The following is a 115343-nucleotide window of genomic DNA, read 5'->3' on the forward strand; positions in this document are numbered from 1 at the left end:
TGGGGACTAGATCCCCTTGAAGGGTCGTTCGAGACCAGGACGTTGATAGGTCAGGTGTGTAAGCGCAGTAATGCGTTCAGCTAACTGATACTAATTGCCCGTAAGGCTTGATCCTATAACAAGTCTGCCTTGTAGATCGGCGCCGTGCGCAAGCACTGGCCGCGATCCAAAGCGACAAGTTGGATTCTCGTGTGTGATACACACAACTCAAAATTACTGCTTCTTCCAAGATTGGTTGCGCTGCGAAGCAACGCAACAACCCCCTTTGCCTGATGACCATAGCGAGTCGGTCCCACCCCTTCCCATCCCGAACAGGACCGTGAAACGACTCTACGCCGATGATAGTGCGGATTCCCGTGTGAAAGTAGGTAATCGTCAGGCTCCCTTAGCCAAGAACCCCCGCCCGACAAGGCGGGGGTTTTTGCATTTCAGCGTCCTAAAAAGCGCGCAGCGAAGCGTTACCGAGGCTACGTCCGTCGGCTTGCCCTGACGCAAGCCATCACAACATCAAACTCCCTCCCTCGCTTCCATCTCCGGCGATCCCGACGATTACTGCTCGTATCCTCGATCAAGACCGCACCTTTGCCTCCGCAACGTATCGACACGCGAAGGCGCGATCCGCTTCCGCTTCCTGGAGCCAGCCACTTTGCCCGTCTTCGATCAGATCATCCAAAATCGCCATGAAATGAACGCTTTATTCGGCGCGCCCACGTAAAATTTGCGAACCTCCATCCTCCCTGCATTCAAAACGATGAACGCCGCCACCCAGGTAGCCCGGGCCGTTTGCCCGCATGATTGTCCGGACACGTGCGCAATGCGGGTGACCGTCGAGAACGGCAAGGCAATCAAGGTCATCGGCGACCCCGACCATCCGCCGACGCAGGGTGTGTTGTGTACGAAAGTCAGCCGATACGCGGATCGTGTTCATCATCCCGATCGCCTCACCGTTCCGCTCAAGCGGGTCGGCGCGAAAGGGGAAGGGCGCTTCATGCCGATCAGCTGGGACGAGGCATTCGACGAGATCGGGCGTCGACTCGGTGAAATCGCCGAGCGCGCGCCGGAAGCAATCATGCCGTACAGCTATGCGGGAACGATGGGGCTCGTGCAAGGCGAGGGCATTGCCCAACGCTTCTTCCACAAGCTCGGCGCCTCGCGGCTCGAGCGCACGATTTGCTCGGCGGCCGGTGCAGCCGGGCTGCGCTACACGTACGGCGGTAGTGTCGGCATGCATCTCGAGTACTTCGAGGAAAGCGAACTGATCCTGATATGGGGCGCGAATCCGATTGCATCGAGCCTGCACTTCTGGACCCGCGCGCAGGAAGCGAAGCGCCGTGGCGCGCGTCTTGTCGCGATCGACCCGTATCGTTCGCTGACCGCGGAGAAATGCCATCAGCACATCGCACTGAAGCCCGGTACCGATGGCGCGTTTGCACTCGGCATGATGTACGTGCTGATTACCGAAAACCTGCTCGATCACGATTACATCGCGGACCATACGCTCGGCTTTGACGCGCTCAAGGCGCGCGCCTTGTCCTATCCGCCGGAACGCGTCGCGCAAATCTGCGGCATCGACGCATCGGAGCTGGTCGACCTTGCGCGTCGCTACGGTGCTACCCGCAAGGCGTCGATTCGCCTCAACTACGGCATGCAGCGCGTTCGCGGCGGCGGCAATGCCGTGCGCGCGATTGCAAGCCTGCCGGCGCTGACGGGGGCGTGGCGCGATCGGGCAGGGGGCCTGCTGCTCTCGTCGTCGGAATCCGCGCCCGTCAATCAGGCGGCGCTGCTGCGACCGGATCTGATGCCCGGTTGGCCGAACAAGCTGCCGCGCATCATCAACATGAACGCGATCGGCGACGCGCTGCTGCATCCGGGCGACGCGACGTTCGGGCCAAAGGTCGAAGCGGTGATCGTGTACAACTCGAATCCGGTGGCGGTTGCGCCGGACTCGTCGAAAGTTGCCGAGGGTTTCGCACGTGACGATTTGTTCACGGTCGTTCTCGAGCACTTCAAGACGGATACGGTCGATTTCGCCGACATTGTATTGCCGGCGACCACGCAGCTCGAACATCTGGATGTCCATAAGTCGTATGGTCATACCTACGTGATGGCGAATCTGCCGGCGATTCCGCCGGTGGGAGATGCGCGGCCGAACACGGAGATCTTTCGCGGCATTGCGCGCAGCATGGGGCTCGACGAGCCCGCGCTCTATCACAGCGACGAGGAGGTCGCGCGCGCGGCGCTTCGCTGGGACGATCCGGCGCTCGACAGCGACTGGGACACGTTGAAGCGCGCCGGCTGGCTGAAGCTCAAGCTGCCGGAAGCGCCGTTCGCGAACGGCGGTTTCCGCACACCCTCCGGCAAGTGCGAGTTCTACAGCCCGCGGCTCGAGCAGACGGGCATGGACCCCGTCCCCGACTACCTGCCGCCGTTCGAATCGGCCGAAGCCGCGCCCGAGCTTGCCGCACGCTATCCGCTGGCGATGATTTCGCCGCCGGCCCGGCACTTCCTGAACAGCACGTTCGTGAACGTCGACAGCCTGCGTTCGACGGAAGGCGAGCCGCACCTCGACATGCATCCGTCCGACGCCCGCGCGCGCGGGATCGCAGAGGGTGACGTCGTCCGGATCTTCAACGACCGCGGGTCGATGCAGGCGCACGCGCGCGTGACCGATCGCGCGCGTGCCGGGCTTGTCGTCGGGCTGTCGATCTGGTGGAAGAAGCTGTCGCCGGACGGCAGGAACGCGAACGAGGTGACAAGCCAGGCGCTGACGGACCTGGGCAATTCGGCGACGTTTTACGATTGTCTTGTGGAAGTTGAGCGGATTTGATCGAATATCGACGTATGATCAGACGAAATTGACATGCAAGTTCGAAGTGGACATCTAACCCTGTTGTCTCGGGGCGGGGGAGCCGTTACGATGCGTTTTAGCACGACCATTCGAAAATCTGTGAGGAGACGCGCGGTATGGATAAAATTTGGCTGAAATCGTACCCACCCGGCGTTCCAGCCGAAATTGACTCCTCTCCTTATCCGTCCGTTCCGGACCTGCTCGACGAGAGCTTCCGGCAATACCGCGACCGTACCGCGTTCGTCTGCATGGGCAAGGGCATCACGTACGGCGAGCTCGACAAGCTGTCGCGCGAATTCGGCGCGTGGCTGCAATCCCGCGGCCTGGCTCGCGGGGCGCGTGTCGCGATCATGATGCCGAACGTGCTGCAATACCCGGTCACGATTGCCGCGGTCCTGCGTGCCGGCTACACCGTCGTTAACGTCAACCCCCTCTATACGCCGCGCGAGCTCGAGCATCAGCTGAAGGACAGCGGTGCGGAGGCGATCGTCATCCTCGAGAATTTCGCGTCGACGCTGCAGGCCGTCATCGCCAATACGGCCGTCAAGCACGTGGTCGTCGCGTCGATGGGCGACTTGCTCGGCATCAAGGGCTGGCTCGTCAATTACGTCGTGCGCAACGTGAAGAAGATGGTGCCTGCGTGGCAACTGCCGTCGTTCACGCGCTTCAAGGCCGCGCTGTCGGACGGCGCGCGGCAGGGTTTCAAATCGCAGAAAATCGGTCCCGACGACGTCGCGTTCCTGCAGTACACGGGCGGGACGACCGGCGTGGCGAAGGGCGCGACGCTGCTGCACCGGAACATCGTGTCGAACGTGCTGCAGGCCGGCGCCTGGCATCAGCCGGCTCACGACAAGTACCCGGACGTGAAGCAGTTCGTGACGGTGGTCGCGCTGCCGCTGTATCACGTGTTCGCGCTGACCGTCTGCGGTTTCCTGACGATGCGTACGGGCGGCATGGGCGTCCTGATCCCGAATCCGCGCGATATCGCCGGCATGATCAAGGAACTGAAGGGCTACCAGATCTCGACGATTCCGGCCGTCAACACGCTGTACAACGCGTTGCTGAACCATCCCGAATTCGGTCAGCTGGACCTGTCGAAGCTCGTGATCGCCAACGGCGGCGGCATGGCGATCCAGGAAGGTGTCGCGAAGCGCTGGTATGAAAAGACCGGTACCGCGATCATCGAAGGATACGGGCTGTCCGAAACGTCGCCGGTGGCGACCTGCAACCCCGTGACGGCGACCGAATACAGCGGCACGATCGGTTTGCCGCTGCCGTCGACCGAAGTCGCGATCCGCGACGATGCCGGCAACGACGTCGCGCTCGGCGAGCCGGGCGAGATCTGCATCCGCGGGCCGCAGGTGATGGCCGGCTACTGGAACCGGCCGGACGAGACCGCGAAGGTCATGTTCGCGGACGGCTTCTTCAAGACGGGCGACGTCGGCGTGATGGATGCGCGCGGCTATGTGAAGATCGTCGATCGCAAGAAGGACATGATTCTCGTGTCCGGCTTCAACGTGTATCCGAACGAAGTCGAGGACGTGGTGGCGTCGCATCCGGGCGTGTTCGAGGTGGCGGCAGTCGGCGTGCCGGACGAGCATTCCGGCGAAGCCGTGAAGCTGTTCGTCGTCAAAAAGGATCCGGCGCTGACCGACAAGGACATCCTTGCCTACTGCAAGGAGCGGCTCACCGGATACAAGCGGCCGAAGCTCGTCGAGTTCCGCACGGAGTTGCCGAAGACGAACGTCGGCAAGATCCTGCGGCGCGAACTGCGAGACGGACGCGCGTAACGCACGCAACGACACGGTTGAACGAAAAGCCCGGCCTGTGCCGGGTTTTTCGTTTTCGGTTGCGGGTGAATGACCGGAAGCGCCTGTTTCGTGCGGGCGGCGGCGCAAGCCTCGCGCTTCGACCCGATGGCCGTGACGGCGCACCGCGATGCGCGTCTACCGCCCCCTGTGGACCGGTCGATTCACCAATCCGCCCCCACCGACATCCTCGCCGCGCCAGAAAAGAAAAAGGCGCCCGAAGGCGCCTTCAATATGCTGCGGCTTGTCAGGCAAGCTGATTAGAACTTGTGACGGATGCCGACGCGCGCCGCGACCTGGTTGCTCGTGCTCGAGCCGGCCAGACCGTTGATCGCTGCCGTTGCCTTCAGGACGTTCCCGTTCGAATCGAGCACGTTGCCCGATGCGTGCTGGTACACGCCGATCGCGTAGACGTCGGTGCGCTTCGACAGGAAGTAGTCGACGCCCAGCGAGCCCTGGTGGTACTTGGCTGCCGAGTTGCCGTCGATCTTGCTGCCTTGCGTGTAGTCGTACGCCGCGCCGAGGATCAACGCCGGGGTCAACTGGTACTTGAAGTTGATTTCGCCGTTGTTGAACGTCGCGGTCTGGTTCACGAACGGGCCTGCCGAGAAGCCCTTGAACTTCGTGTTCGAGTACGTCGCGCCGATCGTTGCCGCGCCGAACGTGTACGCGCCGCCTGCACCGATGACCTGGTACGTGTTCGCGTTGTTCGCGTACGCGCCGTAGACCGGCGACGAGACGGACGACGACGTGGAACCGTTGTTGAACATGCCGCCGAACTGGTTCGGCGTACGTGCGTTCAAGTAACCGACGCCGAGGACCAGCGGGCCGTTGTTGTAGCCTGCGCCGAGCGACCAGACCTGGTTCTTCGAGAACTGGCCTGCCTGGCCGCCGAAGCTGTACAGGCCGCCGAACGTGAGGCCGCCGTAGTTCTGGCTCGTGAACTTGACCGCGTTGTTCACGCGATACGCGTTGTTGAAGTTGTCGAGGTCGCCCGGGTGAGCGGCGATGTAGCCGCCCCACTGGTCGCCTGCCTCGAGCGGGCCGACGAAGTCGACGACGGAGTCGTACTGGCGACCCAGCGTGACCGTACCGTACGGGCTCGACAGGCCGACGTAAGCCTGGCGACCGAACATCAGGCTGCCCTGACCGAGCCTGCCGCTGTTCACGTCGAAACCGTTTTCGAGGGTGAAGATTGCCTTCAGGCCGCCACCGAGGTCTTCGGTGCCGCGCAGACCGAAGCGGCTGCCTTGCATCACGCCGCTGGCGAGGCCGTACAGGTGCTTGCCGCCTGCGTTGTTGTTGAAGAGGAAGCCTTCATCGATGATGCCGTAAAGCGTCACGCTGCTTTGCGCATGGGCAGCGCCAGCGAACGCGCCCAGCGCGACGAGCGCGAGAAGCGACTTTTTCATTAGCGGATCTCCAAGAATCACTGAATTTTTTTGGCGGGGCGGATAGTTATGTTCTGTCGACGAGCCCCATCAACTTCGCAAGAAGTCGCACGTAATGTAGCAAAGCCGGTTTTTGCCACAAAGCGAAATGCTGCAGCTCAACGCCACCATGTTTCCTTTATGCAACAATGGTTAAAATCACGGGTTAACCGCAATTTCCGCTGAATAATCAACTCGGTTACGCAGCGCACTCGTGCCCTTGCCGCGCGCAGCGGCACCTGCAGCCAGGAGAACAGGATGGTGTTGGATGAACTTATCAGCGAATTCGATCGCGGCCTGCGATCGCTGACCGGCATTAGCCGGATGAGTCGGCCGGTGCCCGTGCCGGCCGATACGACGGACGTCGAACTGACGCCCGCCGAGCGCACGCACGCGGCCGGCCTGATGCGCGTGAATCACGTCGGCGAGGTCTGCGCGCAGGCGCTCTACCAGGCGCAGAAGCTCACCGCGCGCACGGCGTCGGCGAAGGCAATGTTCGAGGAGGCCGCGCGCGAGGAGGAGGATCACCTCGCATGGACCGCGCACCGCCTGAAGGAACTCGATTCGCGCCCGAGCCTGCTGAACCCGCTGTGGTATGCCGGCGCGCTCGCGATCGGCGTGGCGGCCGGCACGCTCGGCGACAAGGTCAGCCTCGGCTTCATGGCCGAGACGGAGCGTCAGGTCGAGAGCCATCTCGAAGGTCATATGTCCGAGCTGCCGCCGACCGACACCGCGTCGCGCACGATCGTCGACCAGATGCGGATCGACGAGGTGAAGCACGGCAAGGCCGCGACCGACGCCGGCGGGATCGAGCTGCCGCTGCCCGCGCGGATGCTGATGCGCGCCGCATCGAAAGTCATGACGCGCACTGCGTACTATCTCTGAGATTAGCGCCGGGGTGGCGTGGGACGCCGCTCCGGTTCGCCGCCCCCATACCGCCCGCTCACTCCTCGTTTTCCCGCTCCCGAAAGCCCCATCCGCACGCCCGTCTGGCCCGTCTTTCTCACGTATCACCTTCACAAGTTGCACTAGCTCATTCATTTATAACGGTTTTTGGTATGAGGGGTCGCATGAGCATGTGCGCGTAAGTCCTTGTTCTAACTAACAAAATTCGTCAAAAAAGCGGGCCGCTCCCTTGACCGTGCCACACCCTTCCTCTAAAGTGGGAGACAGTGTGAGAAAGTGTATTTTTGTGTGATTTAGCGGGCTGTTCCGGCTAAATTCTCAGCATTGAGCGGGTGCTTCGGTGCCCTGAACGGGAGAGCGGAAAGTGTTCCAAGGGGCGTCGGCGCTGACGCTCGATGCGAAAGGGCGGATGTCGGTGCCGGCTCGCTATCGCGAAGCGCTGCAAGGACAGGCAGAAGGACGGGTGACTGTGACCAAGCACCCGGACGGCTGCCTGTTGCTGTTTCCGCGCCCCGAATGGGAAGTGTTCCGCGCCAAGATCGCCGCGCTGCCGATGGACGCGCACTGGTGGCGGCGAATTTTTCTCGGCAATGCGATGGATGTCGATCTCGACAGCGCGGGCCGGATTCTCGTATCGCCCGAGCTGCGCATGGCAGCCGGACTGGAAAAGGAAGTCATGTTGTTGGGAATGGGTAGTCACTTCGAGCTGTGGGATTCGCAGACCTACAACGCGAAGGAGCAGGCAGCGATGGCGCAGGGCATGCCCGACGCGCTGAAGAATTTCACGTTCTGATTGCGGTGACGGAGACGCCCGCGATGGGAAACGAATTGCAGCATCGGACCGTATTGCTGGACGAGGCGGTCGAGTCGCTCGTCACGCGGCCGGACGGCGTGTATGTCGACGGCACGTTCGGGCGTGGCGGCCATAGTCGCGCGGTGCTCGCGCGGCTGGCGCCGGCCGGGCGGCTGATCGCGTTCGACAAGGATCCGAGGGCGATCGAGACGGCGCAGGGCATCGAGGATGCGCGCTTCTCGATCGTGCATGACAGCTTTGCATCGATGCGCGACGCGCTTGCGGCGCGCGGCGTCGAGAATGTGTCGGGGGTGTTGCTGGACCTGGGCGTGTCCTCGCCGCAGGTGGACGATCCGGCGCGCGGCTTCAGTTTCCGCGCCGATGGTCCGCTGGACATGCGAATGGATCCGACGCGCGGCGAGTCGGCGGCCGAATGGCTCGCGCGGGCATCGGTGCAGGAATTGACGGAGGTGATACGGGATTATGGGGAAGAACGGTTTGCTTTTCAGATTGCAAAGGCGCTTGTTGCTCGCCGGGCAGAGTCCGACCGTCTTGGGCCTCTCGACACCACGGGCGAGCTTGCCCAAATCGTGGGTCACGTCGTCAAAACCCGTGAGAAGGGCAAGGATCCGGCAACCCGCACCTTTCAGGCTATACGGATTCACGTCAATCAAGAGCTTGCGGACCTGCAAGTCGTACTAGACGCGGCACTGTCGTTGCTGGAGCAAGGGGGGCGGCTGGTGGTCATCAGCTTTCATTCACTCGAGGACCGGATCGTCAAGCGATTCATGCAGGCGCACGCGAGTGCGCCTGCGGTCGATCGTCGCCTGCCGATCCGCGCCGTCGACCTCCCGAGCCCCCCGCTCAAGATCATCAGCCGCCAGTTTCCGAGCGAAGCGGAAGTCGCCGCGAATCCGCGCGCCCGCTCGGCCGTGATGCGCATTGCGGAGCGCGTCACGCCATGAGCCGTCTCAATATCTTCCTGCTGATCATCGTGATGGGTTGCGCGCTGTCGGTCGTCAACTCGACGAACCAGCAGCGCCAGATCTTCATCCAGTTGCAGCGCGCGCAGTCGCAGGAGCGTCAGCTTCAGCAGGACTACGCGCAGCTTCAATATCAGCAGAGCGCGCTGTCGAAGACGTCGCGCATCGAGCAGCTCGCGAACGATTCGCTGAAAATGCAGCCGATTTCGACCGGCCGCACGCAATACCTGACGCTGCCGCCGGGTGCGGCGAAGGCGATCGACGCGCCGGTCGCGGCATCGGCCGACACGGCCGGCAAGGGCAAGGGGGGGGCGCGATGAAGCCGTCCCCGAAGCGCCAGAACGTGAAGTTCTCGTCGAGCCCCGTGCTGGGCGTGCATTTGCCGATGTGGCGCTCGAAGCTCGTCGTGTTCCTGCTGTTCATGGCGTTCGTCGCGCTGGCCGCGCGGGCGTTCTGGATTCAGGGGCCCGGCAACGCGTTCTATCAGAAGCAGGGCGAAAGTCGCTACCAGCGCACGCTCGAGCTGCCGGCTACGCGCGGCAAGATCCTCGACCGTAACGGGCTCGTGCTCGCGACCAGCTTGCCGGTGCGCGCGATCTGGGCGATTCCGGACGCGGTGCCCGACGATCTCGACGCCGACAAGATCAACCAGCTCGGCAAGCTCCTCGGCATGACGTCGAAGGAACTGCGCGTGAAGCTGTCGGAAGACAAGGGTTTCGTCTACGTGAAGCGCCAGGTGCCGATCGACGTCGCGGACAAGGTCGCCGCGCTCGACATTCCCGGCATCTATCAGCGCAACGAATACAAGCGCTTCTACCCGGAAGGCGAGATCACCGCTCACCTGATCGGTTTCACGAACGTCGAGGACGAAGGGCAGGAAGGCGTCGAACTGGGCGACCAGAAGATGTTGGCCGGCACGTCGGGCATGCGTCGCGTGATCAAGGACCGGATGGGCCACATCGTCGAGGATGTCGCCGAACAGATCCCGCCGCACAACGGCACCGACGTCGACCTGTCGATCGACAGCAAGATCCAGTACATCGCGTACGCGAACCTGAAAGCCGCCGTCGAGAAGTTCAAGGCGAAGGCTGGCGCGGCGATGGTCGTCGACGTGCGTACCGGCGAAGTGCTCGCGCTCGTCAACTACCCGACGTACAACCCGAACGACCGTTCGCGCATGACGGGCGAGCAGTTGCGCAACCGGATCATGACCGACGTGTTCGAACCGGGCTCGATCATGAAGCCGTTCACCGTGTCGCTCGCGCTCGACCTGCACCGCGTGACGCCGAACACGCTCGTCGAGACGGGCAACGGGCATTTCGTGCTCGACGGCGCGCCGATTACCGACGATGCGGGTTTCGGCACGCTGACGGTCGGCGGCGTGATCCAGAAGTCGAGCAACATCGGCGCGACGAAGATCGCGATGACGATGCGGCCCGAGGAAATGTGGAATATGTATACGAGCATCGGCCTGGGCCAGGCGCCGAAGGTCGGGTTCCCGGGCGCGGTGGCCGGCCGCCTGCGTCCGTGGAAGAGCTGGCGCCGCATCGAGCAGGCGACGATGTCGTACGGCTACGGCTTGTCGGTGTCGCTGTTCCAGCTCGCACGGGCTTACACGGCGATCGCGCACGATGGCGAGCTGATGCCCGTGACCATTTTCAAGCACGACCCCAATCAGCCGGTCGTGGGCACGCAGGTATTCACCCCGACCACCGCTCGCGAAGTGCGCGCGATGCTCGAGACGGTGGTCGCGCCAGGCGGCACGTCGCCGGATGCGGCCGTGCCGGGCTATCGCGTCGGCGGCAAGAGCGGGACCGCATACAAGCACGAAGGTCACGGCTACACGCGCAAGTACCGCGCGTCGTTCGTCGGGATGGCGCCGATGCCGAATCCGCGCGTCGTGATCGCGGTGTCGGTCGACGAGCCGACCGCCGGCAGCCACTTCGGCGGCCAGGTGTCGGGCCCCGTATTCTCGGCGATCGCCGGTGACACGATGCGTGCGCTGAACGTCCCGCCGAACATGCCGATCAAGCAGCTCGTCGTGTCCGACGATTCGCCGGAATCCCCTGCCGCAAAGGGCCCGCAAAAGGGCCCGCAAAAGCTGGCCGCGGGCGGCGGCGCGAAGCATATGATCGTATCCAGCACGACACGTAATTCACCAGGAGTGGTTCGATGAGCGCCGCCCGCAGTTCCCATCCGGCGCATCAGCAGATCGCAGCCGCGCTCGCGTGGCTGCGTCAGTATGTGGCCCCCGCGGCGCAACTGCATGCCGACACGCGCAGCCTCGAGGCTGGCGACGTGTTCGTCGCGTATGCGGTCGACGGGGCAGATAACCGTGCTTTCATGGCCGACGCCGTCGCGCGCGGTGCGGCTGCCGTGCTGTATCAGCCGGAAGGGCTGACCGACGCACCGGGCGCGCCGGCCGTCCCCGTCGCGCTCGCAGTGCCGGCGCTCGATCAGCTCGCTGGCGAGATCGCCAGCGGCTGGTACGGCGATCCGAGCGACAGCCTGCTCGCGATCGGCGTCACCGGCACGAACGGCAAGACGTCGTGCACGCAATGGATCGCCACCGCGCTGACGGCGCTGCACCAACCGTGCGCGGTGATCGGCACGCTCGGCACCGGGATGCCCGGCCAGCTCGTGCCGACCGGCTTCACGACGCCCGACGCGCCGCAACTTCAGCGCAGCCTTGCGAAATTGCGCGACGCGGGCGCGCAGGCGGTGGCGATGGAGGTGTCGTCGCACGCGCTGCACCAGGGGCGCGTGAACGGGACGGCGTTCGACATCGCGGTGTTTACGAACCTCACCCAGGATCACCTCGACTATCACGGTACGTTCGATGCGTACGAAGCCGCGAAGGCGAAGCTGTTCGCGTGGCGCGGCTTGCGCGCGGCGGTGATCAACCGCGACGACGCAGCGGGCCGCCGCCTGCTCGAGAAGCTGGCCGGCCGCGTGCGCACGATCGCGTACGGGATCGGCGACGCACCGACGCCCGACGCCGATCGCGAGCTGATCGCGCTCGACGTGCGCGCGACCGCGACGGGCACTGCATTCCGCCTGCGTTCGTCGTGGGGCGACGCGGACGTCGAGGTCGGCACGCTCGGCACGTTCAACGTCAGCAACCTGCTCGCCGTACTCGGCTCGCTGCTCGCGGCCGACGTGCCGTTCGACGCAGCGCTCGCCGAGATCGAGCGGCTCGAGTCGGTCAACGGCCGGATGCAGCGGCTCGGCGGCCGGCTGCAGAACGACGAACCGCTCGTCGTGATCGACTACGCGCATACGCCCGACGCGCTCGAAAAGACGCTCGACGCGCTGCGGCCGATCGCCGCGGCGCGCGGCGGCCGGCTCGTCTGCATGTTCGGCTGCGGCGGCGATCGCGATGCGACGAAGCGTCCATTGATGGGCGCGATCGCCGAGCGGCTCGCCGATGAAACCGTCGTCACGAGCGACAACCCGCGCAGCGAGGATCCGCAGCACATCATCGACCAGGTCGTCGCGGGCATGACCGCGCCCGATCGCGCGCGCCGTATCGAGGATCGCGCGAGCGCGATCCTGCAGGCCGTGCGCGGCGCCGCACGCGAGGATGTCGTCGTGCTGGCCGGCAAGGGCCACGAGGCCACGCAGGAAATCATGGGCAAGAAGCGTACGTTCTCCGACCAGGATCACGCGCGGCTCGCGCTCGCCGCGCGTGCGACGCACGGCAAGGGAGGCGCCGAATGACGATGCTCGGTCTCGGCGAAGCCGCCCGTCTGATTCCCGGCGCCACCGTCCACGGCGACGCGGGCGTGACGTTCGACCGCGTGTCGACCGATAGCCGCACGGTCGGCCCGGGCGACCTGTTCGTCGCGCTGAAGGGCGAGCGCTTCGACGCGCACGACTTCCTCGGCGACGTCGCCGCGCGCGGCGCGGCCGCGGCGCTGGTCGCGCACGCGCCGGCGGGCGTCGCGATGCCGATGATCGAAGGCGGCGAAACACGTGCCGCGCTCGGTGCGCTCGCGCATGGCTGGCGGATGCGATTCCCGCTGCCGCTCGTCGCGGTGACGGGCAGCAACGGCAAGACGACCGTCAAGGAAATGATCGCGTCGATCTTCGCGGCGGCGGTCGGCGCCGACGCACGGCTCGCGACGGCCGGCAACCTGAACAACGATGTCGGCCTGCCGCTGACGCTGCTGCGCCTGTCGGCCGCGCATCGTCTCGCGGTCATCGAGATCGGCATGAACCATCCGGGCGAAACCGAAGTCCTCGCGCGCCTCACCGCGCCGACGGTCGCGCTCGTCAACAACGCGCAGCGCGAGCACCAGGAATTCATGGCGACGGTCGAAGCCGTCGCGCTCGAACATGCGGCCGTGATCCACGCGCTGCCGCCGGACGGCGTCGCGGTGTTTCCGGCCGACGACGCGTACGCGGGCATCTGGCGCGTCGCGGCGACCGGCAACCGGATCCTCGATTTCGCGCTGCACGACGCCGAACGGCAGAACGACGCGCAGGTCGTCGGTCGCATGCACGGCGGCGAACTCGCGATCGACACGCCGGCGGGCGCCGTCACGGTGCGGCTGCGTGCGCTCGGCGAGCACAACGCGCGCAACGCGCTGGCCGCGACGGCCGCGGCGCTCGGCGCCGGCGTCGCGCTGTCGGCGATCCGGCAGGGGCTCGAATCGTTCGAACCGGTCAAGGGCCGGCTGCAGGTGAAGCAGGCGAGCGTCGGCAGCCTCGCGGGCGCGACGGTCGTCGACGATACGTACAACGCGAACCCCGATTCGATGCGTGCGGCGATCGACGTGCTCGCCGCGCATCCGGCGCCGCGCGTGCTGGTGATCGGCGACATGGGCGAAGTCGGCGACGAAGGGCCGGCATTCCACCGCGAGATCGGCGCGTACGCGCGCGAACGCGGAATCGACGCGCTGTTCGCGCTCGGCGACGCATCGCGCGACGCGTGCACCGCATACGGCGACACGGCACGTCATTTCGGCGACGTCGGCGCGCTCGTGTCGGCGCTGCTCGCGGCCGGTTACGGCGCGCAGGCGACGGTGCTCGTGAAGGGCTCGCGGTACATGAAGATGGAGCGCGTGGTCGACGCGCTGACGAACCAACCCGCAGCGGGCGCCGTGCCCGCCGCACACTGAGTAGAAGGAAGGAAGCATGCTGCTGGCGCTGGCGCAATGGCTGCAAGGAGACGCAAGCTTTTTGCGCTTGTTCACGTACCTCACGTTCCGGGCGGTGATGGCTACCATCACGGCGCTCGGGATCGGGCTCGTGTGCGGACCGTGGGTGATCCGCAAGCTGACGCAAATGAAGGTCGGGCAGGCCGTGCGCAAGGACGGCCCGCAGACCCACCTCGTCAAGTCAGGCACGCCGACGATGGGCGGCGTGCTGATCCTGATCGGCATCGCGGTCGCGACGCTGCTGTGGGGCGACCTGACGAACCGGTTCATCTGGATCGTGATGCTCGTCACGTTCGGCTTCGGCGTGATCGGCTGGGTCGACGACTACCGCAAGGTCGTCCACAAGGACCCGCGCGGGATGTCGTCGCGCGAGAAGTATTTCTGGCAGTCGGTGATCGGACTGTTCGCGGCCGTCTATCTCGCGTTCAGCGTGTCCGAGGCGAACAACGTGCGCGTGTTCGACCTGTTCATGGCGTGGGTGCGGAGCGGCCTGTCGATGGGGCTGCCGGCGCGCGCCGACCTGATGCTGCCGTTCCTGAAGTCGATCAGCTACCCGCTCGGCGTGTGGGGCTTCATCGTGCTGACCTACTTCGTGATCGTCGGTGCGAGCAACGCGGTGAACCTGACCGACGGCCTCGACGGCCTCGTGATCATGCCGGTCGTGCTGGTCGGCGCGTCGCTCGGTGTGTTCGCGTACGTGATGGGCAGCGCGGTCTATTCGAAATACCTGCTGTTCCCGCACATCCCGGGCGCGGGAGAACTGCTGATCTTCTGTTCCGCGATGGGCGGGGCCGGGCTCGCGTTCCTCTGGTACAACACGCACCCCGCGCAGGTGTTCATGGGCGACGTCGGCGCGCTGGCGCTGGGCGGCGCGCTCGGCACGGTCGCGGTGATCGTGCGTCAGGAAATCGTGCTGTTCATCATGGGCGGCATCTTCGTCGCGGAAACGCTGTCGGTGATGTTGCAGGTGTCGTGGTTCAAGTACACGAAGAAGCGTTACGGCGAAGGGCGGCGCCTGCTGAAGATGGCGCCGCTGCATCACCATTTCGAATTGTCCGGCTGGAAGGAAACGCAGGTGGTCGTGCGTTTCTGGATCATCACGCTGATGCTGTGCCTGTTCGGTCTGACCACCCTCAAGCTGCGGTAAAGGAAAGGTAACAAGGATGTCTGGCGAGATGTTTGGAGATCGGCAACGGCCGATGGTGCTCGTACTGGGGCTCGGGGAATCGGGTCTCGCGATCGCGCGATGGTGCGCGAGGCACGGGTGCCGGCTGCGCATCGCCGATACCCGCGAGGCGCCGCCGAACCTTGCCGCGCTGCAGGCCGAAGGCATCGATGCGGAATTCGTCGGCGGGGCGTTCACGCCCGCGCTGCTCGACGGCGGCGTCGAGATCGTCGGGCTGAGCCCTGGCCTGTCGCCGCTGGAGCCGGCGCTCGCGGGCCTGGTCGCGGCCGCGAACGAGCGCGGCATCGCGGTGTGGGGCGAGCTGGAATTCTTCGCGCAGGCGCTGCGCGCGCTCGGCACGAGCGGCTACCAGCCGAAGGTGCTCGCGATTACCGGCACCAACGGCAAGACCACGACGACGAGCCTCACGGGCCTGCTGTGCCAGCGCTCGGGCAAGAAGGTCGCGGTCGCGGGCAACATCAGCCCGGCGATGCTCGACCGGCTCGCGAACGCGATCGACGAAACCGCGCTGCCCGACGTCTGGGTGCTCGAACTGTCGAGCTTCCAGCTCGAGACCGCGCGCACGTTCGCGCCCGATGCGGCCGCGATCCTCAACATCACGCAGGACCACCTCGACTGGCACGGCAGCTTCGACGCGTACGCGCAGGCAAAGGGCCGGATCTTCGGCGCGACGACGACGCGCGTGCTGAACCGCGACGACGCGGCCGTGATGAAGTTCGCGCCGGCAGCCGGCGCGGCCGACGCGCCGCGCACGGTCACGTTCGGCCTGAACGAACCGACGCAGGACGGCGACTACGGGCTGTCGCGCGACAACGGCATCGCATGGCTGGTGGAAGCCGTGGATCGCGACGCGCCGGATGAAGCGACGACGACCCGCCGGCGCAAGCGCGACGCGCATACGCCCGACATTGCGCAGAAGCGCCTGATGCCGGCCGACGCGCTGCGCATCCGCGGGCTGCACAACGCGGCGAACGCACTGGCCGCGTTCGCGCTCGCGCGTGCGATCGATCTGCCGGCCGCGCCGCTGCTGCACGCGCTGCGCGAATACCGCGGCGAAGCGCATCGCGTCGAAGTGATCGCGACGATCGACGACGTCGACTATGTGGACGACAGCAAGGGCACGAACGTCGGCGCGACGGTGGCCGCGCTCGACGGGCTCGCGCAGAAGATCGTGCTGATCGCGGGCGGCGACGGCAAGGGGCAGGATTTCGCGCCGCTGGTCGCGCCGGTCGCGCGCTGGTGCCGCGCGGTGATGCTGATCGGTCGCGACGCGCCGGCGATCCGCGACACGCTCGCCGAAACGGCCGTGCCGCTGGCCGACCACGCGACGCTCGAAGCAGCGGTGCACGCGGCAGCGGAACTCGCCGAGCCGGGCGACGCGGTGCTGCTGTCGCCCGCGTGCGCGAGCCTCGACATGTTCAGGAACTACGCCCATCGCGCGGAAGTGTTCCGCGCGGCGGTGGATGAAGTCGCCATCGACAAAGGAGCGACGTCATGAGCTGGTCCGATCGCCTCGTCTCCCGTTTCAACGACCGGCGCGACACCGGCGGCAATGCCGCTGGCGGCCGCGTCGCGTCGGCCACGCGCGCCGCGACGGGTGGCCTCGCGAGCGTCGTCAACGGCGTGCGGCCGAGCCGCTCGCGGATGCTCGATTTCGACTATTCGCTGCTGTGGGTCGCGATCGCGCTGCTCGGGCTCGGCGTCGTGATGGTGTATTCGGCGTCGATCGCGATGCCCGATTCGCCGAAATACGCGTCGTATCACGATTACGCGTTCCTGATGCGCCACTGCGTGTCGCTCGGCGTCGCGTTCGTCGCGGCGGTGATCGCGTTTCGCGTGCCGGTGTCGACCTGGGATAAATACGCGCCGCATCTGTTCCTGATCGCGCTCGTCGGTCTCGTGATCGTGCTGATCCCGCACGTCGGCAAGGGCGTGAACGGTGCGCGCCGCTGGATTCCGCTCGGCATCACGAACATGCAGCCGTCGGAAATCATGAAGCTCGCGGTGACGATCTACGCGGCGAACTATACGGTGCGCAAGCAGGAATACATGCAGAGCTTCGCGAAGGGCTTCCTGCCGATGGCGTTCGCGGTCGGCCTGGTCGGCGCGCTGCTGCTGCTCGAGCCCGACATGGGCGCGTTCATGGTGGTCGCCGCGATCGCGATGGGCGTGCTGTTCCTCGGCGGCGTGAACGGCAAGCTGTTCGGCGGCCTCGTCGCGACGGCGGTCGGCACGTTCTCGATGCTCGTGTGGCTGTCGCCGTGGCGTCGCGAGCGGATCTTCGCGTATCTCGATCCGTGGGACGAGCGCTACGCGCAGGGCAAGGCTTATCAGCTCACCCACTCGTTGATCGCATTCGGCCGCGGCGAGTGGTTCGGCGTCGGCCTCGGCGGCAGCGTCGAGAAGCTGAACTACCTGCCCGAAGCGCATACCGACTTCATCCTCGCGGTGATCGGCGAGGAACTCGGCTTCGTCGGCGTGCTGGTCGTGATCCTGCTGTTCTACTGGATCGTGCGCCGCGCGTTCGAGATCGGCCGCCAGGCGCTCGCGCTCGATCGCACGTTCGCGGGCCTGATGGCGAAGGGCATCGGCATCTGGTTCGGCGCGCAGACGTTCATCAACATGGGCGTGAACCTCGGGCTGCTGCCGACCAAGGGGCTGACGCTGCCGCTCGTGAGCTACGGCGGTTCGGGCATTTTGCTGAACTGCGTCGCGCTCGCGGTGCTGCTGCGTGTGGACTACGAGAACCGGGTGCTGATGCGCGGAGGGAAGGTATGACCGCGTCGCAACGCACGCTGATGGTGATGGCAGGCGGCACCGGGGGCCACGTGTTCCCGGGGCTCGCGGTCGCGCACCGGATGGAGGCGGCGGGCTGGCGCGTCGTATGGCTCGGCAATCCGGCCGGGATGGAAGCGACGCTCGTGCCGAAGCACGGCATTCCGATGGAATACGTGCGGTTCGGCGGGCTGCGGGGCAAGGGCCTGAAGACCAAGCTGACGCTGCCGGTCAACCTGCTGCGCGCATGCTGGCAGAGCCTCGGCGCGCTGCGCCGCGTGCGGCCTGACGTCGTGCTCGGGATGGGCGGCTACATCACGTTTCCGGCGGGCGTGATGACCGCGCTGTCGGGGCGGCCGCTCGTGCTGCACGAACAGAATTCGATCGCGGGCCTGACGAACAAGGTGCTCGCGAAACTCGCGAAGCGCGTGCTCGTCGCATTCCCCGGCGCGCTGCCGCACGCGGAATGGACGGGCAACCCGATTCGCGCGGAACTTGCGCACGCGGAACCGCCCCAAGCACGCTATGCGTCGCGCAGCGGCCCGCTGAACGTGCTGGTCGTCGGCGGCAGCCTGGGGGCGGCCGCGCTGAACGAAGTCGTGCCGCGCGCGCTGGCGCTGCTGGCGCCGGGCGAGCGCCCGCGCGTCGTGCACCAGGCCGGCGTGAAGCACATCGAAGCATTGAAGGCGAATTACGAAGCGGCCGGTTTCGCGGCCGGCGAAGACGTGCGGCTCGTGCCGTTCATCGACGACATGGCGGCCGCGTATGCGGCGGCGGATCTGGTGATTTGCCGGTCGGGCGCGATGACGGTGTCGGAGATCGCGGCGGTGGGCGTGGCGGCGCTGTTCGTGCCGTTCCCGTACGCGGTCGACGATCACCAGACGACCAACGCCGCGTTCCTCGCCGATGCGGGCGCGGCCGTGCTGGTGCAACAACGCGACCTGTCGGCGGAACTGCTCGCCGACTGGCTGCGCAGCCAGTCGCGGGCATCGCTCGCGGAGATGGCGGAACGTTCGCGCTCGCTCGCGAAGCCCGAGGCCACCGACGAAGTCGCGCGCATCTGCGCGAAGGCCGCCGGCGCGAACCTGGAAATAGTGCAATGAAACACATCGTCAAACACATTCATTTCGTCGGGATCGGCGGCGCGGGCATGAGCGGCATCGCCGAAGTGCTCGTCAACCTCGGCTACGAGGTCAGCGGGTCCGACCTGTCGCGCAATGCGGTGACCGATCGCCTCCAGGCGCTGGGCGCGCGGATCGCGATCGGCCACGACGCGGCGAACATCGAGGGCGCGAACGCGGTCGTCGTGTCGACGGCCGTGCGCTCGGACAACCCGGAAGTGCTGGCCGCGCGCGCGAAGCGCGTGCCGATCGTGCAGCGCGCGGTGATGCTGGCCGAACTGATGCGCCTGAAGCAGGGCATCGCGATCGCCGGCACGCACGGCAAGACCACGACGACGAGCCTCGTCGCGAGCGTGCTCGCGGCGGGCGGGCTGGACCCGACCTTCGTGATCGGCGGCCGGCTGATCAGCGCCGGCGCGAACGCGCGGCTCGGCACGGGCGACTTCATCGTCGCCGAGGCCGACGAGTCGGATGCGTCGTTCCTGAACCTGTATCCGGTGATCGAAGTCATCACGAACATCGACGCCGACCACATGGACACCTACGGCCACGATTTCGCGCGGCTCAAGCAGGCGTTCATCGAATTCACGCAGCGCCTGCCGTTCTACGGCAGCGCGGTGGTGTGCGTCGACGATCCGAACGTGCGGCAGATCATCCCGTTCATCTCGAAGCCGGTCGTGCGCTACGGCCTGTCGCCGGACGCGCAGGTGCGCGCGGAAGACATCGACGCGCGCGACGGCCGGATGCATTTCACGGTGATCCGCGAAGGGCGTGCGCCGCTCGCGGTGGTGCTGAACATGCCGGGCCTGCACAACGTGCAGAACGCGCTCGCGGCGATCGCGATCGCGACCGATCTCGGCGTGTCGGACGACGCGATTCAGCTCGCGCTGGCGGAATTCAACGGCGTCGGCCGGCGCTTCCAGCGCTACGGCGACGTGCCGAGCGCGGACGGCGGCCAGTACACGCTGATCGACGATTACGGTCATCACCCCGTCGAGATGGCGGCGACGATCGCGGCCGCGCGCGGCGCGTTCCCGGGCCGCCGCCTCGTGCTGGCGTTCCAGCCGCACCGCTACACGCGCACGCGCGACTGCTTCGACGATTTCGTCAACGTGCTGTCGACGGTCGATGCGCTGGTGCTGACGGAAGTCTACGCGGCCGGCGAGGCTGCGATCCCGACGGCCAGCGGCGACGCGCTGTCGCGTGCGTTGCGCGCGGTGGGCAAGGTCGACCCGGTGTTCGTCGCGACGGTCGACGACGTGCCGGACGCATTGGCGAAGGTCGCACGAAACGGCGACGTGGTGATCACGATGGGCGCGGGTTCGATCGGCGGCGTGCCGGCGAAGGTCGTGCAGAACACGCAACAGAAGGGATGACATGAGCGGGATCGATCCGAAACGTTTCGGCAAGGTGGCGGTGTTGTTCGGCGGCGAATCCGCCGAGCGCGAGGTGTCGCTCACCTCGGGCCGCCTCGTGCTGCAGGGCTTGCGCGACGCAGGCGTCGACGCGCATCCGTTCGACCCGGCCGAGCGGCCGCTGTCGGCGCTGAAGGACGAAGGCTTCGTGCGCGCGTTCAATGCGCTGCACGGCGGTTACGGCGAGAACGGCCAGATCCAGGGCGCGCTCGATTTCTACGGCATTCGCTACACGGGCAGCGGCGTGCTCGGCTCGGCGCTCGGCCTCGACAAGTTCCGCACGAAGCTCGTGTGGCAGCAGACGGGTGTGCCGACGCCGCCGTTCGAGACGGTGATGCGCGGCGACGACCTGGCCGCGCGCGCGACCGACATCGTCGCGAAGCTCGGGCTGCCGCTGTTCGTGAAGCCGGCGAGCGAAGGCTCGAGCGTCGCGGTGCTGAAGGTGAAGACGGCCGACGCGCTGCCGGCCGCGCTCGCGGAAGCCGCGACGCACGACAAGATCGTGATCGTCGAGAAGAGCATCGAAGGCGGCGGCGAATACACCGCGTGCATCGCCGGCGATCTCGACCTGCCGCTGATCAAGATCGTGCCGGCGGGCGAGTTCTACGACTACCACGCGAAGTACGTCGCCGACGATACGCAGTACCTGATCCCGTGCGGCCTGCCGGCGGCACAGGAGGCGGAACTGAAGCGCATCGCGCGTCGCGCGTTCGACGTGCTCGGCTGCACCGACTGGGGCCGCGCGGATTTCATGGTCGACGCGGCCGGCAATGCGTATTTCCTGGAAGTGAACACGGCCCCCGGGATGACCGACCACTCGCTGCCGCCGAAGGCCGCGCGCGCGGTCGGCATCGGCTATTCGGAGCTGGTCGTGAAGGTGCTGTCGCTCACGCTCAACGACTGACCCAGGAACGGAACGACGTATGTGGAACAACGTTCGCCAACTCAACCTTGCCGCCAGCGCGCTGTACGCGCTGCTGCTGCTCGTGTTGGCGGCGGCCGGCTGCTACTGGCTGATCCAGCGCCCGACGTTCGCGCTGCGGGAGATCCGGATCGACGGCGACACCGAGCACATCAACTCGCCGACGGTGCGCGCGGGCGTGGTCGGCCGGCTGAAGGGCAATTTCTTCACGGTCGATCTCGATACGGCGCGCGCGGCGTTCGAGCAGATGCCGTGGGTGCGTCACGCGAGCGTGCGCCGGGTGTGGCCGAATGCGCTGGCTGTCACGCTGGAGGAGTACAAACCGCTCGGGACCTGGGGCAGCGATCAGCTGGTGAGCGTCGACGGCGAGCTGTTCACCGCGAACCAAGGCGAGCTGGAACAGGAACTGCCGGCGTTCGACGGCCCGGAAGGCAGTGCGAAGGAAGTCGTCACGCGGTATCGCGACTTCGGGAAATGGTTTGCGCCGCTGAAGGCGGCGCCGGAAGAAGTGACGCTGTCGGCGCGGTACGCGTGGACGGTGAAGCTGTCGAACGGCATGCAGGTCGAGCTGGGCAAGGAACGCAACAGCGACACGCTGCATGACCGGAGCCAGCGCCTGGTCGCCGCGTGGCCGGCCGTCACGGAGCGTTGGGGCAACGACATCGAGTACGCGGACCTGCGCTATCCGAACGGATTCGCGATTCGCGCGGCAGGCATGCGGTTCCTGACCGATACCGACAAGCGCAAGAAGTAACGAGAGATCACACGCAAGAGCACTTTATGAGCAAAGACTACAAGGATCTGCTGGTTTCCCTCGACATCGGCACGTCGAAGGTGGTGGCCATCGTCGCCGAGCTGAAGGGCGAGGGTCACTACGAGGTGATCGGTCTCGGCCAGAGCGAGTCGAAGGGTCTGAAGAAAGGTGTGGTGGTCAACATCGAGGCCACCGTGCAGTCGATCCAGCGCGCGCTCGAGGAAGCCGAGCTGATGGCCGACTGCAAGATCACCAACGTGTTCACGGGGATCGCGGGCAGCCACATCCGCAGCTTCAACTCGAGCGGGATGGTCGCGATCAAGGACAAGGAAGTCACGCAGACGGACGTCGCGCGCGTGATCGAGACCGCGAAGGCGATCAACATCCCGACCGACCAGCAGGTGCTGCACATCCTCACGCAGGAATTCATCATCGACGGCCAGGAAGACGTGCGCGAGCCGATCGGGATGAGCGGCATCCGGCTCGAAGTGAAGGTGCACATCGTGACGGGCGCGGTGAGCGCCGCGCAGAACATCGTCAAGTGCGTGCGCCGTTGCGGGCTGGAAGTGAACGACCTGATCCTGCAGCCGCTCGCATCGTCGCTGGCGGTGCTGACCGAAGACGAGAAGGATCTCGGCGTGGTGCTGGTCGACATCGGCGGCGGCACGACGGACATCGCGATCTTCGCGGAAGGCGCGATCCGCCACACGGCGGTGATCCCGATCGCCGGCGACCAGATCACGAGCGACATCGCGATGGCGCTGCGCACGCCGACGCCGGATGCGGAAGACATCAAGGTCGGCTACGGGATCGCGAAGCAGGCGCTCGCCGATCCGGACGAAATGGTGGAAGTGCCGGGCCTCGGCGAACGCGGCCCGCGCACGCTGTCGCGCCAGGCGCTGGCGGCCGTGATCGAGCCGCGCGTCGAGGAACTGTTCTCGCTCGTGCAGCAGGTCGTGCGCGAGTCGGGTTACGAAGAACTCCTGAGCTCCGGCGTGGTCATTACCGGCGGCGCGTCGATGATGCCCGGCATGGTCGAGCTCGGCGAAGACATTTTCCTGAAACCGGTGCGCATCGGCGCGCCGGAATATGCAGGCGGCCTCTCCGACGTCGTGCGCAACCCGCGCTACTCGACGGCGATGGGGCTGCTCGTCGAAGGCAGTGCGCAGCGCATGCGCGGCCGCAAGGTCGCCGTGCAGTCCGGCAACGCGGGACAGGTGTTCTCGCGGATGAAGGAATGGTTCCTGAGCAACTTCTGACGAATCGTATCGAATCGAAATTCGCGCTGGTGCCGGCGGCTGGCGCGCGACAGGGGGTTGCCCGATCTCCTGCCGAATAACGGCCGAGTAGCAGTCATTCTCTTGACGGAGGCAACATGGAATTCGAAATGCTGGAAACCGAAACCAACGGCACCATCATCAAGGTGGTCGGCGTTGGCGGCGCTGGCGGCAATGCCGTCCAGCACATGATCAACCGCGGCGTGCAGGGCGTCGACTTCATCGTGATGAACACGGACGCCCAGGCGCTGTCGCGTTCGCGCGCATCGTCGGTGATCCAGCTCGGCAACACGGGTCTGGGCGCCGGTGCGAAGCCGGAAATGGGTCGTGCGGCAGCGGAAGAAGCGCGCGAGCGCATCGCCGACGCACTGCGCGGCGCGCACATGGTGTTCATCACGGCCGGCATGGGTGGTGGCACGGGCACGGGCGCGGCGCCGGTGGTCGCGCAGATCGCGAAGGAGATGGGCATTCTGACGGTCGGTGTCGTCAGCAAGCCGTTCGAGTTCGAGGGCGGCAAGCGCATGCGCGTCGCCGAAGCTGGCTCGCAGCAACTGGAGGATCACGTCGACTCGCTGATCGTCGTCCTGAACGACAAGCTGTTCGACGTGATGGGCGATGACGCCGAGATGGACAAGTGCTTCCAGTGCGCGGACGACGTGTTGAACAACGCGGTGGCAGGCATCGCGGAAATCATCAACGTCGACGGCCTCGTGAACGTCGACTTCGAAGACGTGAAGACGGTGATGGGCGAGCAGGGCAAGGCGATGATGGGCACGGCGACGGTCGCCGGCGTCGATCGCGCACGCCTCGCGGCGGAACAGGCCGTGGCGAGCCCGCTGCTCGAAGGCGTCGATCTGTCGGGCGCGCGCGGCGTGCTGGTCAACATCACGTCGAGCCGTTCGCTGCGCCTGTCGGAAACGCGCGAAGTGATGAACACGATCAAGAGCTACGCGGCGGAAGATGCGACGGTGATCTTCGGGGCGGTGTACGACGACGCGATGGGCGATGCACTGCGCGTGACGGTCGTGGCGACGGGTCTGGGCCGTGCGGCGAAGAAGCAGCAGTCGGCACCGATGACGCTGCTGCGCACCGGTACGGACAACCAGCCGGTCAGCGCGGTGTCGCACGGCTATGCGCAGCCGCATCACGTCAGCACGGCCGACTACGGCGCGCTCGATACGCCGGCGGTGTGGCGCAATTCGCGCGAAACCGCGGCATCGCACGTGCAGGCGCTGCAGGAGAAGGGTGTCGACACGTACGACATCCCGGCTTTCCTGCGCAAGCAGGCTGACTGACGACGCACACAGGCGAAGCCGCGGCGAAGTTGCCGCGGTAACGCCGGCGTGACGGATGCCACGGACCACGACAGGCCGCGTCGGATGCGACGCCGGGCCGGGAAACGTGCCCTCTTCGCGTGAGCGAAGCGGGATGGGCCGTGCTGTCCGCGACACGCTGAAAAACCGTATCGCTATGAGGGACCAGCCATGATTCAAGTGGGCGACGCGCTGCCCGACGCGCAATTGTTCGAGTTCGTCGACGACGCGCGCGAAGGGTGCACGCTGGGGCCGAACGCCTACAGCGTGCGCGATCAGGTTGCGGGAAAGCGGGTGGTGATCTTCGGATTGCCGGGCGCGTTCACGCCGACCTGCTCGGCGCAGCATGTGCCGGGCTACGTCGAACACGCCGAGCAATTGCGCGCGGCGGGTGTCGATGAGATCTGGTGCGTGTCCGTCAACGACGCATTCGTGATGGGCGCATGGGGACGTGATCTGCACACCGCGGGCAAGGTGCGCATGATGGCGGACGGCAGCGCGGCTTTCACTCATGCGCTGGGGCTGACGCAGGATTTGTCCGCGCGTGGCATGGGAATGCGTTCCCTGCGCTACGCGATGGTGATCGACGGCGGTGTGGTCAAGACGCTGGCCGTCGAGGCGCCGGGCAAATTCGAAGTGAGCGATGCGGCGAGTGTTCTCGCGACGTTGACGCTCTGATCGTGCGGTGCGCCGTTGCCTTCCGGCAACGTTGCTCACCGGCCTCGGGGCAGTTGTAACACGGGCCGATGACCGGAAACGCCTCCGTTCCGGGCATCGGCCCGTCCCGTATCGGCACGGGTAAACTGTCGAAACAGATTGATACGCAGTTTCAAACAGCGTTGAATTGGGAATTACGCTATAATACAGCCTATCGAATATAACTCCTGATTGATATCTTCAATCAAGACAAAGAAGACCATGTTGAAGCAGCGCACCATCAAATCCATCGTGAAGACCGTGGGTATCGGTCTCCACTCGGGCCGCAAGGTCGAACTGACGCTCCGTCCGGCTGCGCCGGGCACGGGTATCGTGTTCTCGCGCGTCGACTTGCCCACGCCCGTCGATATTCCGGCCTCCGCGATGTCGATCGGGGACACGCGGCTCGCGTCGGTGCTGCAGAAGGATGGCGCGCGCGTGTCGACGGTCGAGCACCTGATGTCGGCGTGCGCCGGCCTCGGCATCGACAACCTCTATGTCGACGTGACGGCCGAGGAAATCCCGATCATGGACGGCAGCGCGGCGTCCTTCGTGTTCCTGATCCAGTCCGCCGGCATCGAAGAGCAGAACGTGCCGAAGCGCTTCATCCAGGTGAAGAAGCCGGTCGAAATCCGCGAGGGCGACAAGTTCGCGCGTCTCGATCCGTATTTCGGCTTCAAGCTGAAGTTCACGATCGACTTCCGTCACCCGGCCGTCGACAAGACCGGCCAGGAATTGGAGGTCGACTTCGCGAATACGTCGTATGTGCGTGAGATCGCGCGCGCGCGCACGTTCGGTTTTGCCCATGAAGTCGAAATGATGCGCGAGCTGGGTCTCGCCCGCGGCGGCAGCATGGACAACGCGATCGTGCTCGACGAGTACCGGATCCTGAACAACGACGGCCTGCGCTACGACGACGAGTTCGTGAAGCACAAGATGCTCGACGCGATCGGCGACCTGTACGTGATCGGCCATCCGCTGCTGGCGTCGTACACTGCGTACAAGTCGGGTCACGGCCTGAACAACGCATTGCTGCGCGAGCTGCTCGCGCATGAAGACGCTTACGAGATCGTGACGTTCGACGATCCGCAGGCTGCGCCGAAGGGGTTCGCGTTCGACGCGCAGACCGCCTTCGCGTGATCGGCACTCGTTACCGCAAGTGATAAAAAGCGACCCTCGGGTCGCTTTTTTGTTGGCCGGCCGCCGGCGGCGACCTGTGCGGTCAGCGCGGCTTCGCGCCGTGCCGCGCCGCCATCCGTGCGAGCGCGGCCTGCAGCGGCGACGGTTCGAGATGGTCGGCGAGATCGCGCAGCGCGGCGGCGCCGACCGACGTCATCCGCGCCTGCTTCACGTGCGGCGGCTCCGGCGCGTCCTTCGGCCGCACGCGCACGCGCAGCGTCGTCACGGGCCAGCCGCGCTTCTGGAGATCGCCGAGCAGCCGCACTTCGACCTGTCGCAGCCGCGCGGCCAGCGCATTGTGCGCGGCAAAGAGGGTCAGGGTACCGTCCTTGACGAAGCCCGGTTCGACGTGATTCGCGAGATAGTCGGGCAGGCACTCGCCGAGGTCGCGCTGCAGTGACGCGATCTGCTCGACGCCGGCGCGCAGCGCCGCGAATGCGTCGGTACGACCGAGCACTTCGGACACGGGTTGCGGGCGATAGGCGGCGAGCGGGCCGAAACGCTTGGAAAATCGGTTCATCGAGGCTTTCTTCGAGCGCACACGCGCGCGGACGGTGCAGCCGATTGTACCCGCGCCGGCCCGTGCACGGGCGGCTTTCGGCTCGGTCCGCCCGGCTCCGGCGCGCGATGGCCGTCCGGCCGGGACGCAGGCGCGCGCGTTCCCGCGTGCTAAAATTCGACGTTTGAGTCCACTAATTCGCTAAGCCGCCGAGGCTCGGGCGCCGGGGCGCGCAACACGCGCCGGGCGCCGGTGCTGCGACGCAGGGTCCGATCCGATGACAACCGGTTTTCTCCAGAAAATTTTTGGCAGCCGCAACCAGCGGCTCGTCAAGCAATACCAAAAGACCGTCGCGACGATCAATGCGCTCGAAACGCAGATCGAGAAGCTGACGGACGACCAGTTGCGCGGCAAGACGGACGAATTCCGCCAGCGGGTCGCGGGCGGCGAGTCGCTCGACAAGCTGTTGCCCGAGGCCTTCGCGGTCTGTCGCGAAGCGAGCCGCCGCGTGTTGAAGATGCGGCACTTCGACGTGCAGATGATCGGCGGCATGGTGCTCCACTACGGCAAGATCGCGGAAATGCGCACCGGCGAGGGCAAGACGCTCGTCGCGACGCTGCCCGTGTACCTGAATGCGCTGGCCGGCCGCGGCGTGCACGTCGTGACCGTCAACGATTACCTCGCGCAGCGTGACGCCGAATGGATGGCGCGCCTCTACAACTTCCTCGGTCTGTCGGTCGGCATCAACCTGTCCGGCATGGAACACGACCAGAAGCAGCAGGCGTACGCGGCGGACATCACGTACGGCACGAACAACGAATTCGGCTTCGACTACCTGCGCGACAACATGGTCTACGAGACCGACGCGCGCGTGCAGCGGGCGCTGAACTTCGCGGTCGTCGACGAAGTGGACTCGATCCTGATCGACGAAGCGCGTACGCCGCTGATCATTTCGGGCCAGGCCGAGGATCACACCGAGCTGTACGTGCGGATGAACGCACTGCCGCCGCTGCTCGAGCGCCAGATCGGCGAAGAGAAGGCCGACGGTACGGGCGTCGAGAAGCCGGGCGACTACACGCTCGACGAGAAGGCGCGCCAGGTGTTCCTGACGGAATCGGGCCACGAGAAGGCCGAGCGCCTGCTCGCCGAATGGGGCCTGATCGGCGAGGGCGAAAGCCTGTACGCGCCGCAGAACATCACGCTGATGCACCACGTGTACGCGGCGCTGCGTGCCCACACGCTGTTCCACAAGGATCAGCACTACGTCGTGCAGAACGGCGAAGTGGTCATCGTCGACGAATTCACGGGCCGCCTGATGGCCGGCCGCCGCTGGTCCGACGGCTTGCACCAGGCGGTCGAGGCGAAGGAACACGTGAAGATCCAGAGCGAGAACCAGACGCTCGCGTCGATCACGTTCCAGAACTACTTCCGGATGTACGCGAAGCTGGCCGGCATGACCGGTACCGCGGACACGGAAGCGTACGAATTCAACGAGATCTATGGCCTCGAGACGGTCGTGATCCCGACCAACCGTCCGCCGAAGCGGATCGACAAGCAGGACCAGATCTACAAGACGGCCAAGGAGCGCTACGACGCGGTGATCCGCGACATCCGCGAGTGCTACGAGCGCGGTCAGCCGGTGCTGGTCGGCACGACGTCGATCGAGAACTCGGAACTGCTGTCGCACCTGCTGAAGCAGGCCGGGCTGCCGCACGAAGTGCTGAACGCGAAGCAGCACGAGCGTGAAGCGGCGATCGTCGCGGAAGCCGGCCGTCCGAAGCGCATCACGATCGCGACCAACATGGCCGGTCGCGGTACCGATATCGTGCTCGGCGGCAACGCCGAGAAGCAGGCCGCGTTCATCGACGCCGACGAAGCGATCCCGGCCGACGAAAAGGCACGCCGCATCAAGCAACTGCACGACGAGTGGGAAACGTTGCACGAGCAGGTGAAAGCCGCGGGCGGCCTGCACATCATCGGCACCGAGCGCCACGAATCGCGCCGGATCGACAATCAGCTGCGCGGCCGCGCGGGCCGCCAGGGCGATCCGGGTTCGTCGCGCTTCTACCTGTCGCTCGACGATCCGCTGCTGCGCATCTTCGCGGGCGACCGCGTGCGCTCGATCATGGACCGCCTGAAGATGCCGGAAGGCGAGGCGATCGAGGCGGGCATCGTCACGCGGTCGATCGAATCGGCGCAGCGCAAGGTCGAAGCGCGCAACTTCGACATCCGCAAGCAGCTGCTCGAATACGACGACGTGTCGAACGACCAGCGCAAGGTGATCTACCAGCAGCGCAACGAACTGCTCGAGGCGCACGACATCACCGAGACGATCACCGCGATGCGTCACGGCGTGATCACCGAAGTCGTCCGCCAGTTTGTGCCGGAAGGCAGCATCGAAGAGCAGTGGGACGTGCCCGAGCTCGAGGAAGCATTGCGCAACGACTGGCAGCTCGACCTCGCGATCCAGGAAATGGTGAACGAGTCGTCGTCGATCACGGCCGACGAGATCCTCGACGCGGTGACGACGGCCGCCGACGAGCAGTACGAGGCGAAGGTCGCGATGGTCGGCCGCGAATCGTTCAGCGCGTTCGAGCGTTCGGTGATGCTGCAGACGGTCGACCGCCTGTGGCGCGAGCACCTCGCGGCGCTCGACCATCTGCGTCAGGGCATCCACCTGCGCGGCTATGCGCAGAAGAATCCGAAGCAGGAGTACAAGCGCGAGGCGTTCGAGCTGTTCGCCGCGATGCTCGACGCGATCAAGCAGGAAGTCACGCGCATCGTGATGAACGTGCAGATCCAGTCGCCGGAGCAGCTGGAAGAAGCGGCCGAGCAGATCGAGGAGCGCGGCGGTCATCTCGAGAACGTCGAATACCAGCACGCCGATTACGCGGACGCCGGTGCGCCGGTGGCGAACGTCACGGCCGCCGCGGCGGCCACGGCGACGGCCGACATGGTCGGCAGCGCGATGACGCACAGCGGGCCCGGCGGCGAAATGCCGAAGGTCGGCCGCAACGATCCGTGCCCGTGCGGCAGCGGCAAGAAGTACAAGCAATGTCACGGGAAGCTGTCATGATCGGCGGCGGCGCGCGTCACGCGTGCCGCGTCGTTCGCAGTTTCGAGTCAGTGATGTGAGTTGTGGCGGCCCGCGTGGGGCCGCCGGTTCTTCCAATCGATGCCGGCGCGTGCCGGCATTTTCCATCCGGCAGGTGTGCCCCATGGCTGTCAATTTTCCGTCGATCGATCCCGCCCAACTGCATCCCGTCGCCGGCGTCACGCTGGGCTGGGCGGAAGCGAACATCCGCAAGCCGAATCGCAAGGACGTGCTGGTCATCTCCGTCGACGAAGGCGCGACGGTCGCGGGCGTATTCACCGAAAACCGTTTCTGCGCAGCGCCGGTCACCGTGTGCCGCGAGCATCTGGCGAAGGTGCGTGCGGGCGGCGCGGGCATCCGCGCGCTGGTCGTGAATACGGGCAATGCGAACGCGGGCACCGGCGAGCCGGGCCTCGTGAACGCTCGCGAGACCTGCACGGAGCTCGCGCGCCTCGCGGGCATCGAGCCGGCGCAGGTGCTGCCGTTCTCGACCGGCGTGATCCTCGAGCCGTTGCCGATCGAGCGCCTGAAGGCCGGCCTGCCGGCCGCGCTCGCGAACCGCAAGGCCGCGAACTGGTTCGACGCCGCACACGCGATCATGACGACCGACACGCTGCCGAAGGCGACGTCGCGGCAGGTGACGATCGACGGTCACACGGTCACGCTGACGGGCATCAGCAAGGGGGCGGGCATGATCAAGCCGAACATGGCGACGATGCTCGGCTTCCTCGCGTTCGATGCGAACGTCGCGCAGCCGGTGCTCGACACGCTCGTGAAGGAAGTCGCCGACCGCTCGTTCAACTGCATCACGATCGACGGCGACACGTCGACCAACGACTCGTTCATCCTGATCGCATCGGGCAAGAGCACGCTGCCGGCCATCACGTCGACCGATTCGCCGGCCTATGCGGCGCTGCGCGACGCGGTGACGGAAGTCGCGCAGGTGCTGTCCCAGCTGATCGTGCGCGATGGCGAAGGCGCGACGAAATTCATGACGGTGCAGGTCGAAGGCGGCAAGAGCGTCGCCGAATGCCGCCAGATCGCGTACGCGATCGGCCATTCGCCGCTGGTGAAGACGGCCTTCTACGCATCCGACCCCAACCTCGGCCGGATTCTCGCGGCGATCGGCTATGCCGGCGTCGCGGATCTCGACGTCGGCAAGATCGACCTCTATCTCGACGACGTGCTCGTCGCGAAGGCGGGTGGCCGCAACCCGGCCTACCAGGAAGAGGACGGCCAGCGCGTGATGAAGCAGAGCGAGATCACGATCCGCGTGCTGCTCGGCCGCGGCGACGCGCACGCCACCGTCTGGACGTGCGACCTGTCGCACGATTACGTGAGCATCAACGCGGATTACCGCTCCTGAGCGGAAGCACTCGAACGACATGGACAAGCTTGAACAGTTTCTGACGCGCGCGGAAGCGCTGCTCGGCCGTCTCGAAGGGATGCTGCCGCCCGCACCGGCGGCCATCGACTGGAACGCGGCCCACGCGTTCCGCTGGCGCAAGCGCCAGGGGCGCGGTTATCTGCAGCCGGTGCCGGCCGTGTCGTCGATCACGCTCGGCGACCTGCACAACATCGATCGCCAGAAAGCGCTGATCGACCAGAACACGCGGCAGTTCGTGCAGCGCAAGCCGGCCAACAACGTGCTGCTGACCGGCGCACGCGGTACCGGCAAGTCGTCGCTGATCAAGGCGTGCCTGAATGCGTACGCGAACGACGGGCTGCGCCTGATCGAAGTCGACAAGGACGACCTGCACGATCTCGGCGATATCGTCGATCTGATCTCGCAGCGTCCGGAGCGCTTCATCGTGTTTTGCGACGATCTGTCGTTCGAGGACGGCGAATCGGGCTACAAGGCGCTGAAGGTCGCGCTCGACGGGTCGATCGCCGCGCAGTCGGACAACGTGCTGATCTACGCGACGTCGAACCGCCGCCATCTGCTGCCCGAGTACATGAGCGACAACGAGTCGTACAAGCATCTGCCGGACGGCGAGATTCACCCCGGCGAAGTCGTCGAGGAGAAGATCTCGCTGTCGGAGCGCTTCGGCCTGTGGGTCAGCTTCTATCCGTTCAAGCAGGACGACTACCTCGACATCGTCGCGCACTGGCTGCGCCACTTCGGCTGCCCGGATGCGGAGATCGAGACCGCGCGCGGCGACGCGCTCGTATGGGCGCTCGAGCGCGGTTCGCGCTCGGGCCGCGTCGCGTGGCAGTTCGCGCGGGACTGGTCGGGCCGCAAGGAGCAGGTATGAGCGCGGATCAGGCACAGGGCGCCGCGCGGGCGCCGGACGGTCGCAAGGTGACGGAAGTCGCGGTTGGCGTGATGGTGCAGCCGGATGGCAGGTATCTGCTCGCGCAACGCCTGCAGGGCAAGCCGTACGAAGGTTACTGGGAGTTTCCCGGCGGCAAGCTGGAGGCCGGCGAAAGCGTCGAGGATGCGCTGGCGCGCGAACTGCACGAGGAGCTCGGCATCGAGGTCACGGCCAGCCACCGCTGGCACACGCTCGAGCACGATTATCCGCACGCGTACGTGCGGCTCTATTTCTGCAAGGTGACGGGCTGGACGGGCGAGCCGCACAGCAAGGAAGGGCAGGCGTTCGTGTGGCAGCAACTGCCGGTCGAGGTCGCGCCGCTGTTGCCGGCGGCGCTGCCGGTGCTTGAACTGCTCGAGCAGGAAGCGGCGTCGCAGTGACGCCGTGGCGGCCCGCCTGAAACGCGGGCCATATCGGCGGACGGTGGCGTCGCGCCGCTCAGCTGTCGCGGCGGTTGTCCGTGCCGTCCTCTTCCGACGACGGGCCCTCGTCGGCGGAACCGCCGATCCGATACTTCTCCGCGGCCCATGCGCCGAGGTCGAGCTGCTTGCAGCGGGCCGAACAGAAGGGACGGAACTTGTTTTCAGGCGTCCAGCGCACTTCCGCGCCGCACGAAGGGCATTTCACAACGGTAGTCATACGAAAGCATCGATCCGGCACGCGGCCGTTACAGATTACACAGTGTCAGATGGAACGGTACGTCGATGTCCACCGCACGCGGCCGTACATCGCCGTCCTGCATGGTGAACCGCACCCACAGCATGTATTTGTTGGCGCTCGCCTCGGGAATCACGCGCAGTTCCGGCGACACGCGCACCTGCATCAACTGGTAGCTGCGGCCGGACAGCATCTGCTGGTAACTGCCCTGCATCGCCATGACCTTCGACGCCTGACCCGATTCGCGCGCGAGCCGCAGCACGATCGCCGCCGCGTCGCGCAACGGCAGCAGCGGCAGGATCCACTTCGTGATGTCCTGGCGCCGCTGCTCGGCGGGCCATTGTTGCCACGCGTAGTACGACGGCAGGTCGAATTTGCACGTGCCGCCCGGAATCACCGCGCGGCTGCGGATGCTGGCGAGCCACTCGTTGTCGACGAGGTGCTGGCCGGTCTTGCCCTGCATCTGCGCGAGATTCGCGAGCGTCTGCTCGATTTCGCCGAGCACGGCCTCGAGCGCGTTCTGCTCGATGCCCGGATTGCCGCGAAAGGGGGCGAGCGTCTGCCGTTGACGTTCGAGCTCCTTCATCAGATCCGATTTCAGGTCCGCGCGGCCCGTTACCTCGGCGATTTCGAACAGCGTCGTCAGCGCGACGTGGTGTTCACGCGGGTCCTCCTGAGCCAAAAAGAACGCGAAGCGCTCGAATAGATCTTCGAGACGCAACAGCGTGCGAATTCGCTCGTTGAACGGATACTCGTAAAGAATCAAGCGCGCTCGCCTCTTGGGTAGGGATTGAAACAATGAAGGACATTCTAATGCCCCCTCTCTACCCTAGCAACGCGCCAATTTCGTACACCATCACGATGCGCGATGCTCAGCGCGCGGCGGCCGCGAATCCGACATAGCGTTGGTGCAGTGCATCGACCTGCGCGGCGAGCGCGGCGGGCGTGACCGCGTCGTTGACGATCACGTCGTCGGCCGCCGCGAGGCGGGCTTCGCGCGTCGCCTGTCTGGCGATGATCGCTTCAACCTGTTCGCGCGTGAAACCGTTGCGCCGCATCACGCGCGCGATCTGCGTTTCGACCGGGCAGTCGACGACGAGCACGCGATCGCTGCGCGCCTTCCAGGTGCCCGACTCGACGAGCAGCGGCACGACGAACATCACGTACGGGCCCCGTGCTTCGCGCGCCTCGCGATCGGTCTCCGCGCGGATCAGCGGATGCGTGATCGCTTCGAGGCGGCGGCGCGCATCGTCGTCGCTGAAGATCAGCGTGCGCATCTTCGCGCGATCGAGCGAGCCGTCGGAGGCCACGAAGTCGCGACCGAAGGCCTGTTCGATCGCCGGCATCGCGAGGCCGCCCGGCGCGGTGATGCGGTGGGCAATCAGGTCGGTATCGACGAGCGATGCGCCACGGGCGCCGAACAGATCGGCAACGGTCGTCTTGCCGCTGCCGATGCCGCCCGTGAGTCCTACGGAAAACATGTCAGCCTCCGAGCGCCACATAGAAAGGGGTGCCGAAAAACAGCGTGGCGGCGCCGCCGGCCGCGAGGAACGGGCCGAACGGAATCGGCTCCTCGAAGCGCATGCGGCCGCGCCAGGTCGCGACGAGCCCGACGATCGCGCCGGTCACCGCCGCGAACAGCACGACCTGCGGCAGGGCGGCCCAGCCCATCCACGCGCCGAGCGCGGCAAGCAGCTTCAGGTCGCCGAAACCGATGCCCTCGATGCCGCGCAGCCATTTGAACAGCCAGTAGATCGACCACAGGAACAGGTAGCCGGCCATCGCGCCGATCACGGCCGAGCGCAGCGACGTGAAGGTACCGCCAAGGTTCAGCACGAGCCCGGCCCACAGCAGCGGCAGCGTCATCGAGTCGGGCAGGTAGCCGGTCCGGATGTCGATCGCGCTCATCGCGAGCAATGCCGCGCACAGCGCGAACGCGGCAAGCGCGGCGACGGTCGGGCCGAACGCCGCGAGCGAGCCGGCGGCGAGCCCTGCGCACGCGATCTCGACGAGCACGTAGCGGACGCCGATCGCATGGCCGCAGCGCCGGCAGCGCCCGCGCAGCATCAGGTAGCTGACGACCGGGATGTTTTCCCACGCGCGCAGTACGTGGCCGCAATGCGGGCAGGCGCTGCGCGGGCGCCACAGATCGTAGCGCGGCGGATAACCGTCGTCGGGCGGGGCGCCCGCGGTGCCGGTCGCCTCGGCGATCTCGGCCTGCCACGCACGCTGCATCATCACGGGCAACCGGTGCACGACGACGTTCAGGAAGCTGCCGATGCAAAGGCCGACGACGATCGCGAACGCATACTGCAGCGCGGGCGGCAGCATCGCCAGCGCGAGCAGCGTGCTCTCGGGCGAATCGGGAACGGCGGGCAGGGGCGCTGGCGTCATGAGGCTCAAGGTTCGGACTTAAAAGGCGACAGAATCGGTTGCGATGCTACACCACGTTGCCGAGTTGAAGGATCGGCAGGTACATCGCGATCACGAGGCCGCCGACGAGTGCGCCCAGGACGATCACGATCAACGGTTCGCCGAGCGCCGCGAGCGCATCGAGGCGCGCATCCAGCTGGCGCTCGCACAACGCGGCGATGTCCGCGAGCATCGTGTCGAGCGCACCGGTTTCCTCGGCGACGGCGATCGGTTGCACGACGTCGTCCGGAAAGCAGCCGGCCGAATGCATCGCATCGGCCAGACGTACGCCGCGCAGCACACGTGCGGCGACGTGCGCGGTGGCGTGCGCGAACACCGGATGGCCGGCCGTGCGCTCGAGCGTCGCGAACGCATCGGCGAGCGGCACGCCGGCGCCGAGCAGGGTCGCCAGCGAGCGGCACCAGCGTGCGGCCGCGAATCGCTCCAGCGCGCTGCCGACGAGGGGGGCGCGCAGCAGGCGCCGCGCGAGCGCGTGACGCAGCGCGGCCGAGCGCCGCAGCGCGTGCTGCGCGGCAAGCCCGGTGGCGGCCGCGCCGGCCAGGAGCACACCGCCCCACGCCGACAGCGCGGCGGACAGCGCGAGCAGCGCGCGGGTCGGCGCGGGCAGGGCGGCGCCGAAACCGTCGAAGATCTGCCGGAAGGTCGGTACGACCCACACCATCAAGGCGGCCGAGATCGCGAGCGCGAACAGGATGACGGCGGCCGGATACGCGAGCGCGGCCCGCAGCTTGCGCCATTGCGCATCGGCGCGCTCGCGATGTTCCGCGACCCGCGTCAGCACGACGCCGAGCGAACCGGACGCCTCGCCGACCTCGATCAACTGACGATACAGCGTGCCGAATTGCGATGGATAGCGTGCGAGCGCATCGGCGAAGCGCCGGCCGCCGACGATTTCGCGGGCGAGCCCCGCGGCAATGCGCGGCACGCCGTCGCGCGTGCGGGTGCGCGCGAGCATCTCGAGCGACGGCGCGAGCGGCAGGCCGGCCTGCAGCAGGCTCGCGAGCTGGCGCGTGAAGCGCGTGATGTCACGCGCGGCCGCCGCAGGCGCACGGGCCGGCCCGCGGACGTCGAGCGACAGCACCGCGATGCCGTCGCGCGCGAGCGTGGCGCGCGCGGCCGCGGCGTCGAACGCGATGACGGTCCCGCGACGCGGCGAGCCGTCGCGATGGCGGCCGCGCCATGCAAAGCGGGTTTCGCGCGGTGGCGTGCGCACGTTCACGCCGCGGGGGTGGCGGCGACGGCTTCCGCGATGCTCGTCGTGCCGTCCATGACGCGCGCGAATGCCGCGTCGCGCAGCGTGCGCACGCCCTCGGCCGCCACGCACTGCGCGAGTTCGCCGACGCTCGCCCGCGCGACGATGCGCTCGGCCAGCCCGGGCGATACCGGCATCGTCTGATGCAGGCCGATGCGCCCGCGATAGCCGATCCCGTGACAGGCGGAACAGCCGCGGGCGACGAACGGCCGCCAGCCGGCCGCCAGTGCCGCCGGGTCGCAGCCGGCTTCCCGCAGCGCGCGCGCCGATGCGTCCGAATGCGCGCGGCAGGCGACGCACAGGCGCCGGACGAGGCGTTGCGCGGTGACGAGGTGCAGCGCGGCCGCGAGGTTGTACGGTGCGACGCCGATGTCGAGCAGCCGCGCGACGGCGGCCGGCGCGTCGTTCGTGTGCAGCGTCGACAACACGAGATGGCCGGTCTGCGCGGCCTTGATCGCGACATCGGCCGTCTCCGCATCGCGAATCTCGCCGACCATGATGACGTCCGGGTCCTGTCGCAACAGCGCGCGCAGCGCCGTCGCGAACGTGAGCCCTGCCTTGTCGGCGACCCCGACCTGATTGATCCCGTCGAGCTGGATCTCGGCAGGATCCTCGACCGTGCAGACGTTGCGCGCGTCGCGATCGAGCATTTGCAGCGCGCAGTAGAGCGACAGCGTCTTGCCGCTGCCGGTCGGGCCCGTGACCAGCACGAGGCCGTGCGGCGCGCGGATCGCGGCCTCCATCGCGGCCGCCTGCCGCGCGTCGAAGCCGAGGATTGCGAGCGTGAGATCGGGCGGCAGCGTTTCGAGCCGCCGCAGCACGAGCTTTTCGCCGAACAGCGTGGGCAGCGAACTGACGCGATAGTCGCCGCGCATGCCGCCGTCGATCGCGATGCGCAGCCGGCCGTCCTGCGGGAGCCGCCGTTCGGCGATGTCCATGCGCGAGAGCACCTTGATCCGGGTGACGAGCGCATCGCGCAGGTGCAGCGGTGGCCGCGCGTGTTCATGCAGCACGCCGTCTATGCGCAGACGGATGCGCCAGCCGGCTTCGAACGGCTCGACGTGGATGTCCGACGCGTCGCGCACGCGCGCCGCGTGCAGCGTGTCCGTCAGCAGCCGTACGGCGGGGGCATCGTCGAGTTGGGCCGCATCGAGTGCATGGGGCGCGGCGGTGGGCGGCGCGTCGGCGGGCGCGGGCGCCGACTGCGCGTGCGGCGACGCCGCTGAGGAAGGGAAGTGCATGTGAGCCGGCATGTTGGCCGCCTGTTGACCGTGATGCGCAGATGATCGCGCGTCGCGGGCGGCGCCGGCAGTCGGCCGTTCGGCCAGGGCCTGTTATTGGCGCGAGCGGGCCCTAGCGCGACGCGGCGCGACCGGCGCGCGCGCCGCGCGGCTTGAAGAGCTTGACGGTGCGTACAGCCTGATCGTCGCTGCGCATCACCTCGAGCATCACGTCGCCGATTTTCAGGCACACGTCGTCTTCCGGAATTTCCTCGAGGATCTCGAGCACGAGTCCGTTCAGCGTCTTCGGGCCGTCGGTCGGCAGCTTCAGGTGCAGCCAGCGGTTCAGTTCGCGCAGCGGCATGCTGGCCGAGACGATGCATTCGCCGTTCTCGTCCCATCCGCCCGCGCGCTCGCTGCGCGGCATCGACGTCGTGAATTCGCCGATCAGTTCCTCGATGATGTCCTCGGGCGTGACGAGCCCTTCGAGTTCGCCGTACTCGTTGACGACGAGCGCGGTGCGCTGGCGGGTTTCCTGGAAGAACTGCAACTGCTGGACCACCGGCGTGCCGGACGGCACATAGTATGGTTCGGCGAGCAGCGCGCGCAGCGTCTCGCGGTCGAAATCCTGGTTGTGCAGCGCGGTGAGCGTCTTGCGCACGTGCAGCACGCCGAGCACCTTGTCGATGTCGCCTTCGTAGACGACGAGCCGGTTGTGATAGCAGGTTTCGAGCTGATGCAGGATGTCGTCGAGCGGCGCGTGGAAGTTGAGCGACTCGATCTGGCGGCGCGGCACCATCACGTCGTCGACCGTGATGTTCTCGAGGTCGAACAGGTTGAGCAGGATGCTGCGGTGCTTGGTCGGCATGAAACTGCTCGATTCGAGCACGATGGCGCGCAGCTCGTCGGCCGACATCCGCTGGTCGCGGCCCTTTTTCGTGTTGATGCGCAACACCCACAGCACGCCGTTCGCGAGCGCGTTGACGAACCACACGACCGGCTTGAACACGCGCATCAGCGGTGCGATCACGAGGCTCGCGGGCAGCGCGATGCGTTCGGGGAACGTCGCGCCGACGATCTTCGGCGCGATTTCCGCGAACACGATGATCAGGAACGCGACGACACCGGTCGCGATCGACAGCGCGAGGTTGTTGCGCCCGAACGTATGGAGCGCGAGCGACGTCGTGAGGACCGGGATGATCGTGTTGAACAGGTTGTTGCCGATGAGGATCACGCTGAGCAGCAAGTCAGTGCGCGTGAGCAGCCCCTGCGTGGTTTTCGCGCCGAGTGCGCCTTGACCTGCGAGATGCTTCAGCCGATGGCGGTTGAGCGCCATCATCGCGGTCTCGGAAATGGAAAAGAAGCTGGAACAGAGGAGAAGCAGGAAGACGGCGCCGATTTGCGCCCATAAGGGAATTTGGTCCACGCGTTGGAAAGGGCAGTGAAGGACAGGGATGGGGGAAATATAGCAGAGGCCGGCGACCGCGATGTGTCGCGCGCGACACGCGGGGCCCGCGGCGGCCGGACGAAAAAAAACCGTGCACGCGGTGCACGGTTTTTTTAAATCTGGTCGGGGTGAGAGGATTCGAACCTCCGGCCTCTACGTCCCGAACGTAGCGCTCTACCAGGCTAAGCTACACCCCGATTTTTGCTCTTCGGACTTCGCCCTCTTCGTTAAGAATCGCTGCGTCGTCACAAGCAAGAACGTAACTATAACGATGTTTTTTCTAAAAGGGAATACTTCGATGAAGAAAATTTTCGAGATAAGGCATCGCTTCGCGTTCGCGGCGTGTTTACGATTGCCGCGACGTCGAGTATGAGCACAACCCGAGCAGGCTTTCCTTGTAAATCGAATCGGGGAACGCGGCAATCGCCGCGGCTGCCGCCTGCGCTTCCTGGCGTGCGCGTTCGAGCGTGTGATCGAGCGCGCCCGAACGCGTGATCGCTTCGAAAATCGTGTCGAAGCGATCGGTGCCGCCCTGTTCGATCGCCTCGCGTGCGAGCGCCGACTGTTCGGGCGTGCCGCGTTCGATCAGATAGATGAGCGGCAGCGTCGGCTTGCCTTCGCGCAGGTCGTCGCCGGCATTCTTGCCCATCGCCTCGGCCGTGCCTGCATAGTCGAGCCAGTCGTCCATGATCTGGAACGCGGTGCCGATCCGGCGGCCGTATTCGGCGGCTGCCGCCTCGGTCGGCGCATCGGCGCCCGCGAGCACCGCGCCCAGGCGCGCCGACGCCTCGAACAGCTTGGCCGTCTTGTAGCGGATCACCTGCATGTAGCGCGTTTCGTCGACGTCCGCGTCGTGCATGTTGAGGAGCTGCAGCACCTCGCCTTCCGAAATGATCGTCGTCGCTTCGGACAGGATCTCCATCACGCGCATCTTGCCGACGCCGACCATCATCTCGAACGAACGCGAGTAGAGGTAGTCGCCTACCAGCACGCTCGCCGCGTTGCCGAACAGCGCATTGGCGGTCTGGCGGCCGCGGCGCAGCTCGGATTCGTCGACGACGTCGTCATGCAGCAGCGTGGCCGTGTGGATGAACTCGACGACGGCGGCCAGCACGTGCCGCTGGTGCGACGTTTCGCCGAGCGCGCCGGCGACGAGCAGCAGCAACGCCGGACGCAGCCGCTTGCCGCCCGCGCCGATGATGTACTCGGCGATCTGGTTGATCAGCAGCACGTCGGACGCGAGGCTTTGCCGGATAACGCGATTCACCTGCTCCATGTCGCTGGCGATCGGGGCGAGCAGGTGGGCGGCGCTGAGGGTGGGGGAGGCGGTGGACGACGACATGATGATGGAATTGGGTGATGCGGCGGATTATAAGTCGAATCCGCGATATGCCGGTCTGTCGGACGTAGCAGCGGCGCGATTTTGACCGTCCGGCCGAGGCCCGCGCGCGGCAATCGTCGATCGGCTTTGACTTGGGTGCTAACCCCATGTATAATCACGTGTTTTCCGCGCGTGGTGTGCGGAAAAATTGGATCCAGAGTGAGGTTCTCAATGTACGCGGTCATAAAAACCGGCGGCAAGCAGTACAAGGTTGCCGTTGGCGAAAAACTCAAAGTAGAACAGATACCGGCTGACATTGACGCTGAAATCACGCTCGACCAGGTTCTCGCAGTGGGCGAAGGCGAATCGATTAAGTTCGGTGCGCCGCTGGTCAGTGGGGCTTCCGTCAAGGCCACCGTTGTGTCGCACGGTCGTCATGCCAAGGTCACCATCTTCAAGATGCGTCGCCGGAAGCACTACCAAAAGCATGGCGGCCACCGCCAGAACTACACTGAGCTGCGCATCGACGCGATCAACGCGTAAGCGCCTCGGTTAAGGAGCAATCAGATGGCACACAAAAAGGCAGGCGGCTCTTCCCGGAACGGCCGCGACTCCGAGTCGAAACGTCTCGGCGTGAAAGTGTACGGCGGCCAGGCAATCAATGCCGGCGGCATCATCGTGCGTCAGCGCGGTACGCGCATGCACGCTGGCGAGAACGTCGGCATGGGCAAGGATCACACCCTGTTCGCGCTGGTCGACGGTCACGTCAAGTTCGCGACGAAGGGCGCGGACAAGAAGCATCTGGTCATCGTCGTCCCGGCGGCTGCCTAAGTCAGGCACCCACGGGCTTCGTAGCCGAAAGGCCCCGCAGTCTTCGCGGGGCCTTTTTTTATTGGGTCGCCGCCCGCCGGTGCGGGCCGGCGACCCTCGCGCAACCGGCGTACGATCGGCCGAACGGCCGATTGTTCAAGCGTGCCGGCGCGCGGCACAATAGCGGAAATACTGGGCGGAGTGACGAATGAAGTTCATTGACGAAGCACGAATCGAAGTCATCGCCGGCGACGGAGGCGATGGCAGCGCGTCGATGCGCCGCGAGAAATTCGTCCCGTTCGGCGGGCCGGACGGCGGCGACGGCGGCCGGGGCGGCAGCGTTTACGCGATCGCCGACCGCAACATCAACACGCTGATCGACTACCGTTACGCGAAGAAGCACCTCGCGCGCAACGGCGAAAACGGCCGCGGCTCCGATTGCTACGGCAAGGGCGGCGACGACGTCACGCTGCGCATGCCGGTCGGCACGATCATCAGCGACATGGATACCGGCGAGCTGATCGCCGACCTCACCGAGCACGACCAGCAGGTGATGCTCGCGCAGGGCGGCGCCGGCGGCCTCGGCAACCTGCATTTCAAGTCGAGCACGAACCGCGCGCCGCGCCAGAAGACGGACGGCAAGCCGGGCGAGCGGCGCATGCTGAAGCTCGAGCTGAAGGTGCTCGCCGACGTCGGGCTGCTCGGCATGCCGAACGCGGGCAAGTCGACCTTCATCTCGTCGGTGTCGAACGCGAAGCCGAAGATCGCCGACTACCCGTTCACGACGCTCGCGCCGAATCTCGGCGTGGTGCGGGTCGGCCCGAGCAAGAGCTTCGTGATCGCCGATATCCCGGGGCTGATCGAGGGTGCGGCCGAAGGCGCGGGCCTCGGGCATCAATTCCTGCGTCACCTGCAGCGTACCGGCGTGCTGCTGCATCTGGTCGATCTCGCGCCGTTCGACGAAAGCGTCGATCCCGTCGCGGAGGCGACGGCGATCGTCGGCGAACTGCGCAAATACGACGAGGCGCTCTACGAGAAGCCGCGCTGGCTCGTGCTCAACAAGCTCGACATGGTGCCGGAAGACGAGCGCGAGGCGCGCGTCGCGGATTTCCTCGACCGCTTCGGCTGGGACGGCCCCGTGTTCGAGATCTCGGCGCTGACGGGCCAGGGCTGCGAAGCGCTGTGCTACGCGATCTACGACTACCTGTCCGAACATTCGGACGCGCATCGCGCGGCGGAGGCGGAAGATCTCGCGGCGGACGTGCGATTCCGCGATGCGCCGCCGGCGAAGGGCGGCGCGGCCTCGGGCGACGACGCCTGAACGGTTAGGTCACGCGCCGGGCGTGCCGCCCGGCGTCGGCGTTCAATCGCGCCCGGCGGGCCGGCATCAGATACAGGAGACAGTGCAGGATGCGTTCGATCATCGCGGATTCGAAGCGATTGGTGGTGAAGGTGGGCTCCAGCCTCGTGACCAACGACGGCAAGGGGCTCGATCATGCTGCAATCGGCCGCTGGGCAGCCCAGATCGCCGCGTTGCGTGCGCAGGGCAAGGAAGTCGTGCTCGTCAGTTCGGGCGCGATTGCCGAAGGCATGCAGCGGCTCGGCTGGAGCAAGCGGCCGCGGGAAATCGACGAGCTGCAGGCCGCCGCCGCGGTCGGCCAGATGGGGCTCGCGCAAGTCTACGAGAGCCGCTTCACCGAACACGGCATCCGCACCGCGCAGATCCTGCTCACGCACGCCGATCTGGCGGATCGCGAACGCTACCTGAATGCGCGATCGACGCTGCTCACGTTGCTGCGGCTCGGCGTCGTGCCGATCATCAACGAAAACGACACGGTCGTCACCGACGAAATCAAGTTCGGCGACAACGATACGCTCGGTGCGCTCGTCGCGAACCTGATCGAAGGCGATGCGCTGATCATCCTCACCGACCAGTCGGGGCTGTTCACCGCCGATCCGCGCAAGGATCCGAACGCGACGCTCGTCGGCGAGGCCAATGCGGGCGCGCCGGAGCTCGAGGCGATGGCGGGCGGGGCCGGCTCGAGTCTCGGCCGCGGCGGGATGCTGACCAAGATCCTCGCGGCGAAGCGCGCGGCCCACAGCGGCGCGAATACCGTGATCGCGAGCGGCCGGGAGGCCGACGTGCTCGTGCGTCTGGCGGCCGGCGAGGCGATCGGCACGCAACTGATCGCCCGTACCGCGCGGATGGCGGCGCGCAAGCAATGGATGGCCGACCATCTGCAGGTGCGCGGCCACGTCGTGATCGATGCGGGCGCGGTCGAGAAGCTGACGGCCGGCGGCAAGAGCCTGCTGCCGATCGGCGTGATCGACGTACAGGGTGCGTTCGCGCGCGGCGAGGTGATCGCGTGCGTGGGCCCGGACGGGCGCGAGGTGGCGCGCGGGCTCACGAACTACAGCAGCGCGGAAACGAAGCTGATTCACCGCAAGCCGAGCGGCGAGATCGAGACCGTGCTCGGCTACATGCTGGAGCCTGAACTGATTCATCGCGACAACCTCGTGCTGGTGTGATCGCCGGCCACGTGCCGTCGTTCAAATGAAAAAGCCCGCGCGATGCGGGCTTTTTCGTGCGACAGGACGATGCGGGCAACCCGCATCGCGTGCCGTCAGCGCAACTGCGTCATCGCGGTGCGGTGGAACCGGATGTTTTCGAGGATCTGCCGGGTCGAGCCCTGCGGCATCTTGTTCGCGCAGAAGTAGTCCTGGTAGAGCGCGGAGTGGTAGGCGTTCAGTTCGCCGTTCTCGATGCGCCGCCAGTCGTTCTCGACGGTGCGATCCCAGCCGTTGTGGTCGGAGTTCAGGCCGGCGTACTGGCGCCACTCGTAGGTGTCGCAGCGGATGCCTTCGTAGTTCACGTTGCGCGCACCGGCCGGGCTTGTGACGACGACTGCGTAGCGCACGACGCCGTCGCTGCCGACCTCGAGCGACTTCGCATCGACGAAGAACTTCAGCGGCGTGTTCTGCGACACGTTGAACGGCAGAAGATCGCCCGTTTGCGGCAGCGGCGGCAGCGTGTCGACGGCGTTTTCCTTCCAGGTTCCCTGACGGTCGAGCAGGTACACGAACTCGCTGTCATCCTTGTTGGACGGCGCTTTCGAGTTCGCGCAGCCGGCCAGGGCGGCCATTGCGGCGATCGATGCGAGCGCGAGAGCAATCGCTTTCAATATGCATTCCTCGTAAAAAAAGGGCGCGACACCAAGGTCGCGCCCGGTCATGCAGTCCGACTCGTCATTTGCCGACGATCACGTGGGGCGGCATCTCGTCGAGCGTGCCCGCTTCCACTTCGATCTCCGAACAGACTACCGATGTGTCGACAATCGTCAGCGTCTGGGCCTGTGCGCCAATGACGCGCGGATAGCGCGACACACGCGGCCCGCGCGGCTTCTCGGCTCGCTGCGCCGGGCGGCGCAGGAAGCGCGACAGTTCCGTCAGCGCCAACTGATAGACATCCCGCTTGAACTCGATCACCGCATCGAGCGGCACCCAATACTCGTTCCAGCGCCACGCATCGAACTCCGGGTGGTCGGTCGCGCGCAAGCAAATGTCGCAATCGCGTCCAACCATCCGCAGCAGGAACCAGATCTGCTTCTGGCCGCGGTAATGACCGCGTACTTCGCGTTTGATGAACTTGTCAGGCACCTCGTAACGCAACCAGTCGCGGGTGCGGCCGATTATCTTGACGTGTTCCGGATGCAGGCCCGTTTCCTCGTGCAGTTCCCGGTACATTGCCTGCATGGGGGTCTCGCCGTACTTGATCCCACCTTGAGGAAACTGCCAGGAATGCTCGCGGAGCCGCTTGCCCCAAAACACCTCGTTGCGCGCGTTCAAGAGGATGATGCCGACGTTCGGGCGAAAGCCTTCACGATCCAGCATACAACCACCTTCGAATCCTTTAAAATTGCTTTGATTATAAACAGATAACGGGCGCTGCGCACCGTGACGGAGCGAATCCGCGCGGGGTACACCGGCTGAATTGTCCCTGATTAGTCTGCTACGTCATCTGCGCCATCGTCGTTCGCGGCGCGTCGCTTTTTTCACCTTGAAACTTTTTCGGGCGCCCCGCCTGGGGGCGCCGTTTTTGGAACCGTCCGCATGAAAGCTTCCCGTTTCTTTATCGGCACCCTGAAAGAGGCACCCGCCGACGCAGAGATCGTCAGCCACAAGCTGATGGTCCGCGCCGGCATGATCCGTCGCGTCGCCGGCGGCATCTACAACTACCTGCCGGTCGGCCTGCGTTCGATTCGCAAGGTCGAGGCGATCGTGCGCGAGGAAATGAACCGGGCGGGCGCCATCGAGCTGCTGATGCCGGCCGTGCAGCCGGCCGAGCTGTGGCAGGAGTCGGGCCGCTGGGAGCAGTACGGCCCCGAGCTGCTGCGCTTCAAGGACCGCAAGGACAACGATTTCGTGATCGGGCCGACGCACGAGGAAGTCGTCACCGACATCGCGCGCAACCAGATCAAGAGCTACCGGCAGATGCCGGTGAATTTCTACCAGATCCAGACGAAGTTCCGCGACGAGATCCGTCCGCGCTTCGGCGTGATGCGCGGCCGCGAATTCATCATGAAGGACGCGTATTCGTTCGACAAGGACGCAGCCGGCCTGAACGAGTCGTATCGCAAGATGTACGACGCGTACGTGCGCATCTTCACGCGCCTGGGCCTCGAGTTCCGCGCGGTCGCGGCCGACAGCGGCTCGATCGGCGGCAACTTCTCGCACGAGTTCCACGTGATCGCCGATACCGGCGAGGACGCGATCGCGTACTGCCCGACGTCCGAATTCGCGGCGAACGTCGAGGCCGCCGAAGCGCTGCCGCTGATTGCCGAGCGCGCGGCGCCGGCCGAAGCGATGGAGAAGGTCGCGACGCCCGGCAAGGCGAAGTGCGAGGCCGTCGCCGAACTGCTGTCGATTCCGCTCGAGCGCACGATCAAGTCGATCGTGCTCGCGACCGACAACGAAGGCGCCGAGCCGACCATCTGGCTCGTGATGCTGCGCGGCGACCACGACCTGAACGAGATCAAGGTGTCGAAACTGCCGGGCCTGAAGAACCACCGCTTCGCGACCGAGCAGGAAATCGTCGAGTGGTTCGGCACGCCGCCGGGCTATCTCGGCCCGGTCGGCACGAAGAAGCCGGTCAAGGTGATCGCCGATCGCACGGTCGCGAACATGAGCGACTTCGTCGTCGGCGCGAACGAGGTCGACTATCACATCGCGGGCGTGAACTGGGGCCGCGACCTGCCGGAGCCGGAGGTCGCCGACGTGCGCAACGTGAAGAAGGGCGATCCGTCGCCGGACGGCCAGGGCGCGATCGACATCTGCCGCGGCATCGAAGTTGGCCACGTGTTCCAGTTGGGCACCAAGTATTCGGAAGCGATGGGCGCGACGTTCCTCGACGAGTCGGGCAAGCCGCAGCCGATGCTGATGGGCTGTTACGGCGTCGGCATCACGCGCATTCTCGGCGCGGCGATCGAACAGAACTTCGACGAGAAGGGCATCATCTGGCCCGAGTCGATCGCGCCGTTCGAGGTCGTGCTGTGCCCGATGGGCTATGACCGCAGCGACATGGTGCGCGAGACGGCCGACAAGCTGTACGCGGAACTCGTCGCGGCCGGCATCGACGTGATCCTCGACGATCGCGGCGAGCGCCCGGGCGTGATGTTCGCCGACTGGGAGCTGATCGGCGTGCCGCATCGTCTCGTGATCGGCGAGCGCGGCCTGAAGGAAGGCAAGATCGAGTACCAGGGCCGCCGCGACGCCGAAGCGACGCTGCTGCCGGCCGACACGGCCGCGGCGACGGTCGCCGAGAAGATCCGCACCGCGCTCGCGCACTAAGCGCGGCGACCGGGCGACACGATGGAATACACGTTCCTGTCGGCCACCGTGCTCCTCGTGCTGATCACGGATCCGCTCGGCAACATTCCGCTGTTCATTACGGCGATGCGGGATGTGCCGCGCGAGCGGCGCGTGAAGCTGATCCTGCGCGAAGTGGGGATCGCGTTCGTGATCCTGCTGTTCTTCATGCTGGTCGGCGACCGCTTCCTGCGGATGATGAGCCTCACCGACCTGTCGTTGCGGCTCGGCGGCGGGATCGTGCTGTTCCTGATCGCGCTGCGGATGATCTTCCCGCACCCGGACGGCGCGCTCGGCAGCGATCCGCGCGCGGGCGGCGAGCCGTTCATCGTGCCGCTCGCGATTCCGGCGCTGGCCGGGCCGTCCGCGCTCGCGACGGTGATGCTGCTGACGTCGCAGGCGCCCGGCAAGATGCTCGAGTGGGTCGGCGCGCTGACGGTCACGATGCTCGTCTGCGCGATCACGCTGGTGCTGGCCGAACGGATCCAGCAGTGGCTCGGCGAAAGGACGGTCGCGGCGTTCGAGCGGCTGATGGGGCTCGTGCTGGTCGCGATCTCGGTCGAGATGCTGCTGGCCGGCATCCGCGCGTTCGTGCACCAGTTGTAACCAACGCAGGCGGCGCGCGCAAAAAAGCGGCGCTCCGGGAAACCGGAGCGCCGCTTTCTATTGATATAGCGGTATGGCGCGGACAGCGCGGCGATCAGACGTTCGCGGTCAGCGCGCGGATCGTCGGCAAGTTGCGCCAGTAGCCCTTCGCGTCCATCCCGCAGCCGAACACATAGCGGTCCGGCACCGAGAAGCCGCAGAAATCGGGGTGCAGCGGTTTCGCCTTCGCGAGCGTCTTCTCGCACAGCACGGCCGACATGAAGCGCTTTGCGCCCATGTCGAGGATCCGGTCGCGGATCGCGGCCATCGTCTCGCCTTCGTCGAGGATGTCGTCGAGCACGAGCACGATGCGATCCTTCACCGATTCGCGCGGCGCAACGCGCCAGTGCATCTCCGGGCTGCCCTGCGTCGTGTTGCGGTAGCGGGTCAGGTGGATGTAGTCGAATTCGAGCGGGAAATCGAGATGCGGCAGCAGCATCCCGGTAAACACCGCGGCGCCGCCCATCACCGAGAGAACGAGCGGGAACGCGTCGCCGATCTCGGCGCGGATCGCGTCGGCCATCTTCGAGATCGACGCGTTGACGGCGTCGGCCGAGACGATCTCTTCGGAGTGGTCGAAAATGTGGAGGGCTTCTTCGCGGTTCATGTGTTCTGGCGGGCAGTCGGTATACAAATAAGGATGAAGCAGAACGGCCAGCGCGCGCTACGGCAAAAACCCGCGCGCCGGCCGACGGACGGAATCAGCGCATGCCGGGCATCATGCCTTTCAGGCCGCGCATCATCTTCTGCATGTTGCCGCCCTTCAGCTTCTTCATCATCGTACGCATCTGGTCGTACTGGTTCAGCATCCGGTTGACTTCCTGCACCGGCACGCCGGCGCCGGCCGCAATGCGGCGCTTGCGCGTCGCCTTGATGATTTCGGGTTTCGCGCGCTCGGCGGGCGTCATCGAGCTGATGATGCCCTCCATCCGGCGGATCGACTTCTCGGCCTGGCCCATGTCGGCGCCGGCCGCCGCCTGCTGGAACTGCGCGGGGAGTTTGTCCATCAGCGAGGACAAACCGCCCATGTTCTTCATCTGGGAGATCTGCGCGCGGAAATCGTTCAGGTCGAAATCGCCGCCCTTCTTGACCTTGTCGGCGAGCTTCTGCGCGGCCTGCACGTCGACGCCGCGCTGCGCTTCCTCGACGAGCGCGAGGATGTCGCCCATGCCGAGGATCCGGTTCGCCATCCGGTCGGGGTGGAACACCTCGAGGCCGTCGAGCTTCTCGGCGACGCCGACGAACTTGATCGGCTTGCCCGTGACGTGACGCACCGACAGCGCGGCGCCGCCGCGCGAATCGCCGTCGAGCTTGGTCAGCACGACGCCGGTGAGCGGCAGCGTGTCGTTGAACGCCTTCGCGGTGTTGACGGCATCCTGGCCGAGCATCGCGTCGACGACGAACAGCGTTTCGGCCGGCTTCAGCACGCCGTGCAGCGCGGCGATTTCCTGCATCATCGCCTCGTCGATGCCGAGGCGGCCGGCCGTGTCGACGAGCAGCACGTCATGGTAGTGGCGCTTCGCCCAGTCGACGGCCGCGAGCGCGATGTCGACGGGCTTCTGGTCCGGCGTGGACGGGAAGAAGTCGGCGCCGACCTGCTCGGTCACCGTTTTCAGCTGCATGATCGCGGCCGGGCGATACACGTCGCACGACACCGTGAGCACCTTCTTCTTGTACTTCTCGCGCAGCAGCTTCGCGAGCTTGCCCACGGTCGTGGTCTTGCCCGCGCCCTGCAGGCCGGCCATCAGGATCACGGCGGGCGGCGTGACCGCGAGGTTCAGCTCGGCGGCCTTGCCTTCGTAGTCGCCGCCGATCACGGCGGTCAGTTCCTTCTGGACCACGCCGACGAGCGCCTGGCCCGGCGACAGGCTGCTGATCACTTCTTCGCCGAGCGCCTTTTCCTTGACCTTGGCGATGAATTCGCGGACGACCGGCAGCGACACGTCGGCTTCCAGCAGCGCGAGACGCACCTCGCGGAGCATCTCCTGCGTGTTCGCCTCGGTGAGCCGGGCCTCGCCGCGCAGCGTCTTGACGACGCGCGCCATCCGTTGAGTGAGATTGTCGAGCATGGGGAGCGATGGACAGTGGGGCCCGAAGGCGCGGCGGAACCGAACAAAGGGAGCCGTCGCGAGGAGGGGGCCTAGTGTAAACTTCGAACATGGATATTGTACTGTATGCCCTCACCGCATTCCTGTACGGCGGCCTCGCCGTCGCAGGCTGGCGCACGCACCGTCAGGGCGCGACGCCGCTCGTGGCGAGCGTGCCGGCCGTGCCGGTCCCCGCGTCGGCCGCGTCCGGGATGAGCGGGGCCGGCCGCGCGCTGCTGTTCGCCGCGCTGCTCGCGCACGGCGTGCTGCTCCACATGACGATCTTTCCGAACGACGCGATGGTGTTCGGCTTCGCGTTCGCGCTGTCCGCGATGTTCTGGCTCGGCGCCGGCATCTACTGGATCGAGAGCTTCTTCTTCCCGCTCGACAGCCTGCGCCTGCTGGTGCTGCCGCTCGCGTGCGGCGCGTCGCTGCTGCCGCTGATATTCGGCGGCGTGCGGGTGCTGCCTTATGCCGCAGCGCCGCTGTTCAAGCTGCATTTCCTGATCGCGAACATCGCCTATGGGCTGTTCGCGATCGCCGCGCTGCACGCGATCCTGATGCTGATGGTCGAGCGGCGCCTGCAGTCGCTGCGCAACGGCGGGCGCGACGGCTCGACCGGCTGGATCGCGAGCTGGCTCGAAACGCTGCCGCCGCTGCTCACGCTCGAGAAGCTGTTGTTCCGCCTGATCGGCGCCGGCTTCGTGCTGCTGACGCTGACGCTCGCGTCGGGCATCCTGTTCAGCGAGCAGGTCGACGCACGCGCGTTGCGGCTCGACCACAAGACCGTGTTCGCGATCCTGTCGTGGCTGATGTTCGGCGGCCTGCTGGTGGCCCGCAAGACGTCGGGCTGGCGCGGCCGCGGCGCCGCGCGCTGGGTGCTCGTGTCGTTCGCCGCGCTGCTGCTCGCGTATGTCGGTAGCCGGTTCGTTTTCGAGGTGCTGCTGCACCGCTCCGTGGTTTGACCGCAGGTTTCCGATGCGACAGATTCTTCTCCTGATCCTTCTCTTCTTCGCGGGTTCGTGGCTCGCGCGCAAGCTGCGTCACGCGCAGGAACAGGCGCAGGCGCGCGCCGGCCGCGGCGCCGGTTACGACGGTGCGCCCCGTGCCGGGGGTGGCGCCGCGCGCCCGAACGGCGACGTGCGGTCGCTGCCCGAGCCGATGGTGCGCTGTGCCGAATGCGGCGTGCACGCGCCGAAGGGCGACGCCGTCGCCGCGAGCGGCGAATACTTCTGCAGCGCCGAGCATGCGCAGCGCCACGCCGCGCGCGTGAACGGCCGCGACGCGCGATGAGCGACGCGCCGGTGTTGTCGGTCGACGCGAACGGCTGGGTGCGCGAAGCGCGCCATGCGCCGTCGCCGAACTTCGAGGCGCGGCCCGCGGGGGCGGCGCCGACGCTCGTGGTCGTCCACAACATCAGCCTGCCGCCCGGCGAATTCGGCGGCGACGCGATCGAGGCGCTGTTCCTGAACCGCCTCGACTGCGATGCGCACCCCTATTACCAGCGCCACCTGCGCGGCGTGCGCGTGTCCGCCCATTTCCTGATCCGCCGCGACGGCGAGCTGGTGCAGTTCGTGTCGTGCGACGAGCGCGCGTGGCACGCAGGCTCGTCCGAGTTCTTCGGCCGCACGCGCTGCAACGACTTCTCGATCGGCATCGAGCTCGAAGGCGCGGACGACGTGCCGTTCGACGATGCGCAATACGCGGCGCTCGCCGCACTTTCCCGCGCGCTTGCCGCGCGCTACCCGGTCGACGCGTTCGCCGGGCACTCGGACGTCGCGCCGGGCCGCAAGACCGACCCGGGCCCGCATTTCGATTGGCAACGCTTCGCGAGCGATGCCGGGTTTTCCGCCGAATACTTTCCTTTCATTCAGCACTGATCGCGGGGTTTTTTGAGCGGAGAAAGTTTTTTCTCCGATCAATGCCTTGCCGTGTCTGCGCGTGAGCGATGTCAAGTCCTCTATCGCAAATTATCCGTTTGGACGTCCTCCGAATGTCCACTATACTTGGTGCCAGTTGAGCAGTTCTGTACTAGATATAGTGTGTGTCGCAGGGGAAAACCCGAGCGGCACCGGCCGGCGGGCAACGCCGGCGAACAGGGTTCTCACGGCGGCGCGTCAGGCCGGGCGGTCCGGGCGTCGCGATCAGCGCAGCGAACATCGACGGGGCAGGGTACACATGACGAAGCACACGACCGGCTGGGTTGTCGCGCATCGACCGAACCGGCTTCCCCGGCGCATCGCTCGCCTCTTACCGCTCGCGCACCGCATTGCGCAGCGTTCGTTTTAATCCGCGGTTCTCTCCGCACCATCCAACACCAGGAGCTTTGCACATGCAAACCACCGACAACGCGACGTCCCAGTACGAGAGCGCCTCGAGCCGTCCGCTCGGCGGGACCGAACAGGGCGCGAAGGCGCTCGCGCCGCAGGCCACGTTCGCCGACTACAAGGTGATCCGCCGCAACGGCAGCGTGGTGTCGTTCGAACCTTCGAAGATCGCGATCGCGGTGACCAAGGCTTTCCTGGCCGTCAATGGCGGGCAGGGCGCGGCATCGGCGCGCGTCCGCGAGCAGGTCGAACAACTGACGCACAACGTCGTTCGCGCGCTCGTGCGCAGCCGCCCGAACGGCGGTACGTTCCATATCGAAGACATTCAGGACCAGGTCGAACTCGCGCTGATGCGCGGCGGCGAGCACAACGTCGCGCGTGCGTACGTGCTGTATCGCGAGAAGCGTCACCTCGAGCGCCAGCATGCGGGCGAGGAAGCGGCGGCAGCGGGCGGCGAGTCGGCCACCGGCATCAACGTCGTCGACAACGGCGTCACGCGCCCGCTCGACCTGAACGCGCTGCGCGCGCTGATCGTGTCGGCGTGCGACGGTCTCGGCGCTGCGGTTAACCCTGACCCGATCGTCGCGGAGACGGTGAAGAACCTGTACGACGGCGTGCCGATGAGCCAGGTCTACGACTCGGCGATCCTCGCGGCGCGCACGATGATCGAAAAGGATCCGGCATACAGCCAGGTCACGGCCCGCATCCTGCTGCACACGATCCGTCGCGAGATTCTCGGCGAGGAAGTCGTGCAGGCCGAGATGTCGACCCGCTACGCCGAATACTTCCCGCAGTTCCTGAAGCGCGGCGTCGACGCCGGCCTGCTCGACGACAAGCTGCTGCAGTTCGACCTGAAGCGCCTCGGCGAAGCGCTCGACGCGAACCGCGACCTGCAGTTCGGCTACCTCGGCCTGCAGACGCTGTACGACCGCTACTTCCTGCACGTCGAAGGCACCCGCATCGAAATGCCGCAGGCATTCTTCATGCGCGTCGCGATGGGCCTGTCGCTGAACGAGATCGACCGCGAAACGCGCGCGATCGAGTTCTACAACGTGCTGTCGAGCTTCGACTTCATGAGCTCGACGCCGACGCTGTTCAACTCGGGCACGCACCGCTCGCAGCTGTCGTCGTGCTACCTGACGACGGTCGCGGACGATCTCGACGGCATCTATGAAGCGCTGAAGGAAAACGCGCTGCTGTCGAAGTTCGCCGGCGGCCTCGGCAACGACTGGACGCGCGTGCGCGCACTCGGCTCGCATATCAAGGGCACGAACGGCAAGTCGCAAGGCGTGGTGCCGTTCCTGAAGGTCGTGAACGACACGGCCGTCGCGGTGAACCAGGGCGGCAAGCGCAAGGGCGCGGTGTGCGCGTACCTCGAATCGTGGCACCTCGACATCGAGGAGTTCCTGGAGCTGCGCAAGAACACCGGTGACGACCGTCGCCGCACGCACGACATGAACACGGCGAACTGGATTCCCGACCTGTTCATGAAGCGCGTGATGGAAGGCGCCGACTGGACGCTGTTCTCGCCGTCGACCTGCCCGGACCTGCACGACAAGTTCGGCGCCGAATTCGAGAAGGCTTACACGGCTTACGAAGAGAAGGTCGCGCGCGGCGAGATCAAGCTGTTCAAGAAGATCCCGGCGCAGCAGCTGTGGCGCAAGATGCTCGGCATGCTGTTCGAGACGGGCCACCCGTGGATCACGTTCAAGGATCCGTGCAACGTGCGCTCGCCGCAGCAGCACGTCGGCGTCGTCCATTCGTCGAACCTGTGCACGGAAATCACGCTGAACACGAGCGACACCGAAATCGCGGTGTGCAACCTCGGCTCGGTGAACCTCGTCGCCCACCTGGTGAAGCAGGCCGACGGCAGCTACGCGCTCGACCACGACAAGCTCAAGCGCACGATCAGCGTCGCGATGCGCATGCTCGACAACGTGATCGACATCAACTACTACGCGGTGCCGAAGGCGCGCAACTCGAACCTGAAGCACCGCCCGGTCGGCATGGGCATCATGGGCTTCCAGGACTGCCTGCACCTGCTGCGCACGCCGTACGCGTCGCAAGAGGCGGTCGAGTTCGCCGACCGTTCGATGGAAGCCGTCTGCTACTACGCGTACTACGCGTCGACCGAGCTGGCCGAAGAGCGCGGCCGCTACTCGAGCTACCGCGGCTCGCTGTGGGATCGCGGCATCCTCCCGCAGGACACGCTGAAGCTGCTGACGGAAGCGCGCGGCGGCTACGTCGAGGTCGACACGTCGGAATCGCTCGACTGGACGACGCTGCGTTCGCGGATCGCCGCGCACGGCATGCGCAACTCGAACTGCGTCGCGATCGCGCCGACGGCGACGATCTCGAACATCATCGGCGTGTCGGCCTGTATCGAGCCGACTTTCCAGAACCTGTACGTGAAGTCGAACCTGTCGGGTGAATTCACGGTGGTGAACGAGTATCTCGTTCGCGACCTGAAGGAACGCGGCCTGTGGGACGAAGTGATGGTCGCCGACCTGAAGTACTTCGACGGCATGCTGTCGCGCATCGACCGCATCCCGGCCGACCTGCGCGCGATCTACGCGACCGCGTTCGAGGTCGATCCGACGTGGCTCGTCGAAGCGGCATCGCGTCGCCAGAAGTGGATCGATCAGGCGCAGTCGCTGAACATCTACATGGGCGGCGCGTCGGGCAAGAAGCTCGACGAGACCTACAAGCTCGCATGGCTGCGCGGCCTGAAGACGACCTACTACCTCCGCACGATGGCGGCGACGCACGTCGAGAAGTCGACGGTCGCACACGGCGCGCTGAACGCAGTGCCGACGGGCGGTGCGGGCGGCAGCGGCGGCGCGCAAGGCGCAGCGGGCGGCTTCAGTGCGGCCGGCGGCGGTGCGTCGTCGGGCGCGGTCAACGCGGCGCCGGCACTCGCGCCGGTCGAAGCAGACGGCCCGGTGTGCACGATGCGTCCGGGCGACCCCGGCTTCGACGAGTGCGAAGCGTGCCAGTAACGCAGTGCGCCTGACCTGAGAAGCAGGCCCGAGCGGCGCACACGACAATCGATCGAGGTTGAAGTGTGCGCCGCGCTCAACTAAAAAAATGATAAGGAATCTGTAGCGCGACACCTGCGTTGCAGGCAATGACAAGCGATCGAAACATCTCCGACGGCGTCGCGTTTCGATCGGCGTTCGATGCGTCGAGCGCACCTCGCGATACAAGCGCGACTCACGTCGCGCGCTGCATGAACGACGATGCGTTGCTCAAAGTGTTGTATCGAGGTCGCAACGCGAATCGAAAAAAGGATTTTTCGTGAGCGAACCCTTTTATCGCTCAGGAAAAGATGGTACAAACCGTTCTAAATTGATGGTGAGAATTTATGCTCAACTGGGATGACGAGAAGACTGCCGTAACCCCCGCGAGCGGAGCGCAGCAAAACGCCATGCGCACCTCCGCCGGGATGGCTGTCGGAATGCAGGCTGCAACGCCTGCCGCCCATCAGGTCCGTGACATTTTCGAAGGCGATCTCGCGGTGCCGCCGCAAGCATCGGCTGTTCCCGCCGGCGGTACGGAAGCGCGGGTCAATGTCGCCGACAAGCGCATCATCAACGGCCAGACCGACGTCAATCAGCTGGTGCCGTTCAAGTACAAGTGGGCGTGGGAAAAGTATCTGGCCGGTTGCGCGAACCACTGGATGCCGCAGGAAATCAACATGTCCCGCGACATCGCGCTGTGGAAGGACCCGAATGGTCTGACCGAGGACGAGCGCCGCATCGTGAAGCGCAACCTCGGCTTCTTCGTGACGGCCGATTCGCTCGCGGCGAACAACATCGTGCTCGGCACGTACCGCCACATCACGGCGCCCGAGTGCCGGCAGTTCCTGCTGCGCCAGGCGTTCGAAGAAGCGATCCACACGCACGCGTACCAATACATCGTCGAATCGCTCGGTCTCGACGAAGGCGAGATCTTCAACGCGTATCACGAGGTCACGTCGATCCGCGCGAAGGACGAATTCCTGATCCCGTTCATTCATACGCTGACGGACCCGGCCTTCAAGACCGGCACGCTCGAAGCGGATCAGAAGCTGCTGAAGTCGCTGATCGTGTTCGCCTGCATCATGGAAGGCCTGTTCTTCTATGTCGGGTTTACGCAGATCCTCGCACTCGGCCGCCAGAACAAGATGACGGGTGCTGCGGAGCAATATCAGTACATCCTGCGCGACGAGTCGATGCACTGCAACTTCGGCATCGACCTGATCAACCAGATCAAGCTCGAGAACCCGCATCTCTGGACCGCGGAATTCCGCGCCGAGATCCGCGAGCTGTTCAAGCAGGCTGTCGAACTCGAATACCGCTACGCCGAGGACACGATGCCGCGCGGCGTGCTGGGTTTGAACGCGTCGATGTTCAAGAGCTATCTGCGCTTCATCAGCAACCGCCGTTGCCAGCAGATCGGCCTCGACCCGCTGTTCCCGAACGAGGAAAACCCGTTCCCGTGGATGAGCGAGATGATCGACCTGAAGAAGGAGCGCAACTTCTTCGAGACGCGTGTGATCGAGTATCAGACGGGGGGCGCGCTGTCCTGGGAATAACCCGCGGCAGCGAACCCGTTACATGATGGAGCAGCCGGTGGCCTCTCGGCCCTGGCCCAAGGTTTAGGAGCAAGAACGCCTGATGCAAAGCATGCCCGGTGCCTTAACGGCCCAACGATACGACAGGCACTTTGCGAACCCTTCAGTGGGATGGGCAAACTTCCCTCCGGAAAAAGCGGACGGCCGTGTGGCGGTCCGCTTGATCAAGCGATTAGGGGTAGCGGCGCGAGGTGCGCCGGCTACCGACTTGATTTGGCGCGCGAGGCCGGGCGGTCACGCGCGCCATACCGTATTCATTAGCGTAAGCGCGCGGTATCTGCGTACGCCGATGAATAGCCCGCTTCGAAGCGCACGTCCTGAACAGCGTCCGCGGGAAGCGGGTTTTGACGAAGGGTGTAGTTTGAACTGACTCTCATCTGAACCTGAAGGAGAACAACATGGCTACTGCCAAGAAGAAACCGGCTGCTAAGAAGGTTGCTGCCAAGAAGACCGTTGCGAAGAAGGCTGCTGCTCCGGCGAAGAAGGCCGCGGTGAAGAAGGTTGCTGCGAAGAAGGTCGCGGTGAAGAAGGTTGCCGCGAAGAAGGCAGCACCGGCGAAGAAGGCCGCTGCAAAGAAGGTCGCAGCCAAGAAGGTCGCAACGAAGAAGGTTGCAGCCAAGAAGGTCGCAGCGAAGAAAGTCGCGGTGAAGAAGGTTGCTGCAAAGAAGGCGGCACCGGCCAAGAAGGCCGCCGCGAAGAAGGTTGCAGCCAAGAAAGTCGCAGTGAAGAAGGTTGCTGCGAAGAAGGCCGCACCGGCGAAGAAGGCTGCTGCGAAGAAGGCTGCGCCGGCGAAGAAGGCTGCTGCCAAGAAGGCCGCGCCTGCGAAGAAGGCTGCCGCGAAGAAGGCTGCGCCCGCCAAGAAGGCTGCCCCTGCGAAGACGGCTGCCGCCCCGGCGAAGAAGGCTGCTGCCCCGAAGAAGGCCGTCGTGAAGAAGGCTGCACCGGCAACGACCGCGTCGACCGCATCGGTTGCGCCGGCATCGGGCGTGAAGACCGCGCTCAACCCGGCAGCGGCATGGCCGTTCCCGACCGGCAGCCGTCCGTAATCGCGGCTGAGCAGCATCACCCGGGCACTCACGTGGTGTCCGTGGGTTGAGTAGCGCTACTCAATCAGTCCCGCCATCTGGTTCAGGTGGCGGGATTTTTTTCGTCCGTATGAGTCGTCGCTGAGCCGCCGATAGGGTGCCGCTCGGCTGGCCGACGCGAGCGCCGACGAAAACGGGCGGACGAAAAAAAACGCATGTGCGGCTTCGCACATGCGTTCGACCGCGGCTTGCGCCGCGTGCTGAGGATACCGGTTAGTGCGTGACGCGCGTGACGCCGCCGCTCGACAGCAGACGGACACGCTCGCCGGCGCGGAACGCTTCGCCGCTTGCCGCCTGCGTGATCGAGCGCAGATCGCCGTTGTCGAGGCGCACGGTGATTTCCACACCGTTCGCCGTGCTGAGGTTTTCGCCGACCGCGTTACCCGCCACCGCGCCGACGAGGCCGCCGGCGATCGCCGTCAGGATCGAGCCCTTGCCGCCGCCGATCGCGCTGCCCGCGACCGCGCCGAGTGCGCCGCCGCCGAGCGTGCCGATCGCGCTGCCGCCGCCGTCGGACTGGATGCGCACCGCACGGACGCTTTCGACCGTGCCCATGCGGACCGTCTGTTCGCGCTGCGCCTGGCCGACGCTATAGACATCCGCCGAACCGGGTGCCGTGAAGCAGCCGGCGAGGGACAGCGTGGCCGTCAGCATGGCCGCGAGCGTGAGGGTTTTTTTCGTCAACATCTTTGCTCTCCCACAATATTCATTTGAGACTGTAACCGAATGCAGTCTCGAAACGCGCGTCGATTTCGGCGCGCGTCAGTACGTAACTTTGGGGCCCCTGATGGGCGATCTTCAGCGAGCCCATCAGGCTCGCGAGGCGGCCGGTGGTTGCCCAGTCGAGGCCGTGCTCGATGCCGTAGAGCAGGCCGCCCCGGAAGGCGTCGCCGCAGCCGGTCGGATCGGCGATGCGCTCGGCCGGCACGACCGGAATCTGCTCCGCACCCTGCTTGTGGCGGATCGTCGCGCCGTGCTCGCCACGCGTGATGACGAGCGCATCGACCCGGCTGGCGATTTCATCTTCGGACCATCCCGTCTTGTCGCTCACCAGCTTGGCCTCGTAGTCGTTGACCGCTACGTAGGTCGCAAGTTCAATGCTGCGGCGCAGCGTCGCACCGTCGAACAGCGGCAGGCCCTGACCCGGATCGAACACGAACGGCACACCGGCCTCGGCGAGCTCTTCCACGTGCTGCACCATCCCGTCGAAGCCGTCCGGGCCGACGATCGCGAGCTTGATGTCCGGCGCGTCGCCCGCGTGGTTCAGGTGCGATTGCATCATCGCGCCCGGGTGGAACGCCGCGATCTGGTTGTTGTCGAGATCGGTCGTGATCATCGCCTGCGCGGTGTACGTTTCGGGCAGCACGAGAACGTGGTCGCGGCGCAGGCCGAGCTGGTCGAGCCGGTCGAGATACGGCTGCGCATCCAGCGCGCCTATCGTCCCCATGATCCGCGCATCGCCGCCGAGCAGGTGCAGCGCATACCCGATGTTGCCCGCGCAGCCGCCGAATTCGCGGCGCATCGTCGGCACGAGGAAGCTCAGGTTGATGAGGTGCACCTGGTCGGGCAGGATGTGCTCGCGGAACCGCCCTTCGAAGGTCATGATGGAGTCGTAGGCGATCGAGCCGCAAATCAGCGTAGCCAAGGTGTGCGTTCCTGTAGAAATGAGGGGCCCTGCGCGACAACGCCGCGCGAAGGGCGCGGCGCGGCAGGGGAAAGCGGAAGAAAGCTTACTTCAGTGCGGCGAGCGCTGCATCGTAGTTCGGCTCGTCCTTGATTTCGCCGACGAGTTCCGCGTGGATCACCTTGTCCTGCGCGTCGAGCACGACCACCGCGCGTGCGGTCAGGCCGTTCAGCGGGCCGCTCGTCACGTCGACGCCGTATGCGTTCGCGAACGCGCGGCCGGTGCGGAACGTCGATGCCGTCACGACGTTCGCGAGGCCTTCGGTCGTGCAGAAGCGCGTGGCGGCGAACGGCAGGTCGGCGGACACGACGATCACGACCGTGTTGTCGAGCGACGACGCGGCTTCGTTGAACTTGCGGGTCGACGTCGCGCAGGTCGGCGTGTCGAGGCTCGGCACGATGTTCAGCACCTTGCGCTTGCCGGCGAAGCTGGCGAGCGACAGATCGGCGAGATCCTTGCCGACCAGCTTGAAATCGGCGGCTTGCGCGCCGACGGCCGGGAACGTGCCGGCGAGATCGATCGGGTTGCCACCCAGCGTAACTTTGCTCATGTTCGTGCTCCGAAATAGCGCGCCGCTCGGGCGCGCGGGTTGAGACGGGCGCGCAAGCGCGCCGCGGCGCGTCACGGATAGAAAATCTGGACGCGGAAATTCGAGGCGGGCGTGCCGTTCGTGTCGATGCGGACGACCATCGTCTGCGTCGTGCCGGGCGGCAGCCCGGCGTCGATCGGCGTGCCCGGGCGCACGTAGTCGCGCGGCGCGAGCACGCGGCGCACGGTGACGTGATTGGTGTCGTCGAGCAGCGTGAGTTCGAGCGACGGGTACGCGAGTGCGACGCGGTAGCGGTTCGTCAGCGGCACCTTCAGTTCGAGCTCGCGCGGGCCGTCGAGCTGGCGCAGGTCGGTCGCGTCGAGCCGCAGCCCGTCGATCGCGCGCGGCGGCGTGACCGTGCAGCCGAGCGGCGCGCACGCCTGCCGGAACCAGCCCTGCGTGACAGGCCAGTAGATCATCAGCGTTTCGCGTTGCCACCACGCCAGTTGCGCGACGAGCAGCCCGACCAGCGCGGCTGCGACGAGGCCGCCGAAAAAGCCGCCGAGCATCCCGCGTCGCTGCGGCGCGCGCGTCTCGCGCGTGACGGCGAAGTGCGGGCGATCGTCGTCGGTCAGTGCGGCGGGGAAGGGGACGGCGGGTTGGGCGGCCGGTGGGGTGACGGTCCGGGCGACTGGTTCATCGGCTGCCGCTGCTGTCGCGGCGTTGTCGTGCCGGGAGAAGGTGTCGGGTTCCGATGCGGTCTCGGTTTCGGCTTCGGCTTCGGTGATGGCCGGTGCGGGCGTGAACGCGAAACGCGGTTCGCGCGGCGCGCGTTCGTCGTCCGGCGCCGCGAAGTGCGTGGGCACGACGGGTTCGTCCGGTTCGGCGGCGGTTTCCGTTTCGGGCGGCAGGTGAGCGACGAAGCGGGGCTCGCGCGGGTCGCGCTCGACCGGCGCGGGCAACGGCGCGGCTTCTTCGGTGTCGTGCGGTTCGTGCTGCGTTTGCGGCGAATGCGGTTCGGCCGGTTGCTCGACGGCTGCCGAGGCATCGAGTTCGGCCGGAGACGACGCGAACGGCTCGGGCGTACCCGACAGGTGGACGACGCCGGCTTCCGTGGAAGGAAGCGCGAGCGGTATCAACGGCTCGGTGCGCAAGGTTTCGACGCTGTGCTGCAGCGACGGATCGACGCCGGCGTCGAGCCACGGCGCCCACATGTCCCAGCCTTCCGGCTTGTAATCGGCGCCGGTCGGCAATTCGGGCGGCGCGTCGGCGGTGAACAGCCGAGCCGGGGCGGCCTGCTGGTGTGCGTTGCCGCCGTGCGGCGCGGCGGCCGGTTCCGTCAATGCCGGCTCGGGCTGCGGCGCATACTCGGGAACGAGCGATTCGGCGGCGTTGAAGACTTCGTGGCAATGGCCGCAGCGCACGAGCCCCTGATGCAGCGAGAGCTGTTCCTGCTGCAGCCGGAAGACGGTTTCGCAATGAGGGCAGCGCGTCGCAAGAAGCATGTCGAGCCGGGCGGCCTGCTGGCCAGAGTGAAGGACAGCGCTATTCTAATGGCTTTCGCGCCGGGTTCCGGCAAGGCATACCCAACCTTCGTGTTCGCGCCAGACCGAGATGTCGACGTAGCGCGCATAAACGGCCGCGACTTCGTCCGCCTGGCGCGCGAGCACGCCCGACAGCGCGATGCGCCCGCCTGGCTTGACCTTCGATGCGAGCATCGATGCCATCAGCTTCAGCGGGTTCGACAGGATGTTCGCGACGACGATGTCGAATTCGCCGTCCGGGCATGCATCGGGCAGCCCGTACGTGACTTCCGCCCGATTGCGCTCGCTGTTCTGGCGCGCCGATTCGACCGCTTGGGGGTCGATGTCGATGCCGATCACGGGGTTCGCCCCGCATTTCTTCGCGAGGATCGCGAGAATGCCCGAGCCGCAACCGTAGTCGAGCACCGACTGGCCTGGCTCCACCGACTGCTCGAGCCACTCCATGCACAGACGGGTCGTGGGATGGCTGCCGGTGCCGAATGCGAGGCCGGGGTCGAGTTCGAGGACGAGCGCATCGGGATCGGGCGCATCGTGCCACGACGGCACGACCCAGATCCGCTCGCCGATCGGGATCGGCTCGAACTGCGACTGCGTGAGCCGCACCCAGTCCTGCTCCTCGACTTCGCGCACGACGAACTTCGGCGTTTCGGCGAGGCCGATCTCGTTCGCGGCCGCCGCGAGCAGCACGGCCGGCTCGTGATCGGCGGACAACAGCGCGACCACGCGCGAGTGCTGCCACGCGGTGCGATCGGGCACGAGGCCCGGCTCGCCGAAGAGCGGCTGTTCGTCGGGCGTGTCGGCGTCGGCGTCCTCGACGGACACCGACAGCGCGCCGAGATCGAGCAGCGCGTCGGACAGGGCCTCCGCATGCTCGCGGGCCAGTTCGACGACGAGTTCGCGATAACTCATGCTTACGCTTCTTCCGGTGCGACCTGCTGCTTCTGCGCGAGCCGGTTTTCGAGGTAATGGATGCTGGTGCCGCCTTCGACGAACTTCGCGTCGATCATCAACTCGCGGTGCAGCGGGATGTTGGTCTGGATGCCTTCGACGACCATTTCCGACAGCGCGATGCGCATCCGGCGGATCGCCTGCTCGCGCGTCGCGCCGTAGGTGATCAGCTTGCCGATCATCGAATCATAGTTCGGCGGCACGAAATAGCCATTGTAGGCGTGCGAATCGACGCGCACGCCGGGGCCGCCCGGCGTATGCCACGACGTGATCCGGCCCGGCGACGGCGTGAACTTGAACGGATCTTCGGCGTTGATCCGGCATTCGATCGCATGTCCGCGGAACTGGATGTCGCGCTGGCGCAGCGTGAGCTTCTCGCCGGCCGCGATGCGGATCTGTTCCTGCACGATGTCGACGCCGGTGATCAGTTCCGATACCGGGTGCTCGACCTGCACGCGCGTGTTCATCTCGATGAAGTAGAACTCGCCGTTTTCGTACAGGAATTCGAACGTGCCCGCGCCGAGGTAGCCCATCTTCTTGCATGCGTCCGCGCAGCGGTCGCCGATGCGGTCGATCAGGCGACGCGGAATGCCGGGCGCCGGCGCTTCCTCGATCACCTTCTGGTGGCGGCGCTGCATCGAGCAGTCGCGCTCGCCGAGCCAGATCGCGTTCTTGTGCGCGTCCGACAGCACCTGGATCTCGATGTGGCGCGGGTTCTCGAGGAACTTCTCCATGTACACCTGCGGGTTGCCGAACGCACGGCCGGCTTCCTCGCGGGTCATGTTCACCGCGTTGACGAGCGCGGCCTCGGTGTGCACGACGCGCATCCCGCGCCCGCCGCCGCCGCCCGCCGCCTTGATGATGACCGGATAGCCGATCGCGCGCGCAATCTTGACGATCTCCTTCGGATCGTCCGGCAACGCGCCTTCCGAGCCCGGCACGCACGGCACGCCGGTCTTGATCATCGTCTGCTTCGCGGTGACCTTGTCGCCCATCATGCGGATCGTTTCCGGGCGCGGGCCGATGAACGTGAAGCCCGACTGCTCGACGCGCTCCGCGAAATCGGCGTTTTCCGACAGGAAGCCGTAACCGGGGTGGATCGCCTCGGCATCGGTGACTTCCGCGGCGCTGATCAGCGCCGGCATGTTCAGGTAGCTCAGGTTCGACGGGGCCGGGCCGATACAGACGGCTTCGTCCGCGAGGCGCACGTACTTGGCTTCCTTGTCGGCTTCCGAGTACACGACCACCGTCTTGACGCCGAGTTCGCGGCACGCGCGCTGGATGCGCAGCGCGATTTCACCGCGGTTGGCAATGAGGATTTTTTCAAACATAGCGAGTATTCGTCTCTTCGAGGGGCGCGCGAACGGCGCCTGGCGAGCATCTCGGCGGCGCGCGGCCGGCAGGGCCGCGCGGCGGGCTTAGCCGATCACGAAAAGCGGCTGGCCGTATTCGACGGCCTGGCCGTTCTCGACGAGGATTTCCTTGATCACGCCGGCCTTGTCCGACTCGATCTCGTTGAGCAGCTTCATCGCTTCGATGATGCAGATCGTCTGGCCTTCCTTGACCGTGTCGCCAGCCTGCACGAACGGGTCGGCGCCCGGCGACGGCGCGCGATAGAACGTGCCGACCATCGGCGACGTCACGACGTGGCCCTGCGGGACGGCCGGTGCGGCGGCTGCCGGCGCAGCCGCACCGTCGGTCGGCGGCGCGGCCGACGGAGCCGGCGCGCTGACTTGCGGGGCATACCCAGCCGTCGGCTGCACGTAGACCGGCGGCGCGTTCTTGACGATGCGCACCTTGCCTTCGCCTTCCGTCACTTCCAGCTCGGAGATGCCGGATTCGGAAACGAGGTCGATCAGAGTTTTCAGCTTACGAAGATCCATCGGGAATTCCCCTTTCAATACGTGAAAGCGCCGGTGAGGGGCCGGCGCTGAATCTAGATCGCGAAATCAGCCGCGCGACGCGCCTTGCAGCTTGTCCAGCGCGTACTCGAGCGCGTACAGATAACCTTTCCAGCCGAGCCCGCAGATCACGCCTTCGGCCTGGTCGGAAAAGTAGGAGTGGTGCCTGAACGCTTCGCGGCGATGCACGTTCGACAGGTGAATCTCGACGAACGGGATGCCGACGCCGGCGATCGCGTCCCGGATCGCAACGCTCGTGTGCGTGTACGCGGCCGGATTGATCAGGATGAAATCGGTCTGTTCCTCCCGCGCGGCCTGGATGCGGTCGACCAGCGCGCCTTCATGGTTGCTCTGGAACGACGACAGTTCGGCGCCGGCTTCCCGGGCGCGCGCGGCAAGCGCCTGATCGATCTGCGCGAGCGTGACGCGGCCGTACACCTCCGGTTCCCGGGTGCCGAGAAGGTTCAGGTTGGGGCCGTGCAGCACCAGCAATCGTGTCATGGTCGCTTCTATTTCTGCGGAATTGCGCGAACTTTAGCGCTATTTAGAGAAATTTGTCTAGTTTTGCCGAACGGCCAGGCGCGCCGAACCCGCAAGAATTACCGGCGCGGGCGCAAAGTATCGGCGAATTCACGCGAAATTGCGGCGATCGACCTGCAAATCGCCGCCAACGCGCGGGCTGCCGTTCGGGCAGATTACAGCGCGTCGAGCGTCTTTTTCAGCTCGGCCGGTTGGATTTGTCCCAATTTTGTCTCGCGGATCTTGCCGGTTTCGTCGATGACGACGGTAAACGGCAGCGCGCCGGCGGTATTTCCAAAATTGCGGGCCAGATCGGCGCCCGCATACCCGCTGACGAAAACCGGATAGTCGACCTTCACCTTCTGCAGGAAGTTCTTCACGTTCTGTTCGGAATCGACGCCGATTCCGACGAAACGGATGCCCTTCTGCTTGTACTGGTGCGACAGCGCGACGAGCTCCGGCATCTCCTCGACGCACGGGCCGCACCACGACGCCCAGAAATTGACCACGACTTTCTGGCCCTTGAAGGCCGCCAGCGTGGCCGGCTTGCCGTCGACGCCGGCGAGCGACGACGCCCACAGCTGGTCGACCGGGTTAAGGTGGGCGGCCGGCGCCGCGACCGCGACGCCGTCGTCGGCCGTGCTGCGGAACCAGTGGCCGGCGGCGATCCCGCCGGCAACGGCGGCGGCCGCGACCACCGCGAGCGCCAACTTGCGTTTCATCATCATCGTTGGATCATTCCGGTTCGGAAGGAGCGTGGCCTGCTTCGACGAGCGCGCGCAGCGCCGCGGCGTCCGCGCGGGCGACGCGGCCGCGCGCATCGGCCTTCACCGCGCCGCGCAGGTCGTCGCTCGCATACAGCGCGAGATGGATGCCGATCGCATCCACGTCGCGTCGCGGGCGCCACAGGAAACTGAGCGTCTCGACGTCGCCGCGGCCCGCGAAATGCCGCGTCTCGGACACGTCGTACTGGACGTTCTGGTTCAGCAGGTAGATCGCGACGTCCTTCGGGTTGTCGGTGAATGCCTGCAAATGGATATCCGAATGCGCGTTCGCGGTGCCGTTCAGCACGGCGCCCGTCACATAAGGATGGAAATCGGCGAGCCGGCGCATCCAGTCGAGCGCGATCTCGCGCAGGCGGCGCAGTTCGTCCGGCTGCGTGTCGCTCTGGAACAGCGCGAGGTATTCGCGCAGTTCTTCCTCGATCTGGTCGTTATCCGGCAGCCATTCGCCGGCAACGCGCACATCGCCCAGTAATTGGCGCGCGGCCTTGCGCTTCGCGCCGGCATAGTCCTGGCCGTCCTCCGCGATCAGGCGGGCGGCGGACTGGGCGATTTCCTCGCGGACGCGCCGCGGGTCGACAAGAGGTTTGCGAGACATGATCCGGCAATCATACTCGATCGCCACGCCGCCCGAGCACGGGCGCCGCGGCCCGCCCTCCGAGGGCGCCGGCGCCGTTCGCGCGTATCGTTCGGGCCGCCGGGCATCGCAGGCCGTCAGTTACAATAGTGTTCTTTGTGTCGCGGCCAGGTCGTTGGCCGGGCGCCGGCCGCACGGCCTCGCCGGCGCGCCGCACACGCATCCTTTCCGAATCGACGGCGCCCGGCGCGCGAAAGCATTCATCTATGCACATCCACATTCTTGGCATCTGCGGCACCTTCATGGGCGGTCTCGCCGTACTCGCGCGCGAGGCGGGCCACACGGTGACGGGTTGCGACGCGGGCGTCTATCCGCCGATGAGCACGCAGCTCGAGGCGCAGGGCATCACGCTGATCGAGGGCTACGGCGCCGAGCAGATCGACCTGAAACCGGACCTGTTCGTGATCGGCAACGTCGTTACGCGCGGCAATCCGCTGATGGAGGCGATCCTCGATCGCGGCCTGCCTTACGTGTCGGGCCCGCAGTGGCTCGGCGAGCACGTGCTCGCCGGCAAGTGGGTGCTCGCGGTCGCGGGCACGCACGGCAAGACGACCACGTCGTCGATGCTCGCCTGGCTGCTGGAAGACGCCGGGCTGAACCCGGGCTTCCTGATCGGCGGCGTGCCGCTGAACTTCGGCGTGTCGGCGCGGCTCACCGATTCGAGCTTCTTCGTGATCGAAGCGGACGAGTACGACACGGCATTCTTCGACAAGCGCTCGAAGTTCGTGCACTACCGGCCGCGCACCGCGGTACTGAACAACCTCGAATTCGATCACGCCGACATCTTCCCCGATCTCGCCGCGATCGAAACGCAATTCCATCATCTGGTGCGCACCGTGCCCGGCGTCGGGCGGATCGTCACGAACGGCCGCTCGGATGCGCTCGAGCGCGTGCTGGCGCGCGGCTGCTGGAGCGAGGTCGAGCGTTTCGGCGTCGACGGCGGCTGGCAAGCGCTGCCGGCCGAGGACGGCGTGCCGGTCGACGAGCGCTTCGCGGTGTATTCGCACGCGGAGCGCGTCGGCGAAGTCGCGTGGCAGGTGCAGGGCGACCACAACCGGATGAATGCGCTCGCGGCGATCGCCGCCGCGCGGCATGTCGGCGTGCCGCCCGCGCAGGCTGCCGTTTCGCTGGCGTCGTTCCGCAACGTGAAGCGCCGCATGGAAGTGCGCGGCAGCGTGGACGGCGTGACCGTCTATGACGATTTCGCGCACCATCCGACCGCGATCGACACCACCATCGCCGGCCTTCGTGCGCGTATCGGCCGCCAGAATGCCCGCATCCTCGCCGTGCTCGAGCCGCGCTCGAACACGATGAAGCTCGGCGTGATGAAGTCGCAATTGCCGGCGAGCCTCGCCGATGCCGATCTCGTATTCGGCTACGGCGCGCCGACCGGGCGCGACGCGCTCGGCTGGAATCTCGCCGAAGCGCTCACGCCGCTCGGCGAGCGCGCGCGCGCATTCGACGATCTGCATCTGCTGGTGAAGGCGGTGGTCGAGGCCGCGCGTCCGGGCGACCACGTGCTCGTGATGAGCAACGGCGGCTTCGGCGGCGTGCACCAGAAGCTGCTCGACGCGCTCGGGAGCCGGCCGTGATTTTGTATCTGCACGGCTTCCGGTCGTCGCCGGAATCGCAGAAGTCGCGCCTGCTCGCCGCGCGCATGGCCGAACTCGGCCGCACCGGCGAGTGGCGGTGCCCGTCGCTGTCGGTGTCGCCGCTCGAGGCGATCGCGGTGGCGGAAGCGGAGGTCGCGGGCGCGCGCGACGTGACCGTGATCGGCAGCTCGCTCGGCGGCTATTACGCGACGCGGCTCGCCGAAAAGCATGGCTGGAAAGCCGTGTTGCTGAATCCGGCGATCGTGCCGCAGCGCGATCTCGAGCAGCATCTGGGCGAGCAGCCGCTGTGGCACGGCGGCGGCACGATCGTCGTCGAGCGCCGTCATCTGCACGAACTCGACGCACTGCGCGTGCCGGCGATCACGCGTGCCGACCGCTACTATCTGTTCGCGGCGACCGGCGACGAAGTGCTCGATTACCGCGAGATGCTCGCCCATTACCCGGGCGCGAAAACCCGCGTGATCGACGGCAGCGATCACGGTATCAGCGAATTTGCCGACTATGTCGACGACGTTCTCGCGTTTTGCGACGGAAAGACGTCATAAACCGGCCACGTGCCGATCGAATTCCCATCATCATGCGGCGCCGCCGATGCGGCGCCCGGCAGTCTGAACGAGAGTACTGAGTGAACGTTTTCTTCGAGGAATCGGGCAGTTTCAAGGCGGGCAGCGTGCTGTCGCGCCAGGGCGACGCGTTTCAGGTCGAGTTGCCCGGCGGGCGGCGGGCAAAGGTGCGCGCGAAAGACGTGCTGATCGAATTCGACAAGCCGGCCGCGGGCGAACTGATGCAGGAGGCCGACACGGCCGCGCAGCAGATCGACCTTGACTTCCTGTGGGAATGCGCGCCGGCCGACGAGTTCGCGTATACGGCGCTCGCCGCCGAATACTTCGGCGCGACGTACGGCCCGGTCGAGCGCGCGGCGCTGGTGCTGCGGCTGCACGGCTCGCCCGTCTATTTCCGCCGCAAGGGGCGCGGCCAGTACCAGCGCGCGCCGGAAGAGCAGCTCAAGATGGCGCTCGCGTCGCTCGAGCGCAAGCGCCAGCAGGCGCTCGTGCAGGCGCAGTATGAAGAAGAACTGAAGGCCGGCAAGCTGCCGGAAGCGTTCGCGGGCAAGGTGCTCGGGCTGCTGACGCGGCCGGACAAGAATTCGATCGAATACAAGGCGATGGAAGCGGCGGCCGGCGCGCGCGGCGTGTCGCCGGCGCGGCTGATGCTCGACTGCGGCGGCATCGAGTCGCCGCGTGCGCTGCACGAAGCACGCTTCCTCGCGGAATTCTTCCCGCACGGCACCGGCTTTCCGCCCGTCACGGTCGGCCCGCTGCCGGACGACCTGCCGCGCGCGAACGTCGAGGCGTTCTCGATCGACGACATCACGACGACCGAAATCGACGACGCGTTCTCGGTCGAGCACCTGTCGGACGGCCGGGTGCGGATCGGCGTGCACATCGCGGCGCCGGCGCTCGGCATCGTGCGCGGCGATCCGGTCGACGCGATCGCGCGCGCGCGCCTGTCGACCGTCTACATGCCGGGCGACAAGATCACGATGCTGCCGGACGACGTCGTCGACGTGTTCACGCTGAAAGAGGGCGATTACCGGCCGGCGCTGTCGCTGTACATCATCGTCAACCGCGAGACGCAGGACATCGTCGCGAACGAAACGCGCGCCGAGCTCGTGTTCGTGAAGAACAACCTGCGCCACAACACGCTCGACGAGCTCGTGAACGAAGAGACGCTCGCGGCCGGCACCGGCGACTATCCGCACAAGGACGACATCGCCGTGCTGTGGCCGCTCGCGCAGGCGCTGTTCGAGAAGCGCCAGGTCGCGCGTGCGGGCTACGGCCTGAAGCGCGAGGTGCAGCGCAACACCGACTACAACTTCTACGTCGAAGGCGAGCACGTGACGATCACGCCGCGCCGCCGCGGCTCGCCGCTCGACCTGATCGTGTCGGAGCTCGCGATCCTCGCGAACTCGACCTGGGGCGCGTTCCTGCACGACCACACGGTGCCGGGCATCTACCGGTCGCAGCGCGGTTTCGGCGCGCCGGGCCCGAAGCGCACGCGGATGCAGACGACGGCCGCGCCGCACGAAGGCCTCGGCGTCGCGCAGTACGCGTGGAGCACGTCGCCGCTGCGCCGCTACGTCGACCTCGTGAACCAGTGGCAACTGCTCGCGTGCGTGCAGCACGGCGTGACCGCGAAGCTCGCCGCGCCGTTCAAGCCGAAGGACGCCGATCTCTACGCGGTCGTGCAGGGCTTCGACGATACGTACACGGCCTACGCCGACTACCAGCGCCGGATGGAGTACTTCTGGTGCCTGCGCTGGCTCGCGCAGGAGCAGAAGAAGCAGGTGGTCGCGAGCGTCGTGAAGGGCGATCTCGTGCGCCTCGAGGACATCCCGCTGCTGTTGCACGTGCCGGGGCTCGGCGTGCATGCGCGCGGCACGCGCGTGCTGCTCGACGTGATGTCGCTCGACGAGCTGACGATCGAGGCGTCGGTGCGCCTGCTGAACGTGCTCGACGCGCCGACCGTGACGAGCGGCGACGCGGCCGACGAAGAGGATGACGCCGAAGGCGGCGACGACACGCTGGTCGACGCGCAAGACGCGTCGGCGCAAACCGACGCCGAGGCGCTGGCCGAATCGGGCGACGCGGCGGCAGAGGGCGGCGAAGCCGCGAGCGGCAACGACGGCGAAGAGGGGCGCGCATCATGAACTCAGCTGTGTCGACGCGCGGCACGGATCGCTATGTCGTGTTCGGCAACCCGGTGGCGCACAGCAAGTCGCCGTTCATCCACGCGCAGTTCGCCGCGCAGACCGGCGAGCCGATCGAGTATACGCACCGGCTCGCGCCGGTCGACGGATTCGAGGCCGCCGTGCGCGCGTTCGTCGCCGAAGGCGGTCGCGGCGCGAACGTGACGGTGCCGTTCAAGCTCGACGCGCATGCGCTCGCCGACACGCTGTCGCCGCGCGCGGCGGCGGCAGGCGCGGTGAATACGCTGTGCATCGACGCGGACGGCCGCCTCCACGGCGACAACACCGACGGCGTCGGCCTCGTGCGCGACATCGAAGCGAATCTCGGCGTGTCGCTCGCGGGTGCGCGCATCCTGCTGCTCGGCGCGGGCGGCGCCGCGCGCGGCGTCGTGCTGCCGCTGCTCGACCGCGCGCCGCTGTCGCTCACGATCGTGAACCGCACCGCGAGCAAGGCCGAAGCGCTCGTCGGCCAGTTCATGCAGGCCGCGCACGATGCGGGCTGCACGCTCGCGGGCGGCGGCCCCGGCGTCGTGCGAGCGGAGCCGTACGACGTGGTGATCAATGCGACGGCCGGCAGCCTCGATGCCGCGCTGCCGGAATGCGACGCGGCCGCGTTCGGCGCGGGCACGCTCGCGTACGACATGATGTACGGCGCGCAGCCGACGGTGTTCATGCAGCACGCGGCGTCGCTCGGCGCGCGCACGTCCGACGGGCTCGGGATGCTGGTGGAGCAGGCGGCCGAATCGTTCTTCCTCTGGCGCGGCGTGCGGCCGGACGGCGCGCCGGTGCTGGCCGCGCTGCGCCAGGCGCTCGCGGCGAACTGAACGGAGCGCGGCACGTGGCGGCGGTGAGCGGCACGCAGCGCACGCGGACGGTGAGCGTCGCGCGCTGGATCGTCTATGCGGGATCGGTGTTCGCGCTCGCGTGGCTCGCGACGCAGCTGTTCTATCTCGCGCAGATCGCGCTATGGTCGTTCGTGAACCCGGGCTCGACCGCGTTCATGCGCACCGACGCGTGGTGGCTGTCGCGCGACACGCCGCCCGCGCAGATCCGGCACCAGTGGGTGCCGTACGACCAGATCTCGCGCAACCTGAAGCGCGCGCTGATCGCGTCCGAGGATTCGACCTTCGCGACCAACAACGGCTATGACGTCGACGCGATCCTGCAGGCGTGGGAGAAGAACAAGGCGCGCGGCAGGATCGTCGCGGGCGGCTCGACGATCACGCAGCAGCTCGCACGCAACCTGTTCCTGTCGCGCGAGAAAAGCTACATCCGCAAGGGGCAGGAGCTGATCATCACGTGGATGCTCGAAACGGTGCTCGACAAGGAGCGCATCTTCGAGATCTACCTGAATTCGGTCGAATGGGGACGCGGCGTGTACGGCGCGGAAGCGGCCGCGCGCTATTACTACAAGATTCCCGCGAGCCGGCTCGGGGCGTGGCAGTCGGCGCGCCTCGCGGTGATGCTGCCGAAGCCGCGCTGGTTCGATGCGCATCGCGGCTCGGCCTACCAGGCGCAGCGGGCCGCGATCATCGCACGCCGGATGGGTGCGGCCGAGCTGCCGCCATCCGAGTAAGCGGCGCGCCGGCGCCGCTGTATTGTCCATTGTGCCGTTCGCGCAGGATTGCTGCGCTGCAGCGCAGTCATGACGCGCGCATTTCGTGCCGTATCCGTTAGACGAATTCGTCTATTTCGCTTGACTGAGCAATGCCTGGCGACTGCGCGATTTTGTTGATCGACATCGTACGAAATCGCTGCTTTTTTAGGCATCGCGGGTAAACGCGAAAGTCGATGAAAGCGACGTGAAATGCAACGTTTCGCGAATCGAAGCATTCCTGAAAGGTGTGCGCTGCACCGGTTGCGTGCCGAATATTTCCAAATTTTTCAAAGCCGGCGGCCTCGCGTATATTGGCCGGCGCCTCGGCTCATCGGCCGCAATCGAGGCGGGGGGCGGCTTATCCGGCTGCTCGACATAAAAAACATCCGAGAAGGAACGCAACGATGCCAGCGAGCAAAGCGAAGCTGTTGTTGGGAGTGGTGTGTTCTTCGCTGATTCTGACGGCCTGCAATGACGACGTGACGTCGTCGTCCGCAGCGAGCGCCGCCAATTCAGCCGATTCCGCCGGTCAGGTCGACCGCGCGTACAACGATCCAAACAGTTATTCGTCGAGCGCCAACGCGTCGCTCGATGCATCCGCCGCGGTCGAGAAGGCCGCCGTCACGCACCATCAGATCACGCTGAACGGCAAGACGATCCGGTACACGGCCACGGCCGGCCACCTCGTCGCCCGCAATCCGCAGACGGGCGCGCCCGAAGCCTCGTTCTTCTACGTCGCGTACACGGCCGACAACCAGCCCGCCGCGAAGCGGCCCGTCACGTTCCTGTACAACGGCGGCCCCGGCTCGGCGTCGGTGTGGCTGCACCTCGGCTCGTTCGGCCCGCGCCGGATCCAGACCGGCGACCCGAACGCGAACACGTCGAGGTTCCCGTTCGTCGACAACCAGGAAACCCTGCTCGACACGACCGACCTCGTGTTCGTCGATGCGATCGGCACCGGCTTCTCGGAAGCGGTCGCGCCGAACACGAACCAGACGTTCTGGGGCGTCGACCAGGACGCCGGCGCGTTCCGCGATTTCGTGACGCGGTACCTGAGCGTGAACCAGCGCAACGATTCGCCGAAATACCTGTTCGGCGAATCGTACGGCACGCCGCGCACCGACGTGCTCGCGAACCTGCTCGAGACGGCCGGCGTGAAGCTCGACGGCATCGTGCTGCAGTCGTCGATCCTGAACTACAACACGAACTGCGACATGGCGAGCGACTATGTCGGCAACTCGAACAACGGCGCGAGCCCGGTGAGCTGCGCGGGCTTCGTGCCGTCGTACGGCACGGTCGGCGCGTACTACCAGCTCGACAACCCGAACCCGTCGAACCTGCCGCAGTATGCGGACCAGATGCGCCTGCTGACGGCCGGCAGCTACGCGCCCGCCGTGAACGCATACCTCGCGAGTCATACGCCGCCGCCGCCGAATCTCGTCACGACGATGGCGAATTCGACCGGCGTGAAGCAGACGTTGTGGAATGCGGACTTCAACGTGGTGCCGACCTTCTTCGACAACAGCTTCCAGTTGTCGCTGCTGCCGGGCACGCTGATCGGCCGCTACGACGCGCGCGTGAACGTGCCCGTGTCGAGCCCGCTCGCGGCCGACGGCGATCCGTCCAGCTCGTTCATCACGAAGCCGTTCACCGACACGATCGGCAGCTACCTGCCGAACGAGCTAAAGTACACCGCGCAGTCGGCCTACTCGGTGAGCAGCAATGCGATCAACACGTGGGACTGGACGCACGACGGCCTCGCGATGCCCGACACGATCCCCGATCTGGCCGCGGCGCTGACGCTGAACCCGGCGCTGAAGGTGCTGTCGCTGAACGGGTATCACGACATCGCGACGCCGTTCTACCAGACCGAGCTCGACCTCGCGCGGCTCGGCACGCAGCCGAACCTGACGATCAAGGACTATCAGGGCGGGCACATGGTCTATCTCGACGATACGTCGCGTCCGCAGGAGAAAGCCGACCTCGTGACCTTCTACAACGCGGCCGCGCACTGATGCGCTACGCCGGCGACGGGCGCCCGGGGCGGCGCCGCTCGCCGGCCGTCGACGACCTCATTCCAGACTGGAGCCTGACATGAAGAATCGTTTCATCGTCGTTGCCGCGGCACTCGCATGCGTCGGCACCGCCGCATCCCTTTCCGCGTTCGCGCAGGCGAGCGACGCCGTCGCGCCGGCGCGTGCGCGCCAGGCGCAGCTCGGCGATCCGTACGTGCCGCCGGCCGCGCGCCACCCGACCGCCGGCACGCAGACGACCGGCGCCGCGCTGCATGCGCAGGTGGTGCGCAAGCTCGCGCGGCAGTTCAGTGCGGCCGACACGCAGAACACGGGTTCGATCACCGAGTCGCAGGCGCGCGCGGCTGGCCTCGGCTATGTCGCGAATCACTTCCGGCAGATCGACGCGGGCGGCAGCGGCCGCGTGTCGTTCGCCGACGTCCAGCGCTACATGCAGGCGCGCAGCACGAGCCAGCAGTAAGCGCGGGGCGGCGTGAACAAACGGGGGCGGAACCTGCGACACGGCAGGTCCCGCCCCCGTGCGCATGGCGCGGCCGGCGCAGCGGGCCCGCCGCCGATTCCGCCTGGATTCTCATTATCTGGACAACGCATTCAAATATTGGAGACGAGTGCGTGCGCTCCTACAATCCGAAGCACATCGACAGCTTCGGACCCACGCATCGCGCGGCGCCCGTCGCACACGGAGACACCTTCCATGAAGTTCGCCGGGCGCCTTACTCGGTGCATCGACCGCCGCCACGCCGCCGCACCGGACGCAGTTTCGGCGCCGCGCGAGCGGCTTCACCGATTCCGTTGAAGACGCCCCGTTCCATGACCAAGATGCCAGATTCCCTTGCCCTCGACGCCCGGCGCGCGATGCCGGCCGATACGTCGCTGACCGACAGCATCGGCGCGACCAGCACGCCGCTCGACCTCGCCGCGCAGCAGGCCGGCACGCAGACGCTGCTGCGCGGCCTCGCGATCCTCGAGGCGATCGCGAACGGCGCGCGTGACATGCGTGCGATCGGCGCCGCGCTCGGCACGACGCGCAGCACGACGCACCGGCTCGTCAGCAGCCTCGTGCAGGCGCGCTATCTGCGCCAGGTGCAGGGCGGCTACCTGCTCGGCCCGAAGCTGATCGAGCTCGGCACGATCGCGCTCGAGCAGATGCCGCTCACCGCGGTGGCGCGTCCGCATCTGGAAGCGCTCGCGGAAGCGACGCTCGACACGATCCACCTCGGCGTGCGCGACGGCGACGACGTGCTGTACATCGACAAGATTCCCGGCACGCGCGGCCTCGAGATGCGCTCGCGCGTCGGCCACCGGATGCCGCTCGCGTCGACCGGCATCGGCAAGGCGATGATGCTCGACCTCGATCCGGACCTGTGGCGCTCGCTGTTCGAGGCCGCGCGGCGCGCGCTGGCCGGCGTCAACTTCAAGCCCGACAACCGGCCCGAGACGAGCGCGTTCCTGCAGCGCATGGCCCATTACGCGGCCGGCGGCTATACGTTCGATCTCGAGGAAAACGAGGCGTCGATCCGCTGCGTGGCCGCGCCGATCCGCGACGCGTCGGGTGCGATCGTCGCGGCGGTGTCGGTCGCGAGCACGATTCCGTACATGCCGCATGACCGCATGGACGAACTGATTCCGCTCGTGCAGCGCGAAGCGCGAGCCATTTCCGCGGAACTGGGCTGGAGCCCGCCGCAGGGTACCCGCAGGATCAAACGATGACGACTTCGACCCGGCCCGTTCCGGATGCCAGTTCCGCCTCCCCGTCGCTGATCGCGCTCGACTGGGGCACCACGTCGCTGCGCGCGTATCTGTACGACGCGCACGGCGTGCCGATCGACACGCGCAGCCGGGCGGCCGGCGTGATGCACGTGCCGGGCGGCGGCGCGCGGGCGTTCGACGCGGTGTTCGAGGAAGCGTGCGGCGACTGGCTCGACCGTACGCCCGGGCTGCCGGTGCTCGCCGCCGGGATGGTCGGCAGCGCGCAGGGCTGGCGCGAAGCGCCGTACGTCGCGGTGCCGGCCGGCGCCGACGCGCTCGTCGCGGGCCTCATCACGGTGACGACGGCGCGCGGCGCGACGGTCTCGATCGTGCCGGGCGTGATCGCGACGGGCGAATTGCCCGACGTGATGCGCGGCGAAGAAACGCAGATCGTCGGCGCGCTCGCGAGCGATCCCTCGCTTGGCGCCGATCGTTCAGGCGTACTGATCGGCCTGCCGGGCACGCATGCGAAATGGGCGTGGGTGAAGGACGGGCTGATCGAACGCTTCCAGACCTTCATGACCGGCGAGCTGTTCGCGGTGCTGCGCGACCACACGATCCTCGGCCGCACGATGCGCGCGAGCGAATCGCCCGATCGCGCGGCGTTCTTGCGCGGCGTGGCGGTCGCACGCGGCGCGCAGCGCACGGGCCTGCTCGCGACGATTTTCAGCACGCGCACGCTGGGGCTGACCGACCGGCTCGCGCCCGATGCGCAGGGCGACTATCTGTCCGGCTTGCTGATCGGCCATGAGCTCAACGCGCTCGACGCGATGCTCGCTGAGCGCGGCATCGCGCTCGCGGACCAGCCGCTGCTGCTGATCGGCGACGACGGCTTGTGCTCGCGCTACGTCGATGCGCTGCGGGTATTCGGCCATGCGCATGCGCGTGTCGCCCCGCATGCGACCGAGCGCGGCCTGTGGCGGATCGCGTCGCGCGCCGGGCTCGTGCGCGCGGACGGCGAACCCGTCTGTGCCGACCAGTGAACTGCTTGAAGAGGAATTGCCGATGCCGTCCGACCTGACCTTGCCCGCACCGTACACGCCCCACGCCGCGTTGATGCGCGCGTTCGATGCGTGTCCGCTGATCGCGATCATGCGCGGCATCACGCCCGCCGAAGCGGCCGACCATGGCCGGGCGCTGTACGAAGCCGGCTTCCGGATCGTCGAGGTGCCGCTCAACTCGCCCGATCCGTTCGACAGCATCGCGGCGCTGCGCCGCGCGCTGCCCGACGACATGATCGTCGGCGCGGGCACCGTGCTGCGCGCCGAGTACGTCGATCGCGTGCAGGACGCGGGCGGCGCGCTGATCGTGATGCCGCACGGCGACGCGGCGGTGATCCGCCGGGCGCGCGAGCGCGGGCTGGCGAGCGCGCCGGGCGTCGCGACGCCGACCGAAGCGTTCGCGGCGCTGACGAACGGCGCCGACGTGCTGAAGATGTTCCCGGCCGAGCAGCTCGGCGTGACGGTCGTGAAGGCGTGGCGCGCGGTGATCGATCGCGCGGTGCCGCTGATTCCGGTCGGCGGCATTTCGCCGGACAACATGCAGCCGTTCCTCGCGGCCGGCGCGAACGGCTTCGGGCTCGGCTCGGCGCTGTACCGGCCCGGCCAGTCGGCCGACACGACCGCGGCGAATGCGCGCGCGTTCCAGGCCGGCCTGCGCGTCGCGCGCGGCGGAGCCGCATGATGGGCCGCCTCGCGGGCAAGGTCGCGATGGTGACGGGCGCGGGCCGCGGCATCGGCGCCGCGATCGCGCGTGCGTTCGTGCGTGAAGGCGCGGCCGTCGCGCTCGTCGATCTCGACTTCCCGCAGGCCCAGCACACGGCCGCCGCGATCGCACACGAATGCGACGGCGCGCGCGTGCTGCCGCTGCACGCGGACGTCGCGCGGCAGCAGGCGGTGCGCGACGCGCTCGCGCAGGCGGAAGCGGCATTCGGCCCGCTCGACGTGCTCGTGAACAACGCGGGCATCAACGTGTTCGCCGATCCGCTGACGATGACCGACGACGACTGGCGCCGCTGCTTCGCGGTCGATCTCGACGGCGTATGGCACGGCTGCCGCGCGGCGCTGGAGGGCATGGTCGAGCGCGGACGCGGCAGCATCGTGAACATCGCGTCGACGCATGCGTTCAGAATCATCCCGGGCTGCTTTCCGTACCCGGTCGCGAAGCACGGCGTGCTCGGCCTCACGCGCGCGCTCGGCATCGAATACGCGGCGCGCAACGTGCGCGTAAACGCGATCGCGCCGGGTTACATCGAGACGCAACTGACGCGCGACTGGTGGGACGCGCAGCCCGATCCGGCCGCCGCGCGCGCCGAGACGCTCGCGCTGCAGCCGATGAAGCGCATCGGGAAACCGGAGGAGGTCGCGATGACGGCCGTGTTCCTCGCGTCCGACGAGGCGCCGTTCATCAATGCCGCGTGCATCACCGTCGACGGCGGGCGCGCGGCGCTGTATCACGACTGACGCGATTGACGTAACGATTCGAAAGACCGCACGTGCGAGAGCCGCGCGCACGCTGCGTCGAAACCAACAAGCGGCTGCATCCTGTTCGATGAAAACAAGGAGACACTGGAGATGAAACGCAGAACGTTCGTAACGCTGGCCGCCGCGGCGGCAGTGGTGATGGGCAGCCCCGTCGCGCACGCGGCCGACCCGGTCAAGATCGGCTTCCTCGTGAAGCAGCCGGAAGAGCCGTGGTTCCAGGACGAATGGAAATTCGCCGAGATCGCCGCGAAGCAGAAGGGCTTCACGCTCGTGAAGATCGGCGCGCCGTCCGGCGAGAAGGTGATGAGCGCGATCGACAACCTGTCCGCGCAGAAGGCGCAGGGCTTCATCATCTGCACGCCCGACGTGAAGCTCGGGCCGGGCATCGTCGCGAAGGCGAAGTCGCACAACCTGAAGATGATGACGGTCGACGACCGCCTCGTCGACGGCGCGGGCAAGCCGATCGAGTCGGTGCCGCACATGGGGATTTCGGCCTACAACATCGGCAAGCAGGTCGGCGACGGCATCGCGGCCGAGATCAAGAAGCGCGGCTGGGACATGAAGGACGTCGGCGCGATCGACATCACCTACGAGCAACTGCCGACCGCGCACGACCGCACGAGCGGCGCGACCGACGCACTGGTGGCCGCGGGCTTCCCGAAGGCCAACGTGGTCGCGGCGCCGCAGGCGAAGACCGACACCGAGAACGCGTTCAACGCGGCGAACATCGCGCTCACGAAGAACCCGCAGTACAAGCACTGGGTCGCGTACGGCCTGAACGACGAGGCCGTGCTCGGCGCGGTGCGCGCGGCCGAAGGGCGCGGCTTCAAGGCCGACAACATGATCGGCATCGGCATCGGCGGTTCCGATTCGGCGTTGAACGAGTTCAAGAAGCCGCAGCCGACGGGCTTCTACGGCACCGTGATCATCAGCCCGAAGCGCCACGGCGAGGAAACCGCGGACCTGATGTACACGTGGATCACGCAAGGCAAGGCGCCGCCGCCGTTGACGCTGACGACGGGCATGCTCGCGACGCGCGAGAACGTGTCGAAGGTGCGCGAGGAGATGGGGCTCGCATCGAAGTAAGCGGCCCGCCGGCTGACGCGGCGACGCGGCGGCCGGCGGTCGATCGATCTGGAAGTGGGGAGACGACGTGTCAGCGGCACTGCGTTTTGACAATATCGGCAAGGTATTTCCCGGCGTGCGCGCACTCGACGGCATTTCGTTCGACGTGCATGCGGGCGAGGTGCATGGCCTGATGGGCGAGAACGGCGCGGGCAAGTCGACGCTGCTGAAGATTCTCGGCGGCGAATACCAGCCCGATACGGGCAGCGTGCTGGTCGACGGCCAGCCCGTGCAGTTCGCGAATGCGGCCGCGTCGATCGCGGCCGGCATCGCGGTGATTCACCAGGAGTTGCAGTACGTGCCCGACCTGACGGTCGCGGAAAACCTGCTGCTCGGCCGCCTGCCGAACGCGTTCGGCTGGGTCAGGAAGCGCGAGGCGAAGCGTTACGTGCGCGAGCGGCTCGCCGAGATGGGTGTCGATCTCGATCCCGACGCGCGGCTCGGGCGGCTGTCGATCGCGCAGCGGCAGATGGTCGAGATCTGCAAGGCGCTGATGCGCAATGCGCGCGTGATCGCGCTCGACGAACCGACGAGCTCGCTGTCGCATCGCGAGACGGAAGTGCTGTTCAAGCTGGTCGACGACCTGCGCGCGCAGGGCCGTGCGCTGATCTACATCTCGCACCGGATGGACGAGATCTATCGGCTGTGCGATGCATGCACGATCTTTCGCGACGGGCGCAAGATCGCGTCGCACGAAGCGCTGGCCGACGTGCCGCGCGAGCGGCTCGTCGCCGAGATGGTCGGGCGCGAGATCGCGGACATCTACCATTACGCGCCGCGCGCGCTCGGCGACGTGCGGTTCTCCGCCGAAGGCATCGACGGCCCGGCGCTGCGCGAACCGGCGAGCTTCTCGGTGCGCGCGGGCGAGATCGTCGGCTTCTTCGGGCTCGTCGGCGCGGGCCGCAGCGAGCTGATGCGGCTCGTGTACGGCGCGGACCGCCGGCGCGCGGGCGTGCTGACGCTCGACGGCAAGCGCATCGACGTGAAGCGCACCGGCGACGCGATCCGCCACGGCATCGTGCTGTGCCCCGAGGACCGCAAGGAAGAAGGGATCATCGCGATCGCGTCGGTCGCGGAGAACATCAACATCAGCTGCCGCCGCCATTCGCTGCGCGCGGGCCTCTTCATCAACGGCAAGGCCGAAAGCGCGACGGCCGACCGCTTCATCCAGCGGCTGAAGATCAAGACGCCGAACCGGCGGCAGAAGATCCGGTTCCTGTCGGGCGGCAACCAGCAGAAGGCGATCCTGTCGCGCTGGCTCGCGGAGCCCGACCTGAAGGTCGTGATCCTCGACGAGCCGACGCGCGGGATCGACGTCGGCGCGAAGCACGAGATCTACGACGTGATCTACCGGCTCGCGGAGCGCGGCTGCGCGATCGTGATGGTGTCGTCGGAACTGCCGGAAGTGCTCGGCGTGTCCGACCGCATCGTCGTGATGCGCGAAGGCCGGATCGCCGGCGAGCTGCCGCGCGAACAGGCGAACGAGCACGCGGTGCTGAACCTCGCGCTGCCGCAGACGAGCGCGGCCGAGGCGGCCTGACGCGGCCGGCTACGTCCGGACAAGCCCGGGACATTCGAATCGAACACGCGCGGCGCGGGCCGCGCGATGCAGGAGCAGGAGACACACCATGCAAGCCAACGAAAACCTTGCCAGCGCCGCCGTGAAGCCGCCGGCCGATGCGCTGGTGCCGCAGCAGAGCGACCGCCAGAAGTGGTGGCAGCATCTGACCGAATACAGCCTGATCGCGATCTTCGCGGTGATGTTCATCACGATGTCGCTGACCGTCGATCACTTCTTCTCGATCGACAACATGCTCGGCCTCGCGCTGTCGATCTCGCAGATCGGCATGGTCGCGTGCACGATGATGTTCTGTCTCGCGTCGCGCGACTTCGACCTGTCGATCGGCTCGACCGTCGCGTTCTCGGGCGTGCTGTGCGCGATGGTGCTGAACGCGACCGACAACACGTTCGTCGCGATCGTCGCGGCGGTCGCGGCCGGCGCGGCGATCGGCTTCGTGAACGGCGCGGTGATCGCGTACCTGCGCATCAACGCGCTGATCACGACGCTCGCGACGATGGAGATCGTGCGCGGGCTCGGCTTCATCGTGTCGAAGGGGCAGGCGGTCGGCGTGTCGTCGGATACGTTCATCGCGCTCGGCGGGCTGTCGATGTTCGGCGTGTCGCTGCCGATCTGGGTCACGCTGCTGTGCTTCATCGGGTTCGGCGTGCTGCTGAACCAGACCGTCTATGGCCGCAACACGCTCGCGATCGGCGGCAACCCGGAAGCGTCGCGGCTCGCGGGGATCAACGTCGAACGCACGCGCGTGTACATCTTCCTGATCCAGGGCGCGGTGACCGCGCTCGCGGGCGTGATTCTCGCGTCGCGCATCACGTCGGGCCAGCCGAACGCCGCGCAGGGCTTCGAGCTGAACGTGATCTCCGCATGCGTGCTCGGCGGCGTGTCGCTGATGGGCGGCCGCGCGACGATCTCGGGCGTCGTGATCGGCGTGCTGATCATGGGCACCGTCGAGAACGTGATGAACCTGCTGAACATCGACGCGTTTTACCAGTACCTGGTGCGCGGCGCGATCCTGCTCGCGGCCGTGCTGCTCGACCAGCTGAAGAACCGCGGCGTACGCGACTGACCCGACCTGCTTCCACGGAGACGATCCGCATGACCATCGACACATCCGCGCAGGGCACGCCCGCGGCGGCGAGCGACGCGCGCTATGCGCGCTACCCGAGCCTCGAGGATCGCGCGGTGCTGATCACGGGCGGCGCGACCGGCATCGGCGCGTCGTTCGTCGAGCACTTCGCCGAACAGGGCGCGCGCGTCGCGTTCGTCGACCTCGACGCGGCGGCCGGCGCCGCGCTCGCCGAACGCCTCGCGCACGGGCGCCACGCGCCGCTGTTCCTGTCCTGCGACCTGACCGACGTCGACGCGCTGCGCCGCGCGATCGACGCGATCCGCGCGCGCATCGGCGCGATCGCGGTGCTCGTGAACAACGCGGCGAACGACGCACGCCATGCGATCGGCGACGTGACGCCCGCGTCGTTCGATGCCGGCATCGCGGTGAACCTGCGTCACCAGTTCTTCGCCGCGCAGGCGGTGATCGACGACATGAAGCGGCAGGGCGGCGGCTCGATCGTCAATCTCGGCTCGATCAGCTGGATGCTGAAGAACGGCGGCTATCCCGTCTACGTGATGGCGAAGGCGGCCGTCCAGGGCCTGACGCGCGGCCTCGCGCGCGATCTCGGCCCGTTCGGCATCCGCGTGAATTCGCTGGTGCCCGGCTGGGTGATGACCGACAAGCAGCGCCGGCTGTGGCTCGACGACGCGGGCCGCGCGGCGATCAAGGCCGGCCAGTGCATCGACGCCGAATTGCTGCCGGACGACCTCGCCCGGATGGCGCTGTTTCTCGCGGCCGACGACAGCCGGATGATCACCGCGCAGGACGTGATCGTCGACGGCGGCTGGGCCTGACCGCTCGCACGACCCGCATCGTTTCTTCGACGAAGGAAAGGAGCTCACCATGACCGCCACGTCCTCGCGCGCATCGTCGTCCACCAGCCAGTCGCGCCGCGCGCGCCTGGCCGCCGCCGCCCAGCCGGTCAGCCCCGGCCCGCAGACGGCCGTGTTCGCGCAGGGCGTCGGCGCCGCGCCCGCGGCGGTCGTCACGCTGTCGAATGCGTCGCTGCGGCTCGACGTGCTGCCGCACCTCGGCGGCGGCATCGCGCGCTTCGACTGGCGCGGCGAGAACGGCGCGCTGATGCCGGTGTTCCGCCGGTGCGAGCACCCTGAGACGGCGACGGACCCGAACGAGCTCGCGTGCTATCCGCTGCTGCCGTACTCGAACCGGATCGGCGACGGGCGCTTCGAATGCGACGGGCGCAAGGTCGCCGTGCCGCGCAACCGCCGCGACGAGCCGCTGCCGATTCACGGCGACGGCTGGCTCGCGCCGTGGCAGGTGGACGATGCGACCGACGCGTCGCTGCAACTGTCGCTCGACCATGCCGCCGGCGCGCCGTACGCGTTCCGCGCGATCCAGTCGTTCGAACTCGACGATGCGACGCTGTCGATCGCGCTGACGATCGAGAACGCGGGGCGCACGCGGCTGCCGTTCGGGCTCGGCGTGCATCCGTTCCTCGTGCGCGATGCGGTGACGGAACTCGCCGCGGCGGCGGGCGGGCTGTGGCTGTCGGGCGCCGATTTCCTGCCGGTGCGGCACGTCAGCGTGCCGCCGGCCTGGCAGTTCGGCGTCGCGTATCCGCTGCCGGCCGCGCTCGTCAATCACGCGTTCACCGGCTGGGGCGGTCACGCGACGGTGAGCTGGCCGCGCCGCCGGCTGTCGCTGACCGTCGCGGCCGACGCCGACGCGTACGTGCTCTATACGCCGCCCGGCGAGGATTTCTTCTGCTTCGAGCCGGTCGACCATCCGATCAACGCGGTGAACCTGCCGGGCGGCGCGACCGCGCACGGGATGACGCTGCTCGCGCCCGGCGAGCGGCTGACGCGGCGTTTCGCGTTCACCGTCGGGCGCACCGATGCGCGCAGCAATGCCGCGACGCGCGAGGGACGCCGGCGACACGGGTAAAATACGCGGTCTACCAACGGTCTGCCGCGAGTATCCGCCATGTCTTCCCCGCTTACTTTCATTGAATCGCTGCGCGCCGCGTGGCAGCGCACGAATTCGCTGCTGTGCGTCGGCCTCGATCCCGAGCCGTCGCGCTTTCCCGTGCAGTTCGACGGCCAGCCCGACGCGATCTTCGAATTCTGCCGGCAGATCGTCGATGCGACCGCGCAGTACGCGAGCGCGTTCAAGCCGCAGATCGCGTATTTCGCCGCGCATCGCGCCGAAGACCAGCTCGAGCGGCTGATCGCGCATATCCATCTCCAGCATCCGGGCCTGCCCGTGATCCTCGACGCGAAGCGCGGCGACATCGGCAGCACGGCCGAGCAGTACGCGCGCGAAGCGTTCGAGCGCTATCGCGCCGATGCCGTCACGGTGAACCCGTACATGGGCTACGACTCGGTCGAGCCGTACTTCGAGCATGAAGGCAAGGGCGTGATCGTGCTGTGCCGCACGTCGAACCCGGGCGGCTCGGACCTGCAGTTCCTCGATACGAACGGGCGGCCGCTGTATCAGGTCGTGGCCGATCTCGCGGCGAACAAGTGGAACGCGAAGAACGGCCAGCTCGGCCTCGTGGTCGGCGCGACGTTCCCGAAGGAAATCGAGGTCGTGCGCGGAATCGTCGGCGACATGCCGCTCCTGATCCCCGGCATCGGCGCGCAGGGCGGCGACGTGCAGGCGACCGTCAACGCGGGCCGCACGGCCGACGGCACCGGGATGATGATCAACTCGTCGCGGGCGATCCTGTACGCGAGCAAGGGCGAGGATTTCGCCGAAGCCGCCGCGCTCGCCGCGCAGAAGACGCGCGACACGATCAACGCGCATCGCTGAAATACGGGCCGCCCGGTCGGGCGGCCTCGCATCGCCGGCCCCGCGTTCGCGGGCCGCGCGCTTTCATCGCGTGATCGCCGTTCTGGCGCACGCGAACAACTTCCCGTCGCTTCCGTATGGCATGCGCGCAATTTAGTCGCGCGATGCTGCTGCTTGTCACCGATCCGTCACAAAAATGTCAAGAAAAGGAGCGACGCCATGCCCAAGCTGTCCCGCCGTCTGCTGAGCGCGTTCGCCGCGTCGCTGTGCATGACGTTCGCCCATGCGGCGGATCTGTCGCACTGGCCGGCCGACAGCGCGAAGGCGCTGAACGCGATGATCGCCGCGCACGCGAACCGCGGCGACTACGCGGTGTTCGATGCCGACAACACGACCTACCGCTACGACCTCGAGGAAGCGCTGCTGCCGTATCTCGAGAACCGCGGCGTGCTGACGCGCGATTCGCTCGACCCGTCGCTGAAACTGATCCCGTTCAAGGATTCCGCCGACTACCAGGAATCGCTGACGAGCTACTACTACCGGCTCTGCGAGATCGACGATCTGGTCTGCTATCCGTGGATCGCGCAGGCGTTCGCCGGGCAGTCGCTCGCCGACCTGAAGCGCCATATCGACGCGATGCTCGCCGACGGCAAGCCGATCCCGATCCGTTACTGGCAGGGCGACAAGGTGGTGGACGGCACGGTGAATCCGCCGCGCTTCTTCCGCGGGATGCAGGAGCTGTACAACGCGCTGCGCGAAAACGGCATCGACGTCTACGTGATGACGGCGGCCCACGAGGAGCTCGCGCGGCTCGTGCTGTCGGACCCGAAGTACGGCTACAACGTGAAGCCGCAGAACGTGATCGGCGTGACGACGCTGCTGCGCAACCCCGCGACGGGCGCGCTGACGACGTCGCGGCTGCAGATCAAGGCCGGCAAGTACGACGAGGCCGCGAACCGCAATCTCGTGATCACGCCGTTCCTGATGAACCCGATGACGTGGTACGAAGGCAAGCTCGGTTCGATCGTCGGGTGGATCGACCAGTGGAAGAAGCCGGTGCTCGTCGCGGGCGACACGCCGACGTCCGACGGCTACATGCTGCTGAACGCGACCGACGTCGCGCGCGGCGGCGTGCGCGTGTGGGTCAACAAGAAGGACAAGCAGATGGCGCAGATCCGCGCGTGGTCGGACGAATCGGCCGCGAAGCAGAAGGCGCTCGGCCTGCCGGTGACGGCGGACAAGAACTGGATCGTCGTGAAACCCGACGCGATCCAGTAAGCGAGCAGGGCGCGTCACGCGCGCCCCGCCCGATCAGCGTTCGCGTTCGTCGAGCAGCTTGAGCAGCCCGCGCAGCGCATGCGCGGCCGCCTGCGTGCGGATCTGTTCGCGGTCGCCCTTGAACACGAGCGTTTCGACGTCGGTATGCAGCCGGTTGCTCCAGCCGAACGATACGGTGCCGACCGGCTTCTTCTCGCTGCCGCCGCCCGGGCCCGCGATGCCGGTGACGGACAGCGCGACCTGCGCGCGGCTGTTGCGCAGCGCGCCTTCGGCCATCGCACGCGCGACGGGCTCGCTGACGGCGCCGTGCTTGTCGATCAGGTCGGACGGCACGCCGATCATCTCGATCTTGGCCTGGTTCGAATACGTGACGAAGCCGCGCTCGAACCACTGGCTGCTGCCGGAAATGTCGGTGATTGCCGCGGCGATCAGGCCGCCGGTGCAGGATTCGGCGGTGGCGAGCGTCAGGTGCTCGTCACGCAGCTTGTTGCCTGCGCGGATCGCAAGCTGATGGACGACGGAATCGGTTGGCATGCGCGTCGGGAAACGGAAGTCGGGAAATCGGTCAGCCGGCGACGGAGCGCCACAGGGCGATCACGAGCAGCGTCATGAACGCGGCGACGAGATTGTCGACCATGATGCCGAGCCCGCCTTTCAGGCGGCGGTCGAAGTAGCGGATCGGCGGCGGCTTGAGCATGTCGAAGAAGCGGAACGCGACGAACGCCCACAGCTGGCCGACGAAGGTCGCGGGCGTGACGAACAGCATCACGAGCCAGATCGCGACGATCTCGTCCCAGACGATGGCGCCCGGATCGGCCACACCGGCCTTCCTCGCGGTGAAACCGGTGACCCAGGCGCCCGCCACGAAGCCGACGGCGATCAGCGCCCACCACTCGGGCACCGTCAGGTAGCGGTTGAGCACGACGAACGTGAGCCAGCCGAACAGCGAGCCGAAGGTGCCGGGCATGATCGGCGCGAGCCCGCTGCCGAAGCCGAGCGACACGATGTGCGCCGGGTGCGACAGCATGAAGCGGGCCGTCGTGCGGGTCGGCGCGGGCGGCGCGGCGCCGGGCTCGGCCGCGGCGTGCGCGGGCGTCGGATCAGTCTGCATGGAAGTGGTCGAAACCGTGCAACGTGAGAGCGAGGGGCGCGCCGGCGGCGTCGCGCCACGCGATGGCGGGTTGCGCCGACGGCGCGGACAACGCGCGTATTGTACCGATTCGCGTGACCGGCACGCCGGCCGCGGCGCCCGCCGCTTCGACCGCCGCGCGGGCGGCGAGCGGCGCCGTGAAGCACAGTTCGTAGTCGTCGCCGCCGGCCAGCGTGCAGCGGCGCTGCGCGTCGGCCGGCAGCGTCGCGAGCGCGGCCGAGCGCGGCACCGCGTCGGCGTCGATCTCGGCGCGCACGTTCGAGCGCGTCAGGATGTGCTGGAGATCGCCGGCGAGGCCGTCGGAGAGATCGAGCGCCGCGTGCGCGACGCCCGCGAGCGCCAGGCCGAGCGCGACGCGCGGCTCGGGGCGCTCCAGCGCGTGCCGGAATGCGGCGGCTTCATCCGCGCCGGCCGTCCATTCGCCGCGGGCGACGCCGAGCCCCGCGCGCGCATCGCCGAGCGTGCCGGACACCCATACGTCGTCGCCGTCGCGCGCGGCATCGCGCCGCAGCGCCGCGTCGGGCGCGACTTCGCCGAACACGGTCACGCACAGGTTCAGCGGCCCGCTCGTCGTGTCGCCGCCGATCAGTTCGCAGCCGTATCGCTCGGCCAGCGCGAACAGGCCGTCGCTGAACGCCTCGAGCCACGCCGCGTCGGCGCGCGGTAGCGCGCAGGCGAGCGTGAAGGCGCGCGGCTCGGCGCCCATTGCCGCGAGGTCCGACAGATTGACCGCGAGCGTCTTGTGGCCGAGCGCGTCCGGCGCGACGTCGGCGAAGAAGTGGCGGCCTTCCACCAGCATGTCCGTCGAAATGGCCAGCAATTTCCCGGATCGGGGCGCGATCAGGGCGCAATCGTCGCCGATGCCGAGCGTCGACGCGCGGGCGCCCTGCGCGGCGCGGCGCGTGAAGAAGCGTTCGATCAGCGAAAACTCGGAGAGGGCGGCTGGCACGGCGGGCGATCCGAAACGGTTGAAGGAGCGGCATTGTACGAGGCGGGCGGCGGCGCGCCTGTACCATCCAGTTCATTTTTGTCGCGGCTGTCGCACCCGAATCGCCGGTCTGGCGGCCGATGATTGGCGCTACAATGCCGTCGAACAGTTATTCTAATCCGCCCGTCACGAGACACATGTCTACCCAAGCCTCCTCCAAAGCCAAGCTCCGCGAAGCCGCGCTCGACTATCACGAATTTCCGACCCCCGGCAAAATCGCGATCGCCCCGACCAAGCAGATGATCAACCAGCGCGACCTCGCGCTCGCGTATTCGCCGGGCGTGGCGTTCGCGTGCGAGGAGATCGTCGAGAATCCGCTGAACGCCGCGCGCTTCACCGCGCGCAGCAACCTGGTCGGCGTCGTGACGAACGGCACGGCGGTGCTCGGTCTCGGCAACATCGGCCCGCTCGCGTCGAAGCCGGTGATGGAAGGCAAGGCCGTGCTGTTCAAGAAGTTCGCGGGCATCGACGTGTTCGACATCGAGCTGAACGAGTCGGACCCGCACAAGCTCGTCGACGTGATCGCCGCGCTGGAGCCGACCTTCGGCGGGATCAACCTCGAAGACATCAAGGCGCCGGACTGCTTCATCGTCGAGCGCGAAGCGCGCAAGCGGATGAAGATCCCGGTGTTCCACGACGACCAGCACGGCACCGCGATCGTCGTGGCCGCGGCCGTCACGAACGGGCTGAAGGTCGTCAACAAGGACATCAAGAAGGTCAAGCTGGTCGCATCCGGCGCGGGCGCGGCCGCGCTCGCGTGTCTGGACCTGCTGGTCGACATCGGCCTGCCGCTCGAGAACATCACGGTGACCGACCTGGCCGGCGTGGTCTACAAGGGCCGCACCGAGCTGATGGACCCGGACAAGGAGCGTTTCGCGCGCGAAACCGACGCCCGTACGCTCGCCGAAGTGATCGACGGCGCGGACATCTTCCTCGGCCTGTCGGCCGCCGGCGTGTTGAAGCAGGAGATGGTGAAGGGCATGGCCGAGCGCCCGCTGATCCTCGCGCTCGCGAACCCGACGCCGGAAATCCTGCCGGAAGCGGCGCTCGAAGTGCGCCCCGACGCGATTCTCGCGACCGGCCGCACCGACTACCCGAACCAGGTCAACAACGTCCTGTGCTTCCCGTTCATCTTCCGCGGCGCGCTCGACGTCGGCGCGACGACGATCACGCGTGAAATGGAGATCGCGGCCGTCAATGCGATCGCCGAACTCGCGCAGCACGAGCAGAGCGACATCGTCGCGACCGCGTACGGCATCCAGGATCTGTCGTTCGGGCCCGAATACCTGATTCCGAAGCCGTTCGATCCGCGCCTGATCGTGAAGATCGCGCCGGCCGTCGCGCAGGCCGCGATGGACGGCGGCGTCGCGACGCGCCCGATCGAGGACATGGACGCGTACAAGCAGCATCTGCAGCAGTTCGTGTATCACAGCGGCACGACGATGAAGCCGATCTTCCAGATCGCGCGCGCCGCGCCGGAAGAGAAAAAGCGCGTCGTGTTCGCGGAAGGCGAGGAAGAGCGCGTGTTGCGCGCCGTTCAGATCATCGTCGACGAAAAACTCGCGAAGCCGATCCTGATCGGCCGCCCGTCGGTGATCGAGCATCGCATTCAGCGCTACGGCCTGCGCCTCACGCCCGGCACCGATTTCACGGTCGTCAACACCGAGCACGACGAGCGCTACCGCGACTTCTGGCAGACGTACCACAAGATGATGGCGCGCAAGGGCATCAGCGAGCAGCTCGCGCGCGTCGAAATGCGCCGCCGCACGACGCTGATCGGCTCCATGCTGGTGAAGAAAGGCGAAGCGGACGGAATGATCTGCGGCACGATCAGCACCACGCACCGCCACTTGCACTTCATCGACCAGGTGATCGGCAAGCGTCCGGGCTGCAGCGTGTACGCGGCGATGAACGGCCTCGTGCTGCCTGGCCGCCAGATTTTCCTCGTGGATACGCACGTGAACGTCGATCCGACCCCGGAAGAGCTGGCCGAGATCACGATCATGGCCGCGGAAGAAGTGCGCCGCTTCGGCATCGAGCCGAAGGTCGCGCTGCTGTCGCATTCGAATTTCGGCACGAGCAATGCCCCTTCGGCGAAGAAGATGCGCGATACGCTCGCGATCCTGCAGGAAACCGCGCCGGATCTGAAGGTGGACGGCGAAATGCATGGCGACGTCGCGCTCGACGCCGCGCTGCGCAAGGAAATCCTGCCGGAATCGACGCTGGAGGGCGACGCGAACCTGCTGATCCTGCCGAACATCGACGCGGCGAACATCGCGTACAACCTGCTGAAGACGGCCGCGGGCAACAATATCGCGATCGGGCCGATCCTGCTGGGCGCCGCGGAGCCGGTGCACGTGCTGACCGAATCGGCGACCGTTCGTCGCATCGTCAACATGGCGGCGCTGCTGGTCGCCGACGTCAACGCCGCGCGCTGAGCCGGAACGAGCACGCGGCGCCGGTCGAAGCGGCGCCGCGCGTCGGGCGAAATTGTAAACAAAGGCAAAAAGAGGCGTGCCCGCAAGGGGCACGCCGCGGGTAGGGCGCAACCGCGCTTCCCATAAGCAACAGCAGCATCTCTCCACGCCGGGTAATGAGCGCGGCAAGGAGGCAGGGTCTTGCCATGCGAGAGATGCCGCCCGCATTTTATCTCATGTAAGATAAATGTAGTGCAATTTCGGTAAGAAATACGGAATCTCGCGTGTCGTGAGGCTTTCGATTCCCAAACGGACATTGATTCGCGCGGCCAATAACGCTACGCTAACGCCTTTGTTGGTCGTCAACTACTTGATTTAACAGCGGGAACCCTGGTTCATGGCACGCAAGTGGCTCCGCAACGGCGCGCTCGCGTCCGTCTTCGCGATGTTCGCGATGGGTATCGTCGGCACGCCGACGGGCAGTCTGGTTTCCGCCGCTTACGCACGGGAGGCCGTTCCGGCCGACGTGGCCGCGAGCGGGCTCGATACGATCCCGACCGCCCGTCTTCCGCGCGAGGCCGTGACCACGCTGGGCCTGATCGGCGCCGGCGGTCCCTATCCGTACGAGAAAGACGGCGTCGTGTTCGGCAATCGCGAGCGAATCCTGCCGAAGGCGAAGCGCGGCTACTACCATGAGTACACGGTGCCGACACCGCGTGCGCGCAATCGCGGCGCGCGCCGGATCGTCTGTGGCGGGCCGTTGCGCCGGATCGACAACTGTTATTACACGGGCGACCACTACAACAGTTTTAAACGTATTGTTGAATGACTTCGGGACGAATGGCATGAGCGACTCCATCTACGCGCACGATACGGCGGCGGCGGAACTGTTCGCGGCCGGCGACGGCAATCTGTTTCAGCGTGTGATTCAGCTGCACGCGGCGGCGCAGGCCGGCGGCACGCCGGAGCAACAGGAAGCCGAGCCCGGGCTTTCATCGAACGAGGAGCCTATGAGCCTTTTCACGACCGTGCGACCCAATCTCGTGCAGTCGATCCGCGCGTTCCGCGTGCAGGATCTTGCCGACGAAGCCGGTCGGCTCGGCCAGCATTTCCTGTATGCGTATTGCGGCGCCGCGCAGTCGAAGCAGGAAGTGATGGAAACGATCGCGACCTCGTTCCTGTTTCCGAAGCATTTCGGGAAGAACTACGACGCGCTGTACGACTGCCTCACCGACCTCGTCGCGAAGGCAGGCGCGCAGCCCGGTTTCGTGATCGTCCTCGAAGGGCTGCCGATCGCGCAGAAATTCGACAAGGAAGGGCGCGAAACGCTGCTCGACGTGTTCCGCGAGGCGGCCGAATTCTGGGCCGAGCGCAAGGTCGCGTTCCGCGTGTTCTACTCGTTCGCGTAAGCGCACGGTCGGCCCGCGCGGCCGATTCGGTGATTCGGTCACAAGCCCGCTTCGAGCGGGCTTTTTTGCGTGTGCGATTCGCGCTCGGCTGCATGGCGCGGCGCGCGAAGCACGACGCGGAGTCGAGCCGCTGAACGCGGCGCGCTGACGCGCTTTACCACCCGCCCCAGCGTGCCGCCAGCGCGGCGAGCACGGCCGCGCCGGCCGTCTCGGTGCGCAGCACGCGCGACCCGAGCGACAGCGCGGTGAACCCGCGAGCGCGGGCCGCATTTTCCTCGTCGGGCGACAGCCCGCCTTCGGGGCCGATCAGCAGCGTGACGGCCGCCGCGGGCGGCGCGTCGGGCAGCGCCGCGAACGGGATGCTCGCGCGCGGCGACAGCAGCAGCCGCAGCTCGCCGTCGGCCGGCGCGGCCGGCAGCGCATCGAGCCACGCGCGGAAGCCGGCGACCGGCGCGACGTCGGGTACACGGTTGCGCCCGCACTGTTCGCATGACGCCCGCACGACGCCGCGCCAGTGCGCGACGCGCTTGTCCGCGCGTTCGCCGGACAGCTTCACGACGCCGCGCGCGGTCGACAGCGGCACGACCGCCGCGACGCCGAGCTCGACCGCCTTCTCGATCACCCAGTCCATCTTGTCGCCGCTGGCGATCCCCTGCGCGAGCGTCACGCGATAGGGCGGCTCGGCCTCGACGGGCTCGAACGTATCGACCTGCGCGAGCGCGCTGCGCTTGTCGACCTCGACGAGCCGTGCGCGGTACTGGCCGCCCGTGCCGTCGAACAATGCGAGCACGTCGCCCGGCTGCAGGCGCAGCACCTGCACGTGACGGGCGACGTCGGCCGGCAATGCGAGCGTGGCGTCGGCGCGCAGCGCGGCGTCGACGAAAAAGCGCGGCACGGCCGCGGTGGTGGTGGCTTCATTCATGCGTGTAGCGGTTTCGGTCATGCGTCGAGACGGCACCCGAGCGCCCAGCGGTAGCCGTCGAGATCCTCGATCTGCGCGAACCGGTCGCCCCAGAACTGGTCCTGCGGCGCGCTCAGCGATTTCGCGCCCGCATCGAGCGCGCGCTGCCAGGTGGCGTCGACGTCGTCGACATACAGATAGAACGATTGCGGCGCGGTGGCGTTCGCGCGCTTCGGCGTGAGCGCGGGCGAGCCGAACGCGCCTTCGGGCGCGAACATCACGATCAGCTGGCCGCGATAGGCCATCTCGACGTGCATGATCGCGCCGTCCTCGTCGTGCACGTCGCGTACCGTGAAGCCGAATGCGGCCTTGAAGAACTCGATGGCCGCGCGCGCGTTGCGTACGGCCAGGTAGGGCGTCAACCAAGGCACGTTGGCCGGACGTGGATCGGTCATGAAAATCTCCTGTTGCACGGTGTCGGCGCGTCTCGCGCCTGCGCCGGTCTCATGCTGGAACAGCGGAGCGGTGCGGCCGTCCGGATGTTCAGCGGCGAACGCCCAGTGTATCGCGCAGCGCGCGGGGCAGGGTGAAGAGGGACGCATGCAGCCGCGCATCGTAATAGCGCAAGCCGCCGACGCGGCGGGCCGCGAGCCGTTCGTCGACGTCGTGCGCGAACAGCGCGGCCGCATCGAGCGTATCGCTCGCGATCGCCATCAGCCACTGCGAGCCGTACAGCGGCACGTGCGCGGACAGCGGATCGACGACCGCGAAGCTCGCGCGCAGGTCGTCGAGCAGCGCGGCGATGCGCGCGGCATGGAACACCGGCGAGCCGAGATGCATCGAGATCGCGCCGCAGCGCGTGAGGATCCGCTTGAGCCGCGCGTAGAACGCACGCGTATAGAGGCCGGCCGCCGGCGAATCGGGCGGCGTGAGGTCGAACACGACGAGATCGAAATGTTCGACCGTCGACTCGACGAAATGCGCGGCGTCGCCGATCACGACCTCGACGCGCGGGTCGTCGAGCGCGCCCTGGTGCACGTCGTCGAGATAGCGGCGGGCCATCCCGACCACCTCGTCGTCGAGTTCGGCGACGACGATCCGCTCGATGCACGCGTGCTTGAGCAACTGGCGCGCGGCGCCGCCGTCGCCGCCGCCGAGCACGAGCGCCTTCCTCGGGCACGGATGCGCGAGCGCGGCCGGGTGCGTCATGCACTCGTGATAGACGAACTCGTCGCCGACCGACGTCATCGGCCGGCCGTCCAGCGTGAACAGCCGGCCGAGCTGCGGGGTTTCCCAGACTTCGATCTGCTGGTGCGGGGACGCGACGCGCGCGAGCCGCCGCGCGTTCGGGAAGCCGTAGGTGGCGTCGGGCGTCGGGTGAAAGAGAAGGGTGGTGCTCACGGGCGGGCCGCTGGGGCAGGCAGTTCCGACGCCTGAATTATAGGAGGCGGGCGGCTTGGCGGAAAACCGTGCCGGAACACCGCGCGCCGACAAGGGAAATGTCGGCCCATCTGTTAAAATGACGAGCTTTGCAGCCCCGTCCGTTGGCTCCGTCCGCTTCGCGTCCGTCAGGCGCCGCACCGCGCGCCGGGAACGATTGACGCTCGAGCTTCCGGATGCCGCCGTGCCCCCGTTTCCTCGACTCGTTCTCCGGACTCGACATGACGACTTCGTCTCCCGCCTCCACCACCCTGATGGCCAACGCGATCCGTGCGCTCGCGATGGACGCCGTCCAGCAAGCGAACTCCGGCCACCCGGGCATGCCGATGGGCATGGCCGAAATCGGCGTCGCGCTGTGGTCGCGCCATCTGAAGCACAACCCGACGAACCCGCACTGGGCCGACCGCGACCGCTTCGTGCTGTCGAACGGCCATGGCTCGATGCTGCTGTACTCGCTGCTGCACCTGACCGGCTACGACCTGCCGATCGAAGAGCTGAAGAATTTCCGCCAGCTGCACTCGAAGACGCCGGGCCACCCGGAATACGGGATCACGCCGGGCGTCGAGACGACCACCGGCCCGCTCGGCCAGGGCCTCGCGAACGCGGTCGGCATGGCGCTCGGCGAAGCGCTGATGGCCGACGAGTTCAACCGTGACGGCGCGAAGATCGTCGATCACCACACGTACGTGTTCCTCGGCGACGGCTGCCTGATGGAAGGCATCTCGCACGAAGCCTGCTCGCTCGCGGGCACGCTGAAGCTGAACAAGCTGATCGCGCTGTACGACGACAACGGCATCTCGATCGACGGCGACGTCGTGAACTGGTTCCACGACGACACGCCGAAGCGCTTCGAGGCATACGGCTGGAACGTGATCCCGAACGTGAACGGCCACGACGTCGACGCGGTCGACGCGGCCATCGCGAAGGCGAAGCTGTCGGACAAGCCGACGCTGATCTGCTGCAAGACGGTGATCGGCAAGGGCGCGGCCACGAAGGCCGGCGGCCACGACGTGCACGGCGCGGCGCTCGGCGCGGAAGAAATCGCGAAGACGCGCGCGGCGCTCGGCTGGACCTGGGAGCCGTTCGTGATTCCGCAGGAAGTCTATGCGGCCTGGGATGCGAAGGAAGCCGGCAAGCGCGCCGAGTCCGAATGGGACGCGACGTTCGCGGCCTATCGCGCGAAGTTCCCGGCGGAAGCCGCCGAATTCGAGCGCCGGATGGCGAACAAGCTGCCGGCCGACTGGGCCGAGAAGGCTGCCGCGATCATCGCCGGCGCGAACGAGCGCGCCGAGACGGTCGCGACCCGCAAGGCGTCGCAGCAGGCGATCGAAGGCCTCGCCGCCGCGCTGCCCGAACTGCTCGGCGGCTCGGCCGACCTGACCGGCTCGAACCTGACCAACTGGAAGGCGTCGAAGGCGGTGCGCGCGAATCCGGAAGGCGCGGGCGTGCTGCTCGGCAACCACATTAACTACGGCGTGCGTGAATTCGGCATGAGCGCCGCGATCAACGGCCTCGCGCTGCACGGCGGCCACAAGCCGTTCGGCGGCACGTTCCTGACGTTCTCCGACTACAGCCGCAACGCGCTGCGCGTGGCCGCGCTGATGAAGGTGCCGTCGATCTTCGTGTTCACGCACGATTCGATCGGCCTCGGCGAAGACGGCCCGACGCACCAGTCGATCGAGCACGTGTCGAGCCTGCGCCTGATCCCGAACCACGACGTCTGGCGCCCGGCCGACACGGTCGAGACGGCCGTCGCGTGGACCCACGCGGTCGCCGCCGACCGCCCGTCGAGCCTGATCTTCAGCCGCCAGAACCTCGCGTTCAACCCGCGTTCCGACGCGCAGATCGCCAACATCGCGAAGGGCGGTTACGTGCTGAAGGACTGGGACGAGGAAATCGTCGCGCGCAAGATCATCCTGATCGCGACGGGCTCGGAAGTCGAACTCGCGATGAAGGCCGTCGAGCCGCTCGCGCAGCAGGGCATCGCGGCGCGCGTCGTGTCGATGCCGTCGACCAACGTGTTCGACCGCCAGGACGCCGAATACCGCGAACGCGTGCTGCCGCACGGCGTGCGCCGCGTCGCGATCGAAGCGGGCGTGACGAGCTTCTGGCACAAGTACGTCGGCCTCGAGGGCGGCGTCGTCGGGATCGACACGTTCGGCGAATCGGCGCCGGCCGGCGTGCTGTTCAAGTACTTCGGCTTCACCGTCGAGCACGTCGTCGAGACGGCCAAGGCCGTGCTGGCCTAAAAGCATATGTGCGACGCGCGCCGCCCGTTGCGTGCGTCGCACCGTGAAGCTGCACGAAACGAATTTTTTCAGCCATCAGGAGATAACCATGACGATTCGCGTCGCAATCAACGGCTACGGCCGTATCGGCCGCAACACGCTGCGCGCGTTCTATGAAAACGGCAAGAAGCACGATCTCGAGATCGTCGCGATCAACGACCTGGGCGATGCGAAGACCAACGCGCACCTGACCCAGTACGACACCGCGCACGGCAAGTTCCCGGGCGAAGTGTCGGTCGACGGCGACTACCTCGTCGTGAACGGCGACAAGATCCGCGTGCTGGCGAACCGCAACCCGGCCGAACTGCCGTGGGGCGAGCTGGGCGTCGACGTCGTGATGGAATGCACGGGCTTCTTCACGACGAAGGAAAAGGCGAGCGCGCACCTGAAGGGCGGCGCGAAGAAGGTGATCATCTCGGCGCCGGGCGGCAAGGACGTCGACGCGACGATCGTCTACGGCGTGAACCACGACGTGCTGAAGGCCGAGCACACGGTCATCTCGAACGCATCGTGCACGACGAACTGCCTCGCGCCGCTCGTCAAGCCGCTGAACGACAAGATCGGCCTCGAAACCGGCCTGATGACGACGATCCACGCGTACACGAACGACCAGGTGCTGACGGACGTCTATCACGAAGACCTGCGCCGCGCGCGCTCGGCCACGCACAGCCAGATCCCGACGAAGACGGGCGCTGCTTCGGCCGTCGGCCTCGTGCTGCCGGAACTGAACGGCAAGCTCGACGGCTACGCGATCCGCGTCCCGACGATCAACGTGTCGATCGTCGACCTGTCGTTCATCGCGAAGCGCGACACGACGGTCGAGGAAGTCAACGCGATCATGAAGGAAGCGTCGGAAGGCGCGCTGAATGGCATCCTCGGCTACAACGACGCACCGCTGGTGTCGATCGACTTCAACCACAACCCGGCTTCGTCGACGTTCGACGCGACGCTGACCAAGGTGTCGGGCCGTCTCGTGAAGGTGTCGAGCTGGTATGACAACGAGTGGGGTTTCTCGAACCGCATGCTCGATACGGCGATCGCATTCGCGAACGCGAAGTAATCCTGCACGTCGCGCGGCCGTTGTAAGGCGGCCCGCGTGGCGAACGAACCCGGCCTGGAGTGTTCCGGCCGGGTTTTTTATTGCCCGGCGTTCGCCGTCACGTGCTCGATCGCTTCGATGAACGCGCGCTTGAGCGGGCTCTCGAGATCGCTCCACGCGAGGCCGATACCGCTGCGGTGACCGGCCAGGTCGAGCGGCCGCGCGAGCACGTTCGGCGGCAGCGCGCTCGCGGCCTGCGCCGGGATCAGCCCGATCCCCATTCCCGCCGCGACGAGTGCGAGCATCGTCGTGAATTCGCCGAACTCCTGCGCGATCTCGAGCGTCGTGCCCGCGCGGCTCAGCGCGAGCAGCATGTCGTCGTGAAAGCCGGGCGCGTAGCGGCGCGCGAGCACGAACGCGGGGTGGCCGCGCAACGCGGCCGGCGCGATCGCGTCGTGCGCGGCGAGCGGATGGCCGAGCGGCAGCGCGACGACGAACCCTTCCTCGAGCACCACGCGCGTGTCGATGCCCGCATACGCGGCCGGCAGCCGGATCATCCCGAAGTCGATCCGCCGGTCGCGCAGCGCGACGACCTGGTCGGGCGTCGGCATGTCCTTCAGTTCGAGCGCGATCAGCGGATAGCGCTCGCGCATCGTGCGCAGCACGGCCGGTAACAGCGCCGGCAACACCGACGACACGAACGCGACGCGTAGCGTGCCGATTTCGCCGCGGCTCGACAGCCGCGCCATCTGTTCCGCGCGCGCGGCCTGCTGCAGCGTCGCCCGCGCTTCGGGCAGGAACACGCGCCCCGTGTCGCTCAGCTCGACCTTGTGCCGGTCGCGCTCGAACAGGCGCGCGCCGAGTTCGGCCTCGAGCGCCTTGATCTGCATGCTCAGCGCCGGCTGCACGATACACAGGCGCTGCGCGGCGCGCCCGAAATGCAGTTCTTCCGCGAGCGTGACGAAGGCGCGCAATTGCTTGAGTTCCATGGGCGGCGGGCATCAGGGAGGCGGTAATCAATTTTCATGATAACGGAATCAAAAAAGACCATTGGCACGGACCCGGCCGGCGGCCGAAGATACCGTCAACGCGAGACCGGCCGCGATGGGCGGCCGGCGCGACTGGCACGAGGAGACATCCATGACTCACGCGCTTGACCGGTTCCGCCTCGACGGCCGCCGTGCGCTGATTACCGGTTCCGGCCGCGGGATCGGGCTGACGCTCGCCCGCGGGCTCGCGGAAGCGGGCGCGGCGATCGTCATCAACGATCGCAATGAAGAGAAGGCCGCGACGCTCGCGCGCCGGTTCCGCGACGAAGGCTTCGCGGCCGACCATGCGGTGTTCGACGTGGCCGAGCATGCGCAGGTGCGTGCGGCGGTCGACGATTTCGAGGCGCGCGTCGGCGCGATCGACATTCTCGTGAACAACGCGGGCATCCAGCGCCGCGCGCCGCTCGACGCATTCGAACCGGACGACTGGCACGCGCTGATGCGCGTGAACCTCGACGGCGTGTTCAACGTCGCGCAGGCCGTTGCGCGACACATGATCGCGCGCGGCCGCGGCAAGATCATCAACATCTGCTCGGTGCAGAGCGAGCTCGCGCGGCCGACGATCGCGCCGTATGCGGCGACCAAGGGCGCGGTGCGGATGCTGACCAAAGGGATGTGCGCCGACTGGGCGCGCCACGGCATCCAGGCGAACGGCCTCGCGCCCGGCTATTTCGAAACCGAGCTGAATCGCGCGCTGGTCGACGACGCGGCGTTTTCGGACTGGCTATGCAAGCGCACGCCGGCCGGCCGCTGGGGGCAGGTCGACGAGCTGTGCGGCGCGGCGATCTTCCTCGCATCGGCCGCATCCGATTTCGTGAACGGGCAGACGCTGTTCGTCGACGGCGGGCTGACGAGTGCCGTCTGACAAGGAGAATGTCGTGCGTATGCGTTGCATGTGTGTGGTGATCCACGGGCCGAACGACCTGCGGGTCGAGGAGCAGGACGCGGGCGAGATCGGCCCGGGCCAGGTGCGCGTCGACGTCGCGATGGGCGGCATCTGCGGCTCCGACCTGCATTATTTCCGGCATGGCGGCTTCGGCGCGATCCGGCTGCAGCAGCCGATGGTGCTCGGCCACGAGGTCGCCGGCACGGTCGCGGAAGTGGCGCCGGACGTGACGTCGGTGCAGGTCGGCGATCGTGTCGCGGTCAATCCGAGCCGGCCGTGCGGCGCGTGCCGCTACTGTCTCGAAGGGTTGCCGAACCAGTGTCTCGACATGCGCTTCTACGGCAGCGCGATGCGGATGCCGCACGTGCAGGGCGCGTTCCGCAACGCGCTCGTGTGCGACGCGGTGCAATGCGTGAAGGTGGCGGACCACGTGCCGCTGTCGCTCGCGGCGCTGGCCGAGCCGTTCGCGGTCGGGCTGCATGCGGTATCGCGCGCGGGCCCGCTGATCGGCAAGCGCGTGCTCGTGTCGGGTTGCGGTCCGATCGGCGTGCTGGCGGTCGCGGCCGCGCGCGTGCACGGCGCGGCGGAGATCGTCGCGACCGATGTCGTCGACGCGCCGCTGGACGTGGCGCGCGCGCTCGGCGCGGACCGCACGATCAATGCGGCGGCCGATGCCGGCTGGGTCGAGCGCTACGGCGCCGACAAGGGCACGTTCGACGTGATGATCGAGTGTTCGGGCAATGCGCGCGCGTTGCGCGACGGGCTCGACGTGATGCGGCCGCGCGGCGTCGTCGTGCAGCTCGGGCTCGGCGGCGACGTGAGCCTGCCGCAGAACGTCGTGGTCGCGAAGGAGCTGTCGATCTGCGGCTCGTTCCGCTTCCACGCGGAATTCGCGCTCGCGGTGCAGCTGATCAACGCGGGGCGCGTCGACCTGCGGCCGGCCGTCACGCGCGTGTTCCCGATGCGCGACGCGAACCTCGCGTTCGAACTGGCCGGCGATCGCCAGCGTGCGATGAAGGTGCTGATCGATTTCGCGAACGAGGCCGCGTGACGGTGCGGCGTTAGCGCGTCGCGCCGGCAGCGGCGCGCTTGGCAAAAAGGCACGCTCGCGATGCGCGGCGCGTGCCTTTTTCGTCGGGTGTCGTGCCGAAGGATTACGCGCCCGGCGTCGGGAAGAAGACGCCCGCGCGCTGCGCGGCGTTCGCGATGTGCGTTTCGATCGCGGCGCCGGCGGCGGCCGCGTCGCGCGCGATCAGCGCGTCGACGATTGCGCGGTGCTCATGCCACGTCGACAGCAGCAGCTCGCGCCGGTAGAACGGCATGCGCTGGCTTTCCTTCATGATGTCCGCGCTGCTGCGCAGGATCGACTCGATCGCCGCGTTGCCGGCCAGATGGATGATCCGCATGTGGAAGTCGAAGTCGAGCCGCGATGCCTCGTCGAGCGCGCTTTCGGTCAGCGCGACGTGCAGGTCGGCGAGGTTGTCCTCGAACCATGCGATGTCTTCGTCGCTGACGACGCGCGCGGCCATCCGCGCGGCGAAGCCTTCGAGTGCATAGCGCATCTGGTACGTATCGGGCGGCGACGACTGCTCGGCGAATCGCCACGGATGCGCGGCCGACGCCTGCGCGCTTTCGACGTACACGCCCTTGCCCGCGCGGATGCGCAGCATCCCGAGCGCCTCGAGCGTCGACAACGCCTCGCGCAGCGACGCGCGGCTGATCTCCAGCTCCTCGGAGAGCTGGCGCTGGGCCGGCAGCAGGCTGCCGACCGGATACACGCCTGCCTCGATCCGGTCGCGGATCGTCGCGATGGCGGTGTCGGTCACGGTATGCGGAACATTTTTCATGGTGTGAACGATGGCCGGTCTGACCGGCATTGTAATCCGCACGCAGGCGGTGCACGACCGCCTACGGGAAAGCCACGATCCGCCCCCTTTCCGACGCGCCGCAAGCGCGTGCGCAGGGGCGGGAAATCCCTATTTTGTCCGTCCTTGACGCCACTATATCGGCTTCCTACTATCCACCATAACATCACTGGTCTTACCAGTATGAACAGACGAAACTGCAACCGTTGGATCGGGAGAGCGCCGTGTCGAAATTCCTTAATTCGCTGTTTGGCCGGGTAGTCGTCGCATTGATACTCGGGGTCGCGCTCGGCGCGTTCTTCCCGCATTTCGCCGAGTCGCTGCGTCCGCTCGGCGACGGCTTCCTGAAGCTCATCAAGATGGTCATCGGCCCGATCGTGTTCTGCGTCGTGGTCAGCGGGATGGCCAATGCGGGCGACCTGAAGAAGGTCGGCCGGGTCGGCCTGAAGGCCGTCGTCTACTTCGAGGTGATGACGACGCTCGCGCTCGGCATCGGGCTCGTGCTCGCGTGGCTCACGCGCCCGGGCGTCGGGATGAACATCGACCTGCGCTCGCTCGACGCGGCGTCGCTGTCGACGTACGCGAAGAACGCCGAAAGCCTGAAGGACACGGCCGGCTACCTGATGAAGATCATCCCCGAGACCGCGATCGACGCGTTCGCGAAGGGCGACATCCTGCAGATCCTCGTGTTCGCGGTGCTGTTCGGCTCCGCGCTGTCGCTGCTCGGCGACAAGGCGCAGCGCGTGAACAGCCTGATCGAGGAGCTGTCGCACGTGTTCTTCAAGATCATCGGCTTCATCATCAAGCTCGCGCCGCTCGGCGTGCTCGGCGCGATCGCGTTCACGACCGGCAAGTACGGCGTCGCGTCGCTCAAGCAGCTCGGCTACCTGGTCGCGGTGTTCTACCTGAGCTGCTTCGTGTTCGTCACCGTCGTGCTCGGCGTGGTGATGCGGCTCGCGGGCTTCTCGGTGTTCAAGCTGATCCGCTACCTGCGCGAGGAACTGTCGATCGTGCTCGGCACGGCGTCGTCGGACGCGGTGCTGCCGCAGGTGATGAGCAAGCTCGAATACATGGGCATCAAGGATTCGACGGTCGGCCTCGTGATTCCGACCGGCTATTCGTTCAACCTCGACGGCTTCTCGATCTACCTGACGCTCGCCGTGCTGTTCATCGCGCAGGCCACCAACACGCCGCTGTCGACGCACGACCTGATCGTCGTGCTGCTCGTGTCGCTCGTCACGTCGAAGGGCGCGCACGGGATCCCCGGCTCGGCGATCGTGATTCTCGCGGCGACGCTGTCGGCGATTCCCGCCATTCCGGTGCTCGGCCTCGTGCTGATCCTGCCGGTCGACTGGTTCGTCGGCATCGCCCGTGCGCTGACCAACCTGATCGGCAACTGCGTCGCGACGGTGGTGGTCGCGGTGTGGGAGAACGACATCGACCGTGCCCGCGCGACGCGCGTGCTGAACCGCGAGCTGCGCTACGTGGCCGATGTGCCGGGCGCCGCCGCACCGGTCGCAGGCGACCAGGCCCACGCGCTCTGAACCCGACTCCCGCGCGGCACGGCTTCCCCTGGCCGCACCGTGCAACCGGACTTCATGCGACCGGCGCGCCGACGCGCCGGCGCTTCTCGAAATAATGGAGACGACATGGCAGCCCCCATCCTTGATCCGAACGCGCCGGCTTTCACGCGGCGCTACATGAATCTCGCCGACCCGCGCCTGGGCGCGCAGGCGCTCTTCGCCAGCGACGAATTCTTCGCGCCGAAGGAGCGCATGCTCGATCCAGAGCCGGCCGTGTTCATTCCTGGCAAGTACGACGATCACGGCAAGTGGATGGACGGCTGGGAAACGCGTCGCAAGCGCACGACCGGCCACGACTTCTGCGTGGTGCGGCTCGCGCGGCCGGGCGTGATCCACGGCGTCGATCTCGATACGAGCCACTTCACCGGCAACTTTCCGCCGGCCGCGTCGATCGAGGCCTGCGCGGTGGACGGCGACACGCCGCCGGACGACGCCGAATGGCGCACGATCGTCCCCGCGACGACGCTGCAGGGCAATTCGCATCACTACGTGAGCGTCGACGATGCACGGCCGGTCACGCATCTGCGCGTGAACCTGTATCCGGACGGCGGCCTCGCGCGGCTGCGCGTGTATGGCCAGCCGCAGCGCGACTGGCGCCGCGTGCCGGCGGGCGAGCTCGTCGATCTCGCGGCGATCGAGAACGGCGGCTATCTCGTGGCCGCGAACAACCAGCACTTCGGCCCGGCGTCGCAGATGCTGATGCCGGGGCGCGGCGCGAACATGGGCGACGGCTGGGAAACGCGGCGGCGCCGCGAGCCCGGCAACGACTGGGCGATCGTCGCGCTGGCGCGGCCGGGCATCATCCGGCGCGTGGAGGTCGATACGGCGTTCTTCAAGGGCAATTTCCCCGACCGCTGCTCGCTGCAGGCCGCGCACGTGACGGGCGGCACCGACGATTCGCTCGTCACGCAGGCGATGTTCTGGGCCGAACTGCTCGGCGAGCAGAAGCTGCAGATGGATCACGTACACACGTTCGACCGGCTCGCGGCGCTCGGCCCCGTCACGCACGTGCGCTTCAACATCTTCCCGGACGGCGGCGTGTCGCGCCTGCGTCTGTGGGGCGAGCCGGCTTGAAGGAGGGCAGCTGCATGAGCGCAACCCCGATCCTGCGCGTCGAGCGCCTGACCCGCGAAGCGTTCGCGCCGTTCGGCGACGTGATCGCGCTCGAAGGCGCACGGCATTTCCCGATCAACGGCGGCACGACCGAGCGCTTTCACGATCTCGCGACGATCGACGTGTGCGCGGACGGCGGCCGGCCGCTCGTCAGCGTGTTTCGCGCGCAGCCGCGCGCGTTGCCGGTCGCGGTCACGCTGATGGAGCGTCATCCGCACGGCAGCCAGGCGTTCATCCCGCTCGCGGCGGTGTCGCGCTACGCGATCGTCGTCGCGCCGGCCGGCGAATTCCGGCCCGATGCGATGCGCGCGTTCCTGGCCGAGGGCTGGCAGGGCGTCAATTATGCGAAGGGCGTCTGGCACCATCCGCTGCTCGCGCTCGATGCGGTCAGCGATTTCGTGATCGTCGATCGCGGCGGGCCGCAGCCGAACTGCGACGAGATCCCGCTGGAACGCGCGTGGGCGCTCGATTTCGAGCCGGCCTGCGCGGGCGCCGAAGGGCTTTCGTAAGCGTGCCGGGCGCGCGGCACGCGCGCCGAAAAAGCACACGGCCCGGGCGGCGAGATGCCGGCCGGGCCGTGTCGTATGCGGGTGGGACGCGCTTCAGTGCTTGCGGTGCGGGCAGTTCTCGGTCGTGCACGAACCGTACATCGCGAGCGAGTGCTCCTGGAGCCGGAAGCCGCGCTCCTTCGCGATCGCCTGCTGGCGGCTCTCGATCTCGGCGTCGAAGAATTCCTCGACGCGGCCGCAATCGAGGCACACGAGGTGGTCGTGGTGCGAACCTTCGTTCAGCTCGAACACCGCCTTGCCGGATTCGAAGTTGCTGCGCGACAGCAGGCCGGCCTGCTCGAATTGCGTGAGCACGCGATAGACGGTGGCAAGCCCGATGTCGAGCTGCTCGTTGAGCAGGTTGCGGTAGACGTCTTCGGCCGTCAGGTGGCGCACGGGGCTCTGCTGGAAGATTTCGAGAATCTTGAGGCGCGGTAGGGTGGCCTTTAGCCCGATATTCTTGAGATCCGTCGGATTGGTCATGGCTAGGCATCCCTAGAGTACAATGCAGGGCTTCAATGTTACCGGCTTTTCGCCGTTCCAGATATACGCGCGGCCTGCACGCGGGCCAGCACGGTGAAGGAAATGATCCCAGAATCGCTTTCGCACTTTCAGAGGAGTCGCATGCGGAGTGCCATCATCGCTGCCGCCGCCGTTGTCGCGCTGGCGGGTTGTTCGTCGTACGACAGCGTGACGCAGCGCATTGCGCAGAGCATCACGCCGTATCGGATCACCGTCGTGCAGGGCAACTTCGTGTCGCAGGAGAAAGCCGCACAGTTGCAGGTCGGCATGACGCGCGAGCAAGTCCGCGCGCTGCTCGGCACGCCGCTGCTCGCGGACATGTTCCACGCGGATCGCTGGGATTACCTCTTCTACTTCAAGCGCGGCTCGACGTCGATCGTCCAGCAGCGCGACCTCGTGGTCAACTTCTCGGGCGATCGCCTGGCGAGCTGGACCGGCGCCGACAACCTGCCGTCCGAACTCGACCTGCTCGCCGACATCGACGGTGACCGCGGCGGCAAGAAGGCGAAGGCCGCTGCCGCGGCGAAGAAGGCGTCCGAAGCCGCTGCCGCCGCGAGCGCCGCGCAGGCTGCCGCCGCGGCGAGCCCGGCCGCCGAGCCGGCGTCCGGCGCAGTGGTCGACCAGGATGCGAACGCCCAGGCGGCGCGCGCGGCGAACCGCGCGACCAACCAGGTGTCGGGGCAGGGTTCGGGTTCGCGCCGGTTCACGCCGGCCGCGCAGGCCTCGGGCGGCGCGCCGGTGCCGGGCGGCCAGCCGCCGGGCGCCGCGCCGGCGATCCAGCCGCAGTTCCAGTTCCATCGTCCGCCGCAGCCGAACGTGTCGAACGAGGCGTCGCCGCCGGTCGGCCCGCAAGGCTCGGACAACCTGCAGAACCAGCCGCTCACCGCACCGGCGCAGTAAGCGGCCGGCGTGCGGAAACGGGGCGGCATGCGCCGCCCGCCTTTAGACCTGTCGTGTAGAAAGCCATGAAGATTGCGATTGCCGGCGCATCGGGCCGAATGGGCCGGATGCTGATCGAAGCCGTTCTCAACGATGCCGACGCGCAGCTCGTCGGCGCGCTCGACCGCGCCGGTTCGCCGTTCCTCGGCCAGGACGCCGGTGCGTTCCTCGGCAAGGACACCGGCGTCAAGCTGACCGACGATCTCGACGCCGTGTTCGCGCAGGCCGACTATCTGATCGATTTCACGCGTCCGGAAGGCACGATGGCCCACATCGAGGCCGCGCTGCGCCACGACGTGAAGCTCGTGATCGGCACGACCGGCTTCAGCGCCGAGCAGAAGGCCGAATTGCAGGCCGCGGCCGGCAAGATCGGCATCGTGTTCGCGGCGAACATGAGCGTCGGCGTGAACGTCACGCTGAAGCTGCTCGAATTCGCGGCGCGGCATTTCTCGCACGGCTACGACATCGAGATCATCGAGGCGCATCACCGCCACAAGGTCGACGCGCCGTCGGGCACCGCGCTGATGATGGGCGAGGCCGTCGCCGGCGCGCTCGGCCGCTCGCTCGACGACTGCGCGGTGTACGGCCGCCATGGCGTGACCGGCGAGCGCGATCCGTCGTCGATCGGCTTTGCCGCGGTGCGCGGCGGCGATATCGTCGGCGACCACACCGTGCTGTTCGCCGGGATCGGCGAGCGCATCGAGATCACGCACAAGTCGTCGAGCCGCGTGTCGTACGCGCAGGGCGCGTTGCGTGCGGTCCGCTTCCTGTCGGCGCGTCGCGCCGGCCTGTTCGACATGCAGGACGTGCTCGGCCTGCGCTGACCTTCACGGGGAAACTCCGATGGCGATTCCCACCGGCGTTGTCCACTACCTCGAAAGCGGCGATGCGATCACGCACGCCGTCTCCTATGTGCTGCTGGCGATGTCCGTCGCCAGCTGGTGCTTCCTCTTGATGAAAGCCTGGCTGCTGGTTCGCGCGAAGCGGCAGGGGCCGCGCGCGCTCGCCGCGTTCTGGCGCGCGCCGACGCTCGACGCCGGCATCGCGGCGCTGGCCGGCGCCGATCGCGAGCGCGTGTTCGTGCCGCTCGCCGAAGCCGCGCGCGACGCGGCCGACGAGCACGATCCCGCCGCCATGGCCGCGCGCGTGGAGCGCGGCGAACGCGTGCTGCGCGCGTTGCGTCATGCGATGCTGCGCTCGCAGCGGCGCCTCGAATTCGGCCAGGTGCTGCTCGCGTCGATCGGCAGCACCGCGCCGTTCGTCGGGCTGCTCGGCACCGTGTGGGGCATCTATCACGCGCTCGGCAGCATCGCCGCGAGCGGGCAGGCGCAGATCGAGAACGTCGCGGGGCCGGTCGGCGAGGCGCTGATCATGACCGCGTTCGGGCTGGTCGTCGCGATTCCCGCGGTGCTCGCGTACAACATCCTCGGCCGGCTCGTCCGGCAGCTCACCGAGGAACTCGACGGCTTCGCGCGCGATCTGCACGTCTTCGTGTGCGCGCAGGGCGCCTGACGCGCCGGCTCCGGAGGAACGACCATGGCATTCGGCGGGCTTGAGCACCACAAGACGTCCGCGCCGATGGCGGAGATCAACATGACGCCGCTGATCGACGTGATGCTCGTATTACTCGTCATCTTCATCATCACCGCGCCGCTGATGACGCACGCGATCCGGCTCGACCTGCCGAAGGTCGCGGCGAGCGTCGCACGCGACACGCCGCAATCCGTCACGCTGTCGATCGACGACGCGGGCAAGCTGTACTGGGACGATGCGCCCGTGGCGCTCGACGCGCTGCCCGCGCGGTTCAAGGCCGCCGCCGCGGGCGCCGCGCCGCCCGAGTTGCGGCTGCGCGCGTCGCGCGCGACGCGCTACGACGTGATCGCGCAGGTGATGGGCGCCGCGCAGGCCGCAGGCCTCACGCGGATCGGCTTCGTGACCGACGTGCCGCCGGCCGGGAGCGCCGCCGCACCGGCCGCCGCCGGCGCGAAACCCTGATACGCCGGCGAACCGCTGCGCGGCGGATCATCAGGCAAGTTCGCGTCCGTCGCGGGATCGGGCCGCGCGCCGCGAGACCGGCCGGATGGGCCGGCGCTGACGGTATAATCATCGTTTTTCCCGGCTGGCAGGTTTTTCCAGGTAACCCGGCATTTTCCAGGCAACCCGGAAAATATCCGAAACCCCGAACAGGCCCCGCAACAGCGAACCTGCAGTGCCGCCGGGCATGCACGATTTTCGATCCAATCCTGCGCGCGAGCCGTCGCGCCGCTTAAAGCCTAGCCCGAACCACACCATGCACGAGAGATACGTACCCGCCGACGTCGAAGCCGCCGCCCAGGGCGACTGGCGCGCAGCCGATGCCTACAAGACGAAGGAAGATTCGCAGAAGCCGAAGTTCTACTGCGTATCGATGCTGCCGTACCCGTCCGGCAAGCTGCACATGGGTCACGTGCGCAACTACACGATCAACGACGTGATGTACCGCTATCTGCGGATGAACGGCTACAACACGCTGATGCCGATGGGCTGGGATGCGTTCGGGATGCCGGCCGAGAATGCCGCGATGGCGAACGGCGTGCCGCCCGCGAAGTGGACCTACGACAACATCGACTACATGAAGGGCCAGATGCAGTCGATGGGCCTCGCGATCGACTGGTCGCGCGAAATCGCGACGTGCAAACCCGACTACTACAAGTGGAACCAGTGGCTGTTCCTGAAGATGCTCGAGAAGGGCATCGCGTACAAGAAGACGGGCACCGTGAACTGGGACCCGGTCGACCAGACCGTGCTCGCGAACGAGCAGGTGATCGACGGCCGCGGCTGGCGCTCGGGCGCGCTCGTCGAGAAGCGCGAGATCCCGATGTACTACCTGCGCATCACGCAGTACGCGGACGAGCTGCTGAACGATCTCGACGGCCTCGGCTGGCCCGAGCGCGTGAAGATCATGCAGCAGAACTGGATCGGGAAGAGCTTCGGCGTGAACTTCGGCTTCCCGTACGAACTCGACGGCGAGCAGAAGCTGCTGCGCGTGTTCACGACGCGCGCCGACACGATCATGGGCGTCACGTTCTGCGCGATCGCGGCCGAGCACCCGCTCGCCACGCGCCTCGCGCAGGACAAGCCGGAACTGCTCGCGTTCATCGAGGAATGCAAGCGCGGCGGCGTGGCCGAAGCCGACGTCGCGACGATGGAGAAGAAGGGCGTCGCGACCGGCTTTTCGGTCAAGCACCCGCTGACCGGCGAGCCGGTCGAGGTGTGGATCGGCAACTACGTGCTGATGAGCTATGGCGAAGGCGCGGTGATGGGCGTGCCGGGCCACGACGAGCGCGATTTCGCGTTCGCGAAGAAATACGATCTGCCGATCAGGCAGGTGATCGCGAGCGAAGGGCGGACGTACTCGCTCGACGCATGGCAGGAGTGGTACGGCGACAAGGAAACCGCGGTCTGCGTGAACAGCGGCAAGTACGACGGCCTGCGCTACGCGGAAGCGGTCGACGCGGTCGCGGCCGATCTGAAGGCCGGCGGCTTCGGTGACAAGCAGGTCACGTGGCGTCTGCGCGACTGGGGCGTGTCGCGCCAGCGCTACTGGGGCACGCCGATCCCGATCATCCACTGCCCGTCGTGCGGCGACGTGCCGGTGCCGGAGCAGGATCTGCCCGTCGTGCTGCCGGAAGACCTCGTGCCGGACGGCTCGGGCAACCCCCTCGCGAAGTCCGAAGCGTTCCTGAACTGCACGTGCCCGACGTGCGGCGCGGCCGCGAAGCGCGAAACCGACACGATGGACACCTTCGTCGATTCGTCGTGGTACTTCTCGCGCTACACGGCGCCGGACGCGGAGACGATGGTCGACGCGCGCACCGATTACTGGATGCCGATGGATCAATACATCGGCGGCATCGAGCACGCGATCCTGCACCTGCTGTATTCGCGCTTCTGGACCAAGGTGATGCGCGACCTCGGCCTCGTGAAGTTCGGCGAGCCGGCGAAGAACCTGCTCACGCAGGGGATGGTGCTGAACGAGACGTACTACCGCGAGGACGCGGCGGGCAAGAAGACCTGGTACAACCCGCTCGACGTGACGGTCACGCACGACGACAAGGGTCGCCCGGTCGGCGCGACGCTGAATGCGGACGGTCAGCCGGTCGTGCTCGGCGGCATCGAGAAGATGTCGAAGTCGAAGAACAACGGCGTCGATCCGCAACTGCTGATCGACCAGTACGGCGCCGATACCGCGCGCCTGTTCACGATGTTCGCGGCGCCGCCCGAGCAGCAGCTCGAATGGTCGGGCGCGGGCGTCGAGGGCGCGAGCCGCTTCCTGCGCCGCGTGTGGAGCTTCGGCGCCGGCAACCGCGAAGCGCTTGCCGCGCGCGCCGGTTTCGACGCAGCGACGCTCGGCGACGCCGACAAGGCGCTGCGCCGCGAAATCTACAGCGTGCTGAAGCAGGCCGATTTCGACTACCAGCGCCTGCAGTACAACACGGTCGTGTCGGCCGCGATGAAGATGCTGAACGCGATCGACGGCGCGAAGGGCGCGACGCCCGCCGTGCTGCGCGAGACGTACGGCGTGCTGCTGCGCGTGCTGTATCCGGTCGTCCCGCACGTCACGTTCGAGCTGTGGAAGGCGCTCGGCTACGCGGACGAATTCGGCCCGCTGCTCGATGCGCCGTGGCCGAAGGTCGACGAGGCCGCGCTCGAGCAGGCCGAGATCGAACTCGTGCTGCAGGTGAACGGCAAGGTGCGCGGCGCGCTGAAGGTCGCGAAGGACGCGAGCCGCGACGCGATCGAAGCGGCGGCGGTGGCCGACGAGGCATTCGCGAAATTCAGCGACGGCAAGCCGGCGAAGAAGATCGTCGTCGTGCCGGGCCGCCTCGTGAATATCGTCGTCTGACGGCCGCCGGCCGTCGGACGTACCCAGAAGGAGCGAAGGTGATCCGCAGATCGTTTTTGATGCTCGCCGGCAGCGCGGTCATGCTGTCGGCATGCGGCTTCCAGCTGCGCGGCCAGCAGGACTACGCATTCAAGCACCTGTTCGTGGCCGGTGCGCCGGCGTCCGTCGGGGCGCGGCTCACGCGCCTCGTCGAGGCCGGCAGCGACACGAAGATCGTCAAGTCCCCGGACGACGCCGACGCCGTGCTGCGCATGTGGGAGTCGCGTGGCCAGAACACGCTGACGCTGAACAAGTACGGCTCCGCGCAGGAATACGCGCTGTTCTACACGCTGAACTACACGCTGACGAGCAAGGACGGCACCGTGCTGATCCCGCCGAGCGCGATCGCGCTGAACCGCGCGATGACGTACAGCGACCAGTACACGAACGCGAAGGCGCAGGAAGCCGACATCCTGTACGGCGACATGCAGAACGACGCGGTCGACCAGCTGATGCGGCGTCTCGCGATCGTCCACTCGCTGACGCCGGCGCCGGAGGACGTGGTGCCGGGCGTGGCGCCGCGCGCGCCGCTGCCGCCGCCGCCGCTCTGATCGCGGGCGCACGCAGCGATGCAATTGCGACTTGATGCGCTGGAGCCGCACCTCGCGAAGGGGTTGGCCGGGTTCTATACCGTCTACGGCGACGAGCCGCTGCTCGCGCAGGAAGCGTGCGACCGCATTCGTGCGGCCGCGCGCGCGGCCGGCTTCACCGAGCGTTCGGTGCACACGGTCGAGCGCGGCTTCGACTGGAGCGTGCTGCTCGGCGCGACCCAGGCGATGTCGCTGTTCGGCGAGCGCCAACTGATCGAGCTGCGCATTCCGTCGGGCAAGCCCGGCAAGGAAGGCGCCGACGCGCTGAAGACGCTCGCGGCCACGCCCAATCCCGACGCGCTGATGCTCGTCACGTTGCCGCGCCTCGACGCGGCCACGCAGAAATCCGCATGGTTTACCGCGTTGCAGAACGGCGGCGTCGCGCTGAAGATCGATCCGGTCGACCGTGCGCAACTGCCGAACTGGATCGGCCAGCGCCTGTCGATGCAGGGCCAGCGCGTCGCTTCCGGCGACGACGGGCGCCGTGCGCTGCAGTTCATCGCGGAGCGCGTCGAGGGCAATCTGCTCGCCGCGCACCAGGAAATCCAGAAGCTCGGGCTGCTGTATCCGCAGGGCGCGCTGTCGTTCGAGCAGGTGCACGACGCGGTGCTGAACGTCGCGCGCTACGACGTGTTCAAACTGAACGAAGCGATGCTCGCCGGCGACGCCGCGCGGCTCGCGCGGATGATCGACGGGCTGAAGGGCGAGGGCGAGGCGATCGTGCTCGTGATGTGGGCCGTCGTCGAGGAACTGCGCACGCTGCTGCGGATCAAGCGCGGCACGACGGCCGGCAAGCCGCTCGCGACGCTGCTGCGCGAGAACCGCGTATGGGGGCCGCGCGAGCGGCTGATCGCGCCCGCGCTGAACCGCGTGTCGGAAGCGGTGCTCGAAAAGGCGCTCGCGTTCGCCGCGAAGCTCGACCGGCAGGTCAAGGGGCTCACCGCCGTCACGCCGGGCCGCCGCACGCAGGACGAACCGCCGCCCGACCCGTGGGACGGGCTGTTCCAGCTCGCGATGACGGTCGCGGGCGCCCGCGGCGAGCGACCGCCGACCGCGGGTCGCGTGCGACGCTAAGTCCCGTTCGGGCCTTCAGCGCGCGCTGCGCAACCCGCTTACAATGCGTCGATGACCGGGGCGCCGCCCTGCGCGGCGCGGTTTCGCGGCCGCTACCCCGCTCGGGTGGTCATCCCCGGATAGCCGGATGGCCGTCCCGCTTCCCCCACGAATTCATGCCGCTTCGCGCGGCTCGCTTCTCGAGTCACACGATGGATATCGATCAGTACATGACCGACCTGGGCCGTCGCGCCCGGCACGCTTCCCGCGCGATGGCGCGCGCCAGCACGGCCGCGAAGAACGCGGCGCTCGACGCCGTGGCCCGCGCGATCGAACGCGACGCGCAGGCGCTGAAGGACGCGAATGCACGCGATGTCGCCCGCGCTCGCGAAAAAGGGCTCGATGCGGCGTTCGTCGACCGCCTGACGCTGTCGGACAAAGCGTTGAAGACGATGGTCGAAGGGCTGCGCCAGGTCGCGTCGCTGGCCGATCCGATCGGCGAGATCGGCAACCTGAAGTTCCGCCCGAGCGGGATCCAGGTCGGCCAGATGCGCGTGCCGCTCGGCGTGATCGGCATCATCTACGAGTCGCGCCCGAACGTGACGATCGACGCGGCCGCGCTGTGCCTGAAGTCGGGCAACGCGACGATCCTGCGCGGCGGCTCCGAAGCGCTCGAGTCGAACGCGGCGCTGGCGAAGCTGATCGGCGAAGGGCTCGAGGCGGCAGGCCTTCCGCAGGACGCGGTGCAGGTCGTCGCGACGGCCGATCGCGCGGCGGTCGGCAAGCTGATCACGATGACCGAGTACGTCGACGTGATCGTGCCGCGCGGCGGCAAGAGCCTGATCGAACGACTGATCAACGAGGCGCGCGTGCCGATGATCAAGCACCTCGACGGCATCTGCCACGTGTACGTCGACGATCGCGCCGATCTCGACAAGGCGCTGATCGTCTGCGACAACGCGAAGACGCACCGCTACGGCACCTGCAACACGATGGAGACGCTGCTCGTCGCGAGCGGCATCGCCGCGAAGCTGCTGCCGCCGCTCGGCAAGCTGTATCGCGGCAAGCAGGTCGAACTGCGCGTCGACGCGGCCGCGCGCGCGGTGCTCGCCGATGCGGGCGTCGGCCCGCTCGTCGACGCGACCGAGGAAGACTGGCACACCGAATATCTGGCGCCGGTGCTCGCGATCAAGGTCGTCGACGGCCTCGACGCCGCGATCGAGCACATCAACCATTACGGCTCGCATCACACGGATGCGATCGTCACCGAGGATCACGACCGCGCGATGCGGTTCCTGCGCGAAGTCGATTCGGCGAGCGTGATGGTCAACGCGTCGACGCGCTTCGCGGATGGCTTCGAATTCGGCCTGGGCGCGGAAATCGGCATCTCGAACGACAAGCTGCACGCACGCGGCCCCGTCGGCCTGGAAGGGCTGACGTCGCTGAAGTACGTCGTGCTCGGGCACGGCGAAGGCCGTCAGTAAGTCAACCGCGAGGCGCACAATCGATGGCAATGCTCTGGATCAAGACGTTCCATGTCGTTCTGATCGCCGCGTGGTTTGCAGGGTTGTTCTACCTGCCGCGCATCTACGTGAACCTGGCCATGGAGACCGATCCGGCCGCGGTGCGGCGCCTGCTGCTGATGGCGCGCAAGCTGTTCCGCTTCATGACGATGATCGCGGTGCCCGCGCTCGCGTGCGGGCTGTGGCTGTGGCTCGTGATCGGCATCGGCCAGGGGCAGGGCTGGATTCACGCGAAGGTGACGGTCGTGCTGCTGCTGATCGTCT

General features: G+C 67.0%; 108 protein-coding genes, 1 tRNA gene and 2 rRNA genes (1 of these 111 running past the window's edge). 77 read left to right on the forward strand and 34 right to left on the reverse strand.

The genetic code is table 11. The features are described 5' to 3' along the window. From QZM72_RS09690 to QZM72_RS09710, 5 genes are all read left to right on the forward strand, one after another. A 23S ribosomal RNA gene (locus QZM72_RS09690) occupies positions 1–115 on the forward strand; the annotation flags it as partial. Positions 116–268: 153 nt separating this feature from the next. Continuing rightward, a 5S ribosomal RNA gene (rrf, locus tag QZM72_RS09695) occupies positions 269–381 on the forward strand. Between the two features lie 370 nt (positions 382–751). Next, positions 752–2827: a molybdopterin-dependent oxidoreductase gene (locus QZM72_RS09700; protein ID WP_089466591.1), complete on the forward strand. Its 2076-nt coding sequence runs from the start codon at positions 752–754 to the stop codon at positions 2825–2827. Positions 2828–2964: 137 nt separating this feature from the next. Continuing rightward, a complete protein-coding gene (locus QZM72_RS09705) occupies positions 2965–4638 on the forward strand; it encodes a long-chain fatty acid--CoA ligase (protein WP_301737963.1) in 1674 nt (557 codons plus the stop codon). Between the two features lie 69 nt (positions 4639–4707). Continuing rightward, positions 4708–4920, forward strand: coding sequence for a hypothetical protein (locus tag QZM72_RS09710; protein ID WP_301737964.1), 213 nt, complete (start codon positions 4708–4710; stop codon positions 4918–4920). Here QZM72_RS09710 and QZM72_RS09715 read toward each other — a convergent pair. Then, positions 4917–6068: a porin gene (locus QZM72_RS09715; RefSeq protein WP_301737965.1), complete on the reverse strand. Its 1152-nt coding sequence runs from the start codon at positions 6066–6068 to the stop codon at positions 4917–4919. The genes QZM72_RS09710 and QZM72_RS09715 overlap by 4 nt on opposite strands. Before the next feature lie 276 nt (positions 6069–6344). Between QZM72_RS09715 and coq7 the strand changes: the two genes are divergently transcribed. The 18 genes from coq7 to lpxC all read left to right on the forward strand — a co-directional run bounded on the left by coq7 (position 6345) and on the right by lpxC (position 26529). Continuing rightward, positions 6345–6971, forward strand: coding sequence for a 2-polyprenyl-3-methyl-6-methoxy-1,4-benzoquinone monooxygenase (coq7, locus tag QZM72_RS09720; protein WP_301737966.1), 627 nt, complete (start codon positions 6345–6347; stop codon positions 6969–6971). A gap of 385 nt (positions 6972–7356) precedes the next feature. After that, positions 7357–7785, forward strand: coding sequence for a division/cell wall cluster transcriptional repressor MraZ (mraZ, locus tag QZM72_RS09725; protein ID WP_006487094.1), 429 nt, complete (start codon positions 7357–7359; stop codon positions 7783–7785). A gap of 23 nt (positions 7786–7808) precedes the next feature. Then, positions 7809–8750, forward strand: a complete 942-nt coding sequence (gene rsmH / locus QZM72_RS09730; RefSeq protein ID WP_301737968.1) for a 16S rRNA (cytosine(1402)-N(4))-methyltransferase RsmH — start codon at positions 7809–7811, stop codon at positions 8748–8750. Then, the gene (gene ftsL, locus QZM72_RS09735; protein WP_089466597.1) at positions 8747–9088 is read left to right on the forward strand and encodes a cell division protein FtsL; all 342 of its coding nucleotides are present in this window, start codon (positions 8747–8749) and stop codon (positions 9086–9088) included. Before rsmH ends, ftsL begins: the two co-directional genes overlap by 4 nt. After that, a complete protein-coding gene (locus QZM72_RS09740; RefSeq protein WP_089466598.1) occupies positions 9085–10944 on the forward strand; it encodes a penicillin-binding protein 2 in 1860 nt (619 codons plus the stop codon). The genes ftsL and QZM72_RS09740 overlap by 4 nt, the downstream gene beginning before the upstream one ends. Beyond that, positions 10941–12488, forward strand: coding sequence for a UDP-N-acetylmuramoyl-L-alanyl-D-glutamate--2,6-diaminopimelate ligase (locus QZM72_RS09745; RefSeq protein ID WP_301737969.1), 1548 nt, complete (start codon positions 10941–10943; stop codon positions 12486–12488). Before QZM72_RS09740 ends, QZM72_RS09745 begins: the two co-directional genes overlap by 4 nt. Further along, positions 12485–13891 carry a UDP-N-acetylmuramoyl-tripeptide--D-alanyl-D-alanine ligase gene (gene murF / locus QZM72_RS09750; protein WP_089466600.1) on the forward strand — a complete coding sequence of 469 codons (1407 nt, stop codon included), beginning with the start codon at positions 12485–12487 and terminating at the stop codon, positions 13889–13891. Before QZM72_RS09745 ends, murF begins: the two co-directional genes overlap by 4 nt. Before the next feature lie 16 nt (positions 13892–13907). Continuing rightward, positions 13908–15077 (forward strand): phospho-N-acetylmuramoyl-pentapeptide-transferase, encoded by a 1170-nt coding sequence (mraY, locus tag QZM72_RS09755; RefSeq protein ID WP_006477019.1) that lies wholly within the window; start codon positions 13908–13910, stop codon positions 15075–15077. 28 nt (positions 15078–15105) lie between these two features. Continuing rightward, positions 15106–16614: a UDP-N-acetylmuramoyl-L-alanine--D-glutamate ligase gene (murD, locus tag QZM72_RS09760; RefSeq protein WP_089466601.1), complete on the forward strand. Its 1509-nt coding sequence runs from the start codon at positions 15106–15108 to the stop codon at positions 16612–16614. Next, positions 16611–17894, forward strand: coding sequence for a putative lipid II flippase FtsW (ftsW, locus tag QZM72_RS09765; RefSeq protein WP_301737970.1), 1284 nt, complete (start codon positions 16611–16613; stop codon positions 17892–17894). The genes murD and ftsW overlap by 4 nt, the downstream gene beginning before the upstream one ends. Then, on the forward strand, positions 17891–18994 hold the full coding sequence (gene murG, locus QZM72_RS09770; protein ID WP_301737971.1) for an undecaprenyldiphospho-muramoylpentapeptide beta-N-acetylglucosaminyltransferase: 1104 nt from the start codon (positions 17891–17893) through the stop codon (positions 18992–18994). The genes ftsW and murG overlap by 4 nt, the downstream gene beginning before the upstream one ends. Further along, the gene (murC, locus tag QZM72_RS09775; protein WP_089466604.1) at positions 18991–20388 is read left to right on the forward strand and encodes a UDP-N-acetylmuramate--L-alanine ligase; all 1398 of its coding nucleotides are present in this window, start codon (positions 18991–18993) and stop codon (positions 20386–20388) included. Before murG ends, murC begins: the two co-directional genes overlap by 4 nt. A 1-nt stretch (position 20389) precedes the next feature. Beyond that, positions 20390–21331, forward strand: a complete 942-nt coding sequence (locus QZM72_RS09780) for a D-alanine--D-alanine ligase (protein WP_089466605.1) — start codon at positions 20390–20392, stop codon at positions 21329–21331. A 19-nt stretch (positions 21332–21350) separates the two neighbouring features. Beyond that, a complete protein-coding gene (locus tag QZM72_RS09785) occupies positions 21351–22103 on the forward strand; it encodes a cell division protein FtsQ/DivIB (protein WP_006477014.1) in 753 nt (250 codons plus the stop codon). Positions 22104–22129: 26 nt separating this feature from the next. Further along, entirely contained in the window at positions 22130–23362 is a 1233-nt protein-coding gene (gene ftsA, locus QZM72_RS09790; RefSeq protein WP_006487138.1) for a cell division protein FtsA, read from the forward strand. A 116-nt stretch (positions 23363–23478) separates the two neighbouring features. Then, positions 23479–24675, forward strand: a complete 1197-nt coding sequence (ftsZ, locus tag QZM72_RS09795) for a cell division protein FtsZ (RefSeq protein WP_006477012.1) — start codon at positions 23479–23481, stop codon at positions 24673–24675. Positions 24676–24864: 189 nt separating this feature from the next. Further along, the gene (locus tag QZM72_RS09800) at positions 24865–25371 is read left to right on the forward strand and encodes a peroxiredoxin (RefSeq protein ID WP_089466606.1); all 507 of its coding nucleotides are present in this window, start codon (positions 24865–24867) and stop codon (positions 25369–25371) included. Between the two features lie 240 nt (positions 25372–25611). Next, a complete protein-coding gene (lpxC, locus tag QZM72_RS09805) occupies positions 25612–26529 on the forward strand; it encodes a UDP-3-O-acyl-N-acetylglucosamine deacetylase (RefSeq protein WP_089466607.1) in 918 nt (305 codons plus the stop codon). Positions 26530–26611: 82 nt separating this feature from the next. Here lpxC and QZM72_RS09810 read toward each other — a convergent pair whose 3' ends face one another. Further along, the gene (locus tag QZM72_RS09810; RefSeq protein ID WP_301737972.1) at positions 26612–27088 is read right to left on the reverse strand and encodes a DUF721 domain-containing protein; all 477 of its coding nucleotides are present in this window, start codon (positions 27086–27088) and stop codon (positions 26612–26614) included. Positions 27089–27344: 256 nt separating this feature from the next. Between QZM72_RS09810 and secA the strand changes: the two genes are divergently transcribed. From secA to QZM72_RS09830, 4 genes are all read left to right on the forward strand, one after another. Beyond that, positions 27345–30143, forward strand: a complete 2799-nt coding sequence (secA, locus tag QZM72_RS09815; protein WP_089466608.1) for a preprotein translocase subunit SecA — start codon at positions 27345–27347, stop codon at positions 30141–30143. Between the two features lie 142 nt (positions 30144–30285). After that, positions 30286–31527, forward strand: a complete 1242-nt coding sequence (gene argJ / locus QZM72_RS09820; protein WP_301737973.1) for a bifunctional glutamate N-acetyltransferase/amino-acid acetyltransferase ArgJ — start codon at positions 30286–30288, stop codon at positions 31525–31527. Between the two features lie 19 nt (positions 31528–31546). Next, on the forward strand, positions 31547–32416 hold the full coding sequence (locus tag QZM72_RS09825) for an ATP-binding protein (protein WP_089466610.1): 870 nt from the start codon (positions 31547–31549) through the stop codon (positions 32414–32416). Next, positions 32413–32856 carry an NUDIX domain-containing protein gene (locus tag QZM72_RS09830; RefSeq protein WP_089466611.1) on the forward strand — a complete coding sequence of 148 codons (444 nt, stop codon included), beginning with the start codon at positions 32413–32415 and terminating at the stop codon, positions 32854–32856. Before QZM72_RS09825 ends, QZM72_RS09830 begins: the two co-directional genes overlap by 4 nt. 58 nt (positions 32857–32914) lie before the next feature. Here the strand turns inward: QZM72_RS09830 and QZM72_RS09835 are convergent, their stop codons facing one another. The 9 genes from QZM72_RS09835 to QZM72_RS09875 all read right to left on the reverse strand — a co-directional run bounded on the left by QZM72_RS09835 (position 32915) and on the right by QZM72_RS09875 (position 40827). Next, complete coding sequence (locus tag QZM72_RS09835; RefSeq protein WP_089466612.1) at positions 32915–33115, reverse strand: DNA gyrase inhibitor YacG; 201 nt, start codon at positions 33113–33115, stop codon at positions 32915–32917. A 28-nt stretch (positions 33116–33143) separates the two neighbouring features. After that, the gene (gene zapD, locus QZM72_RS09840; protein ID WP_089466613.1) at positions 33144–33899 is read right to left on the reverse strand and encodes a cell division protein ZapD; all 756 of its coding nucleotides are present in this window, start codon (positions 33897–33899) and stop codon (positions 33144–33146) included. Positions 33900–34005: 106 nt separating this feature from the next. Continuing rightward, complete coding sequence (gene coaE, locus QZM72_RS09845; RefSeq protein WP_089466614.1) at positions 34006–34614, reverse strand: dephospho-CoA kinase; 609 nt, start codon at positions 34612–34614, stop codon at positions 34006–34008. 1 nt (position 34615) lies between these two features. Next, on the reverse strand, positions 34616–35527 hold the full coding sequence (locus QZM72_RS09850) for an A24 family peptidase (RefSeq protein ID WP_089466615.1): 912 nt from the start codon (positions 35525–35527) through the stop codon (positions 34616–34618). Between the two features lie 46 nt (positions 35528–35573). Further along, entirely contained in the window at positions 35574–36785 is a 1212-nt protein-coding gene (locus tag QZM72_RS09855; protein ID WP_089466616.1) for a type II secretion system F family protein, read from the reverse strand. Then, a complete protein-coding gene (locus tag QZM72_RS09860) occupies positions 36782–38071 on the reverse strand; it encodes a GspE/PulE family protein (RefSeq protein WP_179233365.1) in 1290 nt (429 codons plus the stop codon). The genes QZM72_RS09855 and QZM72_RS09860 overlap by 4 nt, the downstream gene beginning before the upstream one ends. Before the next feature lie 100 nt (positions 38072–38171). Then, positions 38172–39464 (reverse strand): HlyC/CorC family transporter, encoded by a 1293-nt coding sequence (locus QZM72_RS09865; protein WP_089466618.1) that lies wholly within the window; start codon positions 39462–39464, stop codon positions 38172–38174. 141 nt (positions 39465–39605) lie between these two features. After that, positions 39606–39682 (reverse strand) — tRNA-Pro (locus QZM72_RS09870). Positions 39683–39831: 149 nt separating this feature from the next. Further along, positions 39832–40827 carry a polyprenyl synthetase family protein gene (locus QZM72_RS09875; RefSeq protein WP_301737974.1) on the reverse strand — a complete coding sequence of 332 codons (996 nt, stop codon included), beginning with the start codon at positions 40825–40827 and terminating at the stop codon, positions 39832–39834. A gap of 210 nt (positions 40828–41037) precedes the next feature. On the opposite strand from QZM72_RS09875, the gene rplU reads away from it, so the two are divergent. The 4 genes from rplU to proB all read left to right on the forward strand — a co-directional run bounded on the left by rplU (position 41038) and on the right by proB (position 44145). Then, positions 41038–41349: a 50S ribosomal protein L21 gene (gene rplU / locus QZM72_RS09880; RefSeq protein WP_027783472.1), complete on the forward strand. Its 312-nt coding sequence runs from the start codon at positions 41038–41040 to the stop codon at positions 41347–41349. Between the two features lie 24 nt (positions 41350–41373). Continuing rightward, positions 41374–41637 carry a 50S ribosomal protein L27 gene (rpmA, locus tag QZM72_RS09885; RefSeq protein ID WP_006476999.1) on the forward strand — a complete coding sequence of 88 codons (264 nt, stop codon included), beginning with the start codon at positions 41374–41376 and terminating at the stop codon, positions 41635–41637. Positions 41638–41824: 187 nt separating this feature from the next. After that, the gene (gene obgE / locus QZM72_RS09890) at positions 41825–42937 is read left to right on the forward strand and encodes an Obg family GTPase CgtA (protein WP_089466619.1); all 1113 of its coding nucleotides are present in this window, start codon (positions 41825–41827) and stop codon (positions 42935–42937) included. An 89-nt stretch (positions 42938–43026) separates the two neighbouring features. Continuing rightward, on the forward strand, positions 43027–44145 hold the full coding sequence (gene proB, locus QZM72_RS09895; protein WP_006476997.1) for a glutamate 5-kinase: 1119 nt from the start codon (positions 43027–43029) through the stop codon (positions 44143–44145). Between the two features lie 95 nt (positions 44146–44240). Here proB and QZM72_RS09900 read toward each other — a convergent pair whose 3' ends face one another. Both QZM72_RS09900 and QZM72_RS09905 read right to left on the reverse strand, forming a co-directional pair. Next, positions 44241–44849 (reverse strand): CNP1-like family protein, encoded by a 609-nt coding sequence (locus QZM72_RS09900; protein ID WP_050013884.1) that lies wholly within the window; start codon positions 44847–44849, stop codon positions 44241–44243. Between the two features lie 13 nt (positions 44850–44862). After that, positions 44863–45507, reverse strand: coding sequence for an RNA pyrophosphohydrolase (locus QZM72_RS09905; protein ID WP_069616810.1), 645 nt, complete (start codon positions 45505–45507; stop codon positions 44863–44865). 219 nt (positions 45508–45726) lie between these two features. Here QZM72_RS09905 and QZM72_RS09910 point away from each other — a divergent pair, with 219 nt between their 5' ends. Both QZM72_RS09910 and QZM72_RS09915 read left to right on the forward strand, forming a co-directional pair. Beyond that, the gene (locus tag QZM72_RS09910) at positions 45727–47463 is read left to right on the forward strand and encodes a proline--tRNA ligase (RefSeq protein WP_301737976.1); all 1737 of its coding nucleotides are present in this window, start codon (positions 45727–45729) and stop codon (positions 47461–47463) included. Positions 47464–47484: 21 nt separating this feature from the next. Then, positions 47485–48087 (forward strand): MarC family protein, encoded by a 603-nt coding sequence (locus QZM72_RS09915; protein WP_301737977.1) that lies wholly within the window; start codon positions 47485–47487, stop codon positions 48085–48087. Positions 48088–48181: 94 nt separating this feature from the next. Here the strand turns inward: QZM72_RS09915 and QZM72_RS09920 are convergent, their stop codons facing one another. Together QZM72_RS09920 and ffh are read right to left on the reverse strand one after the other, a co-directional pair. Next, complete coding sequence (locus QZM72_RS09920) at positions 48182–48733, reverse strand: hypoxanthine-guanine phosphoribosyltransferase (protein ID WP_023477519.1); 552 nt, start codon at positions 48731–48733, stop codon at positions 48182–48184. Positions 48734–48827: 94 nt separating this feature from the next. Continuing rightward, positions 48828–50195 (reverse strand): signal recognition particle protein, encoded by a 1368-nt coding sequence (gene ffh, locus QZM72_RS09925; protein ID WP_089434517.1) that lies wholly within the window; start codon positions 50193–50195, stop codon positions 48828–48830. An 89-nt stretch (positions 50196–50284) separates the two neighbouring features. Between ffh and QZM72_RS09930 the strand changes: the two genes are divergently transcribed. The 7 genes from QZM72_RS09930 (at position 50285) to QZM72_RS09960 (ending at position 58201) form a co-directional block, all read left to right on the forward strand. Then, positions 50285–51178: an inner membrane protein YpjD gene (locus QZM72_RS09930; RefSeq protein ID WP_089466622.1), complete on the forward strand. Its 894-nt coding sequence runs from the start codon at positions 50285–50287 to the stop codon at positions 51176–51178. 13 nt (positions 51179–51191) lie between these two features. Beyond that, on the forward strand, positions 51192–51506 hold the full coding sequence (locus QZM72_RS09935) for a PP0621 family protein (RefSeq protein ID WP_089466623.1): 315 nt from the start codon (positions 51192–51194) through the stop codon (positions 51504–51506). Continuing rightward, the gene (ampD, locus tag QZM72_RS09940) at positions 51503–52093 is read left to right on the forward strand and encodes a 1,6-anhydro-N-acetylmuramyl-L-alanine amidase AmpD (protein WP_089466624.1); all 591 of its coding nucleotides are present in this window, start codon (positions 51503–51505) and stop codon (positions 52091–52093) included. Before QZM72_RS09935 ends, ampD begins: the two co-directional genes overlap by 4 nt. Positions 52094–52545: 452 nt before the next feature. Then, positions 52546–55539 carry a ribonucleoside-diphosphate reductase subunit alpha gene (locus QZM72_RS09945; RefSeq protein ID WP_089466626.1) on the forward strand — a complete coding sequence of 998 codons (2994 nt, stop codon included), beginning with the start codon at positions 52546–52548 and terminating at the stop codon, positions 55537–55539. A 365-nt stretch (positions 55540–55904) separates the two neighbouring features. Next, positions 55905–57116, forward strand: a complete 1212-nt coding sequence (locus tag QZM72_RS09950; RefSeq protein WP_006476978.1) for a ribonucleotide-diphosphate reductase subunit beta — start codon at positions 55905–55907, stop codon at positions 57114–57116. A gap of 82 nt (positions 57117–57198) precedes the next feature. After that, positions 57199–57525 carry a hypothetical protein gene (locus tag QZM72_RS09955; protein ID WP_084044093.1) on the forward strand — a complete coding sequence of 109 codons (327 nt, stop codon included), beginning with the start codon at positions 57199–57201 and terminating at the stop codon, positions 57523–57525. A 28-nt stretch (positions 57526–57553) separates the two neighbouring features. Beyond that, entirely contained in the window at positions 57554–58201 is a 648-nt protein-coding gene (locus tag QZM72_RS09960; RefSeq protein ID WP_081059044.1) for a histone H1-like DNA-binding protein, read from the forward strand. Between the two features lie 252 nt (positions 58202–58453). Here QZM72_RS09960 and QZM72_RS09965 read toward each other — a convergent pair whose 3' ends face one another. The 10 genes from QZM72_RS09965 to QZM72_RS10010 form a co-directional block, all read right to left on the reverse strand. Then, positions 58454–58927: a glycine zipper 2TM domain-containing protein gene (locus tag QZM72_RS09965; RefSeq protein ID WP_089466629.1), complete on the reverse strand. Its 474-nt coding sequence runs from the start codon at positions 58925–58927 to the stop codon at positions 58454–58456. 19 nt (positions 58928–58946) lie between these two features. After that, the gene (locus tag QZM72_RS09970; protein ID WP_089466630.1) at positions 58947–59885 is read right to left on the reverse strand and encodes a carbohydrate kinase family protein; all 939 of its coding nucleotides are present in this window, start codon (positions 59883–59885) and stop codon (positions 58947–58949) included. An 85-nt stretch (positions 59886–59970) separates the two neighbouring features. Next, positions 59971–60474: a thiol peroxidase gene (tpx, locus tag QZM72_RS09975; protein ID WP_006476975.1), complete on the reverse strand. Its 504-nt coding sequence runs from the start codon at positions 60472–60474 to the stop codon at positions 59971–59973. Between the two features lie 71 nt (positions 60475–60545). Next, positions 60546–61958, reverse strand: coding sequence for a zinc-ribbon and DUF3426 domain-containing protein (locus QZM72_RS09980; protein ID WP_089466631.1), 1413 nt, complete (start codon positions 61956–61958; stop codon positions 60546–60548). Positions 61959–62003: 45 nt separating this feature from the next. Further along, positions 62004–62906 (reverse strand): 50S ribosomal protein L11 methyltransferase, encoded by a 903-nt coding sequence (gene prmA / locus QZM72_RS09985; protein WP_089466632.1) that lies wholly within the window; start codon positions 62904–62906, stop codon positions 62004–62006. A 2-nt stretch (positions 62907–62908) separates the two neighbouring features. Next, entirely contained in the window at positions 62909–64276 is a 1368-nt protein-coding gene (gene accC, locus QZM72_RS09990) for an acetyl-CoA carboxylase biotin carboxylase subunit (RefSeq protein ID WP_050013869.1), read from the reverse strand. Between the two features lie 87 nt (positions 64277–64363). Then, a complete protein-coding gene (accB, locus tag QZM72_RS09995) occupies positions 64364–64828 on the reverse strand; it encodes an acetyl-CoA carboxylase biotin carboxyl carrier protein (protein WP_089466633.1) in 465 nt (154 codons plus the stop codon). A 66-nt stretch (positions 64829–64894) separates the two neighbouring features. Next, positions 64895–65347, reverse strand: a complete 453-nt coding sequence (gene aroQ, locus QZM72_RS10000) for a type II 3-dehydroquinate dehydratase (RefSeq protein ID WP_089466634.1) — start codon at positions 65345–65347, stop codon at positions 64895–64897. Positions 65348–65541: 194 nt separating this feature from the next. Next, complete coding sequence (locus QZM72_RS10005; RefSeq protein ID WP_089467881.1) at positions 65542–66093, reverse strand: TlpA disulfide reductase family protein; 552 nt, start codon at positions 66091–66093, stop codon at positions 65542–65544. A 7-nt stretch (positions 66094–66100) separates the two neighbouring features. Next, positions 66101–66745 (reverse strand): UDP-N-acetylmuramate--alanine ligase, encoded by a 645-nt coding sequence (locus QZM72_RS10010; RefSeq protein ID WP_089466635.1) that lies wholly within the window; start codon positions 66743–66745, stop codon positions 66101–66103. A gap of 245 nt (positions 66746–66990) precedes the next feature. Between QZM72_RS10010 and mpl the strand changes: the two genes are divergently transcribed. The 18 genes from mpl to QZM72_RS10100 all read left to right on the forward strand — a co-directional run bounded on the left by mpl (position 66991) and on the right by QZM72_RS10100 (position 86852). Continuing rightward, a complete protein-coding gene (mpl, locus tag QZM72_RS10015) occupies positions 66991–68376 on the forward strand; it encodes a UDP-N-acetylmuramate:L-alanyl-gamma-D-glutamyl-meso-diaminopimelate ligase (protein ID WP_301737978.1) in 1386 nt (461 codons plus the stop codon). After that, positions 68373–68942 carry a YqiA/YcfP family alpha/beta fold hydrolase gene (locus QZM72_RS10020; RefSeq protein ID WP_301737979.1) on the forward strand — a complete coding sequence of 190 codons (570 nt, stop codon included), beginning with the start codon at positions 68373–68375 and terminating at the stop codon, positions 68940–68942. The genes mpl and QZM72_RS10020 overlap by 4 nt, the downstream gene beginning before the upstream one ends. A gap of 80 nt (positions 68943–69022) precedes the next feature. Beyond that, positions 69023–71107 (forward strand): RNB domain-containing ribonuclease, encoded by a 2085-nt coding sequence (locus tag QZM72_RS10025; RefSeq protein WP_089466637.1) that lies wholly within the window; start codon positions 69023–69025, stop codon positions 71105–71107. Further along, positions 71104–71970, forward strand: a complete 867-nt coding sequence (gene aroE / locus QZM72_RS10030; RefSeq protein ID WP_089466638.1) for a shikimate dehydrogenase — start codon at positions 71104–71106, stop codon at positions 71968–71970. The genes QZM72_RS10025 and aroE overlap by 4 nt, the downstream gene beginning before the upstream one ends. 14 nt (positions 71971–71984) lie before the next feature. Beyond that, positions 71985–72722 (forward strand): monofunctional biosynthetic peptidoglycan transglycosylase, encoded by a 738-nt coding sequence (gene mtgA, locus QZM72_RS10035; protein ID WP_089466639.1) that lies wholly within the window; start codon positions 71985–71987, stop codon positions 72720–72722. Between the two features lie 425 nt (positions 72723–73147). After that, positions 73148–74758, forward strand: a complete 1611-nt coding sequence (locus QZM72_RS10040) for a S10 family peptidase (RefSeq protein WP_301737980.1) — start codon at positions 73148–73150, stop codon at positions 74756–74758. Positions 74759–74837: 79 nt separating this feature from the next. Further along, complete coding sequence (locus tag QZM72_RS10045; protein WP_301737982.1) at positions 74838–75236, forward strand: EF-hand domain-containing protein; 399 nt, start codon at positions 74838–74840, stop codon at positions 75234–75236. Positions 75237–75586: 350 nt separating this feature from the next. Further along, positions 75587–76486, forward strand: a complete 900-nt coding sequence (locus tag QZM72_RS10050) for an IclR family transcriptional regulator (RefSeq protein ID WP_011694140.1) — start codon at positions 75587–75589, stop codon at positions 76484–76486. After that, complete coding sequence (locus QZM72_RS10055) at positions 76483–77508, forward strand: 2-dehydro-3-deoxygalactonokinase (RefSeq protein ID WP_301737983.1); 1026 nt, start codon at positions 76483–76485, stop codon at positions 77506–77508. Before QZM72_RS10050 ends, QZM72_RS10055 begins: the two co-directional genes overlap by 4 nt. Positions 77509–77530: 22 nt before the next feature. Continuing rightward, entirely contained in the window at positions 77531–78208 is a 678-nt protein-coding gene (locus QZM72_RS10060) for a 2-dehydro-3-deoxy-6-phosphogalactonate aldolase (protein WP_301737984.1), read from the forward strand. Next, positions 78208–78987 carry an SDR family oxidoreductase gene (locus tag QZM72_RS10065; protein ID WP_089467883.1) on the forward strand — a complete coding sequence of 260 codons (780 nt, stop codon included), beginning with the start codon at positions 78208–78210 and terminating at the stop codon, positions 78985–78987. The genes QZM72_RS10060 and QZM72_RS10065 overlap by 1 nt, the downstream gene beginning before the upstream one ends. Positions 78988–79098: 111 nt before the next feature. Further along, positions 79099–80094, forward strand: coding sequence for an arabinose ABC transporter substrate-binding protein (locus tag QZM72_RS10070; RefSeq protein WP_301737985.1), 996 nt, complete (start codon positions 79099–79101; stop codon positions 80092–80094). 67 nt (positions 80095–80161) lie between these two features. Continuing rightward, a complete protein-coding gene (araG, locus tag QZM72_RS10075; protein WP_089466644.1) occupies positions 80162–81673 on the forward strand; it encodes an L-arabinose ABC transporter ATP-binding protein AraG in 1512 nt (503 codons plus the stop codon). 88 nt (positions 81674–81761) lie between these two features. Next, entirely contained in the window at positions 81762–82778 is a 1017-nt protein-coding gene (araH, locus tag QZM72_RS10080) for an L-arabinose ABC transporter permease AraH (protein WP_301737987.1), read from the forward strand. 29 nt (positions 82779–82807) lie between these two features. Beyond that, on the forward strand, positions 82808–83617 hold the full coding sequence (locus QZM72_RS10085; protein WP_089466645.1) for an SDR family NAD(P)-dependent oxidoreductase: 810 nt from the start codon (positions 82808–82810) through the stop codon (positions 83615–83617). Between the two features lie 49 nt (positions 83618–83666). Then, the gene (locus tag QZM72_RS10090) at positions 83667–84728 is read left to right on the forward strand and encodes an aldose 1-epimerase (protein WP_089466646.1); all 1062 of its coding nucleotides are present in this window, start codon (positions 83667–83669) and stop codon (positions 84726–84728) included. Positions 84729–84767: 39 nt separating this feature from the next. Further along, complete coding sequence (gene pyrF / locus QZM72_RS10095) at positions 84768–85595, forward strand: orotidine-5'-phosphate decarboxylase (protein ID WP_089466647.1); 828 nt, start codon at positions 84768–84770, stop codon at positions 85593–85595. Positions 85596–85793: 198 nt separating this feature from the next. Next, positions 85794–86852 (forward strand): phosphorylcholine phosphatase, encoded by a 1059-nt coding sequence (locus tag QZM72_RS10100; protein ID WP_089466648.1) that lies wholly within the window; start codon positions 85794–85796, stop codon positions 86850–86852. Between the two features lie 33 nt (positions 86853–86885). On the opposite strand, the gene QZM72_RS10105 is transcribed toward QZM72_RS10100, so the two are convergent. Genes QZM72_RS10105 through thiL form a run of 3 tightly spaced genes read right to left on the reverse strand, consistent with a single transcriptional unit; the run spans position 86886 to position 88951 of the window. Beyond that, on the reverse strand, positions 86886–87386 hold the full coding sequence (locus tag QZM72_RS10105) for a CinA family protein (protein WP_089466649.1): 501 nt from the start codon (positions 87384–87386) through the stop codon (positions 86886–86888). Between the two features lie 31 nt (positions 87387–87417). Beyond that, positions 87418–87963 (reverse strand): phosphatidylglycerophosphatase A, encoded by a 546-nt coding sequence (locus QZM72_RS10110; RefSeq protein WP_089466650.1) that lies wholly within the window; start codon positions 87961–87963, stop codon positions 87418–87420. Then, positions 87953–88951: a thiamine-phosphate kinase gene (gene thiL, locus QZM72_RS10115; protein ID WP_089466651.1), complete on the reverse strand. Its 999-nt coding sequence runs from the start codon at positions 88949–88951 to the stop codon at positions 87953–87955. The genes QZM72_RS10110 and thiL overlap by 11 nt, the downstream gene beginning before the upstream one ends. Before the next feature lie 134 nt (positions 88952–89085). Between thiL and QZM72_RS10120 the strand changes: the two genes are divergently transcribed. The 3 genes from QZM72_RS10120 (at position 89086) to QZM72_RS10130 (ending at position 92816) form a co-directional block, all read left to right on the forward strand. Beyond that, complete coding sequence (locus tag QZM72_RS10120) at positions 89086–91428, forward strand: NADP-dependent malic enzyme (protein WP_367620028.1); 2343 nt, start codon at positions 89086–89088, stop codon at positions 91426–91428. Between the two features lie 376 nt (positions 91429–91804). Then, positions 91805–92236 (forward strand): ribonuclease domain-containing protein, encoded by a 432-nt coding sequence (locus QZM72_RS10125; RefSeq protein WP_031398890.1) that lies wholly within the window; start codon positions 91805–91807, stop codon positions 92234–92236. A 16-nt stretch (positions 92237–92252) separates the two neighbouring features. Continuing rightward, the gene (locus tag QZM72_RS10130) at positions 92253–92816 is read left to right on the forward strand and encodes a barstar family protein (protein WP_006476945.1); all 564 of its coding nucleotides are present in this window, start codon (positions 92253–92255) and stop codon (positions 92814–92816) included. Positions 92817–92970: 154 nt separating this feature from the next. On the opposite strand, the gene QZM72_RS10135 is transcribed toward QZM72_RS10130, so the two are convergent. The 3 genes from QZM72_RS10135 to speE all read right to left on the reverse strand — a co-directional run bounded on the left by QZM72_RS10135 (position 92971) and on the right by speE (position 95118). Beyond that, the gene (locus tag QZM72_RS10135; protein WP_301737989.1) at positions 92971–93738 is read right to left on the reverse strand and encodes a 16S rRNA (uracil(1498)-N(3))-methyltransferase; all 768 of its coding nucleotides are present in this window, start codon (positions 93736–93738) and stop codon (positions 92971–92973) included. A 17-nt stretch (positions 93739–93755) separates the two neighbouring features. Continuing rightward, entirely contained in the window at positions 93756–94172 is a 417-nt protein-coding gene (locus QZM72_RS10140) for a glyoxalase/bleomycin resistance/extradiol dioxygenase family protein (RefSeq protein WP_069616776.1), read from the reverse strand. Between the two features lie 88 nt (positions 94173–94260). Then, a complete protein-coding gene (speE, locus tag QZM72_RS10145; protein WP_089466656.1) occupies positions 94261–95118 on the reverse strand; it encodes a polyamine aminopropyltransferase in 858 nt (285 codons plus the stop codon). A 215-nt stretch (positions 95119–95333) separates the two neighbouring features. On the opposite strand from speE, the gene tkt reads away from it, so the two are divergent. Continuing rightward, positions 95334–97406 carry a transketolase gene (gene tkt, locus QZM72_RS10150; protein ID WP_301737990.1) on the forward strand — a complete coding sequence of 691 codons (2073 nt, stop codon included), beginning with the start codon at positions 95334–95336 and terminating at the stop codon, positions 97404–97406. A gap of 88 nt (positions 97407–97494) precedes the next feature. Next, positions 97495–98505, forward strand: coding sequence for a type I glyceraldehyde-3-phosphate dehydrogenase (gene gap / locus QZM72_RS10155; protein WP_089466658.1), 1011 nt, complete (start codon positions 97495–97497; stop codon positions 98503–98505). A gap of 77 nt (positions 98506–98582) precedes the next feature. Here the strand turns inward: gap and QZM72_RS10160 are convergent, their stop codons facing one another. Further along, complete coding sequence (locus QZM72_RS10160) at positions 98583–99473, reverse strand: LysR family transcriptional regulator (RefSeq protein WP_089466659.1); 891 nt, start codon at positions 99471–99473, stop codon at positions 98583–98585. 151 nt (positions 99474–99624) lie between these two features. Here QZM72_RS10160 and QZM72_RS10165 point away from each other — a divergent pair, with 151 nt between their 5' ends. Together QZM72_RS10165 and QZM72_RS10170 are read left to right on the forward strand one after the other, a co-directional pair. Further along, entirely contained in the window at positions 99625–100398 is a 774-nt protein-coding gene (locus tag QZM72_RS10165; RefSeq protein WP_089467885.1) for an SDR family NAD(P)-dependent oxidoreductase, read from the forward strand. 13 nt (positions 100399–100411) lie between these two features. Then, complete coding sequence (locus tag QZM72_RS10170) at positions 100412–101470, forward strand: L-idonate 5-dehydrogenase (RefSeq protein ID WP_089467886.1); 1059 nt, start codon at positions 100412–100414, stop codon at positions 101468–101470. A gap of 103 nt (positions 101471–101573) precedes the next feature. Here the strand turns inward: QZM72_RS10170 and QZM72_RS10175 are convergent, their stop codons facing one another. Then, on the reverse strand, positions 101574–102296 hold the full coding sequence (locus tag QZM72_RS10175; protein WP_179233367.1) for a FadR/GntR family transcriptional regulator: 723 nt from the start codon (positions 102294–102296) through the stop codon (positions 101574–101576). A gap of 212 nt (positions 102297–102508) precedes the next feature. Between QZM72_RS10175 and QZM72_RS10180 the strand changes: the two genes are divergently transcribed. The 3 genes from QZM72_RS10180 to QZM72_RS10190 all read left to right on the forward strand — a co-directional run bounded on the left by QZM72_RS10180 (position 102509) and on the right by QZM72_RS10190 (position 105489). Then, complete coding sequence (locus QZM72_RS10180) at positions 102509–103828, forward strand: C4-dicarboxylate transporter DctA (RefSeq protein ID WP_301737992.1); 1320 nt, start codon at positions 102509–102511, stop codon at positions 103826–103828. 105 nt (positions 103829–103933) lie between these two features. Then, a complete protein-coding gene (gene alc / locus QZM72_RS10185; protein ID WP_301737993.1) occupies positions 103934–104941 on the forward strand; it encodes an allantoicase in 1008 nt (335 codons plus the stop codon). A gap of 14 nt (positions 104942–104955) precedes the next feature. Continuing rightward, complete coding sequence (locus QZM72_RS10190) at positions 104956–105489, forward strand: ureidoglycolate lyase (protein WP_301737994.1); 534 nt, start codon at positions 104956–104958, stop codon at positions 105487–105489. 93 nt (positions 105490–105582) lie between these two features. Here the strand turns inward: QZM72_RS10190 and fur are convergent, their stop codons facing one another. Then, positions 105583–106011 carry a ferric iron uptake transcriptional regulator gene (fur, locus tag QZM72_RS10195; RefSeq protein ID WP_006400349.1) on the reverse strand — a complete coding sequence of 143 codons (429 nt, stop codon included), beginning with the start codon at positions 106009–106011 and terminating at the stop codon, positions 105583–105585. Positions 106012–106152: 141 nt separating this feature from the next. On the opposite strand from fur, the gene QZM72_RS10200 reads away from it, so the two are divergent. From QZM72_RS10200 to QZM72_RS10240, 9 genes are all read left to right on the forward strand, one after another. Further along, a complete protein-coding gene (locus QZM72_RS10200) occupies positions 106153–106950 on the forward strand; it encodes an outer membrane protein assembly factor BamE (protein ID WP_089466663.1) in 798 nt (265 codons plus the stop codon). Positions 106951–107015: 65 nt separating this feature from the next. Continuing rightward, complete coding sequence (gene dapB, locus QZM72_RS10205; protein WP_301737995.1) at positions 107016–107813, forward strand: 4-hydroxy-tetrahydrodipicolinate reductase; 798 nt, start codon at positions 107016–107018, stop codon at positions 107811–107813. A 19-nt stretch (positions 107814–107832) separates the two neighbouring features. Further along, the gene (locus QZM72_RS10210; RefSeq protein ID WP_089466665.1) at positions 107833–108501 is read left to right on the forward strand and encodes a MotA/TolQ/ExbB proton channel family protein; all 669 of its coding nucleotides are present in this window, start codon (positions 107833–107835) and stop codon (positions 108499–108501) included. A 24-nt stretch (positions 108502–108525) separates the two neighbouring features. Further along, positions 108526–108984 carry a biopolymer transporter ExbD gene (locus tag QZM72_RS10215; RefSeq protein WP_006496723.1) on the forward strand — a complete coding sequence of 153 codons (459 nt, stop codon included), beginning with the start codon at positions 108526–108528 and terminating at the stop codon, positions 108982–108984. Positions 108985–109279: 295 nt separating this feature from the next. Continuing rightward, a complete protein-coding gene (gene leuS / locus QZM72_RS10220) occupies positions 109280–111874 on the forward strand; it encodes a leucine--tRNA ligase (RefSeq protein WP_301737996.1) in 2595 nt (864 codons plus the stop codon). Positions 111875–111912: 38 nt separating this feature from the next. Next, entirely contained in the window at positions 111913–112464 is a 552-nt protein-coding gene (gene lptE, locus QZM72_RS10225) for an LPS assembly lipoprotein LptE (RefSeq protein WP_089466668.1), read from the forward strand. Between the two features lie 18 nt (positions 112465–112482). Further along, complete coding sequence (gene holA / locus QZM72_RS10230; protein WP_089466669.1) at positions 112483–113577, forward strand: DNA polymerase III subunit delta; 1095 nt, start codon at positions 112483–112485, stop codon at positions 113575–113577. A 191-nt stretch (positions 113578–113768) separates the two neighbouring features. Continuing rightward, positions 113769–115040, forward strand: a complete 1272-nt coding sequence (locus QZM72_RS10235; protein WP_301737998.1) for a glutamate-5-semialdehyde dehydrogenase — start codon at positions 113769–113771, stop codon at positions 115038–115040. A 23-nt stretch (positions 115041–115063) separates the two neighbouring features. Then, positions 115064–115343, forward strand: the 5' portion of a protein-coding gene (locus tag QZM72_RS10240) for a CopD family protein (protein WP_301737999.1). The gene runs 143 nt beyond the window's last position; 280 of the gene's 423 nt are visible here — the first part of the coding sequence; the start codon lies at positions 115064–115066; the stop codon falls past the right edge of the window.

This window comes from Burkholderia sp. AU45388, from assembly GCF_030481585.1.
Taxonomy (GTDB): Bacteria; Pseudomonadota; Gammaproteobacteria; order Burkholderiales; family Burkholderiaceae; genus Burkholderia; species Burkholderia sola.

Coding starts and splice junctions, on each gene's coding strand:
- QZM72_RS09920 (WP_023477519.1), bottom strand. CDS start 48,733: ATGAACCGCGAAGAAGCCCTCCACATTTTCGACCACTCCGAAGAGATC.
- ftsZ (WP_006477012.1), top strand. CDS start 23,479: ATGGAATTCGAAATGCTGGAAACCGAAACCAACGGCACCATCATCAAG.
- aroE (WP_089466638.1), top strand. CDS start 71,104: ATGAACTCAGCTGTGTCGACGCGCGGCACGGATCGCTATGTCGTGTTC.
- tkt (WP_301737990.1), top strand. CDS start 95,334: ATGCCGCCGTGCCCCCGTTTCCTCGACTCGTTCTCCGGACTCGACATG.
- QZM72_RS09740 (WP_089466598.1), top strand. CDS start 9,085: ATGAAGCCGTCCCCGAAGCGCCAGAACGTGAAGTTCTCGTCGAGCCCC.
- argJ (WP_301737973.1), top strand. CDS start 30,286: ATGGCTGTCAATTTTCCGTCGATCGATCCCGCCCAACTGCATCCCGTC.
- accB (WP_089466633.1), bottom strand. CDS start 64,828: ATGGATCTTCGTAAGCTGAAAACTCTGATCGACCTCGTTTCCGAATCC.
- gap (WP_089466658.1), top strand. CDS start 97,495: ATGACGATTCGCGTCGCAATCAACGGCTACGGCCGTATCGGCCGCAAC.
- QZM72_RS10050 (WP_011694140.1), top strand. CDS start 75,587: ATGACCAAGATGCCAGATTCCCTTGCCCTCGACGCCCGGCGCGCGATG.
- tpx (WP_006476975.1), bottom strand. CDS start 60,474: ATGAGCAAAGTTACGCTGGGTGGCAACCCGATCGATCTCGCCGGCACG.
- leuS (WP_301737996.1), top strand. CDS start 109,280: ATGCACGAGAGATACGTACCCGCCGACGTCGAAGCCGCCGCCCAGGGC.
- coq7 (WP_301737966.1), top strand. CDS start 6,345: ATGGTGTTGGATGAACTTATCAGCGAATTCGATCGCGGCCTGCGATCG.
- mpl (WP_301737978.1), top strand. CDS start 66,991: ATGCACATCCACATTCTTGGCATCTGCGGCACCTTCATGGGCGGTCTC.
- QZM72_RS09875 (WP_301737974.1), bottom strand. CDS start 40,827: ATGTCGTCGTCCACCGCCTCCCCCACCCTCAGCGCCGCCCACCTGCTC.
- QZM72_RS10125 (WP_031398890.1), top strand. CDS start 91,805: ATGGCACGCAAGTGGCTCCGCAACGGCGCGCTCGCGTCCGTCTTCGCG.
- QZM72_RS10210 (WP_089466665.1), top strand. CDS start 107,833: ATGGCGATTCCCACCGGCGTTGTCCACTACCTCGAAAGCGGCGATGCG.
- ftsW (WP_301737970.1), top strand. CDS start 16,611: ATGAGCTGGTCCGATCGCCTCGTCTCCCGTTTCAACGACCGGCGCGAC.
- QZM72_RS10165 (WP_089467885.1), top strand. CDS start 99,625: ATGACTCACGCGCTTGACCGGTTCCGCCTCGACGGCCGCCGTGCGCTG.
- QZM72_RS10130 (WP_006476945.1), top strand. CDS start 92,253: ATGAGCGACTCCATCTACGCGCACGATACGGCGGCGGCGGAACTGTTC.
- QZM72_RS10120 (WP_367620028.1), top strand. CDS start 89,086: ATGCCGTCGAACAGTTATTCTAATCCGCCCGTCACGAGACACATGTCT.
- dapB (WP_301737995.1), top strand. CDS start 107,016: ATGAAGATTGCGATTGCCGGCGCATCGGGCCGAATGGGCCGGATGCTG.
- QZM72_RS10190 (WP_301737994.1), top strand. CDS start 104,956: ATGAGCGCAACCCCGATCCTGCGCGTCGAGCGCCTGACCCGCGAAGCG.
- ffh (WP_089434517.1), bottom strand. CDS start 50,195: ATGCTCGACAATCTCACTCAACGGATGGCGCGCGTCGTCAAGACGCTG.
- mraY (WP_006477019.1), top strand. CDS start 13,908: ATGCTGCTGGCGCTGGCGCAATGGCTGCAAGGAGACGCAAGCTTTTTG.
- ftsA (WP_006487138.1), top strand. CDS start 22,130: ATGAGCAAAGACTACAAGGATCTGCTGGTTTCCCTCGACATCGGCACG.
- QZM72_RS10090 (WP_089466646.1), top strand. CDS start 83,667: ATGACCGCCACGTCCTCGCGCGCATCGTCGTCCACCAGCCAGTCGCGC.
- QZM72_RS10045 (WP_301737982.1), top strand. CDS start 74,838: ATGAAGAATCGTTTCATCGTCGTTGCCGCGGCACTCGCATGCGTCGGC.
- QZM72_RS09950 (WP_006476978.1), top strand. CDS start 55,905: ATGCTCAACTGGGATGACGAGAAGACTGCCGTAACCCCCGCGAGCGGA.
- lpxC (WP_089466607.1), top strand. CDS start 25,612: ATGTTGAAGCAGCGCACCATCAAATCCATCGTGAAGACCGTGGGTATC.
- QZM72_RS09835 (WP_089466612.1), bottom strand. CDS start 33,115: ATGACTACCGTTGTGAAATGCCCTTCGTGCGGCGCGGAAGTGCGCTGG.
- QZM72_RS09825 (WP_089466610.1), top strand. CDS start 31,547: ATGGACAAGCTTGAACAGTTTCTGACGCGCGCGGAAGCGCTGCTCGGC.
- QZM72_RS10105 (WP_089466649.1), bottom strand. CDS start 87,386: ATGCCAACCGATTCCGTCGTCCATCAGCTTGCGATCCGCGCAGGCAAC.
- pyrF (WP_089466647.1), top strand. CDS start 84,768: ATGTCTTCCCCGCTTACTTTCATTGAATCGCTGCGCGCCGCGTGGCAG.
- QZM72_RS09960 (WP_081059044.1), top strand. CDS start 57,554: ATGGCTACTGCCAAGAAGAAACCGGCTGCTAAGAAGGTTGCTGCCAAG.
- alc (WP_301737993.1), top strand. CDS start 103,934: ATGGCAGCCCCCATCCTTGATCCGAACGCGCCGGCTTTCACGCGGCGC.
- fur (WP_006400349.1), bottom strand. CDS start 106,011: ATGACCAATCCGACGGATCTCAAGAATATCGGGCTAAAGGCCACCCTA.
- QZM72_RS09945 (WP_089466626.1), top strand. CDS start 52,546: ATGCAAACCACCGACAACGCGACGTCCCAGTACGAGAGCGCCTCGAGC.
- QZM72_RS10110 (WP_089466650.1), bottom strand. CDS start 87,963: ATGCAGACTGATCCGACGCCCGCGCACGCCGCGGCCGAGCCCGGCGCC.
- ampD (WP_089466624.1), top strand. CDS start 51,503: ATGAGCGACGCGCCGGTGTTGTCGGTCGACGCGAACGGCTGGGTGCGC.
- prmA (WP_089466632.1), bottom strand. CDS start 62,906: ATGAGTTATCGCGAACTCGTCGTCGAACTGGCCCGCGAGCATGCGGAG.
- QZM72_RS09935 (WP_089466623.1), top strand. CDS start 51,192: ATGCGACAGATTCTTCTCCTGATCCTTCTCTTCTTCGCGGGTTCGTGG.
- rsmH (WP_301737968.1), top strand. CDS start 7,809: ATGGGAAACGAATTGCAGCATCGGACCGTATTGCTGGACGAGGCGGTC.
- QZM72_RS10175 (WP_179233367.1), bottom strand. CDS start 102,296: ATGCCGGTCAGACCGGCCATCGTTCACACCATGAAAAATGTTCCGCAT.
- QZM72_RS09980 (WP_089466631.1), bottom strand. CDS start 61,958: ATGCTTCTTGCGACGCGCTGCCCTCATTGCGAAACCGTCTTCCGGCTG.
- accC (WP_050013869.1), bottom strand. CDS start 64,276: ATGTTTGAAAAAATCCTCATTGCCAACCGCGGTGAAATCGCGCTGCGC.
- murD (WP_089466601.1), top strand. CDS start 15,106: ATGTTTGGAGATCGGCAACGGCCGATGGTGCTCGTACTGGGGCTCGGG.
- ftsL (WP_089466597.1), top strand. CDS start 8,747: ATGAGCCGTCTCAATATCTTCCTGCTGATCATCGTGATGGGTTGCGCG.
- QZM72_RS09800 (WP_089466606.1), top strand. CDS start 24,865: ATGATTCAAGTGGGCGACGCGCTGCCCGACGCGCAATTGTTCGAGTTC.
- QZM72_RS09810 (WP_301737972.1), bottom strand. CDS start 27,088: ATGAACCGATTTTCCAAGCGTTTCGGCCCGCTCGCCGCCTATCGCCCG.
- QZM72_RS10160 (WP_089466659.1), bottom strand. CDS start 99,473: ATGGAACTCAAGCAATTGCGCGCCTTCGTCACGCTCGCGGAAGAACTG.
- aroQ (WP_089466634.1), bottom strand. CDS start 65,347: ATGACACGATTGCTGGTGCTGCACGGCCCCAACCTGAACCTTCTCGGC.
- QZM72_RS09955 (WP_084044093.1), top strand. CDS start 57,199: ATGCAAAGCATGCCCGGTGCCTTAACGGCCCAACGATACGACAGGCAC.
- murF (WP_089466600.1), top strand. CDS start 12,485: ATGACGATGCTCGGTCTCGGCGAAGCCGCCCGTCTGATTCCCGGCGCC.
- proB (WP_006476997.1), top strand. CDS start 43,027: ATGCGTTCGATCATCGCGGATTCGAAGCGATTGGTGGTGAAGGTGGGC.
- QZM72_RS10060 (WP_301737984.1), top strand. CDS start 77,531: ATGCCGTCCGACCTGACCTTGCCCGCACCGTACACGCCCCACGCCGCG.
- QZM72_RS10055 (WP_301737983.1), top strand. CDS start 76,483: ATGACGACTTCGACCCGGCCCGTTCCGGATGCCAGTTCCGCCTCCCCG.
- QZM72_RS09785 (WP_006477014.1), top strand. CDS start 21,351: ATGTGGAACAACGTTCGCCAACTCAACCTTGCCGCCAGCGCGCTGTAC.
- QZM72_RS09705 (WP_301737963.1), top strand. CDS start 2,965: ATGGATAAAATTTGGCTGAAATCGTACCCACCCGGCGTTCCAGCCGAA.
- QZM72_RS09905 (WP_069616810.1), bottom strand. CDS start 45,507: ATGCTGGATCGTGAAGGCTTTCGCCCGAACGTCGGCATCATCCTCTTG.
- murC (WP_089466604.1), top strand. CDS start 18,991: ATGAAACACATCGTCAAACACATTCATTTCGTCGGGATCGGCGGCGCG.
- holA (WP_089466669.1), top strand. CDS start 112,483: ATGCAATTGCGACTTGATGCGCTGGAGCCGCACCTCGCGAAGGGGTTG.
- QZM72_RS09745 (WP_301737969.1), top strand. CDS start 10,941: ATGAGCGCCGCCCGCAGTTCCCATCCGGCGCATCAGCAGATCGCAGCC.
- QZM72_RS09860 (WP_179233365.1), bottom strand. CDS start 38,071: ATGCCGGCTCACATGCACTTCCCTTCCTCAGCGGCGTCGCCGCACGCG.
- QZM72_RS09715 (WP_301737965.1), bottom strand. CDS start 6,068: ATGAAAAAGTCGCTTCTCGCGCTCGTCGCGCTGGGCGCGTTCGCTGGC.
- QZM72_RS10040 (WP_301737980.1), top strand. CDS start 73,148: ATGCCAGCGAGCAAAGCGAAGCTGTTGTTGGGAGTGGTGTGTTCTTCG.
- QZM72_RS10135 (WP_301737989.1), bottom strand. CDS start 93,738: ATGAATGAAGCCACCACCACCGCGGCCGTGCCGCGCTTTTTCGTCGAC.
- coaE (WP_089466614.1), bottom strand. CDS start 34,614: ATGTTTTCCGTAGGACTCACGGGCGGCATCGGCAGCGGCAAGACGACC.
- QZM72_RS10070 (WP_301737985.1), top strand. CDS start 79,099: ATGAAACGCAGAACGTTCGTAACGCTGGCCGCCGCGGCGGCAGTGGTG.
- secA (WP_089466608.1), top strand. CDS start 27,345: ATGACAACCGGTTTTCTCCAGAAAATTTTTGGCAGCCGCAACCAGCGG.
- QZM72_RS10200 (WP_089466663.1), top strand. CDS start 106,153: ATGCGGAGTGCCATCATCGCTGCCGCCGCCGTTGTCGCGCTGGCGGGT.
- QZM72_RS09965 (WP_089466629.1), bottom strand. CDS start 58,927: ATGTTGACGAAAAAAACCCTCACGCTCGCGGCCATGCTGACGGCCACG.
- QZM72_RS09780 (WP_089466605.1), top strand. CDS start 20,390: ATGAGCGGGATCGATCCGAAACGTTTCGGCAAGGTGGCGGTGTTGTTC.
- murG (WP_301737971.1), top strand. CDS start 17,891: ATGACCGCGTCGCAACGCACGCTGATGGTGATGGCAGGCGGCACCGGG.
- QZM72_RS10005 (WP_089467881.1), bottom strand. CDS start 66,093: ATGATGATGAAACGCAAGTTGGCGCTCGCGGTGGTCGCGGCCGCCGCC.
- QZM72_RS09910 (WP_301737976.1), top strand. CDS start 45,727: ATGAAAGCTTCCCGTTTCTTTATCGGCACCCTGAAAGAGGCACCCGCC.
- QZM72_RS10065 (WP_089467883.1), top strand. CDS start 78,208: ATGGGCCGCCTCGCGGGCAAGGTCGCGATGGTGACGGGCGCGGGCCGC.
- QZM72_RS10140 (WP_069616776.1), bottom strand. CDS start 94,172: ATGACCGATCCACGTCCGGCCAACGTGCCTTGGTTGACGCCCTACCTG.
- rplU (WP_027783472.1), top strand. CDS start 41,038: ATGTACGCGGTCATAAAAACCGGCGGCAAGCAGTACAAGGTTGCCGTT.
- QZM72_RS10215 (WP_006496723.1), top strand. CDS start 108,526: ATGGCATTCGGCGGGCTTGAGCACCACAAGACGTCCGCGCCGATGGCG.
- QZM72_RS09900 (WP_050013884.1), bottom strand. CDS start 44,849: ATGACCGGGCGCGACCTTGGTGTCGCGCCCTTTTTTTACGAGGAATGC.
- rpmA (WP_006476999.1), top strand. CDS start 41,374: ATGGCACACAAAAAGGCAGGCGGCTCTTCCCGGAACGGCCGCGACTCC.
- obgE (WP_089466619.1), top strand. CDS start 41,825: ATGAAGTTCATTGACGAAGCACGAATCGAAGTCATCGCCGGCGACGGA.
- QZM72_RS10010 (WP_089466635.1), bottom strand. CDS start 66,745: ATGTCTCGCAAACCTCTTGTCGACCCGCGGCGCGTCCGCGAGGAAATC.
- QZM72_RS10085 (WP_089466645.1), top strand. CDS start 82,808: ATGACCATCGACACATCCGCGCAGGGCACGCCCGCGGCGGCGAGCGAC.
- QZM72_RS10235 (WP_301737998.1), top strand. CDS start 113,769: ATGGATATCGATCAGTACATGACCGACCTGGGCCGTCGCGCCCGGCAC.
- QZM72_RS10100 (WP_089466648.1), top strand. CDS start 85,794: ATGCCCAAGCTGTCCCGCCGTCTGCTGAGCGCGTTCGCCGCGTCGCTG.
- QZM72_RS09700 (WP_089466591.1), top strand. CDS start 752: ATGAACGCCGCCACCCAGGTAGCCCGGGCCGTTTGCCCGCATGATTGT.
- QZM72_RS09850 (WP_089466615.1), bottom strand. CDS start 35,527: ATGACGCCAGCGCCCCTGCCCGCCGTTCCCGATTCGCCCGAGAGCACG.
- QZM72_RS09915 (WP_301737977.1), top strand. CDS start 47,485: ATGGAATACACGTTCCTGTCGGCCACCGTGCTCCTCGTGCTGATCACG.
- QZM72_RS09830 (WP_089466611.1), top strand. CDS start 32,413: ATGAGCGCGGATCAGGCACAGGGCGCCGCGCGGGCGCCGGACGGTCGC.
- QZM72_RS09930 (WP_089466622.1), top strand. CDS start 50,285: ATGGATATTGTACTGTATGCCCTCACCGCATTCCTGTACGGCGGCCTC.
- araH (WP_301737987.1), top strand. CDS start 81,762: ATGCAAGCCAACGAAAACCTTGCCAGCGCCGCCGTGAAGCCGCCGGCC.
- QZM72_RS09710 (WP_301737964.1), top strand. CDS start 4,708: ATGACCGGAAGCGCCTGTTTCGTGCGGGCGGCGGCGCAAGCCTCGCGC.